The organism is Bradyrhizobium commune (assembly GCF_015624505.1).
In the GTDB taxonomy this organism is placed as follows: Bacteria; Pseudomonadota; Alphaproteobacteria; order Rhizobiales; family Xanthobacteraceae; genus Bradyrhizobium; species Bradyrhizobium commune.
In genome coordinates, this window is sequence record NZ_CP061379.1 from 3,918,797 (window position 1) to 4,031,744 (window position 112,948).

General features: G+C 63.3%; 109 protein-coding genes and 4 tRNA genes (2 of these 113 cut by a window edge). 35 read left to right on the forward strand and 78 right to left on the reverse strand.

The window, feature by feature from the left end; translation table 11 throughout:
- From IC761_RS18490 to IC761_RS18530, 9 genes are all read right to left on the reverse strand, one after another.
- Window positions 1–1,655, reverse strand: the 5' portion of a protein-coding gene (locus tag IC761_RS18490) for a flotillin family protein (protein WP_195798089.1). 46 nt of this gene lie to the left of the window's left edge; only the first 1,655 of its 1,701 coding nucleotides appear in the window; it begins with the start codon at window positions 1,653–1,655; its stop codon lies beyond the left edge, outside the window.
- Window positions 1,656–1,682: 27 nt separating this feature from the next.
- Window positions 1,683–2,342, reverse strand: coding sequence for an OB-fold-containig protein (locus tag IC761_RS18495; protein WP_195798090.1), 660 nt, complete (start codon window positions 2,340–2,342; stop codon window positions 1,683–1,685).
- A 10-nt stretch (window positions 2,343–2,352) separates the two neighbouring features.
- Window positions 2,353–3,516: a PspA/IM30 family protein gene (locus IC761_RS18500; protein ID WP_195798091.1), complete on the reverse strand. Its 1,164-nt coding sequence runs from the start codon at window positions 3,514–3,516 to the stop codon at window positions 2,353–2,355.
- Window positions 3,517–4,542: 1,026 nt separating this feature from the next.
- Window positions 4,543–4,926, reverse strand: a complete 384-nt coding sequence (locus IC761_RS18505; protein ID WP_195798092.1) for a RidA family protein — start codon at window positions 4,924–4,926, stop codon at window positions 4,543–4,545.
- 17 nt (window positions 4,927–4,943) lie between these two features.
- Complete coding sequence (locus IC761_RS18510) at window positions 4,944–7,271, reverse strand: acetamidase/formamidase family protein (RefSeq protein WP_195798093.1); 2,328 nt, start codon at window positions 7,269–7,271, stop codon at window positions 4,944–4,946.
- Window positions 7,272–7,405: 134 nt separating this feature from the next.
- The gene (locus tag IC761_RS18515) at window positions 7,406–8,647 is read right to left on the reverse strand and encodes an acetamidase/formamidase family protein (RefSeq protein ID WP_195798094.1); all 1,242 of its coding nucleotides are present in this window, start codon (window positions 8,645–8,647) and stop codon (window positions 7,406–7,408) included.
- A gap of 49 nt (window positions 8,648–8,696) precedes the next feature.
- On the reverse strand, window positions 8,697–10,331 hold the full coding sequence (locus IC761_RS18520) for an amino acid ABC transporter permease/ATP-binding protein (protein ID WP_195798095.1): 1,635 nt from the start codon (window positions 10,329–10,331) through the stop codon (window positions 8,697–8,699).
- On the reverse strand, window positions 10,331–11,248 hold the full coding sequence (locus IC761_RS18525; RefSeq protein ID WP_195798096.1) for an ABC transporter substrate-binding protein: 918 nt from the start codon (window positions 11,246–11,248) through the stop codon (window positions 10,331–10,333). The genes IC761_RS18520 and IC761_RS18525 overlap by 1 nt, the downstream gene beginning before the upstream one ends.
- Before the next feature lie 416 nt (window positions 11,249–11,664).
- Complete coding sequence (locus IC761_RS18530; protein WP_195798097.1) at window positions 11,665–11,928, reverse strand: hypothetical protein; 264 nt, start codon at window positions 11,926–11,928, stop codon at window positions 11,665–11,667.
- Between the two features lie 256 nt (window positions 11,929–12,184).
- Between IC761_RS18530 and IC761_RS18535 the strand changes: the two genes are divergently transcribed.
- Window positions 12,185–12,391, forward strand: coding sequence for a hypothetical protein (locus IC761_RS18535; protein WP_195798098.1), 207 nt, complete (start codon window positions 12,185–12,187; stop codon window positions 12,389–12,391).
- Window positions 12,392–12,464: 73 nt separating this feature from the next.
- Here the strand turns inward: IC761_RS18535 and IC761_RS18540 are convergent, their stop codons facing one another.
- From IC761_RS18540 to IC761_RS18580, 9 genes are all read right to left on the reverse strand, one after another.
- Window positions 12,465–12,611, reverse strand: coding sequence for a hypothetical protein (locus IC761_RS18540; RefSeq protein WP_195798099.1), 147 nt, complete (start codon window positions 12,609–12,611; stop codon window positions 12,465–12,467).
- Between the two features lie 190 nt (window positions 12,612–12,801).
- A tRNA-Cys gene (locus tag IC761_RS18545) sits at window positions 12,802–12,875 on the reverse strand.
- 56 nt (window positions 12,876–12,931) lie between these two features.
- Entirely contained in the window at window positions 12,932–13,684 is a 753-nt protein-coding gene (locus IC761_RS18550) for an ABC transporter ATP-binding protein (protein WP_195798100.1), read from the reverse strand.
- Between the two features lie 8 nt (window positions 13,685–13,692).
- Complete coding sequence (locus IC761_RS18555) at window positions 13,693–14,409, reverse strand: ABC transporter permease (protein WP_246791268.1); 717 nt, start codon at window positions 14,407–14,409, stop codon at window positions 13,693–13,695.
- A 185-nt stretch (window positions 14,410–14,594) separates the two neighbouring features.
- On the reverse strand, window positions 14,595–15,335 hold the full coding sequence (locus IC761_RS18560; protein ID WP_195798101.1) for a tRNA-uridine aminocarboxypropyltransferase: 741 nt from the start codon (window positions 15,333–15,335) through the stop codon (window positions 14,595–14,597).
- A gap of 37 nt (window positions 15,336–15,372) precedes the next feature.
- Entirely contained in the window at window positions 15,373–18,480 is a 3,108-nt protein-coding gene (locus IC761_RS18565) for an efflux RND transporter permease subunit (RefSeq protein ID WP_195798102.1), read from the reverse strand.
- Window positions 18,480–21,629 (reverse strand): efflux RND transporter permease subunit, encoded by a 3,150-nt coding sequence (locus IC761_RS18570; RefSeq protein ID WP_195798103.1) that lies wholly within the window; start codon window positions 21,627–21,629, stop codon window positions 18,480–18,482. Before IC761_RS18570 ends, IC761_RS18565 begins: the two co-directional genes overlap by 1 nt.
- Before the next feature lie 38 nt (window positions 21,630–21,667).
- Window positions 21,668–23,086: an efflux RND transporter periplasmic adaptor subunit gene (locus IC761_RS18575; protein ID WP_195798104.1), complete on the reverse strand. Its 1,419-nt coding sequence runs from the start codon at window positions 23,084–23,086 to the stop codon at window positions 21,668–21,670.
- Window positions 23,076–24,560: an efflux transporter outer membrane subunit gene (locus IC761_RS18580; protein ID WP_195798105.1), complete on the reverse strand. Its 1,485-nt coding sequence runs from the start codon at window positions 24,558–24,560 to the stop codon at window positions 23,076–23,078. The genes IC761_RS18575 and IC761_RS18580 overlap by 11 nt, the downstream gene beginning before the upstream one ends.
- Before the next feature lie 396 nt (window positions 24,561–24,956).
- On the opposite strand from IC761_RS18580, the gene IC761_RS18585 reads away from it, so the two are divergent.
- From IC761_RS18585 to IC761_RS18600, 4 genes are all read left to right on the forward strand, one after another.
- Window positions 24,957–26,270 (forward strand): NAD(P)/FAD-dependent oxidoreductase, encoded by a 1,314-nt coding sequence (locus IC761_RS18585; protein ID WP_195798106.1) that lies wholly within the window; start codon window positions 24,957–24,959, stop codon window positions 26,268–26,270.
- A 4-nt stretch (window positions 26,271–26,274) separates the two neighbouring features.
- Complete coding sequence (locus IC761_RS18590; protein ID WP_195798107.1) at window positions 26,275–27,111, forward strand: DUF1365 domain-containing protein; 837 nt, start codon at window positions 26,275–26,277, stop codon at window positions 27,109–27,111.
- A 97-nt stretch (window positions 27,112–27,208) separates the two neighbouring features.
- Entirely contained in the window at window positions 27,209–28,438 is a 1,230-nt protein-coding gene (locus tag IC761_RS18595; RefSeq protein WP_195798108.1) for an SAM-dependent methyltransferase, read from the forward strand.
- A gap of 83 nt (window positions 28,439–28,521) precedes the next feature.
- Window positions 28,522–29,556, forward strand: a complete 1,035-nt coding sequence (locus IC761_RS18600) for a cysteine synthase A (RefSeq protein ID WP_195798109.1) — start codon at window positions 28,522–28,524, stop codon at window positions 29,554–29,556.
- Between the two features lie 15 nt (window positions 29,557–29,571).
- Here the strand turns inward: IC761_RS18600 and IC761_RS18605 are convergent, their stop codons facing one another.
- The 5 genes from IC761_RS18605 to IC761_RS18625 form a co-directional block, all read right to left on the reverse strand.
- A complete protein-coding gene (locus tag IC761_RS18605) occupies window positions 29,572–30,108 on the reverse strand; it encodes a DUF805 domain-containing protein (protein WP_195798110.1) in 537 nt (178 codons plus the stop codon).
- A 229-nt stretch (window positions 30,109–30,337) separates the two neighbouring features.
- Window positions 30,338–31,078: an amino acid ABC transporter ATP-binding protein gene (locus IC761_RS18610; RefSeq protein ID WP_195798111.1), complete on the reverse strand. Its 741-nt coding sequence runs from the start codon at window positions 31,076–31,078 to the stop codon at window positions 30,338–30,340.
- A gap of 11 nt (window positions 31,079–31,089) precedes the next feature.
- Entirely contained in the window at window positions 31,090–32,610 is a 1,521-nt protein-coding gene (locus IC761_RS18615) for an amino acid ABC transporter permease (protein ID WP_195798112.1), read from the reverse strand.
- A 13-nt stretch (window positions 32,611–32,623) separates the two neighbouring features.
- Entirely contained in the window at window positions 32,624–33,829 is a 1,206-nt protein-coding gene (locus IC761_RS18620; protein WP_195798113.1) for an amino acid ABC transporter permease, read from the reverse strand.
- A gap of 27 nt (window positions 33,830–33,856) precedes the next feature.
- The gene (locus tag IC761_RS18625; protein ID WP_195798114.1) at window positions 33,857–34,873 is read right to left on the reverse strand and encodes an amino acid ABC transporter substrate-binding protein; all 1,017 of its coding nucleotides are present in this window, start codon (window positions 34,871–34,873) and stop codon (window positions 33,857–33,859) included.
- Between the two features lie 382 nt (window positions 34,874–35,255).
- Here IC761_RS18625 and metC point away from each other — a divergent pair, with 382 nt between their 5' ends.
- Both metC and IC761_RS18635 read left to right on the forward strand, forming a co-directional pair.
- On the forward strand, window positions 35,256–36,440 hold the full coding sequence (gene metC, locus IC761_RS18630) for a cystathionine beta-lyase (protein WP_195798115.1): 1,185 nt from the start codon (window positions 35,256–35,258) through the stop codon (window positions 36,438–36,440).
- A gap of 111 nt (window positions 36,441–36,551) precedes the next feature.
- On the forward strand, window positions 36,552–38,330 hold the full coding sequence (locus tag IC761_RS18635; protein ID WP_195798116.1) for an adenylate/guanylate cyclase domain-containing protein: 1,779 nt from the start codon (window positions 36,552–36,554) through the stop codon (window positions 38,328–38,330).
- Between the two features lie 31 nt (window positions 38,331–38,361).
- Here the strand turns inward: IC761_RS18635 and IC761_RS18640 are convergent, their stop codons facing one another.
- The 6 genes from IC761_RS18640 to IC761_RS18665 form a co-directional block, all read right to left on the reverse strand.
- On the reverse strand, window positions 38,362–38,700 hold the full coding sequence (locus IC761_RS18640) for a lipid-A-disaccharide synthase N-terminal domain-containing protein (protein WP_195798117.1): 339 nt from the start codon (window positions 38,698–38,700) through the stop codon (window positions 38,362–38,364).
- Window positions 38,697–39,431 carry a glycosyltransferase family 2 protein gene (locus tag IC761_RS18645; protein WP_195798118.1) on the reverse strand — a complete coding sequence of 245 codons (735 nt, stop codon included), beginning with the start codon at window positions 39,429–39,431 and terminating at the stop codon, window positions 38,697–38,699. Before IC761_RS18645 ends, IC761_RS18640 begins: the two co-directional genes overlap by 4 nt.
- A 63-nt stretch (window positions 39,432–39,494) precedes the next feature.
- Window positions 39,495–40,340 (reverse strand): phosphatase PAP2 family protein, encoded by an 846-nt coding sequence (locus IC761_RS18650; protein WP_195798119.1) that lies wholly within the window; start codon window positions 40,338–40,340, stop codon window positions 39,495–39,497.
- A 1-nt stretch (window position 40,341) separates the two neighbouring features.
- Window positions 40,342–42,084 (reverse strand): ArnT family glycosyltransferase, encoded by a 1,743-nt coding sequence (locus IC761_RS18655; RefSeq protein ID WP_195798120.1) that lies wholly within the window; start codon window positions 42,082–42,084, stop codon window positions 40,342–40,344.
- Window positions 42,085–42,134: 50 nt separating this feature from the next.
- Window positions 42,135–44,240: a penicillin-binding protein 1C gene (gene pbpC, locus IC761_RS18660; RefSeq protein WP_195798121.1), complete on the reverse strand. Its 2,106-nt coding sequence runs from the start codon at window positions 44,238–44,240 to the stop codon at window positions 42,135–42,137.
- 8 nt (window positions 44,241–44,248) lie between these two features.
- A complete protein-coding gene (locus IC761_RS18665; protein ID WP_195798122.1) occupies window positions 44,249–49,465 on the reverse strand; it encodes an alpha-2-macroglobulin family protein in 5,217 nt (1,738 codons plus the stop codon).
- 405 nt (window positions 49,466–49,870) lie between these two features.
- On the opposite strand from IC761_RS18665, the gene IC761_RS18670 reads away from it, so the two are divergent.
- Together IC761_RS18670 and IC761_RS18675 are read left to right on the forward strand one after the other, a co-directional pair.
- Window positions 49,871–49,947, forward strand: a tRNA-Arg gene (locus tag IC761_RS18670).
- Window positions 49,948–50,130: 183 nt separating this feature from the next.
- A complete protein-coding gene (locus IC761_RS18675; protein ID WP_195798123.1) occupies window positions 50,131–51,600 on the forward strand; it encodes a hypothetical protein in 1,470 nt (489 codons plus the stop codon).
- Window positions 51,601–52,139: 539 nt separating this feature from the next.
- Here IC761_RS18675 and IC761_RS18680 read toward each other — a convergent pair.
- Window positions 52,140–52,280, reverse strand: coding sequence for a hypothetical protein (locus IC761_RS18680; RefSeq protein ID WP_195798124.1), 141 nt, complete (start codon window positions 52,278–52,280; stop codon window positions 52,140–52,142).
- A 566-nt stretch (window positions 52,281–52,846) separates the two neighbouring features.
- On the opposite strand from IC761_RS18680, the gene IC761_RS18685 reads away from it, so the two are divergent.
- On the forward strand, window positions 52,847–53,026 hold the full coding sequence (locus IC761_RS18685; protein WP_195798125.1) for a hypothetical protein: 180 nt from the start codon (window positions 52,847–52,849) through the stop codon (window positions 53,024–53,026).
- Window positions 53,027–53,407: 381 nt separating this feature from the next.
- Here IC761_RS18685 and IC761_RS18690 read toward each other — a convergent pair whose 3' ends face one another.
- From IC761_RS18690 to IC761_RS18700, 3 genes are all read right to left on the reverse strand, one after another.
- Entirely contained in the window at window positions 53,408–54,181 is a 774-nt protein-coding gene (locus IC761_RS18690) for a single stranded DNA-binding domain-containing protein (RefSeq protein WP_195798126.1), read from the reverse strand.
- Between the two features lie 273 nt (window positions 54,182–54,454).
- Window positions 54,455–54,673: a hypothetical protein gene (locus IC761_RS18695; protein ID WP_195798127.1), complete on the reverse strand. Its 219-nt coding sequence runs from the start codon at window positions 54,671–54,673 to the stop codon at window positions 54,455–54,457.
- Window positions 54,674–54,735: 62 nt separating this feature from the next.
- Complete coding sequence (locus IC761_RS18700) at window positions 54,736–54,972, reverse strand: hypothetical protein (protein ID WP_195798128.1); 237 nt, start codon at window positions 54,970–54,972, stop codon at window positions 54,736–54,738.
- A 266-nt stretch (window positions 54,973–55,238) separates the two neighbouring features.
- Between IC761_RS18700 and IC761_RS18705 the strand changes: the two genes are divergently transcribed.
- Window positions 55,239–55,586, forward strand: a complete 348-nt coding sequence (locus tag IC761_RS18705; protein WP_195798129.1) for a DUF6481 family protein — start codon at window positions 55,239–55,241, stop codon at window positions 55,584–55,586.
- A gap of 165 nt (window positions 55,587–55,751) precedes the next feature.
- On the opposite strand, the gene IC761_RS18710 is transcribed toward IC761_RS18705, so the two are convergent.
- Window positions 55,752–55,991, reverse strand: coding sequence for a pentapeptide MXKDX repeat protein (locus tag IC761_RS18710; RefSeq protein WP_195798130.1), 240 nt, complete (start codon window positions 55,989–55,991; stop codon window positions 55,752–55,754).
- A gap of 328 nt (window positions 55,992–56,319) precedes the next feature.
- Here IC761_RS18710 and IC761_RS18715 point away from each other — a divergent pair, with 328 nt between their 5' ends.
- Genes IC761_RS18715 through IC761_RS18725 form a run of 3 tightly spaced genes read left to right on the forward strand, consistent with a single transcriptional unit; the run spans window position 56,320 to window position 59,248 of the window.
- Window positions 56,320–57,342: a TRAP transporter substrate-binding protein gene (locus IC761_RS18715; protein WP_195798131.1), complete on the forward strand. Its 1,023-nt coding sequence runs from the start codon at window positions 56,320–56,322 to the stop codon at window positions 57,340–57,342.
- Window positions 57,339–57,893 (forward strand): TRAP transporter small permease, encoded by a 555-nt coding sequence (locus IC761_RS18720; RefSeq protein ID WP_195798132.1) that lies wholly within the window; start codon window positions 57,339–57,341, stop codon window positions 57,891–57,893. Before IC761_RS18715 ends, IC761_RS18720 begins: the two co-directional genes overlap by 4 nt.
- Window positions 57,890–59,248, forward strand: coding sequence for a TRAP transporter large permease (locus tag IC761_RS18725; protein WP_195798133.1), 1,359 nt, complete (start codon window positions 57,890–57,892; stop codon window positions 59,246–59,248). Before IC761_RS18720 ends, IC761_RS18725 begins: the two co-directional genes overlap by 4 nt.
- Before the next feature lie 97 nt (window positions 59,249–59,345).
- Here the strand turns inward: IC761_RS18725 and IC761_RS18730 are convergent, their stop codons facing one another.
- The 4 genes from IC761_RS18730 to IC761_RS18745 all read right to left on the reverse strand — a co-directional run bounded on the left by IC761_RS18730 (window position 59,346) and on the right by IC761_RS18745 (window position 65,071).
- A complete protein-coding gene (locus tag IC761_RS18730) occupies window positions 59,346–60,257 on the reverse strand; it encodes a hydroxymethylglutaryl-CoA lyase (protein ID WP_195798134.1) in 912 nt (303 codons plus the stop codon).
- A 1-nt stretch (window position 60,258) separates the two neighbouring features.
- The gene (locus IC761_RS18735) at window positions 60,259–62,262 is read right to left on the reverse strand and encodes an acetyl-CoA carboxylase biotin carboxylase subunit (RefSeq protein ID WP_195798135.1); all 2,004 of its coding nucleotides are present in this window, start codon (window positions 62,260–62,262) and stop codon (window positions 60,259–60,261) included.
- 4 nt (window positions 62,263–62,266) lie between these two features.
- Window positions 62,267–63,871 (reverse strand): carboxyl transferase domain-containing protein, encoded by a 1,605-nt coding sequence (locus tag IC761_RS18740; RefSeq protein ID WP_195798136.1) that lies wholly within the window; start codon window positions 63,869–63,871, stop codon window positions 62,267–62,269.
- A 72-nt stretch (window positions 63,872–63,943) separates the two neighbouring features.
- On the reverse strand, window positions 63,944–65,071 hold the full coding sequence (locus IC761_RS18745; protein ID WP_283814517.1) for an isovaleryl-CoA dehydrogenase: 1,128 nt from the start codon (window positions 65,069–65,071) through the stop codon (window positions 63,944–63,946).
- Window positions 65,072–65,231: 160 nt separating this feature from the next.
- Here IC761_RS18745 and IC761_RS18750 point away from each other — a divergent pair, with 160 nt between their 5' ends.
- Window positions 65,232–66,269, forward strand: coding sequence for an AraC family transcriptional regulator (locus tag IC761_RS18750; RefSeq protein WP_195798138.1), 1,038 nt, complete (start codon window positions 65,232–65,234; stop codon window positions 66,267–66,269).
- A 99-nt stretch (window positions 66,270–66,368) separates the two neighbouring features.
- Here the strand turns inward: IC761_RS18750 and IC761_RS18755 are convergent, their stop codons facing one another.
- The 3 genes from IC761_RS18755 to IC761_RS18765 form a co-directional block, all read right to left on the reverse strand.
- A complete protein-coding gene (locus IC761_RS18755) occupies window positions 66,369–66,656 on the reverse strand; it encodes a DUF3551 domain-containing protein (RefSeq protein ID WP_195798139.1) in 288 nt (95 codons plus the stop codon).
- A gap of 245 nt (window positions 66,657–66,901) precedes the next feature.
- The gene (locus tag IC761_RS18760; RefSeq protein ID WP_195798140.1) at window positions 66,902–67,396 is read right to left on the reverse strand and encodes an Lrp/AsnC family transcriptional regulator; all 495 of its coding nucleotides are present in this window, start codon (window positions 67,394–67,396) and stop codon (window positions 66,902–66,904) included.
- A gap of 101 nt (window positions 67,397–67,497) precedes the next feature.
- Entirely contained in the window at window positions 67,498–67,803 is a 306-nt protein-coding gene (locus tag IC761_RS18765; RefSeq protein ID WP_195798141.1) for an ETC complex I subunit, read from the reverse strand.
- Between the two features lie 257 nt (window positions 67,804–68,060).
- Here IC761_RS18765 and IC761_RS18770 point away from each other — a divergent pair, with 257 nt between their 5' ends.
- Window positions 68,061–69,239: an OpgC domain-containing protein gene (locus tag IC761_RS18770; RefSeq protein ID WP_195798142.1), complete on the forward strand. Its 1,179-nt coding sequence runs from the start codon at window positions 68,061–68,063 to the stop codon at window positions 69,237–69,239.
- Window positions 69,240–69,247: 8 nt separating this feature from the next.
- On the opposite strand, the gene IC761_RS18775 is transcribed toward IC761_RS18770, so the two are convergent.
- Window positions 69,248–69,442: a hypothetical protein gene (locus IC761_RS18775; RefSeq protein ID WP_195798143.1), complete on the reverse strand. Its 195-nt coding sequence runs from the start codon at window positions 69,440–69,442 to the stop codon at window positions 69,248–69,250.
- Window positions 69,443–69,626: 184 nt separating this feature from the next.
- Here IC761_RS18775 and IC761_RS18780 point away from each other — a divergent pair, with 184 nt between their 5' ends.
- Window positions 69,627–69,905: a hypothetical protein gene (locus IC761_RS18780; protein ID WP_195804889.1), complete on the forward strand. Its 279-nt coding sequence runs from the start codon at window positions 69,627–69,629 to the stop codon at window positions 69,903–69,905.
- Window positions 69,906–70,185: 280 nt separating this feature from the next.
- Here IC761_RS18780 and IC761_RS18785 read toward each other — a convergent pair whose 3' ends face one another.
- From IC761_RS18785 to IC761_RS18810, 6 genes are all read right to left on the reverse strand, one after another.
- Complete coding sequence (locus tag IC761_RS18785; protein WP_195798144.1) at window positions 70,186–70,584, reverse strand: hypothetical protein; 399 nt, start codon at window positions 70,582–70,584, stop codon at window positions 70,186–70,188.
- Between the two features lie 182 nt (window positions 70,585–70,766).
- Entirely contained in the window at window positions 70,767–71,777 is a 1,011-nt protein-coding gene (locus tag IC761_RS18790) for an acyltransferase family protein (protein ID WP_195798145.1), read from the reverse strand.
- Between the two features lie 161 nt (window positions 71,778–71,938).
- Window positions 71,939–72,015: transfer RNA gene (locus tag IC761_RS18795), tRNA-Pro, on the reverse strand.
- Between the two features lie 84 nt (window positions 72,016–72,099).
- Window positions 72,100–72,600, reverse strand: a complete 501-nt coding sequence (locus tag IC761_RS18800) for a DUF192 domain-containing protein (protein WP_195798146.1) — start codon at window positions 72,598–72,600, stop codon at window positions 72,100–72,102.
- Window positions 72,601–72,725: 125 nt separating this feature from the next.
- Window positions 72,726–73,388 (reverse strand): cold-shock protein, encoded by a 663-nt coding sequence (locus IC761_RS18805; protein ID WP_195798147.1) that lies wholly within the window; start codon window positions 73,386–73,388, stop codon window positions 72,726–72,728.
- A 210-nt stretch (window positions 73,389–73,598) separates the two neighbouring features.
- Complete coding sequence (locus IC761_RS18810) at window positions 73,599–74,360, reverse strand: SIR2 family NAD-dependent protein deacylase (RefSeq protein WP_195798148.1); 762 nt, start codon at window positions 74,358–74,360, stop codon at window positions 73,599–73,601.
- A gap of 333 nt (window positions 74,361–74,693) precedes the next feature.
- Here IC761_RS18810 and IC761_RS18815 point away from each other — a divergent pair, with 333 nt between their 5' ends.
- Window positions 74,694–74,858, forward strand: a complete 165-nt coding sequence (locus IC761_RS18815; protein WP_195798149.1) for a hypothetical protein — start codon at window positions 74,694–74,696, stop codon at window positions 74,856–74,858.
- Window positions 74,859–74,939: 81 nt separating this feature from the next.
- Here IC761_RS18815 and IC761_RS18820 read toward each other — a convergent pair whose 3' ends face one another.
- Complete coding sequence (locus tag IC761_RS18820) at window positions 74,940–75,215, reverse strand: hypothetical protein (protein ID WP_195798150.1); 276 nt, start codon at window positions 75,213–75,215, stop codon at window positions 74,940–74,942.
- A 169-nt stretch (window positions 75,216–75,384) separates the two neighbouring features.
- Between IC761_RS18820 and IC761_RS18825 the strand changes: the two genes are divergently transcribed.
- Both IC761_RS18825 and IC761_RS36085 read left to right on the forward strand, forming a co-directional pair.
- Window positions 75,385–75,696, forward strand: coding sequence for a hypothetical protein (locus IC761_RS18825; RefSeq protein ID WP_246791269.1), 312 nt, complete (start codon window positions 75,385–75,387; stop codon window positions 75,694–75,696).
- 80 nt (window positions 75,697–75,776) lie between these two features.
- Window positions 75,777–75,902: a hypothetical protein gene (locus tag IC761_RS36085; protein ID WP_283814441.1), complete on the forward strand. Its 126-nt coding sequence runs from the start codon at window positions 75,777–75,779 to the stop codon at window positions 75,900–75,902.
- 41 nt (window positions 75,903–75,943) lie between these two features.
- Here the strand turns inward: IC761_RS36085 and IC761_RS18830 are convergent, their stop codons facing one another.
- The gene (locus tag IC761_RS18830; RefSeq protein ID WP_195798151.1) at window positions 75,944–76,294 is read right to left on the reverse strand and encodes a GrlR family regulatory protein; all 351 of its coding nucleotides are present in this window, start codon (window positions 76,292–76,294) and stop codon (window positions 75,944–75,946) included.
- A 493-nt stretch (window positions 76,295–76,787) separates the two neighbouring features.
- Between IC761_RS18830 and IC761_RS18835 the strand changes: the two genes are divergently transcribed.
- A complete protein-coding gene (locus IC761_RS18835) occupies window positions 76,788–77,063 on the forward strand; it encodes a hypothetical protein (protein ID WP_195798152.1) in 276 nt (91 codons plus the stop codon).
- Window positions 77,064–77,103: 40 nt separating this feature from the next.
- Here the strand turns inward: IC761_RS18835 and IC761_RS18840 are convergent, their stop codons facing one another.
- The 3 genes from IC761_RS18840 to IC761_RS18850 all read right to left on the reverse strand — a co-directional run bounded on the left by IC761_RS18840 (window position 77,104) and on the right by IC761_RS18850 (window position 78,857).
- A complete protein-coding gene (locus IC761_RS18840) occupies window positions 77,104–77,253 on the reverse strand; it encodes a hypothetical protein (protein ID WP_195798153.1) in 150 nt (49 codons plus the stop codon).
- A gap of 504 nt (window positions 77,254–77,757) precedes the next feature.
- Window positions 77,758–78,054: an HU family DNA-binding protein gene (locus IC761_RS18845; RefSeq protein ID WP_027531020.1), complete on the reverse strand. Its 297-nt coding sequence runs from the start codon at window positions 78,052–78,054 to the stop codon at window positions 77,758–77,760.
- A gap of 374 nt (window positions 78,055–78,428) precedes the next feature.
- On the reverse strand, window positions 78,429–78,857 hold the full coding sequence (locus tag IC761_RS18850; protein WP_195798154.1) for a nuclear transport factor 2 family protein: 429 nt from the start codon (window positions 78,855–78,857) through the stop codon (window positions 78,429–78,431).
- Between the two features lie 248 nt (window positions 78,858–79,105).
- On the opposite strand from IC761_RS18850, the gene IC761_RS18855 reads away from it, so the two are divergent.
- On the forward strand, window positions 79,106–79,408 hold the full coding sequence (locus IC761_RS18855; RefSeq protein WP_195798155.1) for a hypothetical protein: 303 nt from the start codon (window positions 79,106–79,108) through the stop codon (window positions 79,406–79,408).
- Window positions 79,409–79,459: 51 nt separating this feature from the next.
- On the opposite strand, the gene IC761_RS18860 is transcribed toward IC761_RS18855, so the two are convergent.
- Window positions 79,460–80,446 carry an ABC transporter substrate-binding protein gene (locus IC761_RS18860; RefSeq protein ID WP_195798156.1) on the reverse strand — a complete coding sequence of 329 codons (987 nt, stop codon included), beginning with the start codon at window positions 80,444–80,446 and terminating at the stop codon, window positions 79,460–79,462.
- Window positions 80,447–80,614: 168 nt separating this feature from the next.
- On the opposite strand from IC761_RS18860, the gene IC761_RS18865 reads away from it, so the two are divergent.
- Entirely contained in the window at window positions 80,615–81,604 is a 990-nt protein-coding gene (locus IC761_RS18865; RefSeq protein ID WP_195798157.1) for an MBL fold metallo-hydrolase, read from the forward strand.
- A gap of 28 nt (window positions 81,605–81,632) precedes the next feature.
- On the opposite strand, the gene IC761_RS18870 is transcribed toward IC761_RS18865, so the two are convergent.
- Entirely contained in the window at window positions 81,633–82,082 is a 450-nt protein-coding gene (locus IC761_RS18870) for a styrene oxide isomerase (RefSeq protein WP_246791270.1), read from the reverse strand.
- A gap of 222 nt (window positions 82,083–82,304) precedes the next feature.
- On the opposite strand from IC761_RS18870, the gene IC761_RS18875 reads away from it, so the two are divergent.
- From IC761_RS18875 to IC761_RS18885, 3 genes are all read left to right on the forward strand, one after another.
- On the forward strand, window positions 82,305–83,156 hold the full coding sequence (locus IC761_RS18875; RefSeq protein WP_195798158.1) for a hypothetical protein: 852 nt from the start codon (window positions 82,305–82,307) through the stop codon (window positions 83,154–83,156).
- Between the two features lie 209 nt (window positions 83,157–83,365).
- Window positions 83,366–84,337, forward strand: a complete 972-nt coding sequence (locus tag IC761_RS18880; protein ID WP_195798159.1) for an MBL fold metallo-hydrolase — start codon at window positions 83,366–83,368, stop codon at window positions 84,335–84,337.
- A gap of 416 nt (window positions 84,338–84,753) precedes the next feature.
- Complete coding sequence (locus IC761_RS18885; protein WP_195798160.1) at window positions 84,754–85,536, forward strand: hypothetical protein; 783 nt, start codon at window positions 84,754–84,756, stop codon at window positions 85,534–85,536.
- Window positions 85,537–85,846: 310 nt separating this feature from the next.
- Here IC761_RS18885 and IC761_RS18890 read toward each other — a convergent pair whose 3' ends face one another.
- Window positions 85,847–86,125, reverse strand: a complete 279-nt coding sequence (locus IC761_RS18890) for a hypothetical protein (RefSeq protein ID WP_195798161.1) — start codon at window positions 86,123–86,125, stop codon at window positions 85,847–85,849.
- Window positions 86,126–86,253: 128 nt separating this feature from the next.
- On the opposite strand from IC761_RS18890, the gene IC761_RS18895 reads away from it, so the two are divergent.
- A complete protein-coding gene (locus IC761_RS18895; protein WP_195798162.1) occupies window positions 86,254–86,544 on the forward strand; it encodes a hypothetical protein in 291 nt (96 codons plus the stop codon).
- Window positions 86,545–87,260: 716 nt separating this feature from the next.
- Here the strand turns inward: IC761_RS18895 and IC761_RS18900 are convergent.
- Window positions 87,261–87,566, reverse strand: a complete 306-nt coding sequence (locus tag IC761_RS18900) for a hypothetical protein (RefSeq protein WP_195798163.1) — start codon at window positions 87,564–87,566, stop codon at window positions 87,261–87,263.
- A 272-nt stretch (window positions 87,567–87,838) separates the two neighbouring features.
- Between IC761_RS18900 and IC761_RS18905 the strand changes: the two genes are divergently transcribed.
- Together IC761_RS18905 and IC761_RS18910 are read left to right on the forward strand one after the other, a co-directional pair.
- Window positions 87,839–88,291: a VOC family protein gene (locus IC761_RS18905; protein WP_195798164.1), complete on the forward strand. Its 453-nt coding sequence runs from the start codon at window positions 87,839–87,841 to the stop codon at window positions 88,289–88,291.
- 382 nt (window positions 88,292–88,673) lie between these two features.
- Window positions 88,674–89,312, forward strand: a complete 639-nt coding sequence (locus IC761_RS18910) for a glutathione S-transferase family protein (protein WP_195798165.1) — start codon at window positions 88,674–88,676, stop codon at window positions 89,310–89,312.
- A 132-nt stretch (window positions 89,313–89,444) separates the two neighbouring features.
- On the opposite strand, the gene IC761_RS18915 is transcribed toward IC761_RS18910, so the two are convergent.
- From IC761_RS18915 to IC761_RS18925, 3 genes are read right to left on the reverse strand one after another with little or no spacing between them, the layout of a single operon-like run.
- On the reverse strand, window positions 89,445–89,612 hold the full coding sequence (locus tag IC761_RS18915) for a hypothetical protein (RefSeq protein ID WP_195798166.1): 168 nt from the start codon (window positions 89,610–89,612) through the stop codon (window positions 89,445–89,447).
- Between the two features lie 6 nt (window positions 89,613–89,618).
- Entirely contained in the window at window positions 89,619–89,864 is a 246-nt protein-coding gene (locus IC761_RS18920; protein WP_195804701.1) for a hypothetical protein, read from the reverse strand.
- 56 nt (window positions 89,865–89,920) lie between these two features.
- Window positions 89,921–90,175, reverse strand: a complete 255-nt coding sequence (locus IC761_RS18925; protein ID WP_195798167.1) for a PilZ domain-containing protein — start codon at window positions 90,173–90,175, stop codon at window positions 89,921–89,923.
- Between the two features lie 224 nt (window positions 90,176–90,399).
- Here IC761_RS18925 and IC761_RS18930 point away from each other — a divergent pair.
- Window positions 90,400–90,474, forward strand: a tRNA-Glu gene (locus IC761_RS18930).
- Between the two features lie 9 nt (window positions 90,475–90,483).
- Here IC761_RS18930 and IC761_RS18935 read toward each other — a convergent pair.
- The 3 genes from IC761_RS18935 to IC761_RS18945 form a co-directional block, all read right to left on the reverse strand.
- Window positions 90,484–91,578: a tyrosine-type recombinase/integrase gene (locus IC761_RS18935; RefSeq protein ID WP_195798168.1), complete on the reverse strand. Its 1,095-nt coding sequence runs from the start codon at window positions 91,576–91,578 to the stop codon at window positions 90,484–90,486.
- A 250-nt stretch (window positions 91,579–91,828) separates the two neighbouring features.
- On the reverse strand, window positions 91,829–91,984 hold the full coding sequence (locus IC761_RS18940) for a hypothetical protein (protein WP_195798169.1): 156 nt from the start codon (window positions 91,982–91,984) through the stop codon (window positions 91,829–91,831).
- Between the two features lie 256 nt (window positions 91,985–92,240).
- Window positions 92,241–92,405 carry a hypothetical protein gene (locus IC761_RS18945; RefSeq protein ID WP_195798170.1) on the reverse strand — a complete coding sequence of 55 codons (165 nt, stop codon included), beginning with the start codon at window positions 92,403–92,405 and terminating at the stop codon, window positions 92,241–92,243.
- Between the two features lie 179 nt (window positions 92,406–92,584).
- On the opposite strand from IC761_RS18945, the gene IC761_RS18950 reads away from it, so the two are divergent.
- A complete protein-coding gene (locus tag IC761_RS18950) occupies window positions 92,585–92,848 on the forward strand; it encodes a hypothetical protein (RefSeq protein WP_195798171.1) in 264 nt (87 codons plus the stop codon).
- A 124-nt stretch (window positions 92,849–92,972) separates the two neighbouring features.
- On the opposite strand, the gene IC761_RS18955 is transcribed toward IC761_RS18950, so the two are convergent.
- Window positions 92,973–93,215 (reverse strand): helix-turn-helix domain-containing protein, encoded by a 243-nt coding sequence (locus IC761_RS18955; protein WP_195798172.1) that lies wholly within the window; start codon window positions 93,213–93,215, stop codon window positions 92,973–92,975.
- A 115-nt stretch (window positions 93,216–93,330) separates the two neighbouring features.
- On the opposite strand from IC761_RS18955, the gene IC761_RS18960 reads away from it, so the two are divergent.
- Window positions 93,331–94,131 carry a helix-turn-helix transcriptional regulator gene (locus IC761_RS18960; RefSeq protein WP_195798173.1) on the forward strand — a complete coding sequence of 267 codons (801 nt, stop codon included), beginning with the start codon at window positions 93,331–93,333 and terminating at the stop codon, window positions 94,129–94,131.
- A gap of 812 nt (window positions 94,132–94,943) precedes the next feature.
- On the opposite strand, the gene IC761_RS18965 is transcribed toward IC761_RS18960, so the two are convergent.
- The 6 genes from IC761_RS18965 to IC761_RS18990 all read right to left on the reverse strand — a co-directional run bounded on the left by IC761_RS18965 (window position 94,944) and on the right by IC761_RS18990 (window position 104,271).
- Window positions 94,944–95,435: a FadR/GntR family transcriptional regulator gene (locus IC761_RS18965; RefSeq protein WP_195798174.1), complete on the reverse strand. Its 492-nt coding sequence runs from the start codon at window positions 95,433–95,435 to the stop codon at window positions 94,944–94,946.
- A gap of 2,169 nt (window positions 95,436–97,604) precedes the next feature.
- A complete protein-coding gene (locus tag IC761_RS18970; RefSeq protein WP_195798175.1) occupies window positions 97,605–98,147 on the reverse strand; it encodes a hypothetical protein in 543 nt (180 codons plus the stop codon).
- Between the two features lie 13 nt (window positions 98,148–98,160).
- The gene (locus IC761_RS18975) at window positions 98,161–101,307 is read right to left on the reverse strand and encodes an efflux RND transporter permease subunit (RefSeq protein WP_195798176.1); all 3,147 of its coding nucleotides are present in this window, start codon (window positions 101,305–101,307) and stop codon (window positions 98,161–98,163) included.
- The gene (locus IC761_RS18980; RefSeq protein ID WP_195798177.1) at window positions 101,304–102,383 is read right to left on the reverse strand and encodes an efflux RND transporter periplasmic adaptor subunit; all 1,080 of its coding nucleotides are present in this window, start codon (window positions 102,381–102,383) and stop codon (window positions 101,304–101,306) included. The genes IC761_RS18975 and IC761_RS18980 overlap by 4 nt, the downstream gene beginning before the upstream one ends.
- On the reverse strand, window positions 102,380–103,495 hold the full coding sequence (locus tag IC761_RS18985) for an efflux RND transporter periplasmic adaptor subunit (RefSeq protein WP_195798178.1): 1,116 nt from the start codon (window positions 103,493–103,495) through the stop codon (window positions 102,380–102,382). The genes IC761_RS18980 and IC761_RS18985 overlap by 4 nt, the downstream gene beginning before the upstream one ends.
- A complete protein-coding gene (locus tag IC761_RS18990; protein WP_195804702.1) occupies window positions 103,492–104,271 on the reverse strand; it encodes a histidine kinase dimerization/phosphoacceptor domain -containing protein in 780 nt (259 codons plus the stop codon). Before IC761_RS18990 ends, IC761_RS18985 begins: the two co-directional genes overlap by 4 nt.
- Before the next feature lie 248 nt (window positions 104,272–104,519).
- Between IC761_RS18990 and IC761_RS18995 the strand changes: the two genes are divergently transcribed.
- Complete coding sequence (locus tag IC761_RS18995; protein WP_195798179.1) at window positions 104,520–105,182, forward strand: TetR/AcrR family transcriptional regulator; 663 nt, start codon at window positions 104,520–104,522, stop codon at window positions 105,180–105,182.
- Window positions 105,183–105,273: 91 nt separating this feature from the next.
- On the opposite strand, the gene IC761_RS19000 is transcribed toward IC761_RS18995, so the two are convergent.
- Entirely contained in the window at window positions 105,274–105,714 is a 441-nt protein-coding gene (locus IC761_RS19000) for a hypothetical protein (RefSeq protein ID WP_195798180.1), read from the reverse strand.
- A 355-nt stretch (window positions 105,715–106,069) separates the two neighbouring features.
- Here IC761_RS19000 and IC761_RS19005 point away from each other — a divergent pair, with 355 nt between their 5' ends.
- Complete coding sequence (locus IC761_RS19005) at window positions 106,070–106,975, forward strand: DUF2092 domain-containing protein (RefSeq protein WP_195798181.1); 906 nt, start codon at window positions 106,070–106,072, stop codon at window positions 106,973–106,975.
- Window positions 106,976–107,277: 302 nt separating this feature from the next.
- Window positions 107,278–107,640, forward strand: a complete 363-nt coding sequence (locus IC761_RS19010) for a hypothetical protein (RefSeq protein WP_195798182.1) — start codon at window positions 107,278–107,280, stop codon at window positions 107,638–107,640.
- Between the two features lie 89 nt (window positions 107,641–107,729).
- On the opposite strand, the gene IC761_RS19015 is transcribed toward IC761_RS19010, so the two are convergent.
- The 7 genes from IC761_RS19015 to IC761_RS19045 form a co-directional block, all read right to left on the reverse strand.
- Window positions 107,730–108,527, reverse strand: coding sequence for a helix-turn-helix domain-containing protein (locus tag IC761_RS19015; protein WP_246791570.1), 798 nt, complete (start codon window positions 108,525–108,527; stop codon window positions 107,730–107,732).
- A 66-nt stretch (window positions 108,528–108,593) separates the two neighbouring features.
- Window positions 108,594–109,310 (reverse strand): TetR/AcrR family transcriptional regulator, encoded by a 717-nt coding sequence (locus IC761_RS19020; protein ID WP_195798184.1) that lies wholly within the window; start codon window positions 109,308–109,310, stop codon window positions 108,594–108,596.
- A 13-nt stretch (window positions 109,311–109,323) separates the two neighbouring features.
- Window positions 109,324–109,695, reverse strand: a complete 372-nt coding sequence (locus IC761_RS19025) for a hypothetical protein (protein ID WP_246791271.1) — start codon at window positions 109,693–109,695, stop codon at window positions 109,324–109,326.
- Window positions 109,696–109,772: 77 nt separating this feature from the next.
- The gene (locus IC761_RS19030) at window positions 109,773–110,411 is read right to left on the reverse strand and encodes a hypothetical protein (protein WP_195798186.1); all 639 of its coding nucleotides are present in this window, start codon (window positions 110,409–110,411) and stop codon (window positions 109,773–109,775) included.
- Window positions 110,368–111,426 (reverse strand): cytochrome d ubiquinol oxidase subunit II, encoded by a 1,059-nt coding sequence (locus tag IC761_RS19035; RefSeq protein ID WP_195798187.1) that lies wholly within the window; start codon window positions 111,424–111,426, stop codon window positions 110,368–110,370. The genes IC761_RS19030 and IC761_RS19035 overlap by 44 nt, the downstream gene beginning before the upstream one ends.
- Before the next feature lie 421 nt (window positions 111,427–111,847).
- Window positions 111,848–112,336, reverse strand: coding sequence for a helix-turn-helix domain-containing protein (locus IC761_RS19040; RefSeq protein WP_195798188.1), 489 nt, complete (start codon window positions 112,334–112,336; stop codon window positions 111,848–111,850).
- Between the two features lie 197 nt (window positions 112,337–112,533).
- Window positions 112,534–112,948, reverse strand: partial view of a response regulator transcription factor gene (locus IC761_RS19045; protein WP_246791272.1) — the 3' portion only. It continues 29 nt past the right edge of the window; only the last 415 of its 444 coding nucleotides appear in the window; its start codon lies off the right edge, out of view; the stop codon is at window positions 112,534–112,536.

The window sequence follows — 112,948 nt, forward strand, 5'->3', positions numbered from 1 at the left end:
GCGGCGCCGTTGGCCTTGCCGCCCGTCACGGCGCCGACCAGCGTCTTGACGGGATCGTCACCCGGCGCAAAGCCGCTCTGGCGCAGGATCTCGTCGATCATCGGACGTAGCGCATGCACCTTGAGGAGCTCGCCGGCGAGCCCTTCGCCGAAGCCGACGCCGCCGTTGCCCGCAGCCCCGTTGCCGCCGAAGGCGCCGCCGGTATGGAGGATGCGGACGTCTTTGAGATTGGCGATCGGCCTGACCATCTCGGCCAGCGCCGACGGCATGATCTCGATCCGCCTCTTGGCGATCTCGAAATCGATGACGTTGCTGCCGAGCTTGTTCTGCGCCTCATTCTTCATGGTGATGACGGCGGCCTCGGCTTCACCGATGTTGCGGACGCCGACCGCCTTGATCTTGTTGGACTCGGCTTCCGCGGTGGCCAGCGTCTTGACGGCCTCGGCGCGGTCGAGCGAGGCCTTCTTATCGGCCTCGGCCGCGACGATCAGCTCGGTCGATTTGCGCTCGGCCTCGGTGCGTGCCGCAAGCACCTGGGTGAGACGGGCGCGATCGGCGACCTCGACCGCACGCGCGGTGACAACCTTTTCCTCCGCGGAGACGGCGAGCGCCTCCGCCGCCTTGGCTTCGGCGACGGCTTCCGACGTCGTCTTGCTCTTGGCTGCGATCTGGATCTCGTTCTCCTGAGTGGCGATCTGGATTTCGCGCTGGGCGTCGGTCTTGCGCTTGTTGATGGCGAGATCAGACTCGATCACCGCGGTCTCCTTGACCTGCTTGGCGCCCGCCTCCTTCTCGGCGACCGCCCGATCGGTATCGATACGGGCGTTCTCCTCGGTCAGGCGCGCCGTTTGGGTCGCGGTTGCGACCTCGGCGCGGGTGCTGGCCGTCTTATTGGCGATGTCGCGCTCCTGCGACAGTTCCGCCTCCTTCTTGGTCCGCTCGATCGTCAGGGTCTGCTGCCGTGCCTCGAGGTCCTTCTGCGCGATCGCGACCTCGTTGTCGCGCACAATGGCGTTGCGGTCGCGCCGGCGGGTTTCGGTGATGGTCTTGAGCTGGGTCAGACCTTCGGCGTCGAAGAAGTTTTCTGGGTTGAAGAATTTGACGTCGGTCTGGTCGAGCTTGGTCAGCGACACCGACTCCAGCTCGAGACCGTTCGATTTCACGTCGGACTCCACGGTCGCCTGCACGTGCTTGACGAAATCCGAGCGCTTTTCCTGGAGCTCCAGGATCGTCATGGTGGCCGCCACCGACCGCAGACCGTCGACGAACTTTGCTTCGACCTGGTTGCGCAGGGCTTCCGCATCGTTGGTCAGCGCGCCCAAAGTCTGGCTCGCCAGCGCAATGCTCTCATCGTCGGGGCGGACACGGACGTAGAACTCGGCGACGATGTCGACGCGGAGCCGGTCCTTGGTGATGAGGGATTCCCGCTCCTTGCGCTCGACCGTGAGCCGCAGCGTCTTCAGATTGACGCTGGCATAGGAATGGAAGATCGGCAGGATCATGGCGCCGCCGTCGAGCACGACTTTCTTGCCGCCGAGGCCGGTGCGCACGAAGGCTTCGTCGCGGGTGGCGCGCTTGTAGAGAATGGTGAAGACGATCCCGATAACGACGATCAGCGCGACGCCGATCATGGCCGGGACTGCGATGTCGAACATGACTTTCTCCGCTAATGAGCTGGCTTGCTAGCTGCTTAGAGTAGGTTTGGACGGCTTGAGTTCATCGTCGGCCTTGACCGCCACGAAGCGGGTGTCGACGCGATCGACCAGGAGGACCAGGGTTCCCTGCGGAAGGGGCGATGACGACGGCGCCGCGACCGCCAGGACGAAGTGCCTGTTGCCGTGGATGTCGGCGACGCTGACGCGGCCGGGCGGGCCCTGGTCGAGCGGGCCGACCACGACCTCGCCGACGCGGCCGACGAGATCGCCGAGGCCGACCGCGTAGCTTTCATCCTTCGGAATGATCCGCGCGATGGCGCCGCTGGCGGCGCGGACCAGCGGGACCGACACGGCAACGGCCCCGACCGAGGCAATTGTCGCCGGCAAGGGACCGGCGACCAACCGTGCGACGTCCTGGATCAGGAAGCCGGTGATCGAGAAGGCGCCGAGCACCAGCAACAGGAAGATCAAGAGCGGCACGCCGCCGACATTGATCCAGGAGATGGCGTTGATGACGCCGTTATCGCTGGGATGGCTGAAATCGATGCTGGTGCCGAGCATCTCGCTGAGCGAGGCCCCGACCAGCATCGTGACCACCTCGAGCGACCCGACGATGAGGATCATGGCCGCCGCGATCGCGAACGGCCTGACCTCCGGCGCCATGACGTGTTCGAGCAATGTGCTCATGACACGAACCTCAGGAGCGCGACTTCAACCGCGCGAGCCTCGCCGCAATCTCCTTGTTGCGATGCAAAGCGCTGAGCTCGTCGATGTCGCTCGAATACGGGATGCCCTGCGGCACGCCGGTGGCCCGTGCCACCGCCTTGCCCGCACGCAGCGCCTTCGCCGCCGCCGAAGCACCGCCGGGCTTCCGCGGCGAGGTCGACGCCTGGTGGCTTGCGGCCGCTTCGCTCTTCTCGAGATCGGCGCGGCGCTGCTCGGCATCCTGGAGCGCCGACAGCACCGCACGCAGCGAGGTGACGCACTGCTCGATCTTCTCGTTGTTCTCGTCGATGGCGCGGGAGAGCACCTCGAACTGCGCCTCGAGGTCCATCTGCCGCGCGATGCCGGCGCGCGCGAGATCGTCGCGGCTGTCGGCGATCGCGCCTTCGATCTTGGCGGCGAGATCGGTCATCTCGCGCTCGATCTCGGTGCGCCGGGCGTTGAGCCGGTATTCCTCGGCGCGGGCGGCTGCGAGCGCGTCGCGCGCCTCGGCTTCCGCACGCTCGATCTCGCGGATGGCCTGTCCGACCACCCCAAGCTTGTTCTTGCCTTCCGCCTGCTCGATCGCGTCATAGGCGATCCCGGCGATCAGACGTCCGACCCGCGACAGGAAGTTCTCGGGAGCGGCTGCGATGGTATCCATGGCGTTCTCCTCCTCTGGCAGACTGTTCGGCGTGACGCCGTAGTGAACTTCAAAGCCGTCGTCGGTGCGGATGAGGTGCGCGGGCACGCTCTGCCCCCAGCCCTCGGCATAACCGGCGTAGTCGAAGGGCACACTGAAGCGCCCTTGCACGGTCGCAATCGAAATGGTGGCCGGCCCCTTGATCTTGGCGAGCTTGTCGTCGAGCGGCAGGCGTCGTCCCTGCGCCGCGCGATAGTCGGCGCGATCGCGCAGGCCCAACGTCACCAGCCGCGACGGCAGCGCGGTCTGTTTGCGGATCGGCTCGTAGGCGTGAGCGTGCAGCAGCACGACGTTGGACCCGACATTATGGGTCCGCGCGACCTCGTCCAGGATCTCCATCATGCGGTCATAGGCCTGGAACGTCGCCTCCATCGCGGCCTTGGCGGCCGGATCAGGGGCAAGCCTGTAACGCAGCGCAGACGGCGCGTTTCGGGGCGACTGGCTCATGGAAAGCACTAAAGCACCATTTTGGTGCTTTACAAGGGGGGAGCTCGATCACGTTCCACTGATCCTGATGCACTCTGGAGGTTAGTCGCTGTCGCCCGGGGCCGCGTTCAAGGCGGGCCATCACCTCTAAATCACCGCCGATCAAGACTTCTTGCACCCGCGGGTTGCAATTTGAGACGAAGTGGAAGGAGCGTTTGGCTGCCCGGCCGCCACTCTCCCCCCGTCATCCTGAGGTGCGAGCGATGGGGCGCTGTGCGCCCCATCGGGAGCCTCGAAGGATGAACGGCCGAGAGGCAGCCGGGCCGTTCACCCTTCGAGGCTCCCGCTACGCTCCGGCACCTCCAGCGACAACCGCTTCGCGGTTACGCGGGGATGACGATGACAGAAAACTTCGGCACGCCATTTCTCTACAGCAGACACAGATCCGCATCCTCGCGGCCTGTCTCGCCCGAGCTTTGCTTCGTTGCGGCACCCTCTTTTGTCAGAGGGCGCAGGGAAGGCCGGGTGCCGGCTGGCACCCGCGGTCCACTGTGCGAAGTTGCGCTACAAGAGGCTGCACAGCGGCATACAGGTGAAGCCCAACACACGGCCTTCCCTGCGCAGTGGTTTGACGGCTTATGCCGAGTTCTCCCCGGGGAGCGATGCACTATTGCCCCCGTCGCCTTGCAGATGACTGATGCGCGCGCCCGGTCGGGCCGCCACATCACCACAAGACTTGGCGCACAGACCTCGGGCGCCAGGACGACACGGTTTTGCCGTACGCTAAATCACACCGGTCGTGTGCGCGCCGGTTCTCGCTCACGGTTGCCCCGCCCTGCGATGCCTTTCGCGCCGATGTGACATGCGTCCACCGCCGCTCACCCCGCGTTTCGTGACGATCGCGATACGCCCCTCTGACCGGGATGAGGTGGCGATGATCTACTGCAAATCAGAAATTCGGTAAAGCGGAATATTTTCGCCGCGTGCGATTGACCCGCCATTTGTGTGTTTTGCCCGACGAGCCGCACAAGGGATTGTAGCTCGAAGCCGGCCGCCTCACGGCCGCCGGCAGACCAGATCGATCTCGATCAGCGCGTCATAGGCAAGACCGGTGACGCCGACGCAGGTGCGGGCCGGCAGGCGGCCGGGCGCGAAGTACGTGCGGTAGGTCTCGTTCATCGCGGCGTAGTCGTCCTTGAAGCGCGTGAGATACACGCGCGCCATTACCACGTGCTCAAGGGCGAGATCGAGGCCGGCGAGAACCACCTTCAAATTCTCCATCACCGCACTGGTCTGTGCGACGATGCCGTCAGGCAGGACGCCCGGTGTCTCGGGCGTATCCGGCATCTGGCCGGTGACAAAGACAAAACCGTCGGTCTCGACGGCGTGGCTGAAGGGCGCGACCGGCTTCGGGCCGCCGCTGATCATGTGGAATTTCACTTGAGCTGTCCTTGGTTTTAGGGCGCGTTCTGGAACAGACGCTTGCTGAGGATGGCGTGCACGCCCCAATTGCCGTCGACGACCTGGGTGACGCCGAAATCGACCGCGGCCGACATCAGCGCGATCGCCTCGTCCTCGCTCAGGCCCTTCACATTCATCAGGAAGCGCCGCATCTTGCGAAAGGCGTCCTTCATCGCGAGGTCGAGCGAGGACTTTGCGTAGACCTCGCTCTGGCCCTGGGCGCCGAACTCGGCGAGGTAGTTGGGATGGCTGAAGCCGGTCAGCACCCAGTCGGTCTCGGTCTCGATCAGGGGATAGGAGAGATCGGCAAAGGGTTGGCCGGCGAGATCGGCCTTCTTGTGCAGGATCACCTCGAACGTGCCGGTCATCGAGCACTCGATTGCCGTTCCGCTCAGTTCGCCGTCGCCCTGGACCGCATGGGGATCGCCCACCGACAGTAACGCTCCCGGGACCGAGACGGGCAGATAGACGGCAGACCCCTTCCCCAGCCGCCAATTGTCGAGATTGCCGCCGAAATAGGATGGCGGCACGGAATCGATGAAGTCGACCTCGCGCGGTGCAACCGCGATCACGCCGAAATGCGGACGGAGCGGAATGCGGATGCCATCGAGCACCGCGTGGCGACGCTTCACGGTGCCCGGCAACACGGGAATGCCGGGATAATCGTAGGTCGTGTGGACCACGCCGGAGGGATCGGTCTGTGGCTCCCAGCGGTAGGAGTAGAGCGCGCGGGCGTGGGACGCCGCGCCGCTGTCGAAGATCTCATAGATGGTCACAACCTCGCGCGGCTTGGGACCTGCGAGAAACTCGTTGTAATGGTAGCCCCACCAGGCCGCGACGGAGGAGCCGAACACGCGGCCGGCATGGGCGGGATTGCGGCTCGCGCGCGGCACGATGTCGAGGATCCGCACCTCGAGCACGTCGCCGGGCTGCGCGTCCTTCACGGCCACGGGTCCCGTGCAGATGTGTACGCCAAATCCCTCGCCGGCGCCGCGGCCGAACACGCTGGCGTCCATCGGGCCGGCGCCGCGGCGATCGACGTTCTTCCGGTCCGCCGTCCAGCCGAACACGCTTTCGGCGGCGTCATCACCCACGATCATCGCCTCCGGATCGTCGGAAGCGTGCTGGGTCAGCGTCTCGATGGTGATGGTGTCGCCGGATGTGATCTCGATCTGCGGCGGCAGCGAGCGGCTGAAATAGCCCCAATGAACGCGGCTGGCCTCGACCGGAAGATGGTGGTGCCTGCGCTCGGCGGTTCTGGTCTCGACCGTGCCGGCGCGGGTGATATTGCTGCGTGCCTCTGCGCCACTCTGATGCGCGCGCGCCAGCGCTTGCTGCGGCCAACCGCGCTGGCCGGCGGCGCCGTGCTGCGCGGTCGCCCGCTCCGCCTCCTGCTGGCGGAATTCACGCGGCGGCAAGCCGAAGCGATGACGAAAGGCGCGGCTGAAATGCGCGGAATCGCCAAAGCCATAGGCATAGGCGATTTCCGAGATCGAGCGATGCGCCTCGGCCGGATTGGAGAGATCGGCCCAGGCGCGCTGGAGCCGGCGCTCGCGGACGTAATGGGTGAAATTGTCGCCGACCGTCTCGAACAGCTTTTGCAGATAACGCTCGGAGATGCCCTCTGCCTGCGCGACACGCGCCGGCACCAGCTCGGGATCGTCGAGCCGGCGCTCGATGGTCTGGCAGATCCGGTGCAGCAGCGCCGCCTGCGTCGCGCTCGATCCGGCGTCGGATGTCGAGGCCGCGAGATGATGGGCGAGTGTCAGCAGGAGATCCACGAGCGATTGCGCGACCGCATTCCATTCCGCGTCGCTCAACGTGTCGAGCGTGCGCGCGGTCGCGTCCAAGAGGCGCGCGAACACGTCCGCAAAGCCGCTGGGCGGAACGACGCGGGGCTCGGGCAGCCGCGGCTTGCCCGACAGGCGTCCGTGCAGCGCCTCCGAGGTCACCGACAGCACGATGGCGCGCATGTCGCGCTGGAATACGATGCTCCAGTCGCCGCTGCGCGGCAGCAGCACGAGATGGCCGACGGGAACGATGCGATGGCCGGCCGCGCTCTTCAGCACCATGCCGTCCTCGACCGGCATCAGCGCGATCGGCAGCTCGTCGTTTGCCTGCGCGAGTGGCGCGACACTCTGTGCGCCGGCGGCCATGCGCGTCAGCGCCACGCCTGCGGCATGACGATGCGAGGCGGTCGCGTGTCCGTCATAGAAGGAATTGTTCGTTGCCGGTTGCAGGCCGACCGCGGCCAGCACGTCCCGCCAGGCCTCGGGGCGGTCGTCTTGTGCGTAGGACTCGCTCGTGAACGGGCGAAAACTCATCGGATCGACCCAGATTGCAGTCGATCGAAGCAACCTCTGTGCCAGACGCACGCGATCTTCCGTCGCAGCGACGGGGCGCAAATGATCTCCGCTCTTCACTTGTTCATCTCGAAAACGGAATACCCTTCAATGCATTAGTCACACCGGAACATGTTTTTGCGGATCGTGCCATGAACACCCCAATTGGCATCGACCACCTGGGTGACGCCGAAATCGGCACCAACCGACATCAGCGAGATCGCCTCGTCCTCGCTGAGGCCGTGCACGGTCATCAGGAACCGACGCAGCTTGCGAAACGCATCGCGCATCGCACGGTCGAGACTGCTGTGATTGGCAATCTCGGTTTGCGCATCGGCGCCGAGGGCTGCGAGATAGTTCGGATAGGTGAAGCCGTAGAACGACCAGGCCTGATCGGTCTCGAGCATGGGATGGTCGAGGCCTTCGAGATGGGTGCCGGCGAGGTCGGCCTTCTTGTGCAGGATGAACTCGAAATCGCCCGTGAGCGATGTCTCGATCGCGGTGCCGCCGAGCTCACTGTCGCCTTGGGCTGCATGGGGATCGCCGACCGAGAAATAGGCACCGGGCACCGCGACCGGATAGAACATCCGCGCGCCCTTGCCGATGCGCCAGTCGTCGATGTTGCCGCCGGTATAGCTCGGCGGGATCGAGCTGACGAAATCGGCTTCCGATGGCGCGAGGCCCATGGTGCCGAAATGCAGCCGCGCCGGCACCTTGACGCTTGCGAGGATGTTTTCGCGTTTCCTGATGGTGGCGTGGTCGACGCGGACGCCGGGATAGTCGATGGTCGGATGCACGATGCCGTCGGGATCGGTCTGCGGCGTCCAGACGTAATTGTAGACGGCTTTTGCGTAGGGCTCGCCCGAAGTGTCGAGCTCGAAGATGGTGACGACCTCGCGCGGCTTCGGCTCTTCGATCAAATCGTGATAGTGAAAGCCCCAATTGGCGGCGACGTTGGAGCCGAAGCAGCGGCCGGCATGGCAGGCGCTGCAGCTCGGCCGCGGCCGCACGTCGAGGATGCGCACTTCGAGAATGTCGCCGGGCTCGGCGCCTTCGATCGCGACGGGACCTGTGAGGAGGTGCACGCCGATCCCCTCGCCTGCGCCGCGGATGAACGGTCCTTCGACCGGGCCCGAGCCGCGGCGCGCCACAGCCTTGTGCTCGCGGGTCCACTGGAACACGCTCTCGGCGCCGGGATCGCCCGCAATCATCCGCTCGTAATCGTCATTGGCGTGATGGGTCAGCGTCTCGATGGTGGCGCGATCGCCGGAGCGCAGCGTCAGAGCCGGGGTCACCTTCTTGGAGAAGTAGCCCCAATGGACGGTCTTGGGCGAAACCGGCAGCGTGAAATGCTTCATGAGGTGGCCTCTTTCGGAAACGCGGTCTTGCACGTCGCGGATGCGGCATTCATCGCACCGCCTCCGGGGTCTTGTCGGCTTCCATCACGCTGAGGAAACGCGCGGTCAGCGGATTGCGGGGATTGGAGAGCACCTCGTGCGCCGGCCCCTCCTCGATGATCTTGCCGCCGTTCAGGAACGCGACGCGGTCGGCGACTTCATCGGCGAAGCGGATCTGATGGGTCGAGATGATCATGGTGAGACCGTCGTCGATGGCGAGCCGCCGGATCACCTCCAGCACCTCGTTGACGAGCTCGGGATCGAGTGCGGAGGTCGGCTCGTCCAAAAGCAGCACGCTCGGGTTCGGTGCCAGCGCACGCGCAATGGCGACGCGTTGCTGCTGGCCGCCGGAGAGATGCCGCGGCAGCGCATCGGCGCGATGCGACAGGCCGACGCGATCGAGCAGCTCGGTCGCACGCCGGTCGGCATCGATGCGGGTCATGCCGTGGACCCAGCGCAGCGGCCCCGCGACGTTCTCTCGCGCCGACAGATGAGCAAACAGGTTGAATTGCTGGAACACCATGCCGACGCCAACGCTGGCGCGCTCGTTGGCGATGGCGCGCGGCGACAGCGGCTTGCCATCCTCGGCAAAGCCGAGCCGCCGGCCGCCGACCCGCACGGTGCCGGCATCCCAGTTTTCGAGGTGGTTGACGCAGCGGAGCAGCGTGCTCTTGCCCGAGCCGCTCGGCCCGAGCAGCGCAACGACCTCGCCGACGCGCACCGTGAGGTCGAGGCCGTCGAGCACCTTCTGCTTGCCATAGCTCTTGATGAGGTCCCTGGCCTCGACCGCGATGTTGTTGCGCGCGATCGTCGCGGCGCGACGGGCGCGCTCCTCGCGGGTCAGCGCCAGCGGGGGCGTGTCGGTGAGCTCTGCCGGCGCCGGTTCGGGATCGGCGGCAGTCGCGTCGGCAAGCGTGAGCCTGGTGGTGAGATCGACGCGGCGCCACGGCAGGTAATCGGCCAATTTTCGCTCGCGCCCCTTTGTAAGGTCCTTGGCACGATCGAGATCGAGCAGCCACTCGACGAACAGCTGGATGGCGCTGATGGTCGCGGTCAGCACGAGATACAGAAGGCCCGAGGCGAAGAAGATCGAGAAGAAGTCGAAGGTCGAGGACGCAAGTTGCGTCGAGCGCAGCGTCAGCTCCTGCACCGCGACGACGGAGGCGAGCGAAGAGTTCTTCAGCGCGCTGACCGCCTCGTTGCCGAAAGCGGGGATCATGGTGCGGATCGCCTGCGGCGCGATCACGCGGCGCATCAGGACCGATGGCGTCATGCCGAGCGCCTGGCCTGCCGTCACCTGGCCGCGGTCGACGCCGAGCACGCCGGCACGCAGCATCTCGGCGATGAACGGCGCCTCGTTGCAGGCGAGCGCGAGGCCGGCCGCCAGCACCGCCGGCAGCTTGATGCCGATATGCGGCAGCGCGTCGTAGGCGAACACCATCTGGAGGATCAGCGGCGTGCCGCGGAAGATCACGGTGTAGCCCCGGGCGATCGCCGCCAGCGCCCAGAAGCGCGAGAGCTGCATGCCGGCGAGGATCAATCCGAGGATCAATCCGCCGCCGAGCCCGAGGGCAGTCACCTGAAGGGTGAGCTCGATGCCCTCGAGCAGATACGGCATGCTCAGGTAATGGAGGAACAGCGACATCAGTCAGCCGTCAGAATGTCCGGCTCCTTGAAGTTGTTCACGTCGAGCCCATGCTTCTTCAAAAGCTCCATATGCGTGCCGGCCTTCTGCACCTCGATCAGCGCGGCGAGCACGGCGTCGCGGAATTTCGGCTTGTCCTTCGGCACGGCGATGCCGACCGAATACGGGATCGTCACCGCGATCGCCTTCTCCAGCTTGTCCGGATAGGCCTTGACCGCGCTGTCGACGGTGTTGACGTCGTTGACATAGGTGTCGGCACGGCCGGCGAGGATCGCCTGGATGCAGTTGGCGTTGTTGTCATAGAGCTGGACGGTCGGCTCCGCCTTGCCGGCTTTCTTGCATTCCGGCGCCAGGGCCTGGACCAGCGGCACCTCGACATAACCGGTGTTTTCCGCCGCGGCTGCGCCGCACATCGACATATTGATGCCGTTGATGCCCTTCGGATTGCCCTTGGCGACCAGCACGCCGTCGAACACCTTTGAATAGGTGATGAAGTCGGCGGCCTTGGCGCGCTCCTTGGTGGCGTAGATGTCGGAGATCACGATGTCGGCCTGCCCTGCGGACAGCGTGGTCAACAGCGCTGCGAACACCACGGGCTTGTAGGTCAGCTTGAAGCCGAGGCATTCGCCGATGGCCTCGCCGAGATCGACGTCGAAGCCGATATATTTGCTGGGATCCTTCGGGTCGATCGTCTCATAGCCCGGCGTGTGCGGGTTGATGGCGTTGACGAGGGTCTTGCCCTTCCAGTCCGGATATTTTTCCTGGAGCGCGGCGCAGGCGGCGGGCGCTGCCGCCTGCGCACTCAGCGGCGCGGCGGCGACGAGGCCAAAAGCGATGGCGGCGCCGAGCGCGACCCTGCGCCATGGCAATGATGCACGCGCGATCCCCCGCGCCTGGGGCAAAACCCGTCTGTCCATCTCCAGCTCCTTCGAATTGTCATGGCATCGGCCATGTTCCAGATCTCGGGAGCGAGCCTAGGTGGGATGCGAGCGGAAAAGCTTGTCCGCGGGCGTACAAAAAATTGGATGAAGCGGCCCGCGATTTGGGCAAACGGCTGCACAAAAACTGTTCGTGAGGTGCGATGCCCAGCCGTGCGCAATTCCGAATTCGGGAGAACCAAATCATCTCGTGCTGCGCGGCGATCCGCGCGAACTGCGAATCATTCGGTAAGATGATTTGACGCAGATATGACGGTTGGACGGCCTAGTTGCTTCCGAGTCCGCAGCATCGCCACCGTTCTCCACAGCCTGTCCGCAGCATATCCACAGGCCGACTATGCCGGATTCGCGAGCTCCTGCGAGATACTTGCTGCGCACAAACCCACAGGCCGGGTTTAGCCGCCAGCCTGGTCGAAGACGGTGCGGCATGCCTCGCTCAAATTGGCCCGATTGCGCCGCAGGCAGGCGGTGATGGCGCGGACATTGGGGATGTCGCCGGCGCAAAGCCGATAGACGTCGGGGCTGCAGGCACGTCGCTGCTCGGGGGTTCCCGGCTCCGCGTGGGCGACGGTGGCGAACAGCGTCAGGAACAGCCCGACGGTCGAGGCGCGACGCGCCCGGCTCTTTACACCTGCCAACCGCAAGAACCTCGCCTTCATGACCGTCTCCTGTCCTGCCTAAACCCGACCGCCGCTGGCCGGTGTGGGCAAAGAGGTAGGAGGAATAAATCGCCGGGAATGTGATCTCCTTCACACTCTCCACATGCCGTAGGAACCTAAGCTTGCGCCGGGGATTTTTCAGAAATCGCTAACCAAACGGGGCCCGATCGCCGGATCGTTAAAATGCGAACGATCGGGTCAATCGGGCAACAAACCGGCTTTGCGACAGTGCGCCATCCGCGTTCCGGAGGGTGTGATGAGCGAAGCCGAATTCAACTTGCTGCTGGATGCCGTGTGCGACGCCATGATCCATGACAATTTCGCGCCCGCGCCGGAGGAGGAATTCGTGCCCCACTCGTGGAGCTTCGACGCGACGCCCAGGAAAACTCCAATGGCCGCCAACGACAACGAGGGTGCTTGGCCCCTCCTGCCCTTTCCGGACGGCTGGTACGCCGCCTGCTGAGAGGCTAGCCAGACCTCACGAATAGCCGGACCGCACGAACGGACGCGCAACGCGCCTCCCCCGTGCGCTGAGATCAATTCTTGACGCTCTCCTCGCCGTCCTGCGGCGCCCGGTCGGGTACGGCCGGCGGGAAGATGCTGTCATAGATCGCACGGGCCTCGCGAATGAGGCGAGCCCGCTCCAGCTCAGACTTCGGGACAAATTGGACGATGTCGCCCACGGGTGCTCCAGCGCTCGTTGTTGGGGATCGCATCCTTCGCAGATGCGAAGTCTATGCCATCGGGCCTGAATCGAGGGTTTCCGGCAAGCCCCGGGCAAACCCGGTGGCTGTGGCTGCGGCACGCGCTGTCCGTGCGACCTGCGGAACCCGGAGATATCAGAATTTGCGCTGAAAGATCAGGAGCTTGAGATGGAGGCCACGACCAGAATTGAACTGGTGTACACGGTTTTGCAGACCGTTGCGTAACCACTCCGCCACGTGGCCCCGTAAGGGCGGACCAATATAGGGGATCAAAGGCATAGGCAACCCCGACCGGGCGGTTATGCCTTCGCAGCCCCGAGGTAGCGCGCGAGAATCTCCTCGGTCGTGCCGGCGGCGGTGATCCGTCCCTGCTCCAGCAGGATCGCGCGGTTGCAGGTGCTCTGGATCAGGCCGATGTCGTGCGAGGCCAACACCAGGATGCCGGCGCGCGCCACGATCTCATCAAGCCGCTGCCGCGCCTTCCGGCGGAACTGCTGGTCGCCGACGCCGATCCATTCGTCCAGCAGCACGATCTCGCCCTCGACGGCGGTTGCGACCGCAAAGACCAGGCGCAGCATCATGCCGCTGGAATAGGTGCGCAGCGGCAGGTCGAGGCGATCGCCGAGCTCGGTGAATTCGGCGATCTCCGCCCGCCGCGCCTCGATCTCGGTGCGCCGTGCGCCGATCACCAGCCCACGGCGCATGATGTTCTCGTAACCGGTCGCCTCTTCGTCGAAACCGGCCTGAAGGTCGAACAGCGACAGGCAGCGGCCGAGCACGTCGACGCTTCCCGCGGTCGGATGATAGATCCCGGCGAGAACCCGCAGCAGCGTGGTCTTGCCGGCGCCGTTGGCGCCCACGATGGCGACACGGTCGCCGGCGCGGATATCGAGATTGACGTCGTTCAGCGCGGCGACGATGTGCGGACGCGGTGCCTGCCGGCGCAGCGCCACGGCACCGACGAAGCGACTGCGCAGCGAACGGTCGCGGAACGACAGCACCGGAAACGTCACCGAGACGTTGCGCAGCACGATATGGGCTTCAGGGCTCATCTCCGGCCTCACAGCCAATACGCCACGCGGCAGCGGTATTTTGCGTAGCAGCCGAGGCCGATGACGGTCATGGCGATCGCGTAGACGAGCCCGAGCAGCCACTGCTCGAGATCGGCCGGTTGCGACAGCAGCGGCCGGCGCACCAGATCAAGCAGAGTCGCGAACGGATTGGCCCGCGTCAGCCAGTGGAACGCGGTTCCGCGCACGCTGTCCTCGGTCCAGATGATCGGCGTCAGGAAGAAGATGAATTGCAAACCGCTGACGATGGCCGAGCCGATGTCGCGAAAGCGCGCGCAGAGCAGGCCGAGCGCGACCGAGCCGCCGAGCAGCACGACGAGCAGGATCGCGAAGCCGGGCACCACCAGCAGCATGTTCCAGTGCAGTGGCCAGGGCATCACGAGATAGAGCAGCACGACGATCACGAGATGATGCACGAAGATGAGGACGTTGCGCGCGATCATCTGCAAGACATGCACGATCAGCGGCGCCGGCACCGCTTTGATCAGATGGCCCGAGGCCACGAAGATGTTGGAACCCTCCTGGAGCGTCGTGGCGATCAGGGTCCAGACGATCAGGCCGACCGCGAACGGCGGCAGGAAGCCGGCGATGTCCTGCTTGAACAGAGCCGCATAGACCGTGCCGACACTCACGATCGTCGCAGCTAACGTCAGCGTGATCCAGAGCGGCCCGATCACGGTGCGCCGGTAGCGCAGCGAGATGTCCATCAGGGCGAGCGTGCCCCAACGATCGAACTGCTCCGCCTGGGCAAGGATCTCCTTCGCTGCGCTCTGAATTCGACTGCCCCTTCCGCTTCCGGTTTTCCGACGCCGAGACAGATGCTGCCGGCCGACCGTCTGTATCTGCCTGCTCCTTGCCCGGCAATCAACCGGACGGACGAGGTCGGCCGCCGTCAGGCCTTTTTGCCGCGGCGGAAATCGCGGCGGCGGCCCTTGGGCGCCGGTTTGGGCGCCAGTTCCGGCATCTCGGCCTGAACCTCGCGGTAGCGTGTTAACAGCCGTTCAAAACTCGCATGCAGCGTCTCGGCGATATCGGGCCGCCGTTCGAGGCCGGCGAGAATCGTCGCGGCCGCCTCGATGGTCGAGAGGCCGTCCTTGCGCGGCTCGCGGCGCAACCGCCCATAGCGCGACGGATGCGCCGGGTTGAGGATCACGCGCTGGCATTTCAGCATCCAGGGATTGCGCCACCACAGCGCCTTGGCCTGGCTCCAGGTGCCGTCGAGCAGCACCACGCCTTCGAGCTTGCCGAGGATCGCGCGCTGGTTCTCGGCGATCTCGCCCTTGCGGTTGAGCGCGACGATCTCGCCCTCGGCGTCGAGATCAGCCGCACGCGCCGAACCGAGATAGAGCACGGCCCAGCGTGCGGCGTTCTCGATCGGACGGCCGAGCGCCTTGGACAGGCTCGGCCAGGACAGGCCGACCCGCACCGTCGCATCGGCGAAGTGCTTGGCCAGCAGCCGCGCTGTGCCGAGCGCCCTGTCCTGCTCCTGCGGATGCTGGAGGACCAGGAGCGACAAGCGGTTCTCGATCGGCGTGACGCTGTCGCAGATGCACAGCGGCATCGGCTTCTGGCAATGCGGGCATTCGGGAATAGGTTCGGGCGCGGCGGCCGTCGGTTCAGCTGGGTTCGACATGGTCGCCGCTATACGCCCCGCGCGGCGCTTCAACAACCTATTCCGCAGGTGCCGGCAGTGGCTGCGGCTCTGAGCGCCGCCGCAGGCGATCGATCAGGAGGTAGATCACGGGTGTCGTGTACAATGTCAGGATCTGCGAGACGAACAGGCCGCCGATGATGGTGATGCCGAGCGGGCGCCGCAGCTCCGTGCCCGGCCCGGTTGCGATCACCAGCGGAATACCGGCGAACAGCGCCGCCATGGTCGTCATCAGGATCGGGCGGAAGCGCGCCTGGCAGGCCTCGAAGATCGCCTCGGCCGAGGACAGGCCGCGCTGGCGCTCGGCATCGAGCGCGAAGTCGACCATCATGATGCCGTTCTTCTTGACGATGCCGATCAGCAGGATGATGCCGACAAAGGCGATCACCGTCAGCGGCGTGTTGGTGATTTGCAGCGCCAGCAGCGCGCCGAGCCCGGCCGAGGGCAATGTCGAAATGATGGTGAGCGGGTGCGCAAGGCTCTCATAGAGTACGCCGAGCACGATATACATCGCCACCAGCGCACCGAGGATCAACAGCGGCTGCCGCCCGCTGGTTTTGGCAAAATCGCCGGCATTGCCGTCGAAAGAGCCGCGGATTCCCTCGGGCATGTGCAGCTCGTCCACCGCGCGCTGGATGTTTTGGGTGGCGGCCTGGAGCGGCACGTCCGGCAGCAGGTTGAACGACACCGTGGTCGAGGGCACCGACTGCGAATGAAACACCGCGAGTGCTGCGAGCCCGCGCGTCGCATGCACCACAGCCGACAGCGGCACCTGGGTGTCGTTGGCGCCGGCGACATAGATGCGCTCGAGATTGGACGGATCGACCTGGAATTTCGGGTCGATCTCCAGCACGATCATGTACTGGTTGCGCTGGGTGTAGATGATCGAGATCTGCCGCTGCGAGAAGGCGTTGTTCAGCGCATTGTCGATGTCCTGGACCCGGACGCCGAGCATCGCCGCCTTCTGGCGGTCGATGTTCAGCGTCAGCTGAAGCCCGCCGGGATCGCGATCGCTGGAGATGTCGGTGATGCCCTCGACCGTCTCCATGCGCTTGGCCACGATCGGTGCCCATTGCTGTAACAGCCCGAGATCGGTCGAGGCGAGCGTGTACTGGTAGTCGGAATCGCTCTGCCGGCCGCCGGCGCGCACGTCCTGGGCGGCGAACATGAAGAGCCGGATGCCAGGCACCGGGAACAGCGCGCGCCTGAGACGGTCGATCACGACCTGGGTCGAGACGTGGTCGCGCTCCTCCGGCGGCTTCAGGCTGATGAACATGGTGCCGCGGTTCGAGGTCGCAGCGCCCGGGCCCCCGCCGCCGCTGCCGACCGTCGAGCCGATGCCGGCAACGGCCGGATCCTGCATCACGATGTCCGCAAGCCGTTGCTGGAGGTTCAGCATCGACTGGAACGAGATGTCGGCCGAGGCGCGCGTCGCGCCGATAACGAAACCGGAATCGTCGGTCGGGAAATAGCCCTTGGGCACCTTGATGTAGAGCATCACCGTCAGCCCGATGGTGGCGAAGAACACCAAAAGCGTCAGCAGCGGAAACTCCAGCGCCGCGCTCAAGGTGCGGGCATAGAACGCGACGATGCGCGACAGCGAGCCTTCGATAATGCGGTCGAACAGCGTGGCCGACCCAGAGGTCGTCTGCCGGATGTAGTGCGCGCAAATCATCGGCGTGACCGTCAGCGACACCAGCGTCGAGACCACGATCGCGAAGGTCAGCGTCAGCGAGAATTCGCGCAAGAGGCGGCCGACGATGCCGTCCATGAAGATCAGCGGCGTGAACGCCGCGATCAGCGACAGGCTGATCGAAACGACCGTGAAGCCGATCTGCCTGGCGCCCTCCAGCGCCGCCTGCATCGGCCGCATGCCATGCTCGAGATTGCGGAACATGTTCTCGATCATGACGATGGCGTCGTCGACCACGAAGCCGACGGAGATCGCGAGCGCCATCAGCGACAGATTGTCGATCGAGAAGCCCGCGACCCACATCCCGGCACAGGTGCCGGCCAGCGCCAACGGCACCGAGATGCCGGCCGCGATCGTCGGCGTCACGCGGCGCAGGAACACGAACACCACCACCATCACCAGGACGGCGGTCGCGAGCAAGGTCCATTGCATGTCCATCACGCTGGCGCGGATCGTGCTGGTGCGATCGACCAGGGTGGAGACGTCGACGCCGGCGGGAATCCACTGCTTCAGCTCGGGGATCAGCGCCTTGACCCGGTCGACGGTGTCGATGACGTTGGCATCGCCCTGCTTGGTGATCTGGATCAGCACGGCCGGTTGCTTGTTGAACCAGGCGATCGAGCGGGCGTTGCGGACGGAATCCTCGATATCGGCGACATCGGAGAGCCGGACGAAATTGCCGTTCGAGCTCTTGATGACGATGTCGCGGAATTCCTTGGCCGTGCGCATCTGCTTGTTCAGCGACAGCGTCTCGCTCTGCCGCTCGCCGTTGAAGATGCCGACGGGGCCGAGCGGGTTGGCGTTGATGATCGCGGTGCGGACGTCGTCGGTCGCGATCCCCGCATTCGACAGCGCCACCGGATTGAGCTGGATCCGCACCGCCGGCTGGTCGGCACCCGACACCGTTACGTCGCCGACACCCGGCACCTGCGAGATGCGCTGGGCGAGCACGGTATCGGCGACGTCATAGATGGCGCTTGCCGACAGCGTCTTCGAGGTCAGCGCCAGCACGAAGACCGGCGCGCCGGCCGTGTTGGCCTTGCGGAAGCGCGGCAGCGCCGGCAGGTCGCTCGGCAGGTCGACCAGGGCGGCGTTGATCGCGGCCTGCACGTCGCGCGCGGCCTTGTCGATGTTTCGGCCGATGTCGAACTGGAGCTGGATGTTGGCGACGCCGAGCGACGACGTCGAGGTGATCTGGTTGATGCCCGCGATCTCGCCGAGCCGCCGCTCCAGCGGTGCGGCGACAGTCGCCGCCATCACCGACGGATCGGCGCCGGGACGGCTGGCCGAGACGAAGATGGCGGGGAAGTCGACGTTCGGGACCGAGGCGACGGGCAGGAACTCGTAGGCGACGCCGCCCAGCAAAAACAGACCGATCGACAGCAGCGTGGTCGCGACCGGACGGCGGATGAAGGGCTCCGAGATCGATGCCATCACTGCATCCCCTCGGTTGCGCCGGCCGCGGGCGGCGCCTCGGGCGTCGGCGGCGGCAGCGCCTGCTCGAGGCGGCGGTTGATGCGGTCGAGCGCGAGGTAGATCACGGGCGTGGTGTAGAGCGTCAACAGCTGGCTGAGCAGCAGGCCGCCGATGATGGAGATGCCGAGCGGGAAGCGCAGCTCGGCGCCGGTGCCGCTCTCGATCGCGAGCGGCAGCGCGCCGAACAACGCCGCCAGCGTCGTCATCATGATCGGACGGAAGCGCAACAGACAGGCCTGCACGATCGCCTCATGCGCCGGCATGCCCTGCCCGCGCTCGGCTTCCAGCGCGAAGTCGATCATCATGATCGCGTTCTTCTTGACGATGCCCATTAAGAGGATGATGCCGATCAGGCCGATGACGGACAGATCTTGCCCGCACAGGATCAGCGCCACGATCGCGCCGACGCCGGCCGAGGGCAGCGTCGACAAGATGGTGATCGGGTGGATGTAGCTCTCATAGAGCACGCCGAGCACGATGTAGATCGTGATCACGGCCGCAAGCAGCAGCCAGGGCTGGCCGGCGAGCGCCTTGGCGAACTCGGCGGCATCGCCTGCATAGACGCCGACGATGCTGTTGGGCATCTCGATGCGGGTCTCGATCGCCTTCACCGCCTCGACAGCGTCGCCGAGCGCTGCGCCCTTCGCGAGGTTGAAGCTGAGCGAGATCGCGGGGAATTGCGCCTGATGCGAGATCGCCAGCGGCGCCGTGGTGCGTTTCAGCGTCGCCACCGCGTCGAGCGGCACCTGGGCGTTCGGCGCGCCGGCGGTCGCACTCGCCCCGCCCGGCAGATAGAGCTTTGACAGGATCGAGGGATCGCGCTGGTACATCGGCAGCGCTTCCAGCACCACGCGGTACTGGTTGGCCTGGCCGTAGATGGTCGAGATCTGCCTCTGGGCAAAGGCGTCGTTGAGCGTGTCGGTGATGGCCTGGAGGCTAACGCCGAGCTGGCCGGCGCGGGTGCGGTCGACCTCGAGCTGCGCGCGCAGGCCGCCTTCCTGCGCCTCTGAGGAGACGTCACGGAACAATGGATCGTTCCGCATTTCCGCAACCAGCTTGCGCGCCCATTCCGAGACCATCGCCGCATCGGTGCCGGTCAGCGTGTACTGGTACTGCGAGCGGCTCGACTGGGTCGAGATCTGCACGTCCTGCACCGGCTGGAAGTAGACGGTCATGCCGGGAATGCTCGCCACCTTCTCCTTCAGCCGGCTGATGACCACGCTGACATCATCGCGCCGCTCGCCGCGCGGCTTCAGCGTCATGACGAGACGGCCGACATTGGTGGTCGGGTTGACTGAGCCTGCGCCGATCACGGAGACCACGCCGGTTACGTCAGGGTCGGCCTTGATGGCGTCGGCAGCCTCAGCCTGACGTTTCTGCATCTCGGCGAACGACACGTCCGGTCCCGCCTCGGTCACCGCCGTGATCGAGGCGGTGTCCTGGAGCGGCAGAAAACCCTTTGGCGCGACGACGTAGAGAGCGAGGGTGGCAATGAGCGTGGCAAAGGTGACGACCAGCGTGGCGCGCTGGTGCTCCAGGACCACGAGCAGCGTCCGGTGGTAGAACGCGACGGTACGGTCGATGAAGCGGCTGATGGCTGCAAGCCCCGGCACGGCCAACTCTTCATGGGCGTGCTTGAGCAGACGCGAGCACATCATCGGCGTCAGCGTCAGCGACACCACGGCCGAGGTCACGACCGCGATGGTCAGCGTCAGCGCGAATTCTCGGAACATGCGGCCGACCAGGCCCGACATGAACAGCAGCGGGATGAACACCGCGATCAGCGACACCGTCAGCGAGATCACGGTGAAGCCGATTTCGCTTGCGCCCTTCAACGAGGCCTGCATCGCGCTGTCGCCATTCTCCATATGGCGGACGATGTTCTCGATCATCACGATGGCGTCGTCGACGACGAAGCCGGTGCCGATGGTCAGCGCCATCAGCGACAGATTGTCGAGGCTGAAGCCGGCAAAATACATGATGCCGAAGCTCGTGATCAGCGACAGCGGCAGCGCCACGCCCGCGATCAGCGTGGCGCGCAGCGAGCGCAGGAACAACAGCACGACGAGTGTCACCAGCACGACGCTCAGGATCAGCGTGAACTGCACATCGTGGACCGAAGCACGAATGGTGACGGTGCGGTCGGAGACGATGGTCAGGTGCACGCCCGCCGGAATCGCGCGCTGGACCTTGGGAATCTCGGCCCGGATCTGGCTGACGACGTCGATCACATTGGCGCCGGGCTGGCGCTGGATGTCGAGGATGACGGCCGGTGTGCCCTGGTACCAGCCGCCGGTGCGGTCGTTCTCGAGACCGTCGACGATCTGGGCGACATCGCCGATCGTGACCGGCGAGCCGTTGCGGTAGGCGATGATGATGGGCCGGTAGGCGTCGGCTGCGGCGATCTGGTCGTTGGCTGCGATGATGTAGGATTGCTGGGCGCCGTCGAGCGACCCCTTCGGTCCGGAGACGTTGGCGTTGGAGATGGCGGCGCGCAGATCCTCCATCGCGATGCCGTAGGCCGCGAGCCGTGCCAGGTCCGCCTGCACGCGCACGGCCGGCTTCAGCCCGCCGAGCACGGAGACCCGCCCGACGCCCGAGATCTGGCTCAGCCGCTGCGCCAATAGCGTGTCTGCGATGTCGCTCATCGCCCGCAGCGAGATGGTGTCCGAGCGCAGCGCCAGTGTCATCACCGGTGCGTCGGCCGGGTTCACCTTGGCGTAGGTCGGCGGATAAGGCAGCGTCTTGGGCAGAACGCCGGCGGCGGCGTTGATCGCGGCCTGGACATCCTGGGTGGCGCCGTCGATGTCGCGGTTGAGGTCGAACTGAAGCGAGATCTGGCTGACGCCGAACGAGCTCGTCGAGTTCATCGCCGACAGCGACGGGATCTGCCCAAGCTGGCGCTCCAGGGGCGCGGTGATCAGCGAGGCGATCACGTCGGGGCTCGCGCCGGGCAGCTGCGTCGTCACCTGCACGGTCGGAAAGTCGACCTGCGGCAGCGCCGAAACCGGCAACGCGAAATAGCCGAGCGCGCCGCCGATCAGCAATGCGATGCCGAGCAACGAGGTCGCAATGGGACGGCGGATGAAGGGTTCGGAGACACCCATGGGAGTTGGCCTGCCGTTTCAGACGGCTGTTGTCGGGATCATGGCTGCTTCGCTCCACTTCCCGATGAGTTAGCCCCCTGTGCCGGTGCCGGTCCGGTCTGGCCCTTCTGGTCGCCCTCGCCGTCGATGCGCTTGGCGCGGCGCTCCTGGCCGTCCTTGCCGCCGTCCTTTTGCCCATCCTTCTGGCCGTCCTTGGCCTGGCCGCCCTTCTGGCCGTCGCCCTGCGGCGCGCGCGTCCGCTTGCGCGGGGCGAGGTCGGCCGACGGCGTCTGCTCGTCGCGGCCGACGATGACCTTGGAGCCGTCGGACAGGTTGGCGAAGCCGGTCGTCACGACCCGGTCGTCCGGTGACAGGCCGCTGGCGATCACGGCGTCATGCTCGTTCTGCTGCGTCACGGTCACGGGCTTGGCCGAGGCGACATTGTCAGCGCCGATCACATAGCTGAAGGTGCCGATCGGTCCGCGCTGCACGGCCGACGTCGGCACCACCAGCGCCTGCATCAGCGTCTCAACCTTGAGGCGGACATTGACGAACTGGCCGGGCCAGAGCTGGTAGTGGGCGTTGGGGAATTCCGCCTTGAGCTTGAGCGTGCCGGTGGTCTGGTCGACCTGGTTGTCGATGCCGGTCAGCTTGCCGGTGTCGATCACGGTGACGCCGTCATTACCGAACACGTCGACCGCCAGCGCGCCTTTGGCGGCGGCCGCGTTGACCCGCATGATCTGCTGCTGCGGCAGGCTGAACCACACAGCGATCGGCTGCAATTGCGTGATTACCACGAGGCCGGTGGTGTCGGAGGCGTGGATGATGTTGCCCTGGTCGACCTGACGCAGGCCGACGCGGCCTGTGAGCGGCGCCACGATCTTAGTGTAGCTCAGCGTCGCCGCTGCATTGTCGATCGCGGCCTGGTCGGCTTTGACCAGCGCCTCGGTCTGCGCGACCGCCGCGCGCTGGGTATCGGCCTGCTGCTTGGAGCCGGCATTGGAGGCGGCGAGCTGCTCGTAGCGCGTGAGATCAATGCGCTGGTTGGCGAGCTGGGCCTGGTCCTGCGCTTTCTTGGCGACGGCCTGGTCATAGGTCGCCTGATAGAGCGCGGGATCGATCTCGCCGAGCACGTCGCCCTTCTTGACGTCCTGGCCTTCGGTGAAATTGACCGCGATCAGCTTGCCGTCGACCTGCGAGCGCACGGTCACGGTATTGAGCGCGCGGATCGCGCCGACGCCGTCGAGATAGACCGGCACGTCCTGGATGCGGGGCGTTGCCGCGAGCACCGGCACCGGCAGATCGGGGCGCTGGTTGCGATTGTTCGCCTGCGGCTGCTGATGCATGACGATCCAGCCGATGTAGCCGAGGCCGCCGAGGATCGCGAGCGTGATCAGGGTCATGACGAAGCCGCGCCCGCGCGATTTTTTCGCGGTCACCTGCTTCGCATCATCTTTCTTGTCCGGCTTAAAGAGCATTGACCGGTTTCTCCATGCGCGGCTCCCAGCCGCCGCCGAGCGCCTGATACAGGCTGACGATGGCAAGAAGGCGAGCGAGTTGCGCCTGCGACAGCGCATCTTCCGCCGTAAACAGGGTCAGTTGGGTGTTGAGCACGGTCACGATGTCCGCGGTGCCGGCGCGCAATTGCTGCTCCGACAGATCGAAGGCGCGCCGCGAGGCGGCGACGACATCACGCTGCAATTGCAGCTTGATCGTGGTCTGCCTGATCGAGAACAGCGCATTGTCGACGTCGGTGAAGGCCTGGACGATGGTCTTGCGGTAGGTCTGGAGCAATTCGTCCTGGCGCGCCTTGGCATATTCAAAATTGCCAAGGATCTTGCCGCCGTCGAAGATCGGCTGGGTCGCGCTGCCGACGAGCTGGAAGAACGCCGCATGCGGCTGGAACAGCGAGATCAGCGCCGAGCTCTGGTAGCCGCCGTTGCCGGTCAGCTGGATGGTCGGGAAGAATTGCGCCCGGGCATTGCCGATGTTCGCCGTGGCGGAGGCGAGCTGCGCCTCCTGCCGGCGGATGTCAGGCCGCTGGGTCAAAAGCTCCGACGGCAGGCCGGGCGTCACCCGGGGGATCGCGATGCCGTTCAGCGAGCCGCCGAGCACGCGCACGCTTTCCGGCGGCCGCGACACCAGCACGGCGAGCGCGTTGACGTTCTGGTCGAGCGTCTGGCGCAGCGGCGGCACCAGGGCTTTCTGGTTCGCCAGCACGCTCTCCTGCTGGGCGACGTCGAGATCGGTGCCCGTCCCCGCCTTGCGGCGCTCGCGGACCGCATCGAGGATACGCTGCGCGCTCGCAATGTTGCGCTGTGAGGTCCTGATCCGATCCTGTGACGCCAGCACCTGGAAATAGGCATTGGCGACACTGGCGAGGGTCGTCAGCGCGACCGTGTCGCGGTCGAAGCGGTTGGCATTCGCTGTTTCCTCCGCCGTTTGCAGCGCATCGCGGTTCTGGCCCCAGAAGTCGAGCTGGTAGCTCGCGCTCAGCGAGGCCTGGTAGTTGACGACCTCACGGCCGCCATTGGTGAGGCCGGAGGATGAGGAGCCGGAGGTGCGCGAATAGGTCTCCTGCCCGCCGCCCGACAGGCTCGGCAGCAGGGCGGCGCCCGCCTGCCGCGCCTGGGCGTCGGCCTCGACGATGCGCGAGACGGCGGCGGCGATGTCGAGATTGACGGTCTGCGCTTCTTCCATCAATTGCGTCAACTCCGCAGAGCGGAAGCCGCGCCACCAATCCAGCGACGGCGGCGCGTCGGCCTTGCCGACATATTTATACTGCGTGGGGACATCGAGCGCCGGATCGGGAAGGTCTTGGGTCAGCACACAGGCGCCCGAGCTCGTCGCAAGGCAGAGCACCGCGAGCCAGCGTGCGACGCCCGGCTTCCGGGACGTAGAACCATGGGATCGCCCCGTGGCGACCGCCGGAACCGGCTCTGTCACATCCACCCCCTGCCGGACAGGCCGAACCGCCACCGCGCGCCCGGATTATCCGATTCGCGGCGTGGCAGTTGGGTGGCTTTGTCGAACTCGTTCACAGCGGTGATGCTTTCTGCGGAGCCTGACATTCATCCTAGCCGGGCGCGGAACTGCGGGACAGTCCCGCACCTGCGAAAGGCACCCTCGAAAGCGCCGATATCCCGACCCTGAAAATACGAGAAATGACTGTCTTGCAAGGGTTTCTCTCCTTCTCGAAACGTCCGGAAACCGGGGCAAGCTTACCAAGATTTCATGTGATATTGTCGCCACAGTCGCGCCAGAGCCAGCCGGCCCGCCACGCGCTCCCCTGAAACCTGCGCCGCAACGCACCGTAGCTTCTCCCACACAAGGCAGGGACGCTTACACATGCGCATTGCGGTCATCGGAACGGGCATCGCCGGCAACGCGGCGGCCTGGACGCTTTCACAGCGCTATCCGGTGACGGTCTATGACCGCGAGCTGCGCCCCGGCGGCCACAGCCACACCGTCAGCATCGACTATCTGGGCACGCCGGTCGCCGTCGACATCGGCTTCATCGTCTATAACGAGCTCAACTATCCCGATCTCACGGCGATGTTCGCCCATCTCGGCGTCGAGACTTTGGCGAGCTGCATGAGCTTCTCCGTCTCCGCCGATGGCGGCCGGTTCGAATGGCGCGGTGGCGACAGTGAATGGTGGGCGACAGGCGCAGGCCTGTTTGCGCAGGCCAGCAACCTGCTCTCGCCGTCCTACATCCGCATGCTCACGGACATCCCCAGGTTCGGCCGGCAAAGCGTCGACGATTTGCGCAGCGGCCGCCTCGCCGGACTAACGCTGGGAGACTATTTTCAGCAACGAGGTTTCGCGAAACGGCTGCTCACCGACTATCTCGCGCCGATGGGGGCTGCGATCTGGTCGGCACCTGCGAGCGAGATGCTCGACTTCCCGGCCGAGAATTTCATCGCCTTCTTCGACAACCATCGCCTGCTGCATTACGACCGACCGGTCTGGCGTACGGTCAAGGGCGGCAGCCAGCGCTATGTCGAGCGGCTCCAGGCCGCGTTCAAGGATCGCATCCGGCTCGGCTGTGCAGTGACGTCGGTGGAGCGAACCGCACACGGCGTCGTGGTCCATGACAGTCACGGCCGCCACGAGAGCTTTGATCATGTGGTGATCGCGGCCCACAGCGACCAGGCGCTTGCCATGCTGTCCGACGCGGACAAGCGCGAACGCGACATCCTCGGCGCCATCGGTTATGCCCCGAACAGGGTCTACCTGCATCGCGATATCAGGCTGATGCCGAAGCGGCGCCGCGCCTGGGCGTGCTGGAATTTCCTGCGCTGGCAGCGCGAGGGCTCGGCGCTCAACGACGTTGCCGTCACCTACTGGATGAACCGGCTCCAGGGCATCGATGCCGACAAGCCGCTGTTCGTCAGCCTCAATCCACCGTTCGAGCCCGCGCCCGAGCTGACATTCGGCCAATATCTCTGCGAGCATCCGCAGTACAATGCGGCGGCCTTTGCCGCGCAAAAGCGGCTGGGCGAAATCCAGGGCGCGCGCCGCACTTGGTTCTGCGGCGCCTGGACCGGCTACGGCTTTCACGAGGACGGCCTGTGCTCCGGTCTTGCGGTCGCCGAGGCGCTCGGCGCCACCGCGCCGTGGCGCGAGGCACCGGTCGCGCTGGCGGAGGCCGCGGAGTAGCGCAATGGCGACGACAGCTTTGCCCATAACCGACGCTGCCGCCCTCTATTTCGGCGACGTCATGCATGCGCGGCTGAAGCCGATCGGCCATCGCTTCCGCTATCGCGTCATGAGTCTCCTGATTGATCTCGACCGGCTCAACGAGGCCGACCGGCAATCGGCGCTGTTCGGCGTCAACCGCACCGCGCTCTACAGCTTCCACGAGAAGGACCATGGCCCGCGCGACGGCTCTTCGCTGAAGGCCTATGCGCTACGCTGCGCTGCGGCGCACGGTATCGACCTCGCCGGCGGCCGGGTCGAGCTGCTCTGCTATCCTCGCCTGCTCGGCTACGGCTTCAATCCGCTCTCGGTCTATTTTTGCCATCGCGACAACGGCGAGCTGGCGCTGGCGATCTACGAGGTGCGCAACACCTTTGGCGAATTTCACCCTTACATCCTGCCGGTGCGACCGGGGGAATGGAGCGATGCGGGCCTCCGGCAGCAGCAGGACAAGCTGTTCTATGTCTCACCCTTCCTGCCGATGGCGATGCGCTATCATTTCCGCGTCCAGCCGCCATCCGGCACGGTCAGGCTGCGCATCCTGGAGACCGACCGCGACGGTCCGTTGCTGGCGGCGACCTTCAACGGCCGCCGCCGGGCGCTCACCTCCCGGGCCCTGCTGCGATCGTTCTTCGCACTGCCGCTCGTGAGCCTCAAGGTGATGGCGGCGATCCACTGGGAGGCGTTGCGGCTCTGGCTGAAGGGTGCGCGGCCGGTGCCACGACCGAATGCCGCAGCGCAGCCTGCGAGCGAAACCACCTTGGCGTCGGGCAAATCGCGCGCCTATATTATTCGTCGCTGACCGGTTTGCGGGGCGCGCCGTGGTCCAGCGATATGAGGCGGGATGGGCGCGCCTGGCACGCGGTCGGACAGTATCCGTTCAGTCAATGGATCCGCCGATGTCGAATGCCATTTCGGTGACGCCCGATAATGTGGAGACAGCGCTCGCTGACCTGCCGCGCCTCGTCCGCCTTGCGCTTACTTTCGGCTCCAGGCTGCGGCGCGGCACGCTCGACGTCATTCTGCCGGATGCGCGCGTGGTCCGCCTTGGCGGGCAAGAGCCCGGCCCGGCCGCGATCATGCGGCTGCACAATTACGGTTTTGCCGCGCGCCTGATCAACGGTGGCGATATCGGGATCGCGGAAGCCTATCTCGCCGGCGACTGGGATACGCCGGACCTCACGCAGTTTCTCTACCTGTTTTGCGTCAACCACGATCTGATCCAGGCCATGCTGCGCGACAAGCCGCTGATGCGGTTCGTGCAGATGGTGCGGCACTGGTTCAACCGCAACACCCGCCGCCAGGCGCGGCGTAACATCCACGCCCATTACGACATCGGCAATGCGTTCTACTCGGCCTGGCTCGATCCCAGCATGACCTATTCCTCGGCTCTGTTCGAGGAGACGACCACCGATCTCACGTCAGCCCAGACCAACAAATATCGCCGCCTCGCCGAGGCGCTCGATTTGAAGCCGGGTCAGAAGCTGCTCGAGATCGGCTGTGGCTGGGGCGGCTTTGCGGAATTTGCCGCAAAGACGTTCGGCACGCGCGTGGTCGGATTGACGATCTCGACCGAGCAGCGCGACTTTGCACAGAGGCGCATCCATGAGGCAGGCCTCGCCGACAAGGTCGAGATCCGCCTCCAGGATTATCGCGACGAGCGCGACCGCTACGACCGCATCGCCTCGATCGAGATGATCGAGGCGGTCGGCGAGCAGTTCTGGCCGCGCTATTTCGCACAATTGCGTGACCGGCTGCTGCCTGGCGGGCTTGCCGGCATCCAGGCCATCACCATCCAGGACAAGCACTTCCAGAGCTATCGGCGCGAGGTCGACTTCATCCAGCGCTACGTCTTTCCAGGCGGCATGCTGCCCTCGCCTGCCGTGCTCAAGTCGCTCGGCGAGAGGTTCGGTGTGCCCGTCATCCGCGAGCGCATCTTCGGGCAAGATTATGCCAAGACGCTTGCGACCTGGCGAAATAATTTTCGCGCGGCCTGGCCAGGTCTCGTTCCGCTCGGATTCGACGACCGATTCCGGCGGCTGTGGGAATACTATCTTTCCTACTGCGAGGCCGGATTCCTGTCCGGCAATATCGACGTCCGGCAAGTCATCTTCGCAAAGCAGCAATAAGAGTTTGCGCCCTCGGCTTGTGTGGTCCGCCACCCTACTTTAGGGTCGGCGCCCACGACATAACCAGCCGGTAATTGCCTGACATGACCATCAAAAACGACGTTGTCGAAGCCATCGGCAACACCCCGCTCATCAAGCTGAAGCGCGCGTCGGAATTGACCGGCTGCACCATTCTCGGCAAGGCCGAGTTCATGAATCCCGGCCAGTCGGTCAAGGACCGCGCCGGCAAATGGATGATCCTGGAGGCCGAGAAGCGCGGTGAGCTCAAGCCCGGCGGTCTCGTCGTGGAAGCGACCGCCGGCAACACCGGCATTGGCCTTGCGGTCGTCGCAAGCGCGCGCGGCTACCGCACGCTGATCGTGATCCCGGAGACGCAGAGCCAGGAGAAGAAGGATTTTCTGAAGCTGTGCGGCGCCGAGCTGATCGAGGTGCCGGCGCTGCCTTACGCCAATCCCAACAACTACCAGCACGTCGGCCGCCGCCTCGCTGACGAGCTGCGCAAGACCGAGCCCAGCGGCGTGCTGTTCGCCGACCAGTGGAACAATCTCGACAACGCCAAGGCGCATTACGACTCCACCGGGCCGGAGATCTGGGAGCAGACCGGCGGCAAGGTCGACGGCTTCGTCTGCTCGGTCGGCAGCGGCGGCACGCTGGCCGGCACCAGCCGCTATCTGAAAGAGAAGAACAAGAACATCCGGATCGCCTGTGCGGACCCGCACGGCGCCGGCATGTTCGAATATTTCAGGACCGGCGACCCCAAGGCCACGCCCGGCGGCTCGATTACCGAAGGCATCGGCCTCAACCGGGCAACCGCGATCGTCGAGAGCGCCAAGGTCGACGACGCCTATCTCATTCCCGACGCCGAAGCGGTGACGGTGATCTACGAATTGCTCCAGCACGAGGGCCTCTGCCTCGGCGGCTCGACCGGCATCAACATCGTGGGCGCGATGCGGCTGGCAAAGCAGCTCGGGCCGGGCAGGACGATCGTCACCGTGCTCTGCGATTCCGGCAGCCGCTATCAGTCAAAGCTGTTCAACGCGGATTTCATGCGCGCCAAGAATCTTCCAGTGCCGGAATGGCTGGAGAAGCGCAGCAACATCAAGCCGCCGTTCGTCTAGTCGCCGCGGGGCGTACTAGCTCCAGGTCGGCCGCGGCGCGCCCTGCGACACGCGCGCGAGGCGTTCACTCGACATCGACGGCTTGTTGGCGGCGCGCGCAGGCGGCTGGAACGGATTGTTGTAAGAGCCCTCGCTGCCGGCACTCGGCCAGAACGTGAGCGCGAGCATCAGTCCGAGATTGACGATCCCGCCGACCATCGTGCCCTGATGCTCCTGGCCGATCGCCCAGGCCGGAAACCGCCCCGCGGCGACGTGATCGACGATCATGAGCGCGAACCAGGCCGGGATCACGCAGACCGGGTCCCAGCCGATGTCGCGGATGCGCATGGATTGCAGCGTGAACGTCGCGAGCCCGAAGAAGACGATCGCGGCGATGATGGCCCAGTTCTTCATGAGGTCTTCCGGCCGCACCGCAGCGGGTGAGCTGGTGCGCAGCGAGGCCATCGCGATCGCAAAGCAAATCGCGGTCATCACAATCGCCAGCGCGACCGAGGCGAGAAAGAACTGCAAGCGCCCGAGGCGGGCATTGAAGCCGAACAGAAAACCGAGCATTGACGCACCCTTTTTCGGCCATATGCGCGGCAATAGCTTTCGGACGCGTGAAGCGGCGGGGCGTCGCTGGCGGCATGGTTTCATGCTCGCGGCGGAATTGCCTAAAATTTTAGGTATCGGCCCGGACTTGCAGACCGTCGTAGGATGGGCAAAGCGAAAGCGTGCCCCACCATGCCTATCGAGGTCGCCGAAAGGTGGTGGGCACGGCGCAAGGGCGCCTTTGTCCGGATCATCGCAGGATCTGGCTCAGGAACAGCTTCGAGCGCGCGTGCTGCGGGTTGGCAAAGAATTCGCTCGGCGTGTTGGCCTCGATGATCTGGCCGGCGTCCATGAAGACCACGCGGTTGGCGACTTCCTTGGCAAAGCCCATCTCGTGGGTGACCACCAGCATCGTCATGCCCTCTTCGGCGAGGTCGACCATGGTGTCGAGCACCTCCTTGACCATCTCGGGGTCGAGTGCCGAGGTCGGCTCGTCGAACAGCATCACCTTCGGGTTCATGGTCAGCGCGCGGGCGATCGCGACGCGCTGCTGCTGGCCGCCCGACATCTGCCCCGGAAACTTGTTGGCCTGGTGCGGAATCTTGACCCGCTCCAGAAATTTCATCGCGGTCGCTTCGGCGTCCTTCTTGGGGATGTTGCGTACCCAGATCGGCGCCAGCGTGCAATTGTCCAGCACCGTCAGATGCGGGAACAGGTTGAAGCTCTGGAACACCATGCCGACCTCGCGGCGCACCGCGTCGACATGCTTGAGGTTCGGGCCGAGCTCGATGCCGTCAACGACGATCTCGCCCTCCTGGAATTCCTCCAGCGCATTGATGCAGCGGATCAGGGTCGACTTGCCCGAGCCCGAGGGGCCGCAGATCACGATGCGCTCGCCTTTCTCGACCTCGAGGTCGATGTCCCGCAGCACGTGAAATTCGCCGTACCATTTGTTGAGGCCGGAAATGTTGACGATGGGACTATTGGACATGGTGAGCTCGATCAGTTGCGGCGGTGGGCGTTGAGACGGCGCTCGACGAACAACGAGTAGCGCGACATTCCAAAGCAGAACAGGAAGTAGATGATGCCGGCGAAGGCGAATCCGGTGAACGCGGTCGACGGCGTCGACCATTTCGGGTCGGAGAATGACGCACGTAACGAGCCCAGGAGGTCGAACAGCGCCACGATCGAGACCAGCGAAGTGTCCTTGAACAGCGAGATGAAGCTGTTGACGAGGTTCGGAATGACGTGGCGGAGCGCCTGCGGCAGCACGATCAGCGACGTCGTCTTCCACCAGGACAGCCCAAGCGCCGCAGCTGCCTCCCCCTGCCCGCGCGGTATCGCAGCCAAGCCGCCGCGGACGTTCTCGGCCTGATAAGCGCCGGTGAACAGCGCGATGCCGATCAGCGCGCGCACCAGACCGTCGACCGAGAAATTGCCGGGCAGGAACAGGGGCAGCATGTAGGTGGCGAAGAACAGCACGGTGATCAGCGGCACGCCGCGCCAGAATTCGATGAAGGCGATCGAGAAGATCCGGATCAGCGGGATCGAGGCGCGGCGGCCAAGCGCGAGCGCAATGCCGATCGGCAGCGAGGTGACGATCCCGGTCACGGAAACCACCAGCGTCACCAAGAGGCCACCCCACAAATTCGTGGCGACGATCGGCAGCCCGCCATGGTCGAGCCCCATCAGCTTGATGACGATGGCAATGGCGACGAAGGTAGCGATGGTCGCTGCGAGCGCGCGTCCGCCGCTGCGGACGCCGCCGCCGAGAACGAAGGCGATCAGGGAAACAACCGCGGCGGTGATGGCGAAATCGACCCAAACCGGCTGGCCCGTCACCTGGATCTGGTCGCGCAGCCAGGTCAGCGGGAAGATCAGCCAATGGATCGCGGTGCCGAGCAGCAGGATGAGGTTGCCGACGACCCAGAGCAATGGCGCAACGGCCGAATTCTTGCTGAGACTGAGCAGGACCTGGCCAGCGCTGCCGATACTCTCGTCGAATAATTGCAGCAGGCCGGCGGTCCAGCTCAGGCCGAAGCCGGTGATGCCGCCGCCATGCAGCAGGAAGAATGCGACCACCGGAAAGGCGAAGAAAAACAGCCCGGCGTTCAGTCCCTTCGCCGGCAGGCGCGGGATCAGGAGCGGCAGCAGCAGAACCGCCGCAAGGATGAGTGACAGGTCGACCCGCCAGCGCTCGGCCTCGGGATAGAAGCCGTAAATCAGCTGCGGCAGCTTGGCCTGGATATAGGGCCAGCAGGCCCCCACCGCAAATCCGGCGTTCTCGGCGAGGCAGGCGGTGCGGTCGCTGCCGCGCCAGACCGCATCGACAATCAGGAACCTGACGGACGGAATGATCGTGAACCAGAGCAGCAAGGCGCCGACGATCGTCAGCAGAATGTTGGTCGGCGAATTGAACAGGCGGGTGCGCAACAGGCCGATGAATCCCGTGGTCTTCACCGGCGCCGGACGCTCGGCGACCAGATCCTGACGGACGAAGGATGACGCAGTGATGTCGGTCATGCGCCAAGCCTTTTCATGCTCCAAGACTCCGGCTGAGGCGCCAACCGTAGATGCTCATGACGCCGCTGGTGATCAGCGAGATGAGGAGGTAGACGCCCATCGTCATGGCGATGATCTCGATCGCCTGCCCGGTCTGGCTCAGCGAGGTGCCGGCAAACACCGAGACCAGGTCAGGATAACCGATCGCGACCGCCAACGAGGAATTCTTGGTGAGGTTGAGGTACTGGTTGGTTAGCGGCGGCACGATCACGCGCATCGCCTGCGGCACCACAATGAGCCGCAACGTGGTGCCGCGGCTCAGGCCGAGCGAGGATCCCGCCTCCATCTGCCCCTTGTGGACCGACAGGATGCCGGCGCGCACGATTTCGGCAATGAAGGAGGCCGTATAGGTCGAAAGCGCCAACGTCAGCGCCACGAATTCCGGGATGATCCGCGAGCCGCCGGCGAAATTGAAACCCTTGAGCTGCGGCAGCTCGAAGGTGAAGGGCAGACCGAACGCCAGTATCGTGACGAGCGGCAGCCCGACAACGAGGCCCAGCACATAAGGCCAGATGCGGATCATCCGACCGTACAGGAACAGCGCCCGCCGCGCATAGACGCGCAACGCCAGCGCGGCGACGATTCCGATCGCCAGCACCACCAGGAACGGCTCGAGCCCGGCCTGGCCGATCGGCTGCGGAATGACCAGTCCGCGATTGCTGATGAAGGCGATGCCGAGCAGCGAAATGCTCTGCCGCGGATTAGGGAGCGCCGCAAGCACCGCGAGGTACCAGAACAGGATCTGGAACAGTAGCGGCAGGTTGCGGATGAGCTCGACATAGATCTCGCCGACGCGCGCCAGCAGCCAGTTGGGCGACAGCCTGCACAACGCGATGATGAATCCGATCACGGTGGCGAACACGATGCCCACCACCGAGACCACGAGCGTGTTGAGGAGCCCCACCACGAACACCCGGAAGAAGGTATCGGAGCCGGTGTAGGGGATCAGCGTCTGGTTGACGTCGAATCCGGCATTGTTCCGCAAGAAACCGAAGCCAGCGGCAATGTGCTGGTTCTCGAGGTTGGCGCGGGCGTTGGAGATGATCTCGTAGGCGATCCAGCCCAGCACCGCTGCAAAGGCAAACTGGACGGCGACGCCGTTCCAGCCTGCCTTGCCACCCAGAACACGCCTGATCTTCAGCGTGAGCTGGAGCGGCGGTTTACGAGCCTCGATGCTCATTGCCGTCAGCCTGCGGATCGCGCGGGATCAGCGGATCGGCGGCGCGTACTGAAGACCACCCTTGTTCCAGAGATTGTTGAGACCGCGGCTGATCGCGAGCGGCGAGCCGGCGCCGACATTGCGGTCGAACATCTCGCCGTAATTGCCTTCCGCCTTCACGATCCGGACCACCCAGTCCTTGGTCACGCCGAGCTGTTCGCCGAAATTGCCGTCGGAGCCGAGGACGCGTTTGAGCTCCGGATTTTCCATCTTGGCCTTCTCGTCCACGTTCTTCGAGGTGATGCCGAGCTCCTCGGCGGTGACCATCGCGTACAGCGTCCATTTCACGAGGTCGAACCACTGGTCATCACCGTGGCGCACCATAGGGCCGAGCGGCTCCTTCGAGATGATCTCGGGGAGAACCATGTGGTCGTTGGGATTGGCGAGCTTCAAGCGGTTGGCGTAGAGGCCCGACTGGTCGGTGGTGAAGACGTCGCAGCGTCCGGCCTCATAGGCCTTGACGGTTTCGTCGTTGGTGCCGAACGCGATCACCTCATACTTCATGTTGTTGGCCTTGAAGTAGTCGGCGAGGTTCTGCTCGGTGGTGGTGCCGGTCTGCACGCAGACCGAGGCGCTGTTGAGCTCGAGCGCGGAGTTCACCTTGAGCGACTTCTTCACCATGAAGCCCTGCCCGTCATAATAGGTCACGCCGGTGAAATTGGCGCCGAGCCCGGTATCGCGCGAGATGGTCCAGGTGGTGTTGCGCGAGAGCACGTCGATCTCGCCGGATTGCAGCGCGGTGAAGCGATCCTTGGCCGAGGTCGGCACGAATTTGACCTTGGTCGGATCGTTGAAGATGGCGGCCGCGATGGCGCGGCAGACGTCGACATCGAGGCCGGTCCAGTTGCCCTTGTCGTCGGGTGCCGAGAAGCCAGGCAGGCCCTGGCTGACGCCGCAGGACAGCATGCCGCGGTCCTTGACGGTCTTGAGCGTTTGCGCATCGGCGGCTTGGGCGGTGAAGCCGGCGGCGAGAGCGAGAGTGAGAGCCAGGGTTACGCGTTTCATGGGCTGAAGGCCTTTCAAAGTCGTCTCAAGGTCGGGAACATTGTCTCAGGATCGTCTCTGCCAGGAAGATTGCCTTGCAAGAGTCATGCTGGAAACCTTGCCGCACACCCGCCGATGCCTGGAGGCCATACCTTAATCCCCGCCGCATGCGCCCGCCTTGACGGCTGTGACGCAAAGTCCAGTCAGACGATGGATCGAAGGTCGCGGCAGGCCCCTCAACATGCGGCGACTGAATAGCACCTGCGCATCACAGAACGACTGGCGAGCCGGGTCAAGGGGTTGACGGGACTCTTCTGTATTCTGTTATTAACGTCCGCGGCCTCCGGCCGGCCCGCAGGGCGCAATGCGCGCCCGGCGGAAACGCGGTTTTGAAAGCAGACGCATGGATTCCTCGCACCCCTCCGAGCAGCACGCCGAGACCCGGCTGGTCACCTCCGGCCGCGACACCAAGGCGCAGAAGGGGTTCGTCAATCCGCCGGTGTTCCACGGCTCGACCGTGCTCTATCCGACCGCCGAGGACCTGCATGCCCATCGCGGCGAGTTCACCTATGGCCGCCACGGCACTCCGACGACCCGGGCGTTCCAGGACACGCTGATGGCGCTGGAGGGGCCGCAATGCGCCGGCGTCGGCATCGTCCCGTCGGGCCTGTCGGCGATCTCGACCACCCTGCTCTCGGTGCTGAAGACCGGCGACCACATCCTGGTTTGCGACAACGTCTACCGGCCCTCGCGCAATTTCTGCAACGGCATGCTCGCCCGCTACGGCGTCGAGACCAGCTATTTCGATCCGATGATCGGCGCCGGCATCGACAAGCTGTTCAAGCCCAACACCCGCGCGGTGCTGGTCGAGGCGCCGGGCTCGCAATCGTTCGAGATGCCTGACATCCGCGCCATCGCCGAGGTCGCACATGCGCGCGGCGCGCTGGTCATCGACGACAACACCTGGGCGACGCCGCTCTTTCACCGCTCGCTCGAGCAGGGCGTCGACATCAGCATGCAGGCCGCCACCAAATATATCGGCGGCCATTCCGACATCATGTTCGGCACCATCTCGGCCAATGCCAAGGCGTGGCCGCAAATCGTCGAAGGCATCCGTCTGCTCGGCGTCTGCGCCGGTCCGGATGACGTCTTCCTCGCGCTGCGCGGCCTGCGCACGCTGTCGGTGCGGCTGGCGCAGCATCATCGCTCCGGCCTCGAGATGGCGCGCTGGCTCGCGAGCCGTCCCGAGGTCGCGCGCGTGCTGCATCCGGGGCTGGAGACCGATCCGGGCCACGCGATCTGGAAACGCGATTTCACCGGGGCCTCGGGCCTGTTCAGCATCGTGCTGAAGCCCGCGCCGCAGACGGCGGTCGACGCCATGCTCAACACGCTCAAGCTGTTCGGCATGGGTTTTTCCTGGGGCGGCTTCGAGAGCCTCGCGATTCCCTTCGATTGCAACGCCTACCGCACGGCGACGAAGTGGGCGCCGGGCGGCCCGACGCTGCGACTGCATATCGGCCTCGAGAGCACCGACGATCTCAAGGCCGATCTCGATCGCGGCCTTACGGTGCTGAAGGCGAGTTCCTGAAACGGACCCGTCCGCACTGATCCGGTTTCTATCGACGGCTCGCCGGGTGTGACATATAGGTAGCTATTGCGTGTTGCCCGTATAAGTTGTTCGGTCGATGGATTTGAAAGCATGAACGTCCGCGTCGACCGCCGTCTGGCAGCCATCCTTGCGGCCGACGTCGCGGGCTACAGCCGCCTGATGGGCGAGGACGAAGAGGGCACCCTCGCGCGGCTGAAAAGCTGCCGCAAGACGCTCGTCGATCCCAAGATCGCCGAACACCGCGGACGGATCGTGAAGACGACCGGGGACGGCATGCTGGTCGAGTTCGGCAGCGCCGTCGACGCCGTTCGCTGCGCGGTCGAGGTGCAGCGGGCCATGGCCGGCGGCTTCGTCGACATGCCGGTCGAGAAGCGCATCCAGTTCCGGATCGGCATTCACGTCGGCGACATCATCATCGACAGCGATGACATCTTCGGCGACGGCGTCAACATCGCGGCGCGCCTGGAGGGGATCGCCGAGCCCGGCGGCATTTGCGTCTCGGACGATGCCTATCGCCAGATCAGAGGCAAGACCGAGATCGCCTATGACGATATGGGGCACCAGTCGCTCAAGAACATCTCCGAACCTATGCGGGCGTGGCGCGCACGCCCGGTGGCGGGATCAATGGCCTCTATGATTTCGGCCGACCGACCGGCGACCGCCCTCGCCTTGCCGGACAAGCCCTCGATCGCCGTGCTGCCGTTCACCAACATGAGCGGCGACCCAGAGCAGGAGTATTTTGCCGACGGCATGGTCGAGGACATCATCACGGCGCTGTCCCGCATGACCTGGCTATTCGTGATCGCCCGCAACTCGAGCTTCACCTACAAGGGTAAGGCGGTCGACATCAAACAGGTCGGTCGCGAGCTCGGTGTCCGCTACGTGCTGGAAGGCAGCGTCCGTAAAGCCGGCAGCAAGGTGCGCATCACCGGGCAGTTGATCGACACTTCAAATGGCGCGCATCTCTGGGCGGACCGCTTCGACGGCGCGCTGGAGGACGTGTTCGAGCTCCAGGATGAGGTGACGACCAGCGTGATCGGCGCGATCGCGCCGAAGCTCGAGCAGGCCGAGATCGAGCGCGCCAGGCACAAGCCAACCGACAAGCTCGCCGCCTATGACTATTATTTGCATGGCATGGCGAACATCTATCAGGGCACGAGGGACGCCAATGTCCAGGCCCTTCAGAATTTCCAGCGCGCCACGCAAATCGATCCCAACTTCGCGACTGCCCACGGCATGAGCGCCTACTGTTATGTATGGCGCAAAGCCAATGGCTGGATCGCCGATCCCGGGCAGGAAACGGCGGCTGCGGAATCGGCGGCCAGAAAGGCCGCCAAACTCGGCTTCGACGACGCGATAGCACTTGCCCAGGCTGGCTTCGCACTGGCGTTCGTCGCCGCCAATCTGGACGATGGGGCGGCGCTGATCGATCGGGCGCTGAACCTCAACCCCAATCTGGCGGCGGCCTGGCGCTTCAGCGGATATGTCCGCGCGTTTCTCGGCGACCCCGAACTCGCCATCGAGCATCTGCAGCGGGCGATCCGACTGAGCCCGCTCGACCCCTTGATCTTCATCGTCCAGAACGGGATCGTGCTGGCTCATTTCTTTGCCGGCCGCTACGACGAAGCGCTGGACTGGGCCCAGCGCGCCCTGAGACAAAACCCGAACTACGCCGCCGCGCTGATCATGGCTGCGGTCAGCGCCGCGCTCACCGGACGCAACGAGGACCGCGACAAGGCTGTAGACCGTCTGCGCGCGCTCGACCCGCAGGTCCGGGTCGCCAATTTTGCCAACGTATGGCCCTTGCGCCGTGCCGCGGACCTTGCCGCCTTCGAACAAGGCCTGCGTCTGACGGGTCTGCCGTCATAGCCGGCACGGCTGCCGCGCTGGTCCGTCGGCGTCAGCGATCCACCGTCCTCGAGGCGCTGCCGCGGTTCTTCCAGATCAGCATGATGTTGCGGACATAGATGATGGTCGCGAGCGCCTGGCCGAGGATGATGACGGGCTCGCGCTTGACGACGCCGTAGACCAGGGTCATCAGGCCGCCGCCCATCGAGCAGAACCAGAACGCCATCGGCACCACGCTGTTGCCGGCGCGCTCGCTCGCGATCCACTGCACCAGGAAGCGCGCGGTGAAGAACAATTGCGCGACCAGGCCGAAGGCCAGCCAGAAATCGAACTTGGCGACGAAGACGTCGTAGAGATAGTTGCTCAGCGCCTGGCCGTATTGGATGATCATGCCTTCACCTCAGTCACTTCCGGCGTCGGCTTCTTGCGCCGGATCAGCCACCACACGCCGGCGAGATCCATGATCCCGATCCACAGCCGGTCGAAAAATCCGTAGTTGGACACGCCGGAACGGCGCGGCCGGTCGATCACATCGACATAGGCGATGTCGAAACCTTCGCGTCGTACCAGCGCCGGCAGGAAGCGATGCAGCCCGTCGAAATAGGGCATCATCAGGAAGACCTCACGGCGGAATGCCTTCAGCCCGCAACCGGTGTCGCGCGTACCGTCGTTCAGGATCGAGCCCCGCACGCCATTGGCGATGCGCGACTGGAATTTCTTGAAACCGGTGTCCTTGCGGCCGACGCGTTGTCCGGCGGCTAACCCGACATTGGCGCCCTGCTCGACCGCCGCGATCAGGTCCGGCAGGAAGGCGGGATTGTTCTGGCCGTCGCCGTCAAGCGTCGCCACGATCGCGCCGCGGGCCGCGCGCACGCCGCTGCGGACCGCCGCCGACTGGCCGCCCGATTTGGCATGACGCAACTGCCGAAGATTGTCCCGCTGCGCCATGATCGATGCGAGCCGCTCGCCGGTTGCGTCGGTCGAGCCGTCGTTGACATAGATGATCTCATAGGCCCAGCGGCCATCGAGCGCGGCTGTGATCTCCTCGATCAGGGGCGCAATGTTGTCGGCTTCGTTGCGTACGGGGACGACGATGGAAACCGAAGGCTGGGACGACGACAAATCGAAAGCTCGTGGTTGGATGGGCCTGGTTCGGGGAACCCTCGGCCCCGCAAGCAGCCGCTTTTATGGGGCGGACGGGCCGCGGGCAACCCTTTTGAGGCGTCCGCCAAGGGGCCCGGAAAGCGGCACGATGGTGCCGTCGGCACGGATCGCAAAGCCGAGCCTGCGGGCCGCAAACCAGTAGCGCACCGCCATGGCGCCGATCATGCCGACCAGGGCGCCGGCCACGACGTCGCTCGGATGATGCGCGAGCAGCACCAGCCGCGTCAGCAGGATCACAATCGCGTAGGTGAACATGACCGCGCGCAGCCGCGGCCAGAGCGCGGAGACCGCAAAGGCCAGCGCGAACGCCGTGACCGCGTGCGCCGACGGCAGGCTGAAATAGGCCTCCGATCCCTGGAACGGGACAAAGTTGAAAGGATTGGCCTTGCCGCCGACGAACGGCCTGCCGCGCCCGATGATGAACTTCAGGATTTCGGCGATGAACACCGACAGGGCAACAGACAGAAACAGATATTGCAGCCTGGTGCCGAGGCCGAGCAGCAGCGCACGGCGCGTGCCATGCAGGCCGGCCGCAACGAGCGCGATCACGACGAGCACCGCCGCCAGCACCGAAAGCACATACTCGTCCTTGCCCAGATCAGTGAGGATGCGGATCGGCCACAGCCATGCCGTGCCGCGCGCCGGCATCAGCTGGATCTCAGTCTGATCGAACGCAACCATGAGCACGATGACGACCGCCGCACCCGCCATGCTAAGCCACAGCGAATGCCGTGCCAGTTTTCGTGCGGCATTAGCGCGGCGCGAATGCGAGGGCATGCGCACGAGCTGCGCCAGCGAACGCCACGACAGCGCGAGCAATTGCGCGGGGTAGCTCGCGTGCGGCGCGATGGTGGTCGTAACAGGCATCCTATTCGGTGCCTTCGGAGCGGAAGATCGAGATCGAGATCGCGCGTCCTTGCGAGAAATTATAGCCGTCGATGCGCGCGCCGACCTTATAACGCAGCCCGATCGCCTCGGCACGCTGCACGAAGCTGCGCTCCGAGCGCTGCTCGATCAGCGCGAAGCGGCAGCTGCCCTGCCTGAGGAAATCCGCAGCACCCGAGCCGTCGGTGAGCAGCGTCTGGGTGCCCGTCAGGAAGACAAGGCTCGGCTCGGCGTAGCCGGCCGACGCCGCCTTCGGCCCGACGCAGGTGACGTTGCGCAAGGCGCGCGCGATCTCGATGCTCGGAAACAGCGGCGTCAGCGACGGCAGCACGATGCCGTAGACCGTGACCGCCAGCATCAGGGCTGCGACCAGCGCGTTGAGCACCGAGCGCTCGGCGCGGTTGGTGTCGAACAGCCACCAGGCGAACAGGCCGAAGATCAGCGAGGCCGCGATGAACGGCCAGGCCACGAAGGCCGGCTGCCGGGTCAGCATCACCGCGCCGACCACCGCGATGATCGAGGCGGCCGCAGGGATCGCAAACCACCAGGCCGAGCCGCGCATCAACCAGGAGCGCGACAGCACACGCCGCTCCACCGCCCCGGCGGTGAGGATCGCAATCGCGGGATAGAGCGGCAGCACGTAATGCGGCAGCTTGGTCAGAACGGCCTCGAACACGATCCAGGACGGGATCAGCCAGGCCAGCAGAAACTGCGCGCCGGGCTCCCGCCGCGCCCGCCACACCGCCGGCGCCGCCATCGCCGCAAGTGGCGCTCCCGGCCAGAACGTGATCCAGAACAACGCGAGGTAAACACCGGGCGGCGCGCCATGGGATTCCTGAGCGCCGATCTTGCTCAGCATGTCGCCGCCGACGGAGTCCGCAAAGAAGGCATCGCCCGCGCGCCAGAAGATCGCGATGAACCAGGGCAGCACCAGCACCAGCATCCACATCAGGCCCCAGACCGGGCGCAGCCGCCACAGCCAGGAGGCGTCGCGGTCCTGGATCGCGAGCGCGATCACGGTGAGCCCTGCAAACATCAGGATCAGCGGCCCCTTGATCAGGATGCCGACGGCCAGCGCGGTCCAGAAGATCGCGGGCCAGCTCCAGGGCGGATGGGTCTCGTCCTCGGCGCGCTGCCAGGACAGATAGGCGCGCGACATCGCCCCCATCGCAGCGACCACGGTGAACAGCAGCATCGCGTCGGTTTTCGCCAGCCGCGCCTCGACGCCGAGCAGCACGGAAGCGCACATCAGGAGCGCGGCGAGCACCGCGGCGCGCCGCGTGACGAAGCCGAGCGCCGCCCAATAGGTCATCAGCACCGCGCCGATCGCCCCGATCAGCGACGGCAACCGATAGACCCAGATCCTCAACTCGGCCTTCGGCAGCTTGAGTGCCGTTGCGGCTTCAACTGCCACAGATTGCAACCAATAGATGCCGACCGGCTTCTTGTAGCGGACATCCTCCTGGAAGCGGATGTCGACATAGTCGCCACTCTCGACCATCTGCTTGGTCGCCTGCGCAAAGCGCGCCTCGTCACGGTCGACCGGCGGAATGGTGAAGAAGCCCGGCAGGAAGATCAGCAGCGCGCACAGCACCAGGAAGCTCACGGCGCGGGCGTGGCTGGCGGTGACGAAGTCGAGCATCAGCACGAGCCGGCTGCCCGGATTCACAGGCAATTTCGGTTCACGCGGCGCGCCAAAACGAGGGCTTGGATAGGTCTCGGCCATTGGTTCCGCTTACGCTGAAACCGCCATCGCCACAACCGCTTAAGGCAGGGTCATTGAATTCGAATGACAACTGTGTCCGCGGCGCCCGTGGCATCGATCACGGTGAGCCGTGCAAAGCCCGGACCGGGTGGATCGATCAGCCGCTGGCGCCGGCCGTCGATCTCGCCGAGCGCCAACCCGTTGACCATGACAGTCATCGGGAGGACCCCGCCGGCGACCTTCACCGGCATGGCGGCGGCCTCCGGCCCATTGGAACGATCCACGTCGATCCGGGACCCGTTGAGGGGGAACTGGATGTGCAGGGCCTGCTCGCTACCGGTTCGGACCAGTTCCCCGACCGGGCGGAACCGCTTTAGCGGCAGCGGCAGCTTGGCGTTGCTGGCCATCAAGGTTCCCTTCGGCGGCTTCGGCAGCGGAGCCGGCATCTTGCCGGTGCGGGCGAACGCGTCAAACAGGATCGGCGCGGCGGCGACACGGCCGATCAGGCCGGGAACCGGTGCGCCGTCGGGCCGGCCGACCCAGACGCCGATGGTCATGCGGCCGTCGAAGCCGACCGACCAGGCATCGCGGTAGCCGTAGGACGTGCCGGTCTTGAAAGCGATGCGGTTGTGCGCGGCGTTCTCGGGCGGCGGTGTTCCGAGCAGCACATTGCCGACCTGCCAGGCCGCAACGGGATCGAGCAGCCGCATCGGCTCGCGGTTGTCTGTGGCCGCTATGATCTCGCGCAGCTGCTTGGTGGTCCCGAGCCGGGCGAAACCCGCATAGAGCTGGGCGAGATCCTGGAGCGTCACGCCGACGCCGCCGAGGCCCATGGCGAGCCCAGGCGCCTCGTCTTTCGGCAAGATGAGATTGCCGCCGGCCTGCCGCAGTCGCGACGAGAGCCGGCTCGCGCCGACGCGATCGAGCAGCACGATGGCCGGCACGTTCAGCGACAATTGCAGCGCCTTCTTGACCCGCACCGTGCCCTGAAACGTCATGTCGAAATTTTCCGGCGCGTAGGAGCCGAAGCGGACGGGACGGTCGTCGATCAAACTGTCCGGATGGACAAACCCGTCCTCGAAAGCGAGCCCATAGATGAACGGCTTCAGCGTCGAGCCCGGCGAGCGGATGGCACGGGTCATGTCGACCTGCCCGGCCCGGCTCTCGTCGAAATAGTCGGCGGAGCCGACGCGCGCGAGCACGTCACCGCTGTCATTGTCGACCACGATGATGCCGACCGAGATATTCGGGCCGAGCGCGATGGCGCGGTCGCGCGCCAAGGGCTCCAGCACCTTCTGCAAGTTCGCATCCAGCGTCAGCTTGATGACCGGCACGTCCTTGACGGTCGCAAGCGCGCTGTCGGAGGCGTGCGGCGCCAGGATCGGCATCGGCTTGCGCAGTCTCGGCACCGCCACGGCCTTGGCCTGCTTGGCGTCCTCAGCGCTGACCGCCTGCTCCTCGACCATGCGGTCGAGCACGCGGTCGCGCGCGATGCGGGCGGCCTCGGGATAGCGGTCGAGCCGGCGCGTCTCCGGCGATTGCGGCAGCGCGACCAGCAGCGCGGCTTCGGCCAGCGACAACCGCTTCGGCTCCTTGCCGAGATAGGCGATGGAGGCTGAGCGGATGCCTTCGAGATTGCCGCCGTAAGGCGCGAGCGCGAGATAGAGATCGAGGATCTGGTCCTTGCTCAGCGTTCGCTCGATCTCGATCGCGCGCACGATCTGCCGCAGCTTTGCATAGAGCGAGCGCTGCCGCCGCGGCTCCATCAACCGCGCCAGCTGCATGGTGATGGTCGAGCCGCCGGAGACGATGTGGCCCCTTGTTGTGAGCTGCAGCGCGGCGCGTCCGAGCGCCAGCGGATCGATGCCGTCATGGGCATAGAAGCGCCGGTCCTCATAGGCGAGCAGCAGTTTCAGATAGGTCGGATCGACATTGGCTTTGGTCTCGACCGGCAGCCGCCAGCGTCCGTCCGCCATCGCGTAGGCGCGCAGCAGCTTGCCGTTGCGGTCGACGACGGAGGTGGAGACCTGACGCGCTTCGTCGAGCGGGAGAGGACCGAGCGAATAGACCCAGCCGACGAAGCCGGTGATGGCGAGGATGAGTGTGAAGGCGGCGGCCGAAAGCATGCGTCCAACACCGCGCCCTGCCCCGCCGCTGCCCTTGCTCGCCTCACTCATCTTGCTGCTCACTTCGCCGCCCGCACCTCGACACTACCCGTGCCGGTGCGGCCGTAGCGCGAGGGATTGTACATGTCCTCGACATAGGCCTGCGGCAGCACGTATTTGCCGGGCGAAACCGCGCGCACGACGTAGGCGACGGTAAACACCGCCTTGGAGTCCGCGGCGCGATCGACGGCCGCGGTGAAGCGATCGTCGCGGAATTCAGTGTTCTCCGGCTCCTCGCCATCCTCGATCCAGTCGAGCTTGCCGCTGTCGCCCGACGACACCAGGTTCGGATTGTCGATCTCCAGCCCCGCCGGCAGATAGTCGGACACCATGAGGTGGCCGAACTCAGGCTTGGCCTCGGTGATCTTCAGCACCACCGCAAAGCGGTCGTTCTGCTTGACCTTGCTGATGTCGGCTGGCTTGCCGTCGAGCGTGAAGTAATTGCGCTCGATCTTGAAGCCGGCGGACGCCGCCGGCTCCGGCGTCACCGGCGAGCCAGACACCGAGACCACCGCCTGCACCGGCGCATCGCCGGTGTTGGTGATCTTCAGCGGCTTGCCATCCAGCGTCGCCGCCTTGTAGCTGCGGTAGAGTGCCGTCTTGACCGGCTGGCCGTCGACATCGATGGACAGGTTCTCCTTCGCCAGCGCCCGCGCCGCCAGCACCAGCCACGCATTCTCCTGTGTGGAGGTGTAAGGCGTGAGCCCGCGCGCGACTTCGACCCGCGACACCGCCTGCGTCAGCGTCGCCTTCGGCGCGTTGCCTTCGCTCGCAAGCGACACCAGCGCCGCGGCATCGCGGAGCTGCGAGCCGTAATCGGTGCGGCCAAACTCCAGCACCGGCTTTGGCGCGAGCGAGTCCAGCGCTGCGCCATAGACCCGTTCCGCGCGGTTGCGGTCGCCGACCAGAGCGAGCGCGGCCGCGAGCTGAGATTTGGCGATCGGCGTCGCCAGATTGTTCAGCTTGGTGTCGGCGAGATAGCGGAGATCGCCGATCGGTGCCGCGCCGTTGCGGGCGAGCACGTAGAGGCCATATGCAAGATCACGGCCGCCGTCCTTCTCCGGCTCGTTGCCGTTGACGACGGAGTTTCTGATACGGTCGAGCGCGTTCTTGAACAGAACGTCCGGCACCGCAAAACCCTTTTCCCGGGCGCGGGTGAGGAAGTCCGTGACATAGGCGTCGAGCCAGGCATCGTCGCCGCCGGCCGACCACAGGCCGAACGAGCCGTTCGAGCCCTGACGCGCAAGGAGACGCTCGATGGCGTCGCGGATGCGCTGGTCGACTTCGGTGTCCATGGCCAGATGCGCGCCGGCCGCGAGGTCGTTGACATAGAGCAGCGGCATGGCACGGCTCGTGATCTGCTCCGAGCAGCCATAGGGATAACGGTCGAGCGCTTTGAGGATGGTCGCCGCATCGAGCGCAGTCGACAGGCTCGCCGAGATCGAGACGCTGCCGGTGCCCGGCACGAGGTCGGAGAACATGTCCGAGGTCAGCGTCAGGCTCTCGCCCTTCGCCAACGTCCGGATCGAGCGGCGTGCCAGCACCTGTGTCGCAGCCTTCACGTCGAGCGCATAGTGGCGCGCCAGCGCAAGGCCGTTCGGCCCCTTGATGTCGACGTCGAGCGTCGCCGGTCCCGCCGCGGTCGCATCGATCGCGAGCGAGAACGAGTTGCGCTGCTTGGCGGCGAGCTTGACCGTGGTTGCGGGATTGCCGGTCATCTTCACCGGGCCGCCGGTCTTGACGTTGATGACGTAGTCGCCGGCCTGTCCCTCGACATTGTCGATCTCCAGATTGACCGTGCCGTGGTCGCCACTGAGCAGGAAGCGCGGCAGGGTCGTGGTCAGCACCACGGGGTCGCGGATCACGACATCGGTGTTGGCACGGCCGAGTTTGGTCGCGGTCCACGCCACCGCCATCACGCGCGCGGTGCCGGCGAACTCCGGAATGTCGAAGCTGACTTCCGCGCTGCCGTCGGCGCCGACCGTAACGATGCCCGAATAGAGCGCGAGCGGCTTCTGCGCAGGCGGCGAGCCCTGAAGCTCGGCAGCTCCTGCGTCGCCGCCGGATTTGATCTGGCCTCGCGTGCCCGACATGCCGTCGATCAGCTGCCCGTAGAGATCGCGGATCTCCGCGCTGAGGCGGCGCTGTCCGAGATAATAATCGTCGGGCGCCGGCGGCTTGTAATTGGTGAGATTGAGGATGCCGACATCGACCGCGGCGATGACAACCTTGGCGTCTTCGCCCGGGTTGAGCCCGTCGAGCTTGACCGGGATTTTCAGCGTCGCATTCGGCCGGATCAGCGCCGGCGGTGTCAGCTTCACCTGGAGCGTGCGGGTCTGCTTGTCGATCCCGAACCACTTTAGCCCGATCGCACGCCCGGGCATACGTTGCGCAGCCGCATCCAGCGGACGGCGCAGCGTCGCCACCACATAGGCACCGGTGCCCCAGTCCTTGCCAACCGCGAGTTTGACCTGCGCGGTGCCTTCCTTGACGTCGATGGTCTGCGTGGTCAGGAGCCTGTCGCCGAGCACGTTGACGGTCAGCTTGCCGGCCGAGCGGACGTTGACCGACACCGTCATGGTGTCGCCGGAGGCATATTGCGGCTTGTCGATCGAGGTCTCCAGCAGGTCCGGCGTGTCGGCGCTGCCGTCGGAATACCAGCCGACGTCGAACTGCACCGAAGTCACCGGGCCGTCCGCGTCGTTCGACTTCACATCGAGCCGGTAGCGGCCTGGCCGGGGCGCGAGCGAAATCCGCAACGGCTTGTCGGCCGCGATCGTGACGTCACCATCGGCGACGCGCGAGGTCGACTTGACCGGCTCGTACTCCCAGTAATTGTTCTGGCGATACCATTGATAGCGCGACTCCATCTTCAGGAGCTCGTAGCGCAGGCCGTCGCGGGCTAAGGTCTTGCCCTCGGGCGAGACGAACACGATTTCGAACTCGGCCTTGTCGCCTTCCGCGACGTTCTTGTCAGCAAATAGCGGCTTGATGCCGATCAGGGCGGTCGCGGGCGCGACCGGCAGCACCAGCTTGCGCTCGACGGCGCGGCCGCCGGTCTCGACCATGCGGACGAAGATTTGCGCTTCTTGCGGACGGGTCGAAGCCGGCTGCTTCTCCAGCGTCACCGGGAAGGTCGCGACGCCATTGGCGTCGGCCTCGGGCAGGTTCTCCAGCGGCGTGCGCTCGTTCGACGTGGTCTGCTCGTCGTCAACGCCAAACTGGTAGCCGGCAAAGCCCGGACGCTCGGCAGCGGGCGCAATCAGCATGTCGCCTTCGAGCTGGAGGCCGGAGGCCGGCGCGCCATAGAGGAAATGACCGTCGGCCTTAAGCTCCACAGGAGCGTTAGCTTTGATCAGCTTGTCCTTGGCAGACAAGTCGAATTCGATTCTGTCGGGAACGTAATCCTCGACCATGAAGGTGGTCTCGCCAACCGAAGACCCCTTCGGATCGGTAAAGGCGCGCACCCGCCAGGTACCGGTCGGGACGGCCGAGTTGAGGGGGACAGCGAGCATACGTCCGCCGGCGCCCTGATCGGACAGCACGGCGCGGCGGAATTCGACGCCGTCGGGGCGCTCGATCACCAGGGTCAGCGGCCCGCCGGTGACGGCATTGCCCTGCCCGTCGCGCAAGAGCGCGGTGAGATAGACGGTCTCGCTGGAGCGGTAGACGCCGCGCTCGGCATAGACGAAGGCGTCAGCGCCAGACGGCACCACGCGGCCCGCGACGCCGCGGTCGCTGAGGTCGAAGGCCGAGGTCTTGAGGCTGAGGAAGGCATAGTCGGCCTTCTCGCTTGTGACTGTCAGCATCGCCGGCGACAGACCGCCCTCGCCGCGCGCAAGGCCCGCCTCGAACAGCACATGACCGGAATCGTCGGTCTTGCGGGTCGCCAATATCTCGTTGTTGCGCGCGACCAGCCGCACCTCGGCTTTGCCGACCGGATCGGTCGACGCCAGCGAATTGACGAACACATGGATGCCGTCGTTGCCGGAATAGGCCGAGACGCCGAGATCGGAGACGATGAACCATTGGGTTGCAAGCTGGTAGTCGTCGTCGGAGCCCGGGCCCCTGGCCGCCGCGGTCATCACATAGACGCCGGGCTGGAGCTCGCCGAGCGCCTCTTCGACCGGGAAGGCGGTGGTGACGTCCTGGTTCAGCGTCATCGCGGTCGCGAGCTCGCCGGACCAGACCTTGACGCCGCGCTCATCGCCGAGATCACCGAGCTGATATTTCGACAATGTCTTCTGGAAGTCGCTGTCGACCACCGTATTGATCAGATTGCGATCGCCGATCCGGAACACATTGACGGTGACCGCCGGCGTATTGACGCTGACCACGGGAATGCCGCGCTGGCCAGTCCTCGGCAGCACATAGGCGCGGCTGGTGAAGCGCACGAACGGCTTGCGGTCACGCACATAGACGTTGAACTCGGCCGATTTGGGCAGGCCTTCCCTCACCGTGGACGGCAGGCCGGCGCGCAGATTGATGTTGTAACGCTCGCCATGCTTCAGCCCGTCGACGCACAGCTGCTTGCCTTCGGCCGACAGGGCCGGCTTGTCTTGGCCTGCCAACGCGAGGTACGGCGCGAAGTCGGTGCGCTTGGCGAGCTCCTCCGAGAACTGGAAGCAGGCGCGCGGGCTCGCCGAATCCGAGTCCACGGTATAGTCGAGCAGCCGGAAGCCGTGCTCGTCGCGCAGCTTCTCGTAACTGCCGCGGACGTCGGCGACCTCGCGCATGTCGAGCGACAGCCGTAGCGCATCCAGCGCCGGCCGCCACAGCTTGCGCTCGGCCAGCGACTTGCCGAGCACGGCAAGCGCGTCGGCCTCCTCGCCCGGATTGCCGGCGCGCTGATAGGCGATGTAGGCGGCGGTCGAGGCGCGCTCCAGCAGGAAGGTCTGTTCGCTCGAGCTCTTCGGCGTGATCTGGAAGATGACTTTGGCCAGCCGCAGCCAGTTGCCTGCGTCCTCCGGCGTGGTCGCGGCAATCTGGCCGAGGATCGACAGGCCGCTGCGGAAATCGTTGCGCCTGAAAGCCGCGTCCGCGTCGGTGCGCAGCGTCACGCCGGTCTTGGCAACGGGCCCTGCCTCCGCCTTGATCTGCGCCTCCAGCTTGATCGCGGAATCGGCAAGGTCGTCGCGCTTGAAGGCCTTGTCGGCTGCTTGGGCTGAAACCAGCCCGGAAACCAGCGCAAGCCAAAGCGTTGCGCAGATGGTGACGGCGCGAACCAGACCAATCATGAATGGACTCCCGGAAATCGCGGACGAACGCCCGCGGGCAGCATGAAATGCTCGGAAAGGTGACGGACTGATGGCGATGGAACCAAAGGTGCAAAACGTCGCATGCGCCATGACAAGGCAAGCCCAGAGGAGACCGATCGAGATATCGCCGCGCACGCCGTCCTGAAGGCGCAGCCACACCTGACCAATCGTCCGGCGACCGTGTCCCGGAAGCTGATCAGCGTTCCCGGCGATGTGATCCATCGTCCAGTCCGCTGCCGCTCAACCCGGCACCCTGACACTCCACCGTTTCGCTTTGTCGCTTTCAGGAGGAAAACGGTTCGGTTCAGGCTTGGCGAAACACCAGATTTTTCATATTGGCATGGTAGATGAACGGCCAGCCCTCAAACCGGGGCGGCCCAAGACGGTCCCGTAGCTCAACTGGATAGAGCATCAGATTTCTACTCTGAGGGTTGCAGGTTCGATTCCTGCCGGGATCGCCAACTCTTGTGGCACGTTGATTCTTCACTGGAATCATCGCGCGGGCTCCTCGACTGTCCAGATCCATTGATGATCGATCGCCAGACCAGAGCGCGCGGCCGCAACGAGAGCTAGCAAAGATCCCCTGTCTCGCGGCAGAATGTTAAACGTCATTCGGCCACTGCCGGAGATGGGGACATCCGTTGGTGAGCGAGCCCACAGCAAAGAAGCCCGACGTTGTCGTTCTCGTTCACGGGATTCGCACGAGGGCGCACTGGCAGCGAACCGTCCCCGGCTGGCTGGCAATCAAGGGCAAGTTGGACGTCGTTCCAGTGAGCTACGGCTATGTGGGCGTAGTTGGCTTCTTGAACCCGGTTCTTGGCCGGCGACGCAAGGCCGAAAATGTCCTGAAGCAGCTCAATGAAATCAGAGCGGAATACCCCGCCAACGAGTGCCATATGTCGATCATTGCGCACAGCTTCGGCACTTATCTCGTGACCCGCATCCTTCAGGAAAACTCCTATCTCATTATTGGAGACTTGCTGCTCTGCGGGTCGGTCGCTCCCGACAGCCAAGACTGGACCAAGATCCGTAACCAGACACAGAACAGAGCTCGCGAACGGGGCAAGGGACTCCTCGTAAATGATTGCGGTTCACTCGATATCTGGCCCGTGATGGCGCGCGTCGCCACATGGGGCTTCGATTCGACCGGGACATACGGCATCAGAAAAAATGGCGTGATCGACCGCTTCCATCCGATCCGGCACAGTGAATTTTTCCAGAAGGATTTCGTTGACAAATACTGGAAGCCGTTCGTGGACAGGTCCGACGTGGTGCTCGTCGAGGACTCCGACAAGATCGAATCGCCCAAGTGGTTCGGGCTGTTTGAACTCCCCATCAAGCTGATCCTTGTGGCCGTCCTGATCGCGCTCGTGGCATCGACCGGACTTGCAAGGAAAAGCCTGACCGATCTCGTTGCGCACTTTTCGCCTCAGGCAAGTTCGTCAGACCAGGCGCGGGCGGAGATCAACAGGCAGAATGAAGAGAAATTCGTCGATGCGATTTTGCAAGCGGTATTGGGGACGGGCTCCGCTGCCTCAACCAGGCTCGACAATCAGGCCAAGGCAACAAGGTGGCTCGAGCAGCATGGGCTCTCAGTTTCTCTCGGCCAGTTCCTGACGGATCCGAACTACGCTGCGCAGCGGGTGCAAATGATGCGCGATCTTACAGCCAAACCCCAGGACAATGGGCCCTCACTCCTTCCGAGCGCGCTCCCCCCGGAGAAGCTTCGCATGGCAAAACTGATCGCAGCGAAATTCGGGGATGCCGGTTTCGGCCGCAATCAGCAGATCGCAGCAGTCGCGAACGCCATCGCTGAATCGAATCTTGATCCGAATATGAGATTGAATACCCCCGCCGAAAACGCCGTCGGACTGTTCCTGCTGAATAGTCGCGGCGGATTGGGCACAGGTTTCACCATCGAACAGCTCGCTGATCCCGAGACGAACATCGGGATCGTCGTGCAACAGGCGAAGAAGGTCCCGGAGTTCACCGCGGCCAATTCCCTGGAAGACGCGGTGACAGCTTTTGTACGATTCATTGAGAAGCCCGCCAATATACAAAGTGAGATTGCCCGTCGCACCAAGATCGCCAAGACGGTGGAGCAACTGATCTAACCACTGCCCGCAACTCCAAGGCGAGAAGACGAAACGGCGACTGCCCTGGCAGACATCTCGATTAGTGCCCTCGACGCGAGGCCAGAATGCATCCAGTCGAGGGACGCAAGCCAGAACGGGGCGATAAGCACCAGCTTAGTTCGGGTCACCGGATAGAAGCCGGCAACCATGGCCGCCGTTAATACGGCAAGTGCCCAATGACCGGGCTTAACCAAGTCCATCGCACCGACTTGCTCGGATTAGTTGTGTGCACTAGTATACGCTCGCGTTTCTGTGAGGTAATTTGGAATGACTGCGTGGGTGTTGGTGATCGCAATCTCGGTAACTCAGACGATCACCGTTCCGGGAATTGCATCGGAGAATGAGTGTGAACGACTGGCGCAGCGCTTCCGGACTACGGTCACGTTGCCGGTCCCCGGTCATAAATGCTTCGACTACAGGACCGTCGAACCGCCGCGGACCGAAATCAAGATCCCCGACCTTCCCGACATGGTCCGCTAACCCGGCGTCGATCGCACCTGCCCGACCCCCGACCGTCACTACCTTGCGACGACGGGTTGGGCCAGGTTGAAGCGATCGTTCAGCCCGACCTTCACGACATCCTTGCGCTCGCGGATCGATTGCGTGGTGAAAGTCACCGGAGCCCTCGCATCGGTCAAGATGACGTCGCGCGTGCCCATGTCGACATAATCGTATTCGATGAAGGCGGAGAAACGAGCGCCGGAAAATGATCAGTCCCGCTCGTCCTCGCGACGATCGCGGGCGAGCTGATGCCAGGCTATGGCGAGTTCGATGAGTCTTTGTCGGTCGGCACCTTCGGACGCTGCCGCGCGCTTCATCGCCGCCTCGGCCTCGTGCTGTGGATCGTACTTCGTACACATACGATCGACTCTAACCGGTCGATCAAGACAAGTGCGTGGCAATTTCGTCCGTATGATTGCGGAAGACGAAAGTCTCACCGATTCCAGCGATTCCGCAGCATGTTACCGTCCCGAAATCACGGCAGACGAGCGCATTGCCGGTCTTCGTATTTTCCTCATTTCCTTCAAGATGGGCTCAGCGGCCCGTCATCGAGCCTGGACCCGTTACCGGTTGCGATGGGCCCCGGCCACTCGAACGCCTCACGCACGAAACTGTGAGCCGGATGTCACGTGGGTCCCTCTGTGAAGTGCATCACACTGGCGACGCGACCGTTCAGCTAAACAGCCGTTCATGCTTCCCCCGAACACGATGCTGGATGGCCGTCATGATCCAAGAAGCCGAAGCCGCAACACAGATCGACGCAGTAGCGTCGCCACGCAAGGCCGACCTCAAGTCCGACCCGCACGGCCTCGCTTTTCTCGCAACCATTGCCGTCGTGATGACGGCCTGGATCTGCGGCCTGGTCTGGGCAGCGATTGCCTTCCTGAACTGGGTCGTCTCATAGGCGCAACAGCATCGCAAAGTCGCGCGCGCCTTGCGATTCGGAAGACCGCTACGCAGATCTTTTTTGGATCGCGCGCTAGAACAGGAAGTGCATGAATTGCACCGCCTTGATCCCCCCGCAAACGATCATGGCCCATAACGCCAAGCTGATCTGGATTGCATCCAGCATGTTTCTGTCCCCGCGACTCATGTTCTGATTTTTTCTTTGATCAATCGCGTGAAGTGGCAGCGAATGCCAGCGGAAATTTCAGGCACTTGTTGTGCGTCGCCGCAACGATTCAGCCGGGAAAACACGGAGTTTTTGATACATAGAAACAAATGAGGCGGGCACCATGCCCGCCTCATTTCACTCAGATCGCACGATTCGGATTATACTAATCGCTCAGTAGCACGCGCGCGGATCGGCCTGCACATATTGACCGCTCGGATAGCGGTAGTAGCAATTGCCTTGAGCGAAATAGTAGCCCGGACGCGACGCGGCGGTGGCGCCTGCGATCGCACCGGTGGCGCCGCCGATCACGGCGCCTGCGGCTGCACCCGACGCATTGCCGGAAATCAGACCGCCGAGCACGCCGCCGACGATGGCGCCGCCAAGCGCGCTCGCGCCGGGGTCAGCGGGCGGCGGTGGAGGCGGCGGCGGTTCATAGGCGACTGGCGGTCCCGGCGGCGCATAGGCCACCGGCACGTCGTCGTAATATTCCTCGGAGATGTAGACAGGCGGACCATCCATCCGCTGCGGGTAATAATACCAGACCCCGCCGACGTCCCACCACCAGCCCGAGCGGCCGTTATGGACCTCGTGGCGCCAGCGCCCGCCGTCCCAGGCGAGGTTGCCGCGATAGGCGTGGCCGCCCCAGTCGCGCGCCGGCGCGGGGCCGCGCGCCATGTAGCGTCCAGGCGGCGGACCGCCGGCCCCGTGCGGATGGGGAGCCATCTGTGCCTGACCGCCCTGCGGCGGCGCGGGACGCGCCGCCTGCTGTGGCGGTGGGCCCTTGCGCATGTTCTGGTTGTTCTGGGGTGGGCTGCCTGCGCCCTGCCCCGGCGGCTGGCCGGCGCCCTTTGGCGGGCCTGCGTCCTGCGCTTGCGCTGATAACGCCAGCAATGACATGGCCGAAACCATGGGAATGATGATCTTCATGCGGCTGGACGCACTCATAGGTGCCTTACCCCCCCTGCTGTCTCGATTGCCGTGGTCCACGCGCGATAGACGATTCGGATCGCACCTGGCTGATGCCGGCCATCATAGCTGACCTGCCGGACCGGCTATGTCCCGTTACAAATGATTAAGATCACGGCAATTTTTCGTCCGGCCGTTCGCTGGAATGTCTCTAAAGCGCGATGAGATCGGGACGAACCGTCATCGCGCTTCAGGTTGTTGTTTGAGCATGATCTTTCCGGAAAACCGCCGCAGACTTTTCCGGATCATGCTCTAGCGGGCCGGCTCGATCACATTGCAGTTGCTGCGCCCCGACATCAGGCAATCCTGCATCTTGCTGGCGGCGGTGAGGTCGCGGGCCAGCCACAGGCCGACCGCGAGAATGACAGCGGCAATGATCAATCCGGCGATGGCGCCGCGGCGGTTGTCGCCTGATTGTGGTTTTGTCGGGAGCTTTGCCGCCGGTTCGGGCTTGGATTCGGGCTCGGACATGACAACCCTGTCGCTTTCGAGAGGCGGCTTTATCACCTCTGCGACGTCGCGTCACATCCTGGTCAGCCGCGGGTGGCTCTCAGCGCGTCCTTGCGCGAGGTTTCGACCGCTGGAATCGCCTCCTGCACGCGCGGCGCGCAGGTGGTCAGCACGAATGCGGTCTGCGTGCACTCCCAGGCAGCCCCCAGGACGGTGCTCTCGATCGGCTGCGGACGGGCGAGCAGCAGCACGGCGCCCGCCACCATGGCTGCGGCAACCGTGATTGCCAGGGCCTTCAGGCTCAGCTGGAAAATGGACATGCCCGTGCTCCGTCTCGTATCGGGGCGGACGCTAGGCGCCGCCTCGTTGCGCCCTTATGAAGGACATCACAATTCGGCAGTTTTTCCGGGCTACGAAGGATCGGCTGGTTCGGCGATTTTCGTTGACCTGATCGGCTGCGATTATGGGTGGCGTTGCGACGCGCCGCGATGTACACGCTTCTGCGTCGCGTGGCGCCTGCTATGCCCAGCCGACGTACCAATACGTAGTGATGTAAGACTGAAAGCGAGGAAGACAAGGCTCGTCCATGAGTGGATTCAGGGAACCCGGCTTCGCAGACCGGCAAAAAGCGGCGCAGGACGCGCGCAAAAATCTTTTGAACAAATTCAAGTCGCAGCCGGGACCTGACGATCCTGCTGTCGCGGCGAAGCGCGCCGAGCGTGAAGCGCTCGCGGCCAAGCGCGCCGAGGCAAAGGCTGTGCGCGAGGTGGAAAAGGCCGAGCAAAAGCGCCGCGACGAAGAAGCCGCAGCGCTCGAAGCCGCACGGATCGCGCGCGAGGCTGAGGATGCCGCCGAAAAGGCGGCGGCACTCGAGGCCGAGCAGAAGGCCAAGCGCGACGCCCGTTACGCCGCTCGCAAGGCCAAGCGGAAGTAACGTTCAATAAAATTTGACCTGAAGCGCGCGCGCTCCAGGCCAATCTTCACGGCACGGCTAGCCAGTCCTCGCCCAGGCATAGGCACGACGACTGGCCCCAGGCCGAAACCGAAAATCTAGAATGCCGGCGCGCCTCGTCGAGACGCCCGGCATGACGGCGCGAGATCAGTTCTTCTTCATTCCGTCGTCTTTCTTCATGCCGTCCTTCGACATGTGGTCGTCCTTCTTCATGCCGTCGTCCTTGGACATGGTATCCTTCTTCATGCCGTCCTTGGCCATCGTGTCCTTCTTCATGCCGTCATCCTTGCCCATCTTGTCCTGGGCAAACGCGGCCGGCGCGAACGCCAGGCTGAGGGAGAGAGCGGCAGCCGAGAGGCCGAGCACGATGCGGGAGCGAGTGGTCATGGTTCATCTTCCTTCGAGTTGAAATGGCCAGCGACGGATGCCGCTACCTATGCTCGACGGATCGACGCGCCGGCTTGTTACACTCGGGCCTGCGGATTTTTTCGCGAGCGGCCGGCCCCTGCCCCATTGTCGCCCGCCGGCAGCGTTAACGCCCGGAACCGGTCAAGGGCGGGTTTGCGGCGCAGCAATTGTCGCGGCTTGCAGCCCCGCCTTCGATCTCGAACTATCAGACTAGAGAATATCGGGCGAGAGACCGGCTAGGATGGGCCCGGAGGCCGGCCTCAAAACCCGATCGTGCCAACAAGAAACAGTCCAAGGGGATCACGTCATGCTTACCCGCCGCCATCTGCTCGCGACCGCCGTCGCGGCACCCGCCATTCTCCGCTTCGGCATCGGCACCGCGCATGCCGCAACCACGCTGAAAATCTCCCACCAATTCCCGGGCGGCACCATCGACAAGGGCGATTTCCGCGACCGGCTCTGCCGCATGTTCGCCGCCGAAGTCAGCAAGCGCAGCAATGGCGATATCGCCGCCGAGATCTATCCGAACTCCTCGCTGATCAAGACCAACGCGCAGTTCTCGGCGATGCGCAAGGGCGCGCTCGACATCTCGCTCTATCCGATGCCCTATGCCGGCGGCGAATTGCCGGAAACCAATATCGGCCTGATGCCGGGCCTCGTCACCACCTACGACCAGGGCATGCGCTGGAAGAAGGAGCCGGTCGGCAAGGCGCTGTCCGACTTCCTTGCCGACAAGGGCATCATCCTGTTGAGCTGGGTCTGGCAGGCCGGCGGCGTCGCCAGCCGCTCCAAGGCGATCGTCGCCCCGGAAGATGCCAAGGGCCTGAAGGTGCGCGGCGGATCGCGCGAAATGGACATGGTGCTGCAGACCGCCGGCGCCTCGGTGCTGTCGGTGCCGTCGAACGAGATCTACGCGGCGATGCAGACCGGCGCCTGCGATGCCGGCATCACCTCCTCGACCAGCCTGATCTCGTTCCGCCTCGAAGAGGTCGCGAAATCGCTGACCTCCGGTGCCGGTGCCTCCTACTGGTTCATGCTCGAGCCGCTGATGATGTCGAAGGCGATCTTCGACAAGCTGCCGAAGGCTCAGCAGGACGTGCTGCTTGCGGTCGGCGAGGAACTCGAGGCCTTCGGCCGCAAGGGCGCGCAGGACGACGACATCGAGGTCGCCAAGGTCTATGAGAAAGCCGGCGCCAAGGTCTCGGCGCTCGATGCCGCGACCGTCGGCAAGTGGCGCGACATCGCCCGCGACACCGCCTGGAAGGACTATGGCGCCAAGACCGCGACGGCAGCGAACCTGCTCAGGCTCGCCTCCGACGTCGCAGCATGATGCACGGTCCGCTGCCGGATCGTGACGGCCTCGCGAACGCTGCCGCAAGCAAGAGCCTTGCGGTGGCGCTCGATCGCGGCCTCACCATCCTCAACCGCATCATCGTCGCGCTCGCCGCGCTTGCACTGGTCGCGGCCTGCGCCGTGCTGAGCTACAGCGTGATCAGCCGCGCTCTGTTCAAGGCCGCCAACTACTGGCAGGACGAGGCCGCCGTGTTCCTGCTGGTCGGCGCCACCTTCATGACGGCGGCCTATGTGCAGCAGAACCGCGGCCATATCGGCATCGAGGCCTTCGTCGGCCTGTTGTCGCCGCTCGCCAACAAGATCCGGCTCTGGCTGGTCGATGTCGCGACGCTTCTGTTCTGCGGCTTCTTCACCTGGAAATCCTGGACGCTGGCACATGAGGCTTACGCCGACGGCCAGGTCTCGAACTCGATGTGGTCGCCGCCGCTCGCGATTCCGTATTCGCTGATGGCGCTCGGAATGAGCCTGCTTTGTCTCCAGATCCTTGTGCAACTGGCGCTGCCGCTCGCGGGAGGCCGGCGGCCATGAGCGTGTTCGGCATTGGATTGTCCTACGGGCTTGCCACGCTGCTCGTGATGTTCTCGGGCATGCCCATTGCGTTCGCGCTCGGCGCGGTCGCGGTCGTGTTCATGGGCATCTACATGCCCGCAGCTTCCCTCGATACGGTGACGCAGAACGTCTACGAGGAGATGGCCTCGATCACGCTGTTGTCGATCCCGCTCTTCATCCTGAAGGGCGCGGCGATCGGCAAGTCGCGCGCCGGCCAGGATCTCTATTCCGCACTGCATGCCTGGCTGCACCGCGTGCCGGGAGGCCTCGGCGTTGCCAACGTGTTCGCCTGCGCGCTGTTTGCGGCGATGGCCGGCTCCTCGCCCGCCACCTGCTCGGCGATCGGCTCGGCCGGCATCCCCGAGATGCGCAAGCGCGGCTATTCCGGCGGTTTCGCCGCCGGCATCATCGCCGCCGGCGGCACCCTCGGCATTCTGCTGCCGCCCTCGATCACCATGATCCTGTTTGCGGTGGCCGCTGAGAAATCGCTGGGCCGGCTGTTCCTCGCCGGCATCGGACCCGGACTGCTGCTGGTCACGCTGTTTGGCGGTTACGCCGTGATCCGTTTCCGCCAGGAATATGCGGCGGCTGAAGCGGCCTACAACAACGGCGGCCCCGAAGCCGCCATCCTCGCCCGCGACGAATATACGCTCGCCGAGCGCTTCAGCGTGCTGCCGCGCGTGCTCCCGTTCGTCCTGCTGCTCACCGGCGTGATGGCCGCACTCTATGGCGGCTATGCCACGCCGTCGGAGACCGCCGGCCTCGGCGGCCTTTTGGCGCTGGCGCTGATCGCGGCCATCTACGGCGTCTGGCGGCCCGGCGATCTCGGCCCGATCATGACGTCGACGATCCGGGAATCGACCATGCTGATGATGATCATCGGCATGTCGCTGCTCTATTCTTATGTGATGAGCTATCTCCACATCTCGCAATCGGCCGCCGAATCCGTCGTGGCGATGCACCTGCCGCGCTGGGGCCTGTTGTTCGCGATCCTCGTCATGGTGGTCGTGCTCGGCTTCTTCCTGCCGCCGGTCTCGATCATCCTGATGACCGCACCGATCATCCTGCCGCCCTTACGCGCGGCGAATTTCGACATCATCTGGTTCGGCGTGGTCATGACCATCGTGATGGAGATGGGGCTGATCCATCCACCGGTGGGATTGAATATCTTCGTCATCCGCAACGTCGCGCCCGACATCCCCTTGAGCGATGTGATCTGGGGCACGCTGCCCTTCGTGCTGCTGATGATGGGCGCCGTGCTGCTGCTCTGCCTCGTGCCGGAGATCTCGACCTGGCTGCCGGACCTGGTGATGGGGCCGGACGGGAGCAGGTAGCGGCAGAACAGGTGCCGTAGGGTGGGCAAAGGCGCACAGCGCCGTGCCCACCACTTCTGAATGGTGGGCACGCTTCGCTTTGCCCACTCTACGGCACTTACGACGAAGCCCGCTTCTTCTTCGCATTCAGCGCCGATGCAACACGGCTCACCGGCGGCTTGCCGAGCATGCCGCTCATCGCGTTCGTCGCCGCCAACAGCTTCTCCATATCGACGCCCGTCTTCACGCCCATGCCCTCGAGCATGTAGACGACATCCTCGGTGGCGACGTTGCCGGTCGCGCCGGGCGCATAGGGGCAGCCGCCGAGACCGCCGGCGGCGGCATCGATGACGCGGACACCCTCCTCCAGCCCGGCATAGAGATTGGCGAGCGCCTGGCCATAGGTGTCGTGAAAGTGCATCGCTAGCTTGGCGGCGGGAATGTTGGCGGCGACGGCACGCAACATCTCCTTGGCCTTGGCCGGCGTGCCGACACCGATGGTGTCGCCGAGCGAGATCTCGTAGCAGCCGAGCTCCCACAGCGTGCTCGCGAGACCGGCGACGGCCTTCGGCTTGATGTCGCCGTCGAAGGGACAGCCGAGCACGCAGGAGATATAGCCGCGCACCTTGACGCCGTCGGCCCTGGCGCGCGCCAGCACCGGCCTGAAGCGCTCGATGGACTCCGCGACCGTGCAATTGATGTTGGCGCGCGAAAAGCCTTCGGATGCCGCGGCGAACACGGAGACGACCCTCGCGCCCGCCACGCGGGCAGCGTCGTAGCCCTTCTCGTTCGGCACCAGCACGTGGAATTCGGCGTTCGTCATAGGGGCGACCCCGCGCAGCACGGCATCCGAACTCGCCATCTGCGGGATCGCCTTCGGCGAGACGAACGCTCCGACCTCAACGGTGTGCAATCCGGCGCCGACCAGCGCCTCGATGAAGGCGATGCGGGCCTCGACGCTGACGGGCGTCTTCTCGTTCTGGAGGCCGTCGCGCGGCCCCATCTCGATGATGCGGACGGGATCGCTCATGTCACTCCCCGGAAGCCTCGACCACCGCGAGCTCGATGCCTTCCTGCACGATGTCACCGACCTTGCATTTAATGGACTTCAGCACGCCGGCATAGGGCGCGCGCAGCGTCTGCTCCATCTTCATCACCTCCAGCGTCAGGATCGGCGCGCCCTTCTCAAGCTTAGCGCCCTCCTCGGCCAGCACGGCGACAACCGTGCCCGGCAGGGGCGCCGCGATCTTGTCCGCACCAGTCTGCTCCTCGGTCTCGCCGCCAAACGGATCGACCCAATGCAGGTCGAAACGGCCGTTGCGCGTGCGCAGATAAAGCTCGTGACCGTCAATGACAGCTGCGACTGCGGATTTGACGCCATCGAGCGTCAGATCGAAGCCGCCCTCACGCGGCGCCATTGCGAACGCCAGCTCGCGCTCGCCGATCAGCAGCGTTGACGGCCCGCTGCCGTAGTTCAGCGTGACTGTCTGCTCCGGCCCGTGGCCGACGCGGAAGGCAAAGCTGCGCTGGCGGCGGCCGACCGGCTGCCAGCCAAATGTCCGCCAGGGCGAAGCCGCATCCACTTGCGCGGCCTGCCGCTCGTCATTGACGATCGCGGCAACGGCGGCGCAGAGCTCGAGTTCACCCGGTGCGGGCGCCGCTGCGGTCAGCGCGGCGAGCTCGCGTTCGATGAAGCCGGTGTCGATCGCATTGGCCTGCACCTTTGGATGCGTGATCAGCGCAGACAGGAACGGGATGTTGGTGACGATGCCGCGGACGTCGGACTCTTCCAGCCCGCGGTTCAGCCGGTCGATCGCGACGTCGCGCGTCGGCGCCCAGGTGATCATTTTCGCCAGCATCGCGTCGTAATGGGGCGACACGCTGTCGCCCTCGCGATAGCCGGCATCGATGCGCAGGCCGCCCGTCTCCGCCGGCAATCGCCAGGTCGAGATCCTTCCGACCGACGGCATGAAATTCTTGGTCGGATTCTCGGCATAGACGCGCGCCTCGATCGCGTGGCCGTTGAGGTGGATCTCGTCCTGCTTCAGCGGCAACGCCTCGCCGAAGGCGACACGCAACTGCCACTCGACCAAATCGATGCCAGTGATCAACTCGGTCACGGGATGCTCGACCTGGAGGCGCGTGTTCATCTCGATGAAGAACACGTCCTTGCCGTCGGAGACGAACTCGATCGTGCCGGCACCGACATAGTTCACCGCACCCGCCGCCTTTCGCGCGGCGGCGCAGACCGTCTCGCGCTGCGCGGGGCTCAGCGTCGGCGACGGCGCCTCCTCGATCACCTTCTGGTGCCGGCGCTGGAGCGTGCATTCGCGCTCGAACAGCGAGAGCAGATTGCCATGACTGTCGCCGATCACCTGCACTTCAATGTGCCGGGGATTGTCAACGTATTTCTCGATCAGCATCCGGTCGTCGCCGAACGCCGCCTTGGCTTCGCGCTTGGCGCTGACGATCGCAGGCCCAAGCTCGGCCGCCGAACGCACGATGCGCATGCCGCGACCGCCGCCGCCGGCTGAGGCCTTCACCAGCACGGGGAAGCCGACCTTCTCGGCCGCCTTCGCCAGCGTCGCATCGTCCTGGGCCTCGCCGTGATAGCCGGGCACCAGCGGCACGCCGGCCTTTTCCATCAGTGCTTTCGAGCCGGATTTCGAGCCCATCGCCGTCATCATCCCCGCGGTCGGGCCGACGAAGACCAGGCCGGCATCGAAGCAGGCCTGCGCGAATTCGGCATTCTCGGACAGGAAGCCATAGCCGGGATGCACGGCCTCGGCGCCGGTCTTGCGCGCGGCCTCGATCAGCTTGTCGACACTAAGATAGCTGTCGCGGGCCCGTGCGGGCCCGAGCAGCACCGCTTCGTCCGCGAGCGCGACATGCATCGCGTCGCGGTCGGCCTCGGAATAGACCGCGACCGTGCGCAGGCCCATGGCACGCGCGGTGCGGATGACGCGGGCTGCGATCTCGCCGCGGTTGGCAATCAGAAGGGTGCGAAAACGCCGGTAGAGCTTTAAGCGGTCCATCGCATCACATCCTGAACAGGCCGAATTTCGTCGGCTCGATCGGCGCATTCGACGCCGCCGAGAGGCCGAGACCGAGCACGAGCCGCGTGTCGGCCGGATCGATCACGCCGTCGTCCCACAGACGCGCGGTCGCGTAATATGGATGCCCCTGGCTCTCATATTGCGCGCGGATAGGCTCGCGGAATTTATCTTCCGCGTCCTTCGACCAGCTATCGCCCTTGGCCTCGATATTGTCGCGCCGGACCTGGCTCAGCACCATCGAGGCCTGCTCGCCGCCCATCACGGAAATGCGCGCGTTCGGCCACATCCAGAGGAAGCGCGGCGCGTAGGCGCGGCCGCACATGCCGTAATTGCCGGCCCCGTAGGAGCCGCCGATCACGACGGTGAACTTTGGCACGGAGGCAGTTGCGACCGCCGTCACGAGCTTGGCGCCATCGCGCGCGATGCCGCCGGCCTCGTATTTCTTGCCGACCATGAAGCCGGTGATGTTCTGCAAGAACACCAGCGGAATGCCGCGCTGGCAGCACAGCTCGATGAAATGGGCGCCCTTGAGCGAACTTTCACTGAAGAGAATTCCGTTGTTGGCGATGATGCCGACCGGATAGCCCCAGATGTGCGCGAAGCCGCAGACCAGCGTCGCGCCGTAGAGCTTCTTGAACTCGTCGAACTCCGAGCCGTCGACGACGCGCGCGATGATGTCGCGCACATCGAACGGCTTGCGGCCATCGACCGGCACCACGCCGTAAATCTCCTCCGCCGCGAACAACGGCTCGCGCGGCTTGTGCATGTTGAGGTTCGGCCGCGTAGACGGCTTGAGCGTGCCGACGATGCGCCGGGCGATGCCGATCGCGTGCGCATCGTTCTGGGCGTAGTGATCGGTCACGCCGGACTGGCGCGAATGCACGTCGGCGCCACCTAACTCCTCCGCGCTGACGACCTCGCCGGTCGCGGCCTTCACCAGCGGTGGCCCGCCGAGGAAGATGGTGCCCTGATTGCGCACGATGATGCTCTCGTCCGACATCGCCGGCACATAAGCGCCGCCCGCCGTGCAGGAGCCCATCACGATCGCGATCTGCGGAATGCCCTGCGAGGACATCTGCGCCTGGTTGTAGAAGATGCGACCGAAATGGCGCTCGTCCGGAAAGATCTCGTCCTGGAGCGGCAGGAAGGCGCCGCCCGAATCCACCATGTAGACACAGGGCAGATTGTTCTGCCGCGCAATATCCTGCGCGCGCAGATGCTTCTTCACGGTCATCGGATAATAAGTGCCGCCCTTGATGGTGGCATCGTTGGCGACGATGACGCATTCCCGGCCCGAAATGCGCCCCACCCCGGTCACCACGCTCGCCGAATGCACGTCGCCGCCATAGAGGCCGTAGGCCGCGAGCGGCGACAATTCCAGGAACGAGGTCCCGGGATCGACCAGCAGGTCGACGCGCTGGCGCGCCAGCATCTTGCCGCGCGAGGTGTGGCGGTTGCGCGAGGCCTCGCCGCCGCCACCGGCCACCTGGCTGAGCTTTTCACGCAAATCGGAGACGAGGCCGCGCATGGCCTCGGCGTTGCGGCCGAAATCGGAGGACGATGGATCGATGCTGGAATGAAGCGGCATGTGGTCCCGCGTGTCTGGTGATTTGGTGAGAGGCCACGGACAGATCGCGGCAATTCCAATGGTGGGGAGAGCTTAGGCCGTTTCCGACATCAACTCGCGGCCGATCAGCATGCGGCGAACTTCGGACGTGCCCGCGCCGATCTCGTAGAGTTTTGCGTCGCGCCAGAGCCGGCCGACCGGAAACTCGGATGTATAGCCGACGCCGCCGAGCGCCTGGATCGCCTCGCCCGCCATCCACGTCGCCTTCTCGGCAGAATAAAGGATCGCAGCCGCGGCGTCCTTGCGCAGCGTGCGGGCGTGGTTGGCGCGGTCGCAGGCCTTTCCCACGGCATAGACATAGGCGCGCGTGGCCTGCCAGGTCGAATACATGTCGGCGAGCTTGCCCTGCATCAGCTGGAAATCGCCGATCGGCTGGCCGAACTGTTTTCGCTCATGCATGTAGGGCACCACCGCGTCCATGCAGGCCGCCATGATCCCGAGCGGTCCGCCGGAGAGCACGGCACGCTCATAGTCGAGGCCGGACATCAGCACCTTGACGCCGTCGCCGACATTGCCGAGCACGTTCTCGGCCGGCACCTCGCACTCGTCGAAGAACAGCGGATAGGTGTTGGAGCCGCGCATGCCGAGCTTGTCGAGGTGCTGGCCGTGGGTGAACCCCCCAAATCCTTTCTCGATAAGGAAGGCGGTCATGCCGCGCGGACCAGCCTCCGGATCGGTCTTGGCATAAACGACCAGCACGTCGGCATCGCCGCCATTGGTGATCCACATCTTGGAGCCGTTGAGCACGTAACGGTCGCCGCGCTTGTCGGCGCGCAGCTTCATCGAGACCACATCGGAGCCGGCGCCGGGCTCGGACATCGCGAGCGCGCCGACATATTCGCCGGAGATCAGCTTTGGCAGATAGCGCTGGCGCTGCGCGTCGCTGCCGTTGCGGCGGATCTGATTGACGCAAAGGTTGGAATGGGCGCCGTAGGACAGCCCGATCGCCGCCGAGCCGCGCGAAATCTCCTCCAAGGCAACGACATGGGCGAGATAGCCCATGTTGGAGCCACCATATTGCTCCGGCGCCGTCATGCCGAGCAGGCCGAGATCGCCAAAGCGCTTCCAGAGGTCGGCGGGGAACAGATTGGCCTTCTCGACCTCGGCGGCGCGCGGGGCGACCTCCGCCTCGACGAAGGCGCGCACGGTGTCGCGCAGCATGCCGATGTCTTCGCCCAGATCGAAGTCGATGCTCGGGATGTTCAAGGCGAGTCCTCCGAATTTCTTATCGACCCCGAACTTACCCCCGCCCGGGCGCCGCTTCGGTCGAAAAGGTTGCATTTTCCGCCAAGTTTGGCGAGGATTTTCCAAAGGACTTTCGATGCCGTTTCAAACCGCGACCGCAACGCCCCGCCGCGCCATGACCCCCGCCGCCTTTGTCCGCGGCGTGGTCGCCGCCTATGGCCGCTACGGCCGGGATCCGGCCGAGGCGCTGGCCAAGGGACAGGTCACCGGGGACCTCGTCAGCTCGACCGATGGCCGGGTCACGGCGGCCCAGTTCGAGGCGCTCGCCGGCCACGCCATGCGCGAGCTCGACGACGAGGCGCTCGGCTGGTTCTCGCGAAGGCTGCCCTGGGGCACCTATGGCATGCTGTGCCGCGCCTCGATCACCGCACCGACGCTCGAGGTCGCGTTGAAGCGCTGGTGCCGGCATCATCGCCTCCTGACCGAGGATGTGCTGTTCGAGCTTTCGATCGATGGCGAAACGGCGGCGATCTCCATTCGCGAGCTGGGCGACCTCGGCGCCTTGCGCGAGTTCTGTCTCGTCACCCTGCTCCGCTATGTCCTCGGCTTTTCCTGCTGGGCCGTCGATTCCGCGATCGCGCTGCGCGCGGCGGAGTTTCCCTATGCCGAGCCAGGCCACGTCTCGGTCTATCCGACGATCTTCTGCAAGACGATCCGCTTCGATGCGGCCGGAGCCCGCATCGTCTTCGACAAGCACTATCTCTCGCTGCCGCTCACCCGCAGCGCCGCCGATCTCGACAATATGCTGAAAGGCGCGCTGCGACTGACCGTGCTGCCCTATCGGCCCTATCGCCGCGACCGGCTCCTGGTCGAGCGCGTCCGGCGCGTGCTGCGCGAGGCGCGCGGCCGCATTCTCGGCGCGGAGGATATCGCAAGCGAGCTCGCACTCTCCACCCGCACCATGCACCGCCGCCTGCGCGACGAAGCCACCTCGCTGCGCGATCTCAAGGAGGAAGCAAAACTCGAGCTTGCCAAGCAGGAACTGATGCGCGGCCGCACTCCGATCAAGCGGATCGCGGAAATCGCGGGCTTCCGCAACGAGAAGAGCTTTTCCCGTGCTTTTCGCAGCTGGACCGGCGCTTCGCCACGCGAATTTCGCGGCCGATATCGCTGACGCGCAGCCGCGCTCGGCGTCGCGCGACTGTCATAATTTTACGGCCCCCGAGATCAATCCCGGAGGCCGCAAGATCGAAACCGATTCCAACGCTGAGCGTTAGTTCGCGTTCGAACGAGCCTTGGGCTGCTGCTTGGTCTGCTTCGGCTGGAACGCAAGCGCGTCGTTGGTGCTCTTCGAGCCACCGGCCTGCGAGCACGAACCGCCGATGCCGCCGGCCGCCTGGCGGCAGGCTTCCATGGTCGGGTAGCCGCAGCCGTGAGCGGCCTGGGCACCATTGGTGATGCAGAAGTCGTCAGCCTTGGCAGCCGGCGCGGACATCACGAAAAACGCGGATGCAAACAGCGTCGCAGCGGAGGCGACGAACGTCTTGGAGATCGAGGTCATAGTGTCTTTTCCTGCTTAAGGGGTCCCACAAAAGATCCCTCCGTGCGCAGCGCACACTGAGGTTCGCCCAGCGCATTTAAGCCCCTCGCGGCATCCCGCAATCACGCCTCAGCGCATTGCAACTATTCCAAAATCACCTTTCACAAATAGGTGAGTTACTAAGCTTTTGTGACATTATCCGAATCAGCGGAGGCGGCTTGTCCGGCCTCGGTTCTTTCGGAATTTCAGTGAGAAGACCCGTCAGCCTATCCCGTCGGCGCAGCCGCCGTGACCTCCTGAACTGGCAGCGGCACGTCCTTGGCCACGCCGAGGACCGGGAAGCTGCGGACGTTCTTCACGTTCGGCATTGCGGCAAAATGCAGGAGCTGCTGGCGCATGCTCTCGACGCTCGGCGCCACACATTTCAGGAGATAGTCGGTGTCGCCCGAAATCCGCCAGCACTGCTGGATCCGCGGAATGGCGCCAATCGAGCTCTCGAACGCCTCGAGCACCGGCTGGGCCTGGCTGCCGAGCTGGATCGAGACGAACGACACCACCTCATAGCCGATCAGCCGCTCGTCGATCACCGCACGTACCGCCCGGATCACACCACGGCTGAACAGCGATTTCAGCCGCCGCAGGCAGTTCGGCGCCGAGACGCCGACGCGATGCGCGAGCTCGTTGTTGCGGACGCGGCCGTCCTGCTGGAGCTCGGACAATATCCTTAAATCGACGCCGTCGAGCTGGTGACGCCCGGCCATACCCACCTCGTCATGAACCCGTCATGCGAGGTAGCGAAGCACGCGGCGAAATCGCTGCCAAGGGCCCTCGGCGGCGCAGGGGACGGTCTAGTGGGGCCGGTTCAGTGCGTCCAGGGCTCGCCGCGGCGGAAGGAGAAATTGTCGGCATAGGCGACTTGCCGGTGCAGCGAATCCTTCGGCTCGATCACCTGATAGGCGATGCCTTTGCGCTCGCAATAGGCGACCGCCTCCTCCTTGGTGTGGAAGTGCAGCGTGATCTGCTGCTTCATGTCGCCGGACGAGGTCCAGCCCATCAGCGGCTCGACCGCGCGGGGCTGCTCCGGCTCGTAATCGAGCTGCCATTGCTTGGTCTTGGACCGGCCGGATTGCATCGCGTTCTTGGCGGGCTTGAAAATGCGTGCGGTCATTTGGCTGTCCGGCCCTCTTGTCTTTTCGTTCGATTTCGATGCGTCACGGTAGCAGTTGGTGCAAACCGCGGGCATAGTATAGAGACACCTTTCGGGAACTGATCGGTGATTCCGGCGCCCCCGGGTGCCTCACCGACGGGTATAATCATTATGCTGCACTGTGACAATTGCGTACCCGCCCTTCGCCCCGGGGTCCCGCCCGGCGGCGCCGCCGCCCCGGCGTTTGCGCTTCTGTCCGCTTCGAAAGCTCCCGTCGCATGGCCTTTTTGAACGTCAGCGCAACGCTCCCCGAGAAAGGCCGCGATCTCAGGCTCGACCTGTTTCGCGGTGTCGCCAACTGGGCGATCTTCCTCGACCATATCCCCGACAACATCGTGAACTGGGTCACGACGCGCAACTATGGCTTTTCCGACGCCGCCGACCTGTTCGTTTTCATCTCCGGTTACACGGCCTCCTTCGTCTATGCGCGGATGATGCTGGAGCGCGGCTTCATCGTCGGCGCGACCCGGCTCACCAAGCGGGTCTGGCAGCTCTACGTCGCCCACATCATCCTGTTCGTGATCTACATCGCCTCGATCAGCTATCTGGCTCTGCGCTTCGGCGATTCCGAGATGATCAACGAGTTCAACGTCGCCGGCCTCGTCGACAACGCCACCGAGACGCTGCGCCAAGGTCTGTTCCTGCGCTTCAAGCCGCTCAATCTCGACGTGCTGCCGCTCTACATCGTGCTGATGGGCCTGTTTCCGCCGATCCTGTGGTTCATGCTGCGCAAGCCGGACCTGACGATGGCGGTGTCCATCATCCTGTGGCTCTCGGCGCGGCACTTCGGCTGGAATCTGACCGCCTATCCGGCCGGGCAGTGGTACTTCAACCCGTATTGCTGGCAGGTGCTGTTCGTGTTCGGCGCCTGGTGCGCGATGGGCGGCGCAAAGCGTTCGGGCTGGTTGATCAACTCGCGCATCGCGCTCTATCTCTGCTTCGGTTATCTGGCCTTCGCGCTGCTCATGACCATGGCCGGCCGCTTCCCGACGCTGGGCGGCATGTTCCCGCAATGGCTCTATTCGGCGTTCAACCCGAACGACAAGACCAACCTCGCGCCCTACCGCTTCATCCACTTCGTCGTGATCGTGATTCTGGTGATCCGCTTTGTGCCGAAGGAATGGCCGGGCCTGGAGTGGAAGGTCTTCGATCCCGTGATCGTGTGCGGCCAGCAGTCGCTCGCCGTGTTCTGCGTTGGCGTGTTCCTGTCCTTCGTCGGCCATTTCGAGCTCTCGATGAGCTCGGGCTCGCTGTTCGCGCAGCTCTTCGTCTCCATCGCCGGCATCGCGATCATGACGACGGTGGCCTATTACATTTCCTGGTCGAAGCGGCAGGACAAGCCGCTGAAGCCGCCGCCGGCGAAGCCTGCGGCAGCGCCCGTCGCGAAAGCCGCCTGAGCTGTCGCTCAGGCCGCCTCTTCGCCGTCGTACTCGGTGAACTTCTTGTAGATCCAGTCGCGCCCGTCGTGGCGGCGCCAGACCTTGCCGTAGACGAGCTGCCCGTTGATTGACCGGCGCGGCACGATCACCGTCCAGAGATGCCAGATTTCGGTCCAGTTCGATCGCGGACGGAGAGTTTGGGAGGTGAGATCGAAAGCCATGACGGACAACTCGCGCGAAACGAAACGCCGCGACGAATGTGATCTCGTGTGAGGTTGCTGATGGCCTCTCGTCGCGCAGCTCGACTGCCTTGATAACAGTCATCAATGCGGCCGCAACAACCGCTCGCGCTTAACCTAACCGATCAACCTTACTTGCATTGATGCAGACAGGTCGCGTTGCCGGTTGAAACGCCCGCCTATCTTTCCTAAGATACATGCACGATTTGAGAATGAGCGCGCGATTCAAAATCGCGTTCGTGCCGATTTCGAACTTCGAATTTTTGAACTGCGCAGGTTGATGATCATGAATTTGCAATATGCCCGTTTGCAGCTCGCAATCGTATCGCCGCCGCAAGCGCCTCGCACCAAACCGGCCGCAGACGGTGCGCCGAAAGTCGCCAACGACAATTATCCGGTCTGGCCGCTGATCCCGTTTCCGTCCGGCTGGTACGCCTCGAATTGAGCGCCCCAAAAGCGCAACGCCGCGCAAGCGGAGTATCATCGCTTGGCGGCGTCCGTTTAGGCATTGGGCGCTGAAATCCCCAACACCCATATGTCTATGGCGACGCCCAAAGGTTCGATGAATCTTCGGTAATTCTGCGCCGGTAACCCGTTTCAATCCCTGGAAAAATCGCTCAGAAGTCGCGCCGCGCGGCCAACAAACGCCAAGAGTATCGTCAAGAGTATCGTCAAGAGTATCGTCAAGAGTATCGTCAAGGGTACCGTCAAGCGCTTCGCGCCGCTTAGACCCCGCTGGCCGCGGCCGACGCGCCGCTGAGCGCGCCTTGCGAATTGTAGGTCTGCCCTGGCTGGCTGCCAGACTGATTGCCTTGACCGGCCTGGGCGCTGGCGGCGGAGGTCTCGACCTCGGTCGTCCCGTCGGAATAGGTGATCGTCGTCGTCGTGATCCCGTTGACGGTGGTGGAGACCTGGCTGACCACGGTCTTGGACGAGCTGCCGCTGCCTCCCGATCCCGAGCTACCGCCCGCCGATTGCGAGGACGAAGTCGTAGATGTCGACGAGGTGGCAGACGTGGATGAGGTGGCTGACGTCGAGGACGAGGTCGCCGAGGACGATTTCGCGGTGGTCGACGGGGTTGCCGTCACGGCTGCGCTGGAAGAAGCAATCGCACTGATCGACATGAAGACCTCACCTGAAGGAGACGCCGGCACCGTCTGCGTGCCCTGCCTTCCCTTTCAACGCGGCACGCGTCGAAATCAGGCGTCGGCGCGCGTCGATATTTCCGGCCGGAAAGCACGACCAATCCTCCGCCGCCGCCAAAAACCGGGTGAGCTTGCCGCAGATGCCGTTGCGCCTCGCAAAGCTATGCGAGCTGCTCCGTCAAAACCGGCGGCCGGCTCAAGCGCTCACTTAGGCGGATCATTGGTCGCTCAATCGCGATCCACGTGGCGTAGGAAATCAGGCAGCAAGCGAACAGCGCCGCAATACGCCAGATCTCGCAGGCCCATAGCGGCAACGCGAAAGGCAGCCATTGGCCTCCGATGATCGAGGCCACCAGAAATACGATGTAGTGCATCAGGTAGATCGAATAGGAGGCGTCTCCTGCCGCCACGAGCCAGCGGAATGGCCGTCGCTGCCAAGGGAGCTCAAGGCTGACCATGCCGGCTAGGATCAGCGCCATCGATGCCGGCACCGAGAACGGAAAATCGTGGCTTCGCGTCCAGGCAAGGAGCGCCACGCCTGCGGCGATCGGTATCGCGCTGCCGATCCGCGCGAATGGCTTGCGCGCCAGGAACACCAGCACGCCTGCCAGAAAATCAGTTTGCGTCGTGGACAGCAGATGGAACGACCAGGGATTGCCGAGGACCCAGCCCGCGAGCGCGAGTGCGACCAGCGCGACGGCGAGGCCCGGGATGCCGGCAAGCGGCACGCAAATCGCAGCGAGGGCATAGAACACGAGTTCGCGCTCGAGCGTCCAGCTGAGGTCGTAGGCGGGCGCGCCCTGCTGCGGCAGCAGCGTCATCGAGTAGAGGAAATGCCCCAATGGCTGGGGCGCGTACTTGCCCCAAGCGATCAGACCGACAACGGCAACCAGCGCAACCCAGTACATCGGGTAGAGACGGAACACCCGCTTGATCGCGAAGCCGGCTACGGTGAAGGATGATTTTGACGCAACGAGGCAGATTACATAGCCCGAGATCGCGAAGAAGAAGTTCACGCCGAGAAAGCCCCATTTGGCAAGCACCGGAACCGGCAGCCAAGCGCTCTCCGGAAATGCGCCGCGCACGGCGACATACGAATGGAAGTAGGCCACCGACAGCGCGGCGATCGCGCGGGCGGCCTGTAGTCCCTCAAGCTTGTGTTCCTGCGCCATGACCGTCTTGGCTACAGGGATCGATGCTGCCGATCAAGGTTGGGAGGATCGGCACATCGTCGCCGAGATCACGCGGCGCCTGGGTCGGCAACTGGCGGTCGACAACCGGAGGGCTACCGCGACGACGGGGCGGAGCGGCTGCCGCAAATGTTTGAAATTGCTGGTCGGGGCAGCTGGATTCGAACCAACGACCTGCAGTACCCAAAACTGCCGCGCTACCAGGCTGCGCTATACCCCGAATGTCCGGCGAGCCCCGTCGATACACGCTTCCCAACGCGCCAGCAAGCTTCCAAAACCCGCCAGCCAGGGTCCCGAACCGGGCTTATTTGCCGCCGAACAGGGGGTGGCCGACACGGTCGCCGGGGCGGATGCCGTATTTCTGCGCCGTTCCCGCCGGCACCTCCAGCACAGCCCGGGCAAGGCCCTGGGACGAGATGATCCGGGTCGACAGCGGCTCGGTGTTTTCAGCGATGCGCAGGATGCGGCCGTCGGCGCGGATGAAGATCATGTCGAGCGAGACGTAGGTGTTCTTCATCCACATCGAGACTTCCTGCTCGGGATTGAAGTCGAACAGCATGCCTTTGCCGTCCGCCAATTCCTTGCGGTACATCAGCCCGGTCTGCTTCTCCTCGTCCGTCGTCGCCATCTCGACCGAGAACGCCTGCACGCCGTTCTTGGTGACGATCTCGAGCGGCTGGAAGCTCGCAGCGCGGACAGACCCGCCTGCGGCGGCAAGACCGGCGACGACGAGGATGGCCACAAGCCAGCCCTTGGAAAGCCAGTCCTTGGCAACGGACCAGACAGACTTACGATTGACATTCATGAGAGGGCGCTCGGGACGGCAGGCGTGGGACTGGCGCCATCCATACGCGGCGACCGCCGGAAAAGCCAGAAGCGCGCTAGTCCGGCCGCGCGCCTCTGCTCACGAATGCGGGAACATTGGATCCGCTAGTGCGACTGCAATCCCGGCGATCCGGTCTCGGGATGGATCTCGGCCGCCATCATGCCCTTGGAGCCGGGCCCGAAGCGGACCAGCACATACTGGCCCGGCCGCAATTCGGTCATGCCGAAACGGCGCAGCGTCTCCATGTGCACGAAAATGTCGGGAGTGCCCTCCCCGCAGGTCAGGAAACCGAAGCCGCGCAGCCGGTTGAACCATTTGACCTGGGCCCGCTCCAGCCCGCTGGTCGCGGTGACCGTGACATGGGTGCGCGGCGGCAGCATCTGCGCGGGATGGATCGCGGTCGACTCGTCCATCGAGACCACGCGGAAGGCCTGGTAGCCCTTGGCGCGCTGGATGCACTCGACGACGATGCGGGCGCCCTCGTAGGCGGTCTGGAAGCCGTCGCGCCTAAGCACGGTGACGTGCAGGAGTACGTCGGGCCAGCCATTGTCGGGAACGATGAAGCCGTAGCCCTTTGAGGCGTCGAACCATTTGATGACGCCGGTGACCTCGACGAGGTTGGCGCCGGCCTCACCCAATCCGGTGAAGGGGCTGAGCGCGCTGTCGCGACCGACGCTGCCATGCTCGCCTGGCGTGAGCCGCCCCGACGTCGCGCCAGGCGCGGGAACTCCGACCTTTTTGGACTCAAATCCGTCCGACGACCCCATAACCCCGGACCCCACACATGTCATGCGACCCGCCTCGATGGCGGCGTCGAATCACGCGTCTTTCGAGAACCTTCAGAGAATCTTCTCAACTGGACGCGACGCGAATCTTTCGAATCAAAAGATAACACTCCCGGTTGAGAGGCATAGACAAAAAAGAGATTCGCCGGAACCTATGAACAGCTTGCACAGGCGCGAATCAAAAACGACCGTTCAATTACGGACGAACGGCCCGAGCGTTTCGCCGATGTCGTGGCGAATGACGAGGTCGGCGATGTCGTCCTGCTCGGTTGGCTCGCGATTGATGATCACCAAACGTGCACCGGCGTTCTTCGCCATCATCGGAAAGCCCGCGGCCGGCCATACCACGAGCGAGGAACCGATCGCGATGAAGAGGTCGCAATGCTGCGACAGCTCGGTCGCACGCTGCATTTCGTCCTCCGGCATCGCCTGACCGAATGAAATGGTTGCGGTTTTCACCGGCTCATCACACACGGTGCAGTTCGGTGCGGCGCCATCTTTGTCGAAACGCCGCTTTACCCAGTCGAGCTGATAGGCCTGCCCACATCCGATGCAGCGCGCATAAGTGGTATTTCCGTGAAGTTCAATCACGCAGTCGGACGCGAAGCCCGAGGCCTGGTGCAGATTGTCGATGTTCTGGGTGATGACCGCGGGAACCTTGCCGGCACGGTGGAGCGAGGCAAGCGCGCGATGGCCGCGGCCGGGCTTTGCCGCGGCGAAGGTGTCCTCCATCGCGAAGCGGCGGCGCCAGGATTCGTCCCGCGCGTCCTGGCTGGCGACGAACTCGTCGAACGGGATCGGGCGGTTGCGGGTCCAGAGGCCGCCGGGCGAGCGGAAGTCCGGGATGCCGCATTCGGTCGAGATACCGGCGCCGGTGAACGGCACGATGGTGTTCGCTTCGGCGATCATGTCGCCGAGCCGTTCAACGCCGCTTTGGAGATCTGGTGCAATCATCGACAGGTTATCCGTTCCCGGGCACGGCTCTATAGCGTGTTGCAATCCTGTTTTCGGCTAGCTGCAACATGCGCAAGCGACAAGATTGTTGACGCTGTTATCCACCGCAGAAGATCACACGACGCAAATCACGCTCGGCAATTTTTTCCGACCTTCGCTTATCTCAATCCTGCAATGCCTCCTCCCCATTGACGCCCCAATCATAAGCGCCAATGCATGTCTCGAATGCGACTCAACGCGCGATGCGGCGGCCGCGCCTGGGTTCAATAGTGAATACAGTCCAAGCAACGCAATTCAAGTAGCACTGTCCAAGTGTAGATAGGGGATGGACACATGACCGAAGACGAACAACGCAAAACCCGCGAGCGCGAAGAGATCGCCGCACGTGTCGCCGCCTTCCGCGCAACGCAGGAGAAATTCAAGCGCGAGCGCGAGGAATATTTCGTCTCCACACTCGAGAACGCACGTAAGGTCGAGCGGCCTTCGCTCTGGCCTTGAGCTATCGCGAAATCATCGCGCATGAAAAAAGCCCGGAGCATCGCTCCGGGCTTTTCACGTTACGGGATTTCGTTTCAACCATTACCAATGGCGGTAATAGTGGCGGTGATAGTAGGGGCCGCCGTAATAGCCGTACGGGCCGGGGCTGTAATAGGCCGGGCCGTCATAATAGCCGTAGCCCGGACCATAATAGCCGTACGGATGGGACGCCGCGATCGCGCCCGCGGTGATCGCACCGGCCGCCAGACCAAACGCGAGGCCCGGGCCGATGCCGCGCGCCTCGGCGGGCGCCGGCGCCGCAATCGCGGTCACGCCGAGGGCCGCAACGGTCGCGAGAACTGCCAATGTCTTCTTCATGACTCTTCTCCTTCGCATCTGGCGAGACAACGCAGACCGCTCCCGATGGTTCGCGCGGATTGGAACCTGGTCCCGCAGAAAAAATTTCAAAAAGTCGGGAACGACATCGCGTTCCCTGGATTGGACCCTGTAAGTGCGAGAGCCTCCGCCATCCGGGTTCGAGGCGCGCATGAAGACCCCGTCAGTATCCTCCGCGGTGCTGGCGGGGTTTTTGGTTTCGCCAACGCGCGAAAAACTTCGAGGAGGAAAATTGCCGATACCCGCCCTGCTCGCCCGCATCCGCAGGCTCGTGCCCAAAAGCAACGAACGGCACTACGACGAGATCGTCCGCAACTTCAGCGTCGGCGCGCTGCGCCCGCCACCCTCACCGATGAGCGACGGCGAGCTCGCATGCGCCATCGCCGACTTCCTGAAGCAGGCACCGTCGTCGGAAACGGTCGCAGCGCTGGGCCGGCGGCTCGACCCTTCCTCGCCGCTCTGAGCGGCGTTTCTTCTCGGCGAGCCCCCGGAACATGCGCGTGGCGTGCACGTTGACCGTGCCATCAGGACAAGAGGTCCGTCATGCCCGCCTGGCTCGAAATCCTGCTCAACCTATCCGGCTATGCCGGCTTCGTGGCGCTTGCGACCCGCGGCGCCGCCTGCAGCCCTGCGGGCGCCGACGATGGGATCGACGGCGACGAGACTTAATTCGGCACCGCCACAAGGTATCGTTAGGACGAGACCGCGCCTCAGATCTCGGCGAGCCGCTTCAGCGTGGCGCGAAACGACAGGCTGCGATGGCCGGCGACCAGCACGGTGCCGAACACTTCGGCGCCGTCCTCGTTGAACGTTCCGGAAAAGCCGCTCGTGACCTCCTCGCCGCCGAACAGCGGCCGCACGAACGGATCGGCGAACGGCGAATGCTGGTTGGTGGCGAGCTCGCCCTTCCAGGTGCCGTCGCCGACCATGTAGGAGCCGCGCGACCAGAAATACGGCCCGCCGCCGAGCAGCACGCCGTCGCGCAGCACCAGCACGCCGCTGTCGCGGCCCTTCACGCCGTCGAGCATGTGAATGTGGATGGAGTACAGCCCGTTCTTCATGGATGCGCCCGCCGTTCGAAGACGATAGCGCCGGAGCGGGAGAGCGTCGAGATGGCGGCAGACGGTTGGACCCGATCGCCGACCCATTTTGTTCCAGCTTCTATGCCATTTCGTTCTCGAAGAACGAATCGGAATCGACGAAATCAGCGCGCAGCAACTCCTAACAATTGGTTTGCGTCACGCCTTGCGAACGCCTGACGACATCATCGCGGTCGAGGTTGCGCGCGACCGCGACTGGACGTGCGCGAACCGTCACGCTGGCTCGTTTTGACACAGCTTCTGCTCGCAATCCAGGCAGCCACGAGATGTTCTGCGTTCGACTCCATTTCGTTCGCAAGGAACGAATCGGAGTCGCGAAAATCAGCGCGAAGCGTTTCCTAACGAGGCGTGAAGACATTACTGGCTGAGATCGTCGTGCATTCCCGAAGCGCGGCGATTGAACGCCGTGCCAATCGATCCTAGATTGATCGTGTGATCATGAAGGGAGAAAGCCATGCACAGGCTCGCCTTTGTTGCCGTCGCACTGCTTGGATCGGGAATGGCGTCCGCAGAGGAGCCTGCCAAGAAGGCGGATGAGAAGCCGAACAACTGCTTCTACACGGTCGGGGGCCAGTCGATCACCCTTTCGATCGGCGCCAGAATTTGCCGCCGACAGCCCGCCCCCTACAACGACAAATATTCGTTGTTGCGCTGTAACCCGCCGCTCGATGAAATCGACTCCGACGTCAAGCGAGGCGACGCCCGTTGCGAGCGCTACGAAGGCGAATAGAGCTCGCTCACATTGGCCATTCCCGAATGTCCAATTTTCGTCAGGCCGCCTTCTTCGCCCTGCCCTGTTCCTTGCCCTTCTCGGAAAAGCATTCGAGGATCTGAATGCGGAGTTCTTCCGCGGCCGGGCCCTCGACCTTCCTGAGCGCGTTCCAGAGCCTGATCACTTCGCGCTGTTTCTCGACTGTCATGGGTCACCTCCTGAAGTGACTCACTAGAACAAACTGAGAACAAAAAGTCCAGCGCTTTCCGCGAGATTTCCCGGTCACGTCGCCTCGAACCTTTTCGACGACGCAAGGACCTATCAAGGCTGGGGATTTCAGCGCCCAGTCACATGGCAGCGCCGCGATGGACGAACATATTCCGTCACCGCGGCGCTGTTGCTTTTTGGATTCTCAACCTTAAGTTAGGGGCACGCTGACGGCCAGGCGCTGAAATCCCATCGCCGTCGGCGAGAGAGCCCCGTGCGCAAGCGCGGGGTTTTTCTTTTCAGAGAGCGGGCGATGACTCGCGAAGCTTGCGACAAGGAAATCCGGAAGCGCTTGAACCTTTTCAGCGCCGGCGCGTCTTATCGATGAAGCTTCCCCCAGGCTTCCCCCCCATCAGAAAGCCCCGCTTCCCCCAGCGGGGTTTTCGCTTTTTGCCGACCTCGCGTCGCCCGTCTGCGTGCTGCATCCGGCACGCGAAGGCTTGAATCAGACCGAGTCCTTGGCGACCTTCAGCGGCGAGGCCTTGACCGACTTGCTGGCGGGCTTCGCCGCGAACTGCATCGGCTCCTTGGTGAAGGGATTGACGCCCATGCGCGCTTCGGTCGCCGGCTTGTTCACCACCGACATCTTCACGAAGCCGGGAATGACGAACTCGCCGGACTCGTTGAGCTCCTTGTAGCCGACGGTCGCCATGTACTCGATGACCGACTTCACGTCGTTCTTCGCAAGCTGCGTGCCCTCGGCAATCGCATCGATCAATTGAGTCTTGGTCATCTTCGCCATGTCGGGAGTCCTTTGGGATGTCTGGAGTTGTTTGAATCTGGTGCGCGCGAGCCGCGATGCAGCTCTGCCCTGAGAAGCGGTAAAACTACGCAGCGCGCCTGGTTCATGCTTACGGCCATGAAGCGACCGGGCTTAGAGCCTATTAAGGTCAAAAAGGCAAGCCGCAGTTCGCGGTCAGTTCCGTATCTTTTCGTCGCAAGTGCCTGCCGTGCTACGGCAAATCGAATTCAGCAATATCCCCAGAGAGTTCTGCCGATGCATGATCGGATCCGAAGGGCCGCGTGAGCGCAAAGTGCGCGAGCCGCTTCCCCGCGCGACAAACGCGAACAGCGTTTGCGCGGAGATCAGGCACGAACAACAAACGAAACGCTAACTCATTTCGGGGCCGGCGAGCCGTGATGCTGAGCGATCAGCCAGTGACCGTCGACCTTCACCAAAGCAAGCGTCAACCGATACGGGATGACCGTGCCATCCTTCAGCGTAAAGCTCGCGAAGCCGGAGCTGAGCAGAACGTTCGAGCCGACCGCGATGGCCTGCTGATCGCCCATCTTGACCTGGATGCCCGGCGGCAGCTTGCTGAAGTAAGTGCGCACGCCGTCCGAACCGGTGAACAGCTGGGCCGTCGAACCGAACAGCGCTGCATCCTTGGTATAGAGAGCGACGAACTTGTCGGCGTCGCCGGAATTGTAAACCTGCTCCCACTGCGCGCGGACCGCGGCCGCGTCTTCGCTCGGTCCGGCCTTCGCGATCTCGGGCGAGGCCAAGGCCATGAGAATAACGAGAACTGCAATAAGCTTCCGCATCGGATTTCTCCCCCAATAACCGGCGCATCTCGCGGACGCCGTTCCACCAAAGTATCTTCAGCTCAAAAATTTCAACGCAACTCCATCAAAGCACATCCGGCCGCCGGCAGGCTAGAGCCGACCTCATCCTAGCCGATGAAGGCGGCACCTCATCTTTAAACTTGTGGCTGGCCCTGCATTGTTCAGACTTCAGTAACCCAACGCCGCCACTCTCATCATCAGTATCGTTGCGTTGGAGTACCCCAAAAGTGCTGGATTTTGACGAGCTGCGTGAACTCGCAGCCGATGTTCGCGTTTTCGTCGATGTTGCCGAAGACAAGGCCGAGGCGCTCAGAGCGGTGATCGCGGCTTACGACGTGGTGCTGGCGATCTTCCCGTCCGGCGACGGCATGGGCCTCCACGTCATCAAGGGCAAAGCGATCCTGGACAAGATTGCGACATCGCGGACGCATGCGATCTACAGCCACACCGCGATCGCGGTTCCGGACCTCGAGCATGCCGAAGTGCTCAAATATCTCACCGCCCCCGCCGAGCAACGGATAGCCGCCTAGCTCGGCGTACGGAGCGAACGACGCGAATAGGCCAGTGGCGCAGCCACGCCGTTATTCGATCAGTTCGTCGGCACGGGCAAGGAGAAGAGGCGGGATACTGAGCCCGAGCTTTTTTGCGGTCTGAAGGTTGAGCCGCAAATTGAACGTGACAGGTAGCTGGACGGGAATATCGCCCGGCTTTTCTCCTTTCAGGATCTTGTCCACCACCGCCGCCGAACGGCGGAAAATATCTGCGTGGTTCGGTCCGTAGGCAAGCAGCGCCCCCGCTGTCGCGGCGTCGAGATTGGCGCCCATGTACGGCAGGCGATATCTCAGCGCCAGGTCGGCGAGCCGGGATCGTGAATTGAAGATCATCGAGTCCGGGGCTGTCGCGACGGCGTCGAGGCGCTGGGTGCCTGCCCTCTCCATGGCAGCATCAAGATCGGCCGGCGTTCGCGCTTCGAGCACGACGGTCTCGATCCCGAGGCCCTTTGCGGCGGCGCGATATTCGTCGAACACCCGTTGCGGACTTTGCCCGCCGGGATGCACGATCAGACCCATCCGCTTCAGCTCGGGCACGGCATCCCTGAAAATCTGAACCCGTTTGGCGGTGAGATCCTCCGTGACATTCGACATGCCTGTCAGGTTGCCGCCCGGATGGGCCAGGCTCTCGGCAAGCCCGCTGCCGACCGGATCGGCTACGATCACAAAGACGATCGGGATCGTCTTGGTCGCAAGCTCGGCCGCACGCGCCGCCGGAAGGATGGATGCCATGACAACATCGACCTTCAGATCGACAAGCTCCTGCGCCAACGCCGGAAACCTGTCGTATTGCTCATGGGCATATCGGTGCTCGAACAGGATGGTCCGTCCCTCGACGTAACCCAGGCTCTTGAAGCCTTCGGTGAGAGACGAGAAGTAAGCGCCCTCCTCTTCAGCGCTTCCTGCGTGCCAGAGCATGCCGACTTTGGGAACCTTCGCATGGACTTGCGCATGTCCGCGGCCCGGCAGCGCAAGAGCCGCGCTGCCGACAATCGTGACGAATTCTCGCCGGTTCATTTCAACTCAGCTCCCCGTTGCCGCAAGCTAGCACCCTGATCGAACCGGAGATAGAGTCGAGCCAAGGCCCAGCGCAAGGTGAAGGCTCGCCGTCGAACCGTTGCAAGTCCAATGGGCTGATCTACACTATTGCCAGTTCGCCCAGCCCTCGCAAATGCCGGAGATATCATGACCGTCGCATCCCGCCGTGACATGTTGGCTGGTGGCGCGGCACTGGCTGCTGCAACCATTTTGCCATCTGCCGGGCCGACCCGGGCGGCCGCCCCACTCGCCGGAAAGCAGGCTCCGGGCTTCTATCGCTACCAGTTGGGGGATTTCGAGGTCAGCGTCATTTCGGATGGCGCGGTCAGGTTTCCGGTCGAAGGCTTCGTGACCAATGCCTCGACCGATCAGGTCAAGGCCGCTCTCACGGCGGCGTTTCGCAGCACGGAGGGTTTGACCGTCCCGTTCACGCCGATCGTCGTCAACACGGGCGCGAAGCTGATCCTGATCGACACCGGTCTCGGTGATGCCGCGGTCGAGCGCACCAAGGGCAGCGCCGGCCAGTTCGCGTCCAACCTGACGGCTGCGGGCCTCGATCGCAGGGATATCGACGCCGTCGTCATATCGCATTTCCACGTCGACCATGTCGACGGCCTGCTGACCGCGGACAACGAGCCGGCGTTTCCGAACGCCGAGATTTTCGTGCCGGCTGCCGAGCTCGTGTTCTGGATGGACGACGGCGAGATGAGCCGCGCGCCGAAGGGGCGGATCGAAGGGCTGTTCAAGAACACAAGACGGATCATCGCAGCGCTCGGCGGCAAGGTGACGCCATTCGGGGCCGGCAAAGACGTCGTGCCGGGGCTCACCGCCGTCGCAACGCCGGGGCACTCCGTCGGCCACACCTCGTTCGTCCTGTCCTCGGGCAACAGAAGCGTGTTCGTCCAGGGCGACGTCGCCCATATCCCGGTGCTGTTTGTCGAAAACCCCACCTGGCACGCCGCGATCGATCAAGACCCGGTCATGGCCGAAGCCACCCGTCGCAAGATCTACGACATGCTGGTGGCGGAGAAGATGCTGGTTCAGGGCTTTCATTACCCCTTCCCGGCCCTCGCCCATGTCGAGCGGACCGCGAACGGCTATCGCGAGATCTTGGTGCCGTGGAGCACCAGCATCTAGGCGGTTCTGTCGCGCAGGAGTTGTCGCCTCACTGCGGCTTTGCGGTGCTCCGCAACCCGAACATCAGCAAGACGACGGCTGCGATGATGGCCAAGCCGATGAATGCGAATCCGGCGGTGATCACCGCCTCCTTCCAGGGCTCCGCTTCGTGCCCCACCGCCGTGATCGGCGAGAGCGCGGCTGTCCCAAGCACGGCGGCCAAGGTTGTGACGATCCAATTGCCGTACGTTCCAACGAGCAGCGTCCAATAGGCCACCGCCTTGGTTCGTGGCGACAGCCAGACCTCGTTCCAGATGGCGCCGACGGCAAGCACAAACGTGCCGTTCATCACGCCCTCCAGATGGGCGGCCAACCCCATCCTCACATTGGTGAAATGCTGCTCGGCCAGACCGGTGAGCAATCCGATCAGGAATAAGGCCGTGCCGTGCCAGAGGAGGCTGCGTTTGTCATCCGCCATGAGTTTCGCCTCCAGCTGCACGTTCAATCGTCGCCGAGTGGGTGGCGCTACGATGACGGTCCAACAGTGTCATCGTTATTCTTCGTCACGCATTGCAGCAAGCAGATGCATTCGGGTGGCGTTGAGAGCCACGACGCCGCGCTGCGGATCATCCCCTCCCCTGGTGCCCATTCTAAAGACTGGAGGATCGGTCATAATTCGTCTAGTTGTATTCGCCATGCGTCGCATTCAAGGGATGCAGCAATGAACGACAAGCGCCCAGACAGTCTCAGCTATAGCCAGCTCGCATTCGGGGTGATGGTGATTCCCGCTTCGTTCGCCATTCTGTACTTCGGCAATACATTCATGGTCGAGTACGTTGGCCGCTTCACTGGCAGCGCGCGCATTTCCGATTTCATCGATCAGCATTTCGTCTCGGCGAACATCATCTATTTCTTTGCAACTATGCTCGTCATCGCGCCATTCGGCTTTTTGATCTCCTACCTCGAACAGAAGCGCCGAGAAATACATTGGTCCATATTCGCTGGAATGCTCGTCTTCAGCGTGCCTTACATGGCAACCTTCGCGATGGGTGTAGTTGGACTGGTCGGATTCCTGATTGCTTACTGCGGCCCGGTCGTCCGCGACTTCATTGATCACTACCGACTGGGAATTCCCGTCGTCATTGCGCTAGTCATCATCGCTTCGATTTGTTCGTATCTGTCATATCTGGCCCGTTCATTCGGACAAATTGGCTATGGCGTCGTCGAGCTAAGCTTCGGTCTGGCGTCGATTTGCTTTTCAGTGTTCACAGTCGTGATGGCCCCAATATCGGGCAACGCGGACAGGCTGACACCGAGTGAGATCTGGCAGGCCGTTATTGGTTTCCTGGCCGGCGTCTACATCATCGTGCGTGGGCTGGTGAACATTCAGGATGGCTTCAGGCGCGGCGTCCTGACTCCGGAAGCCGTTGGCAAGTTGGTGCGCGTTCTGATCCAACGCTATGGACGCTTTCGAAATAGGAAGGTTTTCGGCCGCAAGAAGGAAGCGACAAACGCGATTGAGTCTGGCGCGAGAGCCCAAGAGATCGCGTCGCCCATGCCCCCGATTACATGACAATGCACTAGAATTACAATTACGGTGACAGTGCACTCAACTGTCACCGTAATTATCGTGTCTCACTTCAGGGGTGCAGTCCAGTTGAGTGCACTGTCACCGTAATTCTCCTAGATCTTGCCGCAGAGGAAGGCTGCGCACGGAAGCCGACCTTGCGCAGAGCCCGTTCTCGTTGATATGCTGGATTATTCAGCGGGGAGTGCCGAACGATGTTCGATGTCTCGCGTCGCGACCTGACACTTGGCGCAGCCGATGCTTGCGCCGCGTTTGGACTGGACAAGCCGATCACGTTCGTCGACGCGGCTTACGATCAGCAGTCCGTCGCGCAGCCATTCCGCAAATACAAGGTCGGCGACATTGAGGTCTTCTCTCTGATTGATGGCATGCGTGACGTTCCGCTGCGGGACGGTATGGTCAGGAATGTCAGCGTCGAACAGGTCAAGACCGCGTTGTGTGGCGCCGGTTTTCCCGACAATCAGGCGCCCCTGCGGTTTATCGTCATGGCGCTCAAGCTGCGCGATCAAGTGGTCCTGATCGACTCCGGTACGGGCGGTCATCCGATTTATGGCGAGGGAAACGGCCGGCTGTTCGAGAGCATGGCAGCGGCGGGTCTCGACCCCAAGGCCGTCAAGACGATCCTCATTTCCCATCTTCATGGCGACCATATTTATGGGCTCATGAACAATGAGAGCGATGCGCAGGTCTTCCCGGATGCCGACATCGTGGTGCCCGCTGCGGAATTGAAATGGTGGACGCGCCCGGGGGTCGAGTCGCTCGATCTCGGGCCGTCACGCAAGGGCCTTGCCCGGCGCATTCAGGCGACGGTGGCGACTTGGAAAAACGTCAGGACCTTTGAGGGAGAACCCGAACTCCTGCCGGGCGTGCACGCCATTGAGGTGCCCGGTCATAGCCCGGGAATGGTCGCGCATCTGGTCGCCTCCGGCGGCGAGCAGTTCCTGATCAGCGCTGACGTGGTCAATCTTGCGCCCCACATTGCAACGCATCCCGAGTGGCAGCTCGCGATCGACCAGGATCCGCAAATGGCGGTGGAAACGCGACGGAAGATCTTCGATCGCGCGGTCGCCGACAGGCTCACCATTTCGGGTACACATTGGTTGATGCCGAACGTCGGCACGCTGGCCAAGGATGGCAACGGCTACGTGTTCGCGGCAAAGGGGTAACATCCTCCGCGACATTAGCCGTGGCTATGGGACGACGACTGTTGCAGGTAGCTGGCGCACCGCTCGAATTACGGTGACAGTGCACTCAACTGTCACCACAATTATCGTGTCTCACTTCAGGGGTGCAGTCCAGTTGAGTGCGCTGTCAACGTAATTCTGCGCTTGTCATCGGCCATGGGTTTCGCCTCCAGCTGTCGCCGTTCAATCATCGTCGCGCAGGTGAGGCTCGCGCCACCCATCGAGCTGCATCAATAGAGCGCACTGTCAAAGTAATTCCCTGTCACCGCAATTCCGCTAGAGCCTCCCTCCTGACAAATATGAATGAGCGGCCGAAGCCCTGTCTTGACCACCTGCGGACTACCGCTTAGGTTTATGACATTACATAATACAATTTCGATTTCGAAAGGTTTGAACCCATGGCTTCCGCGACAGACTGGAGGAAAGAGAAGTTAGCCTCACTATTGCAAGCCGCCTCACATGCAATTAGTCGAGCCCGCTACGTATTTCTTACCTCGAATGTCGCCGGCATTCTAATTTTAGCCGGCTTGTTCAACTCAACCTTCCCATGGCTAAGGAACGCAATTGATCGAGCTGTGACTATGTCGCCTCAGCCACCTCACCTAACCCATCTTCAAAAGGTTTTGTATGAAGATCTCTGGACATTGAGCGTTCCGCTACTTGGCGTAAAAGTGTCCGTGGATGACCTAAGCGTGATTGGGTCCAGCGCATTGTTGGTGATCGCCATCTGGCAGTACTACTGCGTTCGTAGAGAGAATCACGTCATTGACGTAATTACCAAAGAGGCTGAAAAAGCTGAGAGCGACAAGGAGTGTAGAGGATACCTCTACCATGGCGTAGCCCACTATTTTGTTTTCACCACGAGATATTTCGACGACGTAACTCTGAATAAGCAACGAGCCGGCGCAACCGTAGCTTTAAGCATCCTATTTTTTATGCCTGCTTGGATACCATTGCTGAACGTTCTTAGCGACTGTTACACATTGTTCTTCCCCTACAAGGGGTCTCTTACCTTCGTGCAAACTTGGGACACTCTTTCAACTAACGAAAGATGGGAAGCCGTACTGCGAATGTTCTTTGCCATCGTTGTTGGTTCGTTTTCGCTTCTGTACTGCGTGCGATGTCGGGAGTTGGACGGACAAACGCGAGTCAACGTCGAGAAAATGAGGCATCTCGTTTAGGGTAATACGAATTGCGGTGCCAGTGCACTCAACTGTCACCGAAATTACCGTGCGTCACTTTAGGAGGCAGTCCGGCACTGTCACCGTAACTCCAGTTGTGATGCCGTTGCCGTGTGCTAAATTGGGCGTGCAGGCAATAAGGAAATCTCGGATGGACAAATACGTCATTGAGATTGAGAAAGGCGTCGCTCGCCTTATCGCGTTTAGATGGCGCTGCCCGGAGGATTGGGCTGCCAATCTGGATCAAGCCATTCTTAAATACGCGGACTTAGCAGCCCAGTTGCGAGCTGCCAGTCACTGTGGGGCGCGTTCAGGCGTCCGCGTTCTTTAGGGCGGTAACCGCCTTAAATAGGGCGTTCGACGCCTTTCTCAGGCTGGCCTCATGTTGATCTGTGACATCAACCGGCGCAGCACCCGGCGCGTGTTGCGCGACGCGGACTTGACGAAGGTTGAGCGCCATCGAGAGCGTCGTGACGTTGGCGAGTTCGCGCTCCAATTCTTCAATTATCGGACCGTGTTTTGTCATGCCTTCCCCCGGTGCGAAGTCGTGATCGTCGAGGACAGCCCAGCGGCGGCGTAAGGCCGCCAAGGTCAATTCTAACGATCAACAGAAATTGGCGGCATCCGGCGAGAACCTCCTGGTATTTTCCGTGTCAAAATACTGCTAGCTCCAAGGGCCTTGGCCGTCTGTTGAGCTTGGGCCACGACCGCGTAAGCATGCTCAACTTGCTCAGAGTCGAGCGGGATTTCTCTTTGATAAAGATGGCTCCAGCCGGGCTTGAATGCTTCACGAGTGACGTGCTTGACGGCAACTCTCGATGCTTGGAGTTGGCTATGAAAGGCCTCCGCGAAAAACTCCAAGTCCCGATCGCATCGCGGGCACGTGACAAAATGGGTTACTTGCAGGATGCCGATCTCGGCGTGGTGAACGTGACCGCATTCGCAGCAGGTGACGGGCCAAAAGTCATGATCGTTGAGCACTTCTCGCACTCCAAGCACCTACGGTAGTTTAGGCGTTTCAGACACGCCACGCCAGCGCTAGATCGACCCGATCGACAGAATTGCGGTGACGGTGCACTCAATTCGTTCGGCAGGACCGACCCGCCGGCTCCGCGCCCGCAAGCCCGGACCGCCCACTGTCACTGCAATTATCGTGTCTCACTTCAGGGGTGCAGTCCAGTTAAGTGCACTGTCACTGTAATTCTAAAGGTCTTTTGGCGATGTCTCTCGAAACGTCTCCACGAGCCTACTTAGCGCGGCCAACTCACGCCTGCGACGACGAAAACTCGAATAACTAACAATCATCGCAACGATGACTGTCAGAAGCGTCCCTATGCCGAAGACGAGAACCGGAAGCGATCCGATGTCTCCTCGATAGAAACCTAACAAGACCAGGAATGTACAGACCGTCCAACCGGGCGCAATTCTAAGATAAACTTCAGCGAACCGACGCCCCCAGTAGAACCGCGGCAGCGGAGCCATGTATGCAAGTGTCATTATCATCGCTTCCGAACCGTAGCCGAGCCCATTTGGCTTCCAGATTCGGCAGATGATCACAAGTGCATGCGTCAGAGAGCCGATCAGAGCGCACCCTACAATCAATGAAAAAGCGCCGTACGATCGAGCAAGCATTGTAGCTTCGTAGCCGACAATAAAAACGCAAGCTCCGCTAACCGCCAGCAGGGCATTAAATCGGATCGCTTTGGGTAACTCACGAAGGAATATCACTCCTCTCCCTCCGCCTTCCATGCCTCGTAAACTCCTCGACCAAGAAAGCCGATAAGGATAGCTACATCAGAAGCATTCATGATCCATCGGAATGGGAATGCAAACGGTAGTCCTTCGAACGCATCTCCTATCTTCAGGAATTTGAGCAATAGCTCCAGTATTTCCATACCCAGAATGATAATAATCGCCCCCACCAGATGAGAGGCGATCTTGTTCGCTACCACGTATCTGTGCTGCCAAGTTTTTCTGACCTTCTTGCGAACTTCCTGGGACAGAAATTTATCGTCATCGATAACGGTCATGAGGGAGCCCCACGATGGGTCCAACGCCTTGCCATAGCACACGGAAGGGCTGATAATTGCAAGCCTTTCAACTAGGAACGGACTCTGCTTCCGAAGCGAGAGCGTCAGAGTCTCCAGACGTGAAACATATCGATTAGTTGGGCCCACCTCCGTTAGGATTCAGCGACCGAAAGCGACATTCATTGGCTGCCGCACCGCGGGCGCTGCGGTATTATCCATATCTAAATTTCAAGGACGCATCGCCCTCAGCTCCATCCCAGGGAGCAACAACCATGCGATACCTCCACACCATGCTGCGCGTGCGCAATCTCGATGTCGCGCTGACGTTTTACCAGGATGCGCTGGGGCTGAAGGAGGTGCGGCGGATCGAGAACGACAAGGGGCGGTTCACGCTGGTGTTCCTGTGCGCGTCGGACGACCTCGACGCGCTGAGCGACCAGCCCAAGACGCGCGGCGCGCCGCTGGTCGAGCTCACCTACAATTGGGACGAGGAGAAATATGGCGAGGACCGCTTCTTCGGCCATCTCGCCTATGAGGTCGACGACATCTACGCGACTTGCGAGAAGCTGATGAAGGCGGGCGTCACCATCAACCGGCCGCCGCGCGACGGCAACATGGCGTTCGTCCGCTCGCCCGATCTGCACTCGATCGAGCTGCTCCAGAAGGGCGAGCCGAAGGCGCCGGCCGAACCGTGGTCGTCGATGCCAAACACCGGCCACTGGTAGCGTTTTCCCGCAGGAACAAGCCGCACGCCCTCGCGTTCTCTCCTCAACGACATGATTGAAGGAGGACGCGATGGGACGCGGAATTTTGTTGTGGCTATTGGGCGTGCCGATCCCGGTGATCATTCTGTTGTGGCTGTTCTTCGGCCATTGATCATCCGGTCTGTGTTGCAATGAAAGCTTCGCCCCCGGGGCGGAGCTTTTTGCATGAGGGGCTCGCGGCAATCGCCGTCGCGGTTCGCGCGAGATTCCGCTATCACCCGCGCGGGGCAGACTCGTAGCCCGGATGGAGCGAAGCGAAAACCGGGATCTGTCGCCGAAGCACCCCGGATTGCGCTTCGCTCCATCCGGGCTACGACCTAAAAAACGCCGCGGGAGGAGTTTCATGCCGGACCACAAGCTCACAATCTGGGGCCGCGCCAACTCGGTCAATGTGCAGAAGGTGCTGTGGTGCCTCGCCGAGCTCGCGCTGCCCTATGAGCGCATCGACGCCGGCATGGCGTTCGGCAAGACCCGCGAGGCCGACTATCTCGCGATGAACCCCAATGCGCGCGTCCCCACGCTGGTCGAGGGCGACTTCAGCTTGTGGGAATCCAACTCCATCATGCGCTATCTCTGCATGGCGCATGGGCGCGGCACGCCGATCTATCCGGAGGCGCCGAAGGCCCGCGCCGGCGTCGACCGCTGGCTCGACTGGACGCTGTCGATGGTGCAGCCGGTCGACCGCCCGGTGTTCTGGGGCCTCGTGCGCACGCCGGCCGCCGAGCGCGACATGGTCAAGATCCAGCAGGATGCCGATGCCGCCGCCGAGGTCTGGGCGATCGCGGATCGTCTTTTGGCGTCGCGCCGCTTCATGGAGGGCGACGCGTTCACGCTCGCCGACATCGCGATCGGCGCCTATGCGCGGCGCTGGCTCGGCGTCGAAGGCATCAGCCGGCCGGCGCAGCCAAACCTGACGCGCTGGCTCGCCGAGCTCGGCAAGCGGCCGGGATTTGCCCAATTCGTCGCACCGCCGATGTCGTGAGCCGCTGGCGCGGCTTAACGTGCGGTGAGATCGCGATGAATCGTTGTGCCGGCGCAAACCTCACGCATCGCGCCAGCCCTTGACGGCTACTGTGCATGGGGTTGTTTTCGACTTTTTTGTTGTGGAGGCGCCTTAGCGCCAGCCGCGCTCGACCGCGACCACGCAGATGATCAGCACCAGCGTGACGACAGCGGTCGCAAGCCGCGCCGTCCAGCTCAGCCCGCGGCCGACCCACCACAGCAGCGCGCAATACATCAGAGCGGGAACGAGGAGATCGAGCCGCAGCAGGTCCGGCGGCATCGGCGGCTAGCGCCGGACCGCGGCGTCGACGCTGATCGCGCCGCCGATCTTCACGCAGGTCCCGGTCGCCTCCACCATGGTGAAGCCGCGTCCATAGGCGGCGCAGGAGCCTGCCTTGGCCGACCCGGTCGTGCCCTTCAGCGGCAGCGTCTTGCCGGCCTGTGGCGGCTCGGCAGGCGGCAGGCGCAAGGTCTCGCCGTGGCCAGCGGACGCGGCTGCGAGAGCGATCAGGATGAGCACGAGGGCGCGCATGCCCGCCTTGTAGCCCGGACCCGCGCCAGGCGCCATCCGGGCCGCGTGGAGAGGTGTCAGAGGAACCGGATGCCGGCCGACTTGCCACGGCGCCAGACCACCTGGCAGCTCCGTCCGGTCCGGGCATCGCGGGCGAAGGCCATCCGGATCACGCCCGGCAGCTGGCTCGCGTCCTCGTCCATCGTGATCCTGGCGCCCGAGCTCGAAATGTCCTGGACCAGGCAATGCCGTGCCGCGAACCCGCCCTCGAGCGTGATCCAGGCATGCCGCGACAGCAGCTTGCGGGCTGCGCGCTTCTTGGGCTGTGGCATTGGCTTAAAATCTCCCGCTCCAGCGCTACCTCAGGGAACCCTAAGAAACGGTTGAAATCGCCCTCCGAATGATCCCGGGGCCAGCTATCCACCGGGGCCAAAAGTCCGTTCCCGAACCCTTGCCCGCCGGCTCAAAGGCCACTATACGTTCGCCCGCGTCGGCCGCCGGGCACTGTTCGGGCAGCTGGCGGCCGTGCCGCGAAAAGCGGCGGGGCCTTGCGTTTGCTCCCTTCGTCTATCGGTTAGGACGCCACCCTTTCACGGTGGAGAGAGCGGTTCGATTCCGCTAGGGAGCGCCACCCGCATCCTCATGGCCTTGTTTTTCCTTCAGTTTTCACGATTTTCCCCAAACTGTTTGCTGTGGTTTGGGGAGATTTGTTCGCTCTATGTGCATCGAGGCTCGCGACAGCCCGCTTACCGCCTCGCCGGCGATCAGCCTCACGGGTATATCGCTCGGCCTCCGCCAGTGTCGTGTGACCGAGCGCAGCCATAATGTCATGGGCACTACATCCTGCGTCAGCCAGGAGCCGGCCCAGAGTCTTCCGAAGCCCGTGCGGCCGGCAAGTCAGATCGGAGATGCCGGCAGCGGTGATGGCGTCGCGCATCCAACCGGAGAAGCCGTCGACGGTGAAGGGCTTCCCCCATTCGGTGATCAGCACACATACGTGCTTTCGCGGCGTCGCTGTGAGCGCTCTCTGAAGGTCCTCGCTGATCGCCATGTCGACCTGCACGCCGGTCTTATGGCGCCTGTAGCAGGCGCCGTCGTCGACCTGGGGCCACGTGAGCACGTGCGTGTCGACGCGAGCCGTGCCCATGTTCAGCATGAGCGCGTACGCTGTGCGCTGCTTAGTGCCGATCGGCCATCGCCTCTCGAATGCCGCCAGCTCGGCGTCGGTCCAAGACCGAACCTCGTTGCCCTTCGGCCGCTTGATGCCTTGGGATGGGTCGTGCTTCAGCCATTCCTTGCTGATTGCGAACTGGATCAGGATGCGGAGCTTCTTCAAGGTATCGAGCGCGGCGCCTGGACGGTCCGTCAGCGGATCAAGGATGAAGCTGGTGATGCGGTCCTTGTTGAGACCGGCTACAGCACGATGGCCGTGATCGACTCTAATCTGCTCGAGTCGTGACGCGTAGCCGCTCTTGCTCGTCTCGCTTAGACCGCCGTACTGGCCGCTCGACTTATAGGCTGCGATCAACGCACCGATCGTGCCAGCCGCATCCTTCTTCACCGCAGGCTTTGGTCCTGCTCCTCCTGCCATGGCAGCCGCGTATGCATCGCGAAACTCCTGCGAGGTCGGGTCATCCGGCAACTTGACCCGCGGGCCTTTCCCGATCCGAAAACTCAGGTAGGTGCGGCCCTTGACGTGATTGCGGTCGACGTGCGGCGGCCATTTGCGCGGCATTTCTACGTCCAGCCTTCATCTGCTTCGACAAGGTCCTCGCCGTCATGGGGCAACGCATCAATCGCAGAGTCAAGCTCTCGGACGTCCCACATGCGACGCCGGCTGCCGGGCACGATCCGCGGCTTTGGGATTATGCCGTTCGCCATGTGCAAATCAAAAGTGTTGGGCGAAAGGTTGAAGTAGGCTGCCGCCGCTTCACGCCCAATCAGGCGCGGAGGCAACGTCGGTGGAAGGGCCGCCTGCTTGGGCACTAATCAGCCGCCTTCTCGCGCTGCGCGCGCTCGCGCACAGCGCGCGCGATCTCTGCGGTCATCGACGTAAGATTCTGTTGCGCCCACCGCTCCAGCGCTTCACGGACGTCAGCTGGAATAGCGAGGGTCGTTTTGGCTGCGCCGGAGCGGTTCAAGCGTCAATCCATGAAACAGATTTTCGATGGACCAATTGGTGCTTCGATTTGCGCCGGAATGCAAATGCACCCTTGCCAAGGGGGGCGCCGAAAGAGCGCCTGACCTTTGATTTTGTTGATGAATTTGTTCACCCCTTGCCAAGGGTGTGACCTCTTTGCATCGCGCCAAAATAAGTCGCTCACGATGCAGTGAGAGAGCCATTTCAATACGCAAAAAGGCCCGCCTTGCGGCGGGCCCTGAAGGACAGTAGTCGGTCTAAGCGGTTGCGGAAACGACCTCATCGTCCAATTCGAGGATGGCAGCGATGAGCCGGCGCAGGTCGACAGCGCCGTCGTCCAAGGTCTTGATGAGCCGCTTCTTGGCGGCGGCCTCGGTCTTGGTGGCCGCGCGCGTGACGATGATGCGGGGTTCGAGCGCCATCGCTTCGCTGCTGGCCGCGCGATAACGCGGGCGAGCTCACGGCGGCGTCGCCGCCTGCGGCATAGAGGTGGTCTAGCTTGCGATGTAGGTCTTGGTGCGGGTACCGCGGCGCCGATGTTAGGCCAGACTTCGAGTGGGGGCAAGCCGCAGATCGCAGCGATGGGGTATCGAAACACAAGATGACCAACGGCTGGGGGCAGCCTTTCGAGGACCCAATTGAGGTCGACGGACGCAAGCTGGTGACGCTGCGCGACGCCGGCGAGTACATCGTGGACCTGCCGAAAAAGACCCACGATCGACCAGACTGGCGCACCGCAATGGAAGCCCTACTCCTTGTGGTTGAGCGCGATGGCCCCACGATGCTTGCCCGAATTGGTATGATGCGAGCGCTGAACAATAAGCCACCGCCGTCGCTCGCGAAGCGGACGAGCTCTAAGTCCTAAAAGCTTATTCGATAGAAGCTTCGCAACTTCGCCGTCAATGGCACTTGCGGCTAGTCGACTCAACGGCCAACCTGCGAGCGCATAGCAAGCCCGCCTCCGCGAGCCTTGCCAGACACCGGACAATTCAGAATGAGCTGCGGCCCTTCCGTTGGGGGACGAGCAGTTGATCGGGGCTTGTCTTCAACGCACGAGCCAAGCGAGCCACGATCACTATTGTGCAATTGCGCGTACCGCGCTCGACCTGGCTGACATAGGTTCTGTCAACCCCCGCCTCCAAGGCCAGGTCCTCCTGGGAAAGCCCTAAGCCCTTGCGGGCTTTCCGCACGGCTGCTGCCACGACGTCGATAATGCCAGTCTCGTCCTCCATCCGCGGAAGCAAGCCGGCGTGATGACTTTTGGTCTACGGACTATAAGTCCCATTTTTTGATTGATTAATGATGACTATCGTCTACAATTGCTCGTCACTATCGAGGAAAGCAGGAATGCCCAGCACAGAGTGTATCGCGGTCGATCCGCCGGAGACCGACCCCGTCAAGGCGATCTTAGAAACCCGCTCCCACGACAGCCCAATCCCATCCAGAGCGCGGCTGCGGGCTGGAAGGCCAGCACGGCGCATCGAGCGGAGCCGCCTTAATAGCGCCCCACCCCCAAACCTGATCCGGTTCTTTCGTCGTCGGGCCGGTTTATCCCTTCAAGACCTTGGCAAACTGGTCGGAGTCACACGTGAAACTATCCGCCGCATCGAGGAGCGCGACACCTGGCTTGACGCAGAGCGCGCTACAGAGATCGGCCGGGCGCTCAGCCTGCCTAAGGAGGCTATCGGCTTCTCCACCGCTCCGGACGCCTACACTTGGGCGGCGAAGTCGCTGAGCGTCGTGGGATACGTCGCCGCCAACGATGAGATCAAAGACAGCGATCTATCCAGCCGACGCCTCGCCGGCAGCTCACACTTGCCAGACGACTCGGTGGCGCTGGACATCCAGCAGGGCAAGATGCGGGGCTGGCTCCTCGTGTATCGTCCCGAGTCATCCGAACCGATGACCAAGGACGTTCTAGAACGCCAGGGGTCGGACGAGAAATTCATTGCGTGCCTTGAGGACGGAACGACTTGGTGGCGTCACATCACGCCAGCTGCCCGGTCAAATCTTTATCACTTAAACTCGCGCTACCAGGATCCGATCAATGACGTCCGAATTGCGTGGGTTGCCAAGATCGTTGCCATCGAAAATGGCCTCGTGGAGTTGCCTACGCACGAAGAGCTCAGCAAGGTCGTCGGAGAATAAACGCGTCCTCTTCAGCCATTGACTCGAAACCACCGAAGCTTCCCATCCGCAGGCTGCAGCAAACAAAGCAACGCATGCATCCGCCGCTCGACCCCGGAACGGCCTTGACCGCGGCCAATACCCATACGGCACCATCGAACAGCGCGAACTCCGGCACGCAGGTCTCGGGATTCGGAGAACCAGCACTCGCGCGAGATTAACTCGGATAATGAATGGCCGATCATGGTTCGCTACTTGGGCGAACGCGACGGTGTGCCACTGCAAGACATTTGGTCATACCAACCCTATACAGATGGTACCGTTTGGGGGCGCAACAAAGGGATAGACGCCGATGTTGCATGGCCCGGTCCCACTGATCCGGAGCGCCTAGGCTAGCGGATCACCACATCGTCCATGTGATTGCGCACTACTCTACAATCTGCTCAACGTCCGCATCTAAACCAACCCGTAGAGCTTTGCGAGATTTGGGGCCGACATGGGTCCATAGATTTTCTATAAGGCGATACTTCTCCTGCAGAGGCATTCTTGGCGGCAGAAGACGAAATAGTCGTTCCGCGACTGTACCGCTCATCTGAACGGCTCCGCTGCGCCGCCGGTCAAACGTCCTTTCCGCATACGCGCGTGCCTGCGCTCCATCTCAGCGCTCGTAGGCATCAAGGATGAGCCTCAGAGAGTGCGGCGGTAACGAGAAGAAGTACTCCTTCACGTCTTTATCGGTTCCGCCTAGCTCGGCGCTTAGCCGTCTCGCGTCCTCGATGTGCTGACGCGCTCGTTCGTGACCGATGTCCACATGTCGGCCGTGGTAGCGTCTGCTATAGCGGTGCCGAGTCATCAGGCACCCTTGAACTTGTCAAGCGGGCGTTGAAGGAAACTCTTTCGAACGCCGTGGCTAAACACCAACCGCACATAGTAGCCTTCGCCGCTCGGCTCGCGAGTGGCCTCCATTTGGCTTCCGACAGAGGCAAGTCGTTTGCCTTCAACGAAATCCGTCCCAGCATCATGCCGTCCGAAATGCGCTCAGCGACTGCTTTGCTGTTGGAGTTCGTAATGAATGCCCCGCCCGCGCTGCCGAGTCGTCGCTCGACCAGACCCGCGACTTCAAGCATCGTCATCGCTTCCCGCACGGTGTTGCGCCCGACCCCCAACTGCTTAGCCAGTTCTCGCTCCGGCGGCAGCCGTTGACCCGGACGCAGATGGCCGGACCGAAGCTGTTCTCGGATTTGGTCAGCGATGTCTTCGATGGCGCGGATCGACCGCGCCGGCCTCAAACTCATATTCGCGTCAGACGTCAGCAATCCCCGCATTGGCCCAACCCATCTTAAGGCCCATCCGTGGAATGTGGAATGCCTGCAGGGTTCTTTCCCGGATTTACCCCAAAGACCTGCCATCCCGTCCCGATCCGCCGGCGACATCAGACTGTTCAGCAGAAATCCTTCGTAGATCGATGACTGGTTTCGGCCGCGACGATCGATACGCAGATGCTCACGATCAACCAGCTGAGCGATGCACTCTGATTATGCGGTCTGAGACGCCTCAGCCAATGGAAAATAAATGGCGTAAGCCCCCTCTGCACTTCTAGAATATCTGCTTGTGCCTTGAGATTTTGTAGAACCGACATCGCGCGCAGGAGCGCGCGCACCCCTGTTAATCATAATTTTCTCCTTGGTCGCTCTCGATGCGACGTCAGGAACGCTAGATGAAACAGGCGATCTCTTCGCCCCTTTGGCAAAGCCCTTCCCCCTCTTGGCAAGGCCTCTAACTCTCGTCGAGTCGCGCTTACCGCGTACTGTTTTCTACACAAAAGGAATGGCTGCAAGCCGGAGAAACTCGCACCCCTAAGCAATGAAAGAACTGATCTAAGCGGGTTAGAGATATTCGTAGACATCCTCGATGCCTGACTCGAAGCCGCTAAAGAAAGCGGGACTATAAAGTCTTCGAATTTCAGCGATGCGACCTTCAATCAGTACGTTCTCGCAACGGGCCTCTTCGATCATCTCCAACCAAAGCCTATGCGCATACTCGTAGCCGCGAAGAAAGGCTGAGTCCGCTGGACAAGTTCGAAAACACTCTAGGGAATCTCTTAGACAGGCTGAAGGAGTTTCAGGTGTCATCACAATACTTGACTAGTAGCGCTGTGCGTTTGTCGAAAGGGGCCCCACAAAAGCGAAGCGTTTTTGAAAAAACAAAATCGACGTGTTGGAGATATAAGCCAACATTTGTAAGCGTCAAGCATGAGCGCTTGTCGCATTTGAAATGTTTTTAGGGCCCGCTGGAGATTACGCGTCGACCGCCTTAGGAAGGGTGTCGAGCTCGTTGAAAGGCTGTTGCAACACGCAGGAGGGCCTTGGGAAGAGGGTTGTTGACCTCACGCTATCGCGCGTAACAGGCTCAGTCGGGAAGATTGCTTGGAAAGAATGCGTAGCGAACGTCCAAATTGTGTCTGATGTCCCCTTTAAGCGCAATGCTTTGCACGCCACCAATCGAGACGATTTCGTTTGGCGCCTTAGAAGACGCTCCCACGCTCGGACGCGCCCGCGGCATGGCCGTGCCGGATTGTGTCGCCAGCGCGGTCGAGGCCGGGACTGGTTCGGGACGTCCGAGCCGTCTGGGCTCCGTCCATGCGATTAGAGCCGGAATCCGTAAAGGTCGGTGATCGTCGAGTGACAACTACACGCCTTTGTTTCAAGAAGCGTGCGATTCGCGAATGGCATTCCTCAGATCGACTGCTCAGATTTGGGGTCGATAGATTTTTCTTGATCTCCTGGTGCACACGGCGCCCCCGAACCATTTGAAAAACTTGAACTCTCGCTGTAATCCATCATGGGCAAGTTTGATCTAGCTCCAGCAACCAAGGTCCAACGAGATCTTGCCAACAATGGCGTTCGGTCGTCGATGGGAGCAAGCTCGCCCGCACTCTACGCCCTACCCCACGATCGCAGAGTCCCCGATATCCCTGTCGGGTCAGCCTGCACATCGGTTTTTTCGGAGTTTGCTCGGCGTTCACTGACGTGGCGGCCAGCACACGCGCATGGTCGCCAAGTCGCGACTGCTATCCAGAGGCTTCAGACATTTCGTCACCTCCATGCCTGCTCCGGTTGGAGCGGATGCCGGGTGGGATTTGCACCCACTGGAAAGCGCCGCCTTGCAGGCGCACGGGACCTGCAACCATCTCAAATTGCTTCTTCAGGCGGTAGCCTGATCATGCCCGACCCCACTTCCCGGACGACGTCGTCGACCGTGACCGATTCCACCGCTCGACGCGACAACAGCGCATTCACAGGGGCAACGAGTTGGGCGCGGTCCTGGCCCGTTTCTCGTGGCCGATTTTCGCGCGACGATTCGGATCGATGTTAGACATGCCCTGCGCTCGACGTTCAATCGTTCGTTAGGACAGATGACCAAAACGTCTACTCCTGTGACGCTTTCGGTTCGCGGTGTTCAGAGTGAAATGAGAAGGAGCGAGATCGCAGAGGCTATTCACAAACCAGAACGCGCCTGTTGCGCCGGTAGACGTAATAGCAGTCGCTATTGGAAGAATATCCATAGCGCGAGCTGCCATACGCGTAACCGGTATAGGCTCCGGCGGCGTAGGCCCCGGCGGCATAGGCGCCATAGCGATAGCGCGACCGGCCATAGCCGGAGCCAGAGCCAGAGCTTCCGGAGTAGCTGCCGGAACGGCTGTAGCTGACGGACGCAGAGCGAGCCGAACTTGCCACTCCGCGACCACCACCGCGCACACCGGCAAACGCCCTGGGATTGCCGCGCGGGCCGGCGCCCGCGCCCCGAGGACCCGGACCGCCGAAGCCGGCGCGCGGCCCACCACCAGGCCCCAGCGGAGGACGACCCGCGAACGCCGGAGGACCTCCGCCCGCCATCGGCGGAGGCCCGCCGGCCATTGGAGGGGGCCCGCCCATCGGGGGAGGCCCGGGAAACTGCGCGAACGCCGCGCCTGCCAGCAACGAGAGCGTTGCGAGGGTCACGCTGACGGACAGCGCCAAAAATGTCTTTCGGGACATGGTGTTTTCCTTGCTAGAATTGCGGTTCGGGGACTTGCGCCGGCGCATTGTGTGCTGGGCTCCGCTCCGCCGAGGGATTGTCGGGGACCGCCGTCCCGTGCGCGGTTTGCTGATCATTCGGACCAGGGTAGATTCGGAACCACGTTACATAGAGCGCCGGCAGGAATAGCAGCGTCAGCAGCGTGCCCACGATGATGCCGCCCATCATGGCGTAGGCCATCGGGCCCCAGAAAATCTCGCGCGCGATCGGGATCAGCGCGAGACTCGCGGCAGCTGCGGTCAACAGGATCGGCCGCATACGATGCTCGGTCGCCTCTAACACAGCTTCCCAGGGCGGCCGCCCTTCCTGCTCCAATTCCTCGATCTGGACGATGAGGATCACGGAGTTACGGACCAGGATGCCGATCAGCGCCAGCACGCCGAGAATGGCGACGAAGCCCATCGGCGCGCCGCTCGGGAGCATCGCCATGACCACACCGATCACGGCAAGCGGCGCGACCGCAAACACCAGGAACAGCTTGGAGAAGCTCTGCAGCTGGAGCATCAGCACGGTCGCCATCACGAACAGCATCAGCGGAACGACGGCCACGATCGGCGCCTGGCTCTTGGCGCTCTCCTCGACGGAGCCGCCGATCTTCAGCGTGTATCCCGCAGGAAGGTCCTTGGTGAACTCGGCCACCTTAGGCGCAAGGTGATCGACGACCGTTTTTGGCTGCGCATTGCCAACGACGGCAGTTTTCAGCGTGACGGTCGGGATGCGCGCGCGCCGCCAAATCGTCGGCTGCTCGAGCTCGTAGTGCAGGTTGGCTACGGCCCCGAGCGGCACCGACTGACCGCTGGCCGCAGGCAATTGGAGATCGCGTAGCGTATCGATCGAGGCGCGCTCGGCCGCCATGGCGCGTGCCGTGACATTGACGAGATAGATGCTGTCGCGGACCTGGGTGATTGACGAGCCGGCGAGCACCGAATTCAAGGCGGTGGCGATGTCTTCCGAGGTCACGCCGAGCTGGCGCGCCTTGTCCTGGAGCACGTCGACCTTGACGACGCGCGCAGGCTCCATCCAGTCGAACACCACGTTGCCGAGATCGGGGCTGCTGCGCAGAACGCCGGCGAGCTTCTGGGAGAGCTCCCTGACCTTGGCGAGGTCGGGACCGCTCAAGCGGTATTGCACGGGACGTCCGACTGGCGGCCCGACCTCAAGCAGCTTGACGTAGGTGTCCGTTCCAGGGAACGTCTTCTTCAGATAGTCCTCGAATTGCGCCTTGACCTTGTCGCGTGCCGCAATGCCGCCCTTGGTCACGATCACCTGCTCGCCGAACCATGTGTTGGACGGCTGCACGTCGAATGACAGGACGAAGCGCGGCGCGGCGGTGCCGACATAGCTCGACCAGTGCTCGACCGAATCATTGCCCTGGAGCTGCTCGCGTTCGAAGCGCGCTATCTGCGCGTCGGTATCGGTAATCGATGCGTTCTGCGGCAGGCTCCAGTCGATCACCAGTTCGGCGCGGTCAGATGACGGGAAGAACTGCTGCTGCACGAACTGCATGCCGAACAAGGCCAGCAGGAACGCCGCAACCGTGACCGAGATCGTGCTCCAGCGGTGATTCATGCAGAACAGGAGCAGGCGTGCAAACATCTGCCCAACGCGACCCTTCTGCTCGTGATGCCCCTTCATCTTTGCGGGCAACATGGTAACGCCGAGCAGCGGCGTGAACACCACCGCAACGACCCACGACACGATCAGGGAGACCGCGATCACCACGAAGAGAGTGAAGGTGAACTCGCCAGCATTGCTGCTGTTGAGCCCGATCGGGATGAAGCCGGCAACGGTGACCAGCGTGCCGGTGAGCATCGGGAAGGCGGTCGATGTATAGACGTAGGTTGCTGCCTTCTCCAGGGGATCGCCGACCTCGAGCCGCGCCACCATCATTTCGACCGCGATCATGGCGTCGTCGACCAGGAGACCCAGCGCGATGATCAAGGCGCCGAGCGAGATGCGTTGCAGCGAAATCCCGGCATACTCCATCACGACGAAGGTGATGGCCAGCACCAGCGGGATGGCGATCGCCACGACGAGCCCCGCGCGCACGCCCAGGCTGATAAAGCTGATAGCGAGAACGATCACCACGGCTTCGAACAACGCCTTGGTGAAGCCGTGGACCGCTTCCTCGACGACGACCGGCTGGTCGGCGACCTTATGGACCCCCACGCCGATCGGCAGATCGGCCGTGATCTTTCTCATTTCCTGCTCGAGCCCCTCGCCGAAGTGCAGCAGGTTTGCGCCCGTCTTCATGCCGATGGCGAGCGCGATCGCGGGCTGGCCGTTATACCTGAACAGCGATTGGGGCGGGTCGACGTAACCGCGCGTGACGGTGGCGACGTCGGTCAGCGGGAAAAAGCGGTCGTTGATGCGAAGATTGACCGCCTTCAGACTAGCCTCCGACGTGAACTGGCCACTGACGCGCACGCTGATCCGCTCGGGACCCTCCTGGAACACGCCGGAAGCCGCGACCGCGTTCTGCCCCTGCAGCGAAGACATGATCGCGTGAACATCGAGGCCAAGGGCAGCAACCTTGCGGGTGGAGAATTCGAGATAGATCACCTCGTCCTGCGCGCCGAGAATGTCGACCTTGCCGGCACCCGGGACGGTCAACACCCTGGCGCGGATGTCCTCGACCTCATCGCGCAACTGCCGTTGGCTCAAGCCGTCGCTGGTGAAGGCATAGATGTTGCCGAAGACGTCGCCGAAGCGATCGTTGAAGACAGGCCCGAGCACGCCTTGCGGGAAATCGCCCTTGATATCCGCGATCATGTTGCGGACGCGAATCCAGGTCGGCTTCACGTCAGCGGCCTTGGTGCTGTCGCGCAGATAGACATAGACGGTGGTCTGACCCGCGACCGTCACGCTCTTGGTGTAGTCGAGCGATTCCAGCTCCTCGAGCTTCTTCTCGATCCGGTCGGTGACCTGACGCGTCATCTCCTCGGGCGATGCGCCCGGCCATTGCGCCGCAATCACCATGGTCTTGATGGTGAAGTCGGGATCTTCCTGCCGGCCGAGCTGAAGGTAGGAAAACAGGCCCGCCGCCATGAAGGCGATCATGAAATACCAGACGAGCGAGCGATGGTGGAGCGCCCAGTCGGAAAGGTTGAACGACTTCATGGCTGCTGATCCTGTTCGATGCGGACCTTTTGGCCCTGCTTGAGGCTGTGGACGCCGGCTGTGACGATGCGCGCGCCGGGATCAACTCCGTCGACAATGCGGGCGCCTGCCGGATCGACGGCGAGATCGACCTTGTGCAGCGACACGGTGTCGGCCGGCTGATCGACGACCCACACGAAGTTCGCGCCGTCCTGGGTGAGCACCGCCGAGGCGGGCACGTGCAGATTGAAGGCCAGCGCGCTGCTTGGCTTCACCGTGACGGTCGAGCCGAGGCGAAACCCTTCAGGCGGGTTCGTGAGCGCGATGCGGACGCGCCGCAAGCGGGTCACCGAATCGGCTTGAGGCGCGATCTCGCGCAGCTTGCCTTCGACTTGAACCGAGGGAAGCAGTTGCAAAGCGACCGTGAATGGCATGCCGACTTGCAGCGGAAGGGGAAAATCCTCACCGATGTCGACGACCGCCTCCCTGATATCCGGCCTTGCGACCGTCAGGACGTTCTGGCCAGGCGAGACCACCTGGCCGACGTCGGCGCTCACCGCCGTGACCACGCCGGCGAAATCGGTCTTGAGCTGGGCGTAGCTCAGTTGCTCCTTGGCCTTGGTCAGGTTCGCCTGCGCGCTCGCGACTGACGCCTCCGATCCAGCGCGCGCCTGTTCGGCATTGTCCACGGTCTGCTTTGTGGTCGCATCGGTGACAATGAGCTTTCGCTGCCGCTCCTCGGTCGATTGCGTGGTGGCAAGCTGCGCCTCGGCCTGCGCGAGGCTCGCCTTGGCGGCGCGCACGGCCAGTTCGAGAGCTGTGGCATCGGTCGTGGCGACGATCTGCCCTGCACCGACGAGGTCTCCGACATAGAACGGACGCGAGGTCAGGCGGCCCAGGACGCGGAAGGCGAGATCGGTCTTGTAGCGGGGCTCGATAACGCCAACCATGAGGCCACCGTGCGACTGGTTCGGTTCGAGCACCATCGACAGCACGGGCCTTACAGGCTCCGGTGCCTTCGTCTCCTTCTTCTCACAGCCAGCGAGAATGAGCGCCGAGGCGAGCGCGCCGGCTGCGATCAAAGCGCGCTTGGTCATGATCGGTCTCCTTCATACGTGACGGGCTGGCCGATGCTCAGAAGCTTGCCGCCGTCGATCACGACGCGCTCGCCGGGCTGAATGCCTGCCTTGACCAGCACTTCTCGGGCTTCATAGGCGGAGACCGTGACCGGTCTCAGCGATACGGTCCTGGTCGCCGGATCAACAGTCCAGACCGCGGGCTTGTTGCCCGCCGCCATCAAGGCACCCCACGGCAAGGCGATCTCCTCCTGGCCCTTCGCTTTGACCGTTCCCGAGACGGCGCTGCCAAGCGTCATTGCAGCCGGCGGATTCTCGATCGCGACTTTCACGCGGATGGTCGAGCTCTTCGGATCGACCACCGGCGACACTTCCCTGACACGTCCAATCGCCGTCACCCTGGGGTCGGAGACCAGCGTCAGCGAGACGCGGTCAGGATCTGTATTGCCGAAGAAGATGGACTCGTAGACGTAGAAGACGGCGTCGCGCTCGCCGTCCTGGGCCAGCGAGAACACGGACTGCGCAGCCTGCACGACCTGTCCGGCTTCGACGTTGCGCGCGGTGACAACGCCGGCCGCCTCGGCACGCAACTTCGTGTAGCCAAGGGCATCCTTCGCAGTTCCGAGCTGAGCTCTTGCTGCCTCAAGCACCCCTTCAGCGGTTCGCAGCCCTTCCTGGGCCTGGTCGTAGACCGTCCGGGTGGTGAAGCCGCTCGTCATCAGCGACTTCTGCCGGTCATAGGTTGCCTGCGCCACGCGTAGCTGCGCTTCCGCGGACGCCACCGCCGCGGTTCCAGCATCGACATCAGCCTGCTGCTCGGCAGGATCGAGCAGCGCTAGGACGTCGCCGGCATTGACGTGATCGCCCACTTCCACCTTGCGGGCGATCACGCGACCGGTGACACGGAACGAGAGATTGGCGCTGAAGCGGGCCTGGACTTCCCCAGTCAGCGTGACGGAGGCCTGCCGATCCCGCGCCTGCACGACCTCCGTGCGCACGAACGCGGCGCGCGCCGCCGGGGCGGCGGTGTGATCGTTGCAGCCGCTGAGCGCAGCCGCGGCAAGCAAAATCGCGATTCCAGCGAAAGCTTTGCGCGGGCGCTTGGTTCGAAACTGGTTCAAAGAGGGTTTCATTGCGCATCCATGCGGTGGGAGGGGGACAACAGCTCGCCCAAAACGTCCGCGCCGCCCTGATGGCGGGGGTGCAATTCGGCCTGGTGCATGGCAGGGAGCTTCGGCCGGCGCGGCGACCGCAGCCGGCGCGTCGCCATCGCCCAGTTCGCCTGCCTCTCGCGTTCGGTCAGCGGAAACGACAGCACGACGGAGGTGAACTCCGCGCCAAAACCGTGCTCGACGCGGCCGCCAAGCGCCTTGGCAAGATCATTTCTGATGCGCAGCTCGCGCGCCGAGACGTCCCGTGCCGCGCGCGAACCGTTGTCCAGCACGACGCAGTTCACAACCGCGCCGATGCGCGACAGCTTGATCCTGATCGCGCCGGCCCGCGTATCGAAACAGGCGTGCTTGGCGGCGCTGGTGACGAGTTCGTGGGCGATCAAACCGAGCCGCCAGCAGCGTTGCGACTGAAGCGGGATTGATTCCGTGGCGAATGCCAGCCGGATGTTCATTCGATCCAGCCATGAACGGCGCATGCCGGAGCCCAACTTGCGGAGATAGGTTGCGGCGTCGATGAGGGTCTTGCCCTCCGGCATGGCCAGCGCTCGATGCAGCTCAGCCTGTCCATGCAGCAGCTCGACCACGTCGCTCAGGGCCGCCTTGGCCTCCGTTCCCTCCACCCGGACGGCCGCAGCCGAGACCAGGTTGATCGCCGCGGCCACGCCGTTATTGACCCTGTGGTGCAGCTCGCGCAGCAGCACGCCTTGCTCGACTGGCGGCGAATCCGGGCTCGACATAGTCACGACAACCTCCTGAACTGGTGCGGATAGCGGGGCCGGCTGCGCGCGGTTTCGGCCGGCGATTGCGGCTTTCTCGCGCCTTTGGCCCTGCGGGTAGACGTCTGGCGGGCGACGGTCGAGTACAGCTTTGTCCATCATCGACCAACAAATTACACTATAACGTATATTTTCTTTTTCTTGCCTTTCCTGGAGAGGCGTGTCAAGCAGGAATTGAATACGCACAGACTCGTGATCGGAGATCGACGATGATGAAGAAGAAGAGCCCGAAACGGGGCAGACCGACTAAGGATCTGGCCGGAGATGTCCAAACGCGGATCCTCGATGCGGCCGAGCACCTGTTTCTTCAGAGGGGCTACCGGAGCGCAAGCATCGACGAAATTTCCGAGATGGCGCCGGCAAGCAAGCCCACCATCTATGCCCACTTCCCCGGCAAGGAGGCCTTGTTCGCGGCCGTGGTCTCGCGCAAGATCAACGGATTGACGCGGTTCGAGGGGTTCACACCCGAGGGCCGCACGATCCAGGACAAGCTGATGAGCCTTGGGTCGACGATCGTTGAAAACTTCATCGAGGAGTCCCTGGGCATGGTGCGCGCGACGATTGCCGAGGCGGACCGGTTTCCGGAGTTGAGCCGGAATGTCGGGGATGCAGGGCGCGATCGTTCAGTGAAGGCCGTCTCCCGGCTTTTGAGTGAGGCGACTCAGAAGCTGGCGCGCACGCCCAGGGGACCGTTTGGCGACAAACGAAGCCTGGCAACCGCTCAGATCTTCCTGGATCTGATCCTGCTGCCGATGCTGTTTCGATCCCTGCTCGGGGAGACGCCGAAAGATCTGAAAAAGGAGTTGCCGACATTCATGCGTGAACGGGTCGGCTTCTTCCTGGCGGCCTGCGAGGCGGACTGGCCGCACTAGCGGCCTCGGTATTCTTTGGGGTGGCGCTCGAAGCGCCACCCGGCGGCTTCCAAAGCAATATCAAAGCAATGTTGTCGGCCGCGAGAGCTCGTCACCGCGACGAAAGGCTCAGCAATTCCCGACGGCAGGCCTCACCGAAGTCGCGCAAAGGGTCGATTTCCTTGTCCAGGGACGCGGCCAGTTCGGCAAATGTCGGGTTGGGCGCCAAGTAGGTCTCGATGATCAGGCGCCCGGTTCTCTCCGCGGCCGATATCACGTCATTGCTCGAAACAATCCTCATTCGCCCAATAAGTGCATGCAGCCTAACCAGTTCGGAAATCTCGGATTCGTTCCTGACCAGCGCGTCGGCGTAGAGCCGGGATGCTTCTTCGACGAAGCTTCGGTAGAGGCTTTCGCGGCTGGAGAACGACCGATGGTGATGACGCTCACGCCTCTTGCGGCGCTGCGCGGCCCATCCGCTCACGATGCTGGAGACCGCGCCAAAGGCCGAACCTCCGAACGCCGCCAGGGCGGGAACGTACATTGTGCTCATGTGATTACCCCACTCATTGCGTTGATGGACGGTATAAACTATACGGTATAGTGTATATAATAAAGGATCGCTCGTGTCAACGCAATCGCGCTTCCGCGCGACAATCCCCGGGGTGGTTGCTGCAGAGCAGGTCCCGGCAGAGCCGAGATCACGGGCTTGTCAAACTCGGGTGTCGCGCCCAAGCGCAACTGTCGCGCTCAGACACGCCACGGATTCTCTGACGATGTATCCGTGAGCGCCATCGCGGACGAGACGCGCGGGCACTTTCAAAGAGCGCCCTCTCCTCGTCTCAAGCGACTGAACTGCTCCAAACAAGTCGAGCATCCGAATCTAAAGCAACAACAGGAGAAGCTTCGTGAAGAATGTCACATCCCGCAACCGACCTGATGGTCAGCTCGCTGCATCCGGGGCCGGCCACCGGGCACCTGGCGAGCCCGCCGTTGCAAGCAAGGGAGTCGCCGCCCTGACCATGCGGACGAAACACGCCGTTCTGCTGGCTTCAGTTGGCGCTTTCGCAAGCTTCGCCGCAGCATCGACAGCGTGCGCCCAGGAGATGGCACCGCCGGCCAAGCCGCCGTGGAGCCAGGAAGCCGACGCGGCGCTCGCGCAGCTCGACGATACCCTTGCGGCACCGGAGCTGACGTTCACGGCAAGAACCATCCGTGTCTACCTGGACGAGTTCGGACAGCCGCTTCACATTTTTCATACGATGAAAGTGACGATGCGCCGCCCTGATCGGATCAAGATCCAGGTCAGCGGCGACGACGGCGCGCAAGACTTGTTCTATGATGGCAAGTCGGTCGCCATCTCCACCCCCGAGGCCAATACTTACGCTTTGCTGCCCGCACCGGGCGGTATCGCAGCGGCCGCGAACGAAGTCCTCGACAAGCTCAAGGTCGACTTTCCCCTGGTCAACTTCTTTGCGGCCGGAACCGAACAGTCGCTCTTGAATGGAATTGTCGGTGGCTGGCAGGTCGGAATGGACAGGATTGACGGGGTCGAGTGCCGGCACCTGTTCTTCAACAAGAGAGGCGGGACTGATCTGGAATTGTGGATCGAGAACAACGCCGCGGCGGTGCCGCATCGTCTCATCGTGACGTACCGCCTGCTTCCCGGCCAACCGAGTTTCACGGCGGAGTTCACCAACTGGGACAGCCGGGTTCGTACGGCCGATGCGGTATTCGCCTTCCAGGCACCTGCCGGAGCGAAACAGGTTGAACTCACGCCGGTCAATGCCTCGGCCCAGCAAGGGAGGCCATGATGAAGCGGCTGGCACTGACGCTAGCGTATGTTCTCGTTGCCGTTGCAGCAGCTCCTGATCTGGCGTTTGCGCAATTTGGTCCGCCGCCGGGCGGCCCGCCAATGGGCGGCGGCGGTCCCCCACGCCCACCCATGGGCGGGCCGCCCCGCCCACCGATGGGCGGACCGCCGCGTGGGCCCATGGGCGGCATGCCCGGCGGTCGGCCGCCCGGATTGGCAGCCGGTGGACCGCGCGGTCCGGGACCCGCGAACATCAGGGCGGGCGGTCCGATCGGGAACGGCAACATCGCTGTCCGGGGTCCCATGGGCAACGGGAACGTCGTCGGCTCCGGCAACATCGCGATGAATCGCGGCGGTAACGTTTATGCCGGCGCGTATTATGGCGGCGGTCGCGGATCCTATGGTGGTGGTGATGGTGGTGGTTACGGAGGCTACGGCTCTGGCTACTACAACCGCGGCTGGGGTGCTTATGCGGCAGGTGCCGCGACCGGTGCCGCGGCCGCATCAAGCTACTCGAACTCGGGCTATGGCTCTAATTACGACTATGGCTCCAGTTCCGGTTCGGGCTACGGTTATGATCAGCGCACCTACGACTCGAGCGGAAACTCGCGCTCATATTATGCGCGCGGCAGCCGACGCTCGTATTACTCGAACGATTGTCAGTGACACCACGATAGCCACCCCGGTTCGCACAGAACCGGGGTGGTCGCCAACCCGATGCTCAGAGTGATTGGCGGCCGCGAGCGAGGCTCAGGTCAGCGCTGGGCGACCGGATCGAGCCCGAGGCTCGACCGATAGAGCCGCGGTGACACACCGAACTGCTCCTTGAACAGTCGGCTGAAATGCGAGCTGCTGTTGAAACCCCAGGACAGGCAAATCTCGGTAATCCCGTGGCTTGCGTCCCCTCCGTCGCGGAGCGCATCTGCGCAGCGGCTCAGGCGCCGCCCCCAAATGTATCGTGACACCGAGCCCGCCGGATCGCGTGCGAATGCGCGGTGAATACTGCGAGCCGAGATCCCACAGCTATCGGCAATCGCGGCCACGGCAAGACCGGGGTCGGCGAGATGGGCCTCGATATAGGCCTTGGCCCGGGACATCAGGACGTCGCGGCAGGTCGACGCTGAAGCCGGCGCTCCCACCTGCTCGCGCAAGGCCTCCCACGCCATCATCGTGACCGCTATCCGCAGCGCCTCTCCGCTTGCCGGCGGGATGTGGCCGAGTTGACCGAAGATTTCGGTCAGAGTCTTTTGCAGAACCCGCGCGATCCCGATCTTTCCGTCAAGACGAGTAGCCGTTCCCGCGACGAGCAAGCGCTGAAGGTCGGGATCGGAGGGACGGGACAGGGCGACAGAGAGGAATTCGACCGCGCCTGTGATGGCCCAGGTTTCGACGGGCACAAGCGTATCCCAGAGGCACCAATCTCCGGGATGAAGAACGTACGACCTTCCGTCTTGACGGACGCGCGCACTGCCGGCCAATTGAAAGCTAAGCACGATCGGTGAAGGGAGAGTTGCGTTCTTGCAGCAGATCGCGCGCGCCAGAGAATGCGGCATCGCAGATGTCTTGAACACAAGAGCGTCGCCAAGTCCTCCGAATTCGAGCCGCGCCTGACCTGCCAATCACCTCCCCTCCTTCGCATTGGAAACCAGATCGGGGCCTGTAGCGACTGCCGCCGGCTGTAGCCCGTTAGGCAATTGCAAACTCTCTTCCGCCGGCTGTAGTTCGATAGCCTCTCCGCGAGCTGCGGAGCACAATGATCGAGCCGAGTAATCCATCATCTCATTGAACGTTGGCCGAACGGTGCATGCGGTGATCCGCAACGGGCTGAGATACGCGTCCATGGCTTCAAGCAAGCAACAGGCAAGCGTCATCGGGCTGCCCTGTCTAACCTCACTCGCTGCCTGTCCAGCCGCGATAACCGGCCGCACGATTCCCCGGATCCGGTCCGCGTGGGACAACGTAATTGGCCAGCTCTCGCGCACCGCCACGCCCACCAATTCGTGCAGCTTGCTATCGTTCGCCGCCCTGTCTGCATGCAGATCGGAAATTGCCTTCAACGCCGCACTCAGACGCTGCAGCGCCGAGCCGCTGCTGCGAGCCGCATGTGCGGCAGCCTCAGACACTTTTTCTAACAATGTCCCCACAACCGCTTCTTCGATCGCCTGCCTCGATGAAAAGAAACGATACACGTTTGTGGAAGACATCGAGGCGCGGCGAGCGATGTCGGCAACCGTGGTTTTCTTGTAACCGATGTCGCGATATAGCCGAATCGCTGCCTCTATGATTCGAGCACGGCTGAAGGACGCTCTGCCTCGCTCGGTGGTCTGTTCTGGCATCGTCTTTCGATCCTCAACGCGACGGAACAGCTTGCAATTCGCGGCGACAGGCTTCACCGAACTGTCGCAGCGGATCCATCTCGTCGATCAGCCTCGGAAGATCGACAAGCGACCGGTTGGGCGACAAGTAAGCTTCAAGGATCAGGCGGCCCGCGTTCTCCGCGGCGTGAACCACGTCGTCGCTCGAGACTATCCTCATACGGCCAACCAGCGCATACAGATTGACGAGCTGTGATATTTCGGACTTGTCGTTGACGAGCGCATCAGCATAGAGCCGTGATGCCTCCTCAATGAAACTTCGGTAGAGCTTTTCGCGCAGGGAATACGCCCGCGCATGGCCACGCCGCCGGGCTTTGCGCCGCTTGCTGAGCCATCCGGTCAGCATGGTTGATATCGCTCCGATGGTTGATCCTCCGAAAGCGGCCAAAGCCGGAACATACATTCGATCCACTGCATCGGTCCTTAGCTCGTGCGCTGGCGCATATTCGAAAAGCGCGCCGGGATGTTCGCGCGGCTGGGAACCGGCAAGACAGATAGCCCCCGCACGTCGCGGGCGGGATGGATCAGCATGCCTGCGATTTGCACGCAGCTGGACGGACTCGGCCGGAATTGTGCGTCATGAGCGAGACGATGCTCGGCCAGACGAGACGCGTGCTGGAGATTCAGGGCGATGTCCTCAGGATCGAGCAGCACGATCACGTGCCTCGCGAGTCGAGCGAGCGCATTGACGCGCCGACCCTCGTAGTTCAGAAGAATCGAGCCCGTTGCCGCAACCACGAGCAATGCGCGCGCGATCACGAGGTGGACATCGTCAAGCGTCGCGAACGAGCTTGCATCCGCAATACCGCGATTGCCGGTAATTTCCGGCACCGACGAGCACACCACTTTCGCGCGAGCAATCCTGCCGCGAACAGGCTGGAATACATCCTCGCCGTCCGGCGGCTCGATGAGAACTCCTCCCATGCGCTCGAGGCTCTGTTTGAAGACAGCGAGCATCGCAGCACGCCAGATCTCGTCGAACAGCGGCACTGCTGCAAGAGGCAGCTCAGCCCTTTCGTTATCGGCCGGAGGCGCGGAAAGTATCTTCTGACGGCAATTCATTTCTTTTCTCCGCGATGGCAGGTAATGCCGCGGCTCGTTTGCTGGGGAAGAGGCCGCAACGGGCAAGATTTAGGACGTTACGATCGGCCGCGGCAAAAGCGAGAAGAGCCGGCAGCACGTTCAGGCCGATCAGGAAGATGAGGGCGAGCCTGTTGGGCGGGGCCGCGGCGTCCTCAACGCTCAACGTGAACGGGATGATGTACGGCCAGAACGAGACGGCAAGCGTTCCGAAGCCGGCTACAAAAATTGCCACCGTCATGTACAGCGGCAGCCGGCGCCGTTCATGGCGAGCGGTTACCGCTAACAGGAAGGCTGTGACGCCACCTGTTGCGGGGATCACAAACAGATAGGGCCGCTCCAACCATCGGCTCATCACCTCAAGGTCCACAAGCGCGTAGAAGAACAGGAAGATGAAGAAAGCGAACAGACCTCCTGCGAGACCTGGCAGCATTTGGCGTGCTTGCTCCTGGACGGGTCCTCCGCATTTTTGAAAGATCAAGCACGCACCGAGCAGCCCATAGCCGAAACAGAGACCGACGCCAGAGAGCAGAGCGAAGGGGCTCAACCAGCCGACCGCGCCGCCCATGTAGTGGCCTCTCGCCACGGAGATGCCCTCGACGAGAGCGCCGACCATCGATCCTTGCATGAAAGCCGCCATCAGGCATCCACCGCAAAGCACCAGATCCCAGATCAACCTAAAGCGTACGGCCCTCTGACGGAGATCGAATGCTACGGCGCGCAGGATGAAGCTGGCCAACACCAGAAGTGCGGGGACATAGAAGGCCGAGTACAGCACCGCACAAGCGATCGGGAAACCGGCCCACAGCGAAACACCGGCGGTGATCAGCCACAGTTCACTACCAGCCTGGACCGGAGTAACGGTACCAAGCATGAGGCGGCGGGACCTCTCGTTCGGGCCCAATCCAAGCAATATCCCCACGCCGAGAACTGAACCGTTCTGGAAAACGTAAAGCAGAAGGTGGATCGCGAACGTTGCAACCCAGAACATGACCATCGCCACTCTCCTGCGGCTTTGAATGAATCCGGAACGCCGGTGCATTTATTGGGATCAATTAGGCTGAGCGATTGTCCTGTCTCTCGGGACCGGAATTCTACTGGACGCCGGTATGAACGGCTAAGCGTTGGCTTAATGCGGGCTCCCTTGCAGTCGCGAAACGATCGCTGCATTCGCTCAGAAAAAAGGCCGACAGCGAAACGCTGTCGGCCCAAGCGGCCCGTCGGTGTTGCGTCCATTCGCGGCACGAACGCCGGAGCGTCTCGGGAGGAGAGGCGCTTTTCGGGCCTTGCGTCGAACCAGCGCCGATCGGCGGAACAGCGCGGGCAACTTCGACGGGATTAAGGTAACAAAGCTGGAGGCTCACTTCTTGTCCGAAATTGTCGTTAACTTGTTCGCAACCAACCGCGTCGGAAACCTTTCACTCGACGGAGAGCTTGCGCGAGCGGCGATAGTCGCATGGCGACATCCCGACATGCTGACGAAAACGCCGGGCGCAATGACTCTGATCGGCAAATCCCGCCGCAGCAGCGATCTCCGATAACGCCATAGCGGTGCCGGACAACAGTGCCATGGTCAGTTCGACGCGTCGCCGGATCAGATAGTCGTGCGGCGTCACTCCGAGCGAACGCTTGAATGCCCGCACGAAGTAGCAAACCGAGAGGTTCGCGAGCTTTGCCAGCAGCTTGACGGTGATCCGCTGTCCAATGTGTCCCTCGATATAGTCACGTATCCTTCGTACGACGCTCGGCGCCAAGCCACCGCGCGCGGGGACCATCGATGCGATCGCGCCGCCTTCGGCGCCATTTCTGGAATTCCGGCCGGGCAGACCCCGCGGAGCCATTTGCTGGTTGATGGCGAACCTGTCCAGACTGTGCGCACGGCTCCTATCGTCCAGAATCGGCATCATCACACGCTTCCTTCTGATCTGACCAATGTTCGGCTCGACGCGAAGCTCACAGCTCAATCACGGCCCAGACATGTTCGGCTTGGCAACCCTGAATAGAACAATGATATTCTGGAGGGCGATGCGCACAACTAAGCCAAAGCACCGGCAGCTCGCGCATTGGATTACCGATACTCGAACCAAATGAGGTGAAGGGGCGTCTATGACGCCTGCTCTGGAGATTCGCCGGATCGGACGGCTGAACCTAGGCATCGTTCAAGATGGTCGTCGTCCACCGGTTTGCTGAGGTAGCAGACGACGCCATCCTTCAAGGCGCGGTCCCGGACCACGTCGTCTGGGTATGCCGTCACCAGAATTGTCGGGATCTTGTAGCCCGCATCGCGAAGATGCCTGTGGAGTTCAGGTCCTGTCATTCCAGGCATGTTGACGTCAGCGACCAGGCACGCCGTCTTGGCAACAAAGGGCGAAGCCAAGAAACTCGCCGCCGATGGAAACGACTCGGCCGTATAGCCGAGCAGCGCTATCAACTTTTGCATGGACTCGCGAAAGGGTTGGTTATCCTCGACGATCGCGATCAACTTCTGCTTCTGTTTCGGCATTGCGGCTTCCAGGCAG

Bases quoted from the DNA above. Each gene is read 5' to 3' on its own strand.
- IC761_RS18495 (WP_195798090.1), bottom strand. From the start codon at position 2,342: ATGAGCACATTGCTCGAACACGTCATGGCGCCGGAGGTCAGGCCGTTC.
- IC761_RS18510 (WP_195798093.1), bottom strand. From the start codon at position 7,271: ATGAGTTTTCGCCCGTTCACGAGCGAGTCCTACGCACAAGACGACCGC.
- IC761_RS18515 (WP_195798094.1), bottom strand. From the start codon at position 8,647: ATGAAGCATTTCACGCTGCCGGTTTCGCCCAAGACCGTCCATTGGGGC.
- IC761_RS18520 (WP_195798095.1), bottom strand. From the start codon at position 10,331: ATGTCGCTGTTCCTCCATTACCTGAGCATGCCGTATCTGCTCGAGGGC.
- IC761_RS18525 (WP_195798096.1), bottom strand. From the start codon at position 11,248: ATGGACAGACGGGTTTTGCCCCAGGCGCGGGGGATCGCGCGTGCATCA.
- IC761_RS18530 (WP_195798097.1), bottom strand. From the start codon at position 11,928: ATGAAGGCGAGGTTCTTGCGGTTGGCAGGTGTAAAGAGCCGGGCGCGT.
- IC761_RS18535 (WP_195798098.1), top strand. From the start codon at position 12,185: ATGAGCGAAGCCGAATTCAACTTGCTGCTGGATGCCGTGTGCGACGCC.
- IC761_RS18550 (WP_195798100.1), bottom strand. From the start codon at position 13,684: ATGAGCCCTGAAGCCCATATCGTGCTGCGCAACGTCTCGGTGACGTTT.
- IC761_RS18555 (WP_246791268.1), bottom strand. From the start codon at position 14,409: ATGGACATCTCGCTGCGCTACCGGCGCACCGTGATCGGGCCGCTCTGG.
- IC761_RS18560 (WP_195798101.1), bottom strand. From the start codon at position 15,335: ATGTCGAACCCAGCTGAACCGACGGCCGCCGCGCCCGAACCTATTCCC.
- IC761_RS18565 (WP_195798102.1), bottom strand. From the start codon at position 18,480: ATGGCATCGATCTCGGAGCCCTTCATCCGCCGTCCGGTCGCGACCACG.
- IC761_RS18570 (WP_195798103.1), bottom strand. From the start codon at position 21,629: ATGGGTGTCTCCGAACCCTTCATCCGCCGTCCCATTGCGACCTCGTTG.
- IC761_RS18575 (WP_195798104.1), bottom strand. From the start codon at position 23,086: ATGCTCTTTAAGCCGGACAAGAAAGATGATGCGAAGCAGGTGACCGCG.
- IC761_RS18585 (WP_195798106.1), top strand. From the start codon at position 24,957: ATGCGCATTGCGGTCATCGGAACGGGCATCGCCGGCAACGCGGCGGCC.
- IC761_RS18590 (WP_195798107.1), top strand. From the start codon at position 26,275: ATGGCGACGACAGCTTTGCCCATAACCGACGCTGCCGCCCTCTATTTC.
- IC761_RS18595 (WP_195798108.1), top strand. From the start codon at position 27,209: ATGTCGAATGCCATTTCGGTGACGCCCGATAATGTGGAGACAGCGCTC.
- IC761_RS18600 (WP_195798109.1), top strand. From the start codon at position 28,522: ATGACCATCAAAAACGACGTTGTCGAAGCCATCGGCAACACCCCGCTC.
- IC761_RS18605 (WP_195798110.1), bottom strand. From the start codon at position 30,108: ATGCTCGGTTTTCTGTTCGGCTTCAATGCCCGCCTCGGGCGCTTGCAG.
- IC761_RS18610 (WP_195798111.1), bottom strand. From the start codon at position 31,078: ATGTCCAATAGTCCCATCGTCAACATTTCCGGCCTCAACAAATGGTAC.
- IC761_RS18615 (WP_195798112.1), bottom strand. From the start codon at position 32,610: ATGACCGACATCACTGCGTCATCCTTCGTCCGTCAGGATCTGGTCGCC.
- IC761_RS18620 (WP_195798113.1), bottom strand. From the start codon at position 33,829: ATGAGCATCGAGGCTCGTAAACCGCCGCTCCAGCTCACGCTGAAGATC.
- IC761_RS18625 (WP_195798114.1), bottom strand. From the start codon at position 34,873: ATGAAACGCGTAACCCTGGCTCTCACTCTCGCTCTCGCCGCCGGCTTC.
- metC (WP_195798115.1), top strand. From the start codon at position 35,256: ATGGATTCCTCGCACCCCTCCGAGCAGCACGCCGAGACCCGGCTGGTC.
- IC761_RS18635 (WP_195798116.1), top strand. From the start codon at position 36,552: ATGAACGTCCGCGTCGACCGCCGTCTGGCAGCCATCCTTGCGGCCGAC.
- IC761_RS18640 (WP_195798117.1), bottom strand. From the start codon at position 38,700: ATGATCATCCAATACGGCCAGGCGCTGAGCAACTATCTCTACGACGTC.
- IC761_RS18650 (WP_195798119.1), bottom strand. From the start codon at position 40,340: ATGCCTGTTACGACCACCATCGCGCCGCACGCGAGCTACCCCGCGCAA.
- IC761_RS18655 (WP_195798120.1), bottom strand. From the start codon at position 42,084: ATGGCCGAGACCTATCCAAGCCCTCGTTTTGGCGCGCCGCGTGAACCG.
- pbpC (WP_195798121.1), bottom strand. From the start codon at position 44,240: ATGAGTGAGGCGAGCAAGGGCAGCGGCGGGGCAGGGCGCGGTGTTGGA.
- IC761_RS18665 (WP_195798122.1), bottom strand. From the start codon at position 49,465: ATGATTGGTCTGGTTCGCGCCGTCACCATCTGCGCAACGCTTTGGCTT.
- IC761_RS18680 (WP_195798124.1), bottom strand. From the start codon at position 52,280: ATGGGCACGCGCGACGTCATCTTGACCGATGCGAGGGCTCCGGTGACT.
- IC761_RS18685 (WP_195798125.1), top strand. From the start codon at position 52,847: ATGATCCAAGAAGCCGAAGCCGCAACACAGATCGACGCAGTAGCGTCG.
- IC761_RS18690 (WP_195798126.1), bottom strand. From the start codon at position 54,181: ATGAGTGCGTCCAGCCGCATGAAGATCATCATTCCCATGGTTTCGGCC.
- IC761_RS18695 (WP_195798127.1), bottom strand. From the start codon at position 54,673: ATGTCCGAGCCCGAATCCAAGCCCGAACCGGCGGCAAAGCTCCCGACA.
- IC761_RS18700 (WP_195798128.1), bottom strand. From the start codon at position 54,972: ATGTCCATTTTCCAGCTGAGCCTGAAGGCCCTGGCAATCACGGTTGCC.
- IC761_RS18705 (WP_195798129.1), top strand. From the start codon at position 55,239: ATGAGTGGATTCAGGGAACCCGGCTTCGCAGACCGGCAAAAAGCGGCG.
- IC761_RS18710 (WP_195798130.1), bottom strand. From the start codon at position 55,991: ATGACCACTCGCTCCCGCATCGTGCTCGGCCTCTCGGCTGCCGCTCTC.
- IC761_RS18715 (WP_195798131.1), top strand. From the start codon at position 56,320: ATGCTTACCCGCCGCCATCTGCTCGCGACCGCCGTCGCGGCACCCGCC.
- IC761_RS18720 (WP_195798132.1), top strand. From the start codon at position 57,339: ATGATGCACGGTCCGCTGCCGGATCGTGACGGCCTCGCGAACGCTGCC.
- IC761_RS18725 (WP_195798133.1), top strand. From the start codon at position 57,890: ATGAGCGTGTTCGGCATTGGATTGTCCTACGGGCTTGCCACGCTGCTC.
- IC761_RS18730 (WP_195798134.1), bottom strand. From the start codon at position 60,257: ATGAGCGATCCCGTCCGCATCATCGAGATGGGGCCGCGCGACGGCCTC.
- IC761_RS18735 (WP_195798135.1), bottom strand. From the start codon at position 62,262: ATGGACCGCTTAAAGCTCTACCGGCGTTTTCGCACCCTTCTGATTGCC.
- IC761_RS18740 (WP_195798136.1), bottom strand. From the start codon at position 63,871: ATGCCGCTTCATTCCAGCATCGATCCATCGTCCTCCGATTTCGGCCGC.
- IC761_RS18745 (WP_283814517.1), bottom strand. From the start codon at position 65,071: ATGCTGCGCGACACCGTGCGCGCCTTCGTCGAGGCGGAGGTCGCCCCG.
- IC761_RS18750 (WP_195798138.1), top strand. From the start codon at position 65,232: ATGCCGTTTCAAACCGCGACCGCAACGCCCCGCCGCGCCATGACCCCC.
- IC761_RS18755 (WP_195798139.1), bottom strand. From the start codon at position 66,656: ATGACCTCGATCTCCAAGACGTTCGTCGCCTCCGCTGCGACGCTGTTT.
- IC761_RS18760 (WP_195798140.1), bottom strand. From the start codon at position 67,396: ATGGCCGGGCGTCACCAGCTCGACGGCGTCGATTTAAGGATATTGTCC.
- IC761_RS18765 (WP_195798141.1), bottom strand. From the start codon at position 67,803: ATGACCGCACGCATTTTCAAGCCCGCCAAGAACGCGATGCAATCCGGC.
- IC761_RS18770 (WP_195798142.1), top strand. From the start codon at position 68,061: ATGGCCTTTTTGAACGTCAGCGCAACGCTCCCCGAGAAAGGCCGCGAT.
- IC761_RS18775 (WP_195798143.1), bottom strand. From the start codon at position 69,442: ATGGCTTTCGATCTCACCTCCCAAACTCTCCGTCCGCGATCGAACTGG.
- IC761_RS18785 (WP_195798144.1), bottom strand. From the start codon at position 70,584: ATGTCGATCAGTGCGATTGCTTCTTCCAGCGCAGCCGTGACGGCAACC.
- IC761_RS18790 (WP_195798145.1), bottom strand. From the start codon at position 71,777: ATGGCGCAGGAACACAAGCTTGAGGGACTACAGGCCGCCCGCGCGATC.
- IC761_RS18800 (WP_195798146.1), bottom strand. From the start codon at position 72,600: ATGAATGTCAATCGTAAGTCTGTCTGGTCCGTTGCCAAGGACTGGCTT.
- IC761_RS18805 (WP_195798147.1), bottom strand. From the start codon at position 73,388: ATGGGGTCGTCGGACGGATTTGAGTCCAAAAAGGTCGGAGTTCCCGCG.
- IC761_RS18810 (WP_195798148.1), bottom strand. From the start codon at position 74,360: ATGATTGCACCAGATCTCCAAAGCGGCGTTGAACGGCTCGGCGACATG.
- IC761_RS18815 (WP_195798149.1), top strand. From the start codon at position 74,694: ATGACCGAAGACGAACAACGCAAAACCCGCGAGCGCGAAGAGATCGCC.
- IC761_RS18820 (WP_195798150.1), bottom strand. From the start codon at position 75,215: ATGAAGAAGACATTGGCAGTTCTCGCGACCGTTGCGGCCCTCGGCGTG.
- IC761_RS18825 (WP_246791269.1), top strand. From the start codon at position 75,385: ATGAAGACCCCGTCAGTATCCTCCGCGGTGCTGGCGGGGTTTTTGGTT.
- IC761_RS36085 (WP_283814441.1), top strand. From the start codon at position 75,777: ATGCCCGCCTGGCTCGAAATCCTGCTCAACCTATCCGGCTATGCCGGC.
- IC761_RS18830 (WP_195798151.1), bottom strand. From the start codon at position 76,294: ATGAAGAACGGGCTGTACTCCATCCACATTCACATGCTCGACGGCGTG.
- IC761_RS18835 (WP_195798152.1), top strand. From the start codon at position 76,788: ATGCACAGGCTCGCCTTTGTTGCCGTCGCACTGCTTGGATCGGGAATG.
- IC761_RS18840 (WP_195798153.1), bottom strand. From the start codon at position 77,253: ATGACAGTCGAGAAACAGCGCGAAGTGATCAGGCTCTGGAACGCGCTC.
- IC761_RS18845 (WP_027531020.1), bottom strand. From the start codon at position 78,054: ATGGCGAAGATGACCAAGACTCAATTGATCGATGCGATTGCCGAGGGC.
- IC761_RS18850 (WP_195798154.1), bottom strand. From the start codon at position 78,857: ATGCGGAAGCTTATTGCAGTTCTCGTTATTCTCATGGCCTTGGCCTCG.
- IC761_RS18860 (WP_195798156.1), bottom strand. From the start codon at position 80,446: ATGAACCGGCGAGAATTCGTCACGATTGTCGGCAGCGCGGCTCTTGCG.
- IC761_RS18865 (WP_195798157.1), top strand. From the start codon at position 80,615: ATGACCGTCGCATCCCGCCGTGACATGTTGGCTGGTGGCGCGGCACTG.
- IC761_RS18875 (WP_195798158.1), top strand. From the start codon at position 82,305: ATGAACGACAAGCGCCCAGACAGTCTCAGCTATAGCCAGCTCGCATTC.
- IC761_RS18880 (WP_195798159.1), top strand. From the start codon at position 83,366: ATGTTCGATGTCTCGCGTCGCGACCTGACACTTGGCGCAGCCGATGCT.
- IC761_RS18885 (WP_195798160.1), top strand. From the start codon at position 84,754: ATGGCTTCCGCGACAGACTGGAGGAAAGAGAAGTTAGCCTCACTATTG.
- IC761_RS18895 (WP_195798162.1), top strand. From the start codon at position 86,254: ATGCTCAACTTGCTCAGAGTCGAGCGGGATTTCTCTTTGATAAAGATG.
- IC761_RS18900 (WP_195798163.1), bottom strand. From the start codon at position 87,566: ATGACCGTTATCGATGACGATAAATTTCTGTCCCAGGAAGTTCGCAAG.
- IC761_RS18905 (WP_195798164.1), top strand. From the start codon at position 87,839: ATGCGATACCTCCACACCATGCTGCGCGTGCGCAATCTCGATGTCGCG.
- IC761_RS18910 (WP_195798165.1), top strand. From the start codon at position 88,674: ATGCCGGACCACAAGCTCACAATCTGGGGCCGCGCCAACTCGGTCAAT.
- IC761_RS18915 (WP_195798166.1), bottom strand. From the start codon at position 89,612: ATGCCGCCGGACCTGCTGCGGCTCGATCTCCTCGTTCCCGCTCTGATG.
- IC761_RS18920 (WP_195804701.1), bottom strand. From the start codon at position 89,864: ATGCGCGCCCTCGTGCTCATCCTGATCGCTCTCGCAGCCGCGTCCGCT.
- IC761_RS18925 (WP_195798167.1), bottom strand. From the start codon at position 90,175: ATGCCACAGCCCAAGAAGCGCGCAGCCCGCAAGCTGCTGTCGCGGCAT.
- IC761_RS18935 (WP_195798168.1), bottom strand. From the start codon at position 91,578: ATGCCGCGCAAATGGCCGCCGCACGTCGACCGCAATCACGTCAAGGGC.
- IC761_RS18945 (WP_195798170.1), bottom strand. From the start codon at position 92,405: ATGGCGCTCGAACCCCGCATCATCGTCACGCGCGCGGCCACCAAGACC.
- IC761_RS18950 (WP_195798171.1), top strand. From the start codon at position 92,585: ATGACCAACGGCTGGGGGCAGCCTTTCGAGGACCCAATTGAGGTCGAC.
- IC761_RS18955 (WP_195798172.1), bottom strand. From the start codon at position 93,215: ATGGAGGACGAGACTGGCATTATCGACGTCGTGGCAGCAGCCGTGCGG.
- IC761_RS18960 (WP_195798173.1), top strand. From the start codon at position 93,331: ATGCCCAGCACAGAGTGTATCGCGGTCGATCCGCCGGAGACCGACCCC.
- IC761_RS18965 (WP_195798174.1), bottom strand. From the start codon at position 95,435: ATGCGGGGATTGCTGACGTCTGACGCGAATATGAGTTTGAGGCCGGCG.
- IC761_RS18970 (WP_195798175.1), bottom strand. From the start codon at position 98,147: ATGTCCCGAAAGACATTTTTGGCGCTGTCCGTCAGCGTGACCCTCGCA.
- IC761_RS18975 (WP_195798176.1), bottom strand. From the start codon at position 101,307: ATGAAGTCGTTCAACCTTTCCGACTGGGCGCTCCACCATCGCTCGCTC.
- IC761_RS18980 (WP_195798177.1), bottom strand. From the start codon at position 102,383: ATGACCAAGCGCGCTTTGATCGCAGCCGGCGCGCTCGCCTCGGCGCTC.
- IC761_RS18985 (WP_195798178.1), bottom strand. From the start codon at position 103,495: ATGAAACCCTCTTTGAACCAGTTTCGAACCAAGCGCCCGCGCAAAGCT.
- IC761_RS18990 (WP_195804702.1), bottom strand. From the start codon at position 104,271: ATGTCGAGCCCGGATTCGCCGCCAGTCGAGCAAGGCGTGCTGCTGCGC.
- IC761_RS18995 (WP_195798179.1), top strand. From the start codon at position 104,520: ATGATGAAGAAGAAGAGCCCGAAACGGGGCAGACCGACTAAGGATCTG.
- IC761_RS19000 (WP_195798180.1), bottom strand. From the start codon at position 105,714: ATGAGCACAATGTACGTTCCCGCCCTGGCGGCGTTCGGAGGTTCGGCC.
- IC761_RS19010 (WP_195798182.1), top strand. From the start codon at position 107,278: ATGGGCAACGGGAACGTCGTCGGCTCCGGCAACATCGCGATGAATCGC.
- IC761_RS19015 (WP_246791570.1), bottom strand. From the start codon at position 108,527: ATGCCGCATTCTCTGGCGCGCGCGATCTGCTGCAAGAACGCAACTCTC.
- IC761_RS19020 (WP_195798184.1), bottom strand. From the start codon at position 109,310: ATGCCAGAACAGACCACCGAGCGAGGCAGAGCGTCCTTCAGCCGTGCT.
- IC761_RS19025 (WP_246791271.1), bottom strand. From the start codon at position 109,695: ATGCTGACCGGATGGCTCAGCAAGCGGCGCAAAGCCCGGCGGCGTGGC.
- IC761_RS19030 (WP_195798186.1), bottom strand. From the start codon at position 110,411: ATGAATTGCCGTCAGAAGATACTTTCCGCGCCTCCGGCCGATAACGAA.
- IC761_RS19035 (WP_195798187.1), bottom strand. From the start codon at position 111,426: ATGGTCATGTTCTGGGTTGCAACGTTCGCGATCCACCTTCTGCTTTAC.
- IC761_RS19040 (WP_195798188.1), bottom strand. From the start codon at position 112,336: ATGATGCCGATTCTGGACGATAGGAGCCGTGCGCACAGTCTGGACAGG.